The organism is Nonomuraea sp. NPDC050663 (assembly GCF_044456985.1).
GTDB lineage: Bacteria > Actinomycetota > Actinomycetes > Streptosporangiales > Streptosporangiaceae > Nonomuraea.
In genome coordinates this window covers 1-114808 of sequence record NZ_JBITGL010000023.1, presented here as the reverse complement: position 1 = coordinate 114808, position 114808 = coordinate 1, and the positions used below count along the sequence as shown (strand labels likewise).

General features: G+C 70.0%; 99 protein-coding genes (1 of these 99 cut by a window edge). 40 read left to right on the top strand and 59 right to left on the bottom strand.

All coding sequences use genetic code 11. The annotated features are described in order from the left end of the window. A protein-coding gene (locus tag ACIBH1_RS43650) for an FAD-dependent oxidoreductase (protein ID WP_397319993.1) crosses the window boundary here: on the top strand, nt 1-828 show its 3' portion. 786 nt of this gene lie to the left of the window's left edge; only the last 828 of its 1614 coding nucleotides appear in the window; its start codon lies beyond the left edge, outside the window; it ends in the stop codon at nt 826-828. 51 nt (nt 829-879) lie between these two features. On the opposite strand, the gene ACIBH1_RS43645 is transcribed toward ACIBH1_RS43650, so the two are convergent. Further along, entirely contained in the window at nt 880-1068 is a 189-nt protein-coding gene (locus ACIBH1_RS43645) for a hypothetical protein (protein WP_397319992.1), read from the bottom strand. 96 nt (nt 1069-1164) lie between these two features. On the opposite strand from ACIBH1_RS43645, the gene ACIBH1_RS43640 reads away from it, so the two are divergent. Further along, nucleotides 1165-1668: a VOC family protein gene (locus ACIBH1_RS43640; RefSeq protein ID WP_397319991.1), complete on the top strand. Its 504-nt coding sequence runs from the start codon at nt 1165-1167 to the stop codon at nt 1666-1668. Between the two features lie 64 nt (nt 1669-1732). Next, a complete protein-coding gene (locus ACIBH1_RS43635) occupies nt 1733-2137 on the top strand; it encodes a hypothetical protein (RefSeq protein WP_397319990.1) in 405 nt (134 codons plus the stop codon). On the opposite strand, the gene ACIBH1_RS43630 is transcribed toward ACIBH1_RS43635, so the two are convergent. Further along, complete coding sequence (locus ACIBH1_RS43630) at nt 2134-3423, bottom strand: TIGR04013 family B12-binding domain/radical SAM domain-containing protein (RefSeq protein WP_397319989.1); 1290 nt, start codon at nt 3421-3423, stop codon at nt 2134-2136. The two genes, ACIBH1_RS43635 and ACIBH1_RS43630, sit on opposite strands and share 4 nt — an antisense overlap. 99 nt (nt 3424-3522) lie before the next feature. On the opposite strand from ACIBH1_RS43630, the gene ACIBH1_RS43625 reads away from it, so the two are divergent. The 3 genes from ACIBH1_RS43625 to ACIBH1_RS43615 all read left to right on the top strand — a co-directional run bounded on the left by ACIBH1_RS43625 (nt 3523) and on the right by ACIBH1_RS43615 (nt 6551). Next, nucleotides 3523-4050 carry a DUF998 domain-containing protein gene (locus tag ACIBH1_RS43625; protein ID WP_397319988.1) on the top strand — a complete coding sequence of 176 codons (528 nt, stop codon included), beginning with the start codon at nt 3523-3525 and terminating at the stop codon, nt 4048-4050. Nucleotides 4051-4126: 76 nt separating this feature from the next. Next, nucleotides 4127-6199: a nitrate- and nitrite sensing domain-containing protein gene (locus tag ACIBH1_RS43620; RefSeq protein WP_397319987.1), complete on the top strand. Its 2073-nt coding sequence runs from the start codon at nt 4127-4129 to the stop codon at nt 6197-6199. Next, the gene (locus ACIBH1_RS43615) at nt 6192-6551 is read left to right on the top strand and encodes a DUF742 domain-containing protein (RefSeq protein ID WP_397319986.1); all 360 of its coding nucleotides are present in this window, start codon (nt 6192-6194) and stop codon (nt 6549-6551) included. Before ACIBH1_RS43620 ends, ACIBH1_RS43615 begins: the two co-directional genes overlap by 8 nt. On the opposite strand, the gene ACIBH1_RS43610 is transcribed toward ACIBH1_RS43615, so the two are convergent. The 6 genes from ACIBH1_RS43610 to ACIBH1_RS43585 all read right to left on the bottom strand — a co-directional run bounded on the left by ACIBH1_RS43610 (nt 6538) and on the right by ACIBH1_RS43585 (nt 12819). Continuing rightward, nucleotides 6538-7110: an ATP/GTP-binding protein gene (locus ACIBH1_RS43610; RefSeq protein WP_181610371.1), complete on the bottom strand. Its 573-nt coding sequence runs from the start codon at nt 7108-7110 to the stop codon at nt 6538-6540. The genes ACIBH1_RS43615 and ACIBH1_RS43610 overlap by 14 nt on opposite strands. After that, nucleotides 7091-7432, bottom strand: a complete 342-nt coding sequence (locus tag ACIBH1_RS43605) for a DUF742 domain-containing protein (RefSeq protein WP_397319985.1) — start codon at nt 7430-7432, stop codon at nt 7091-7093. Before ACIBH1_RS43605 ends, ACIBH1_RS43610 begins: the two co-directional genes overlap by 20 nt. After that, on the bottom strand, nt 7429-7833 hold the full coding sequence (locus ACIBH1_RS43600; RefSeq protein WP_397319984.1) for a roadblock/LC7 domain-containing protein: 405 nt from the start codon (nt 7831-7833) through the stop codon (nt 7429-7431). The genes ACIBH1_RS43605 and ACIBH1_RS43600 overlap by 4 nt, the downstream gene beginning before the upstream one ends. Further along, nucleotides 7830-9911: a nitrate- and nitrite sensing domain-containing protein gene (locus ACIBH1_RS43595; protein ID WP_397319983.1), complete on the bottom strand. Its 2082-nt coding sequence runs from the start codon at nt 9909-9911 to the stop codon at nt 7830-7832. Before ACIBH1_RS43595 ends, ACIBH1_RS43600 begins: the two co-directional genes overlap by 4 nt. 116 nt (nt 9912-10027) lie before the next feature. After that, on the bottom strand, nt 10028-10864 hold the full coding sequence (locus ACIBH1_RS43590) for a PrsW family intramembrane metalloprotease (RefSeq protein WP_397319982.1): 837 nt from the start codon (nt 10862-10864) through the stop codon (nt 10028-10030). Beyond that, the gene (locus ACIBH1_RS43585; RefSeq protein WP_397319981.1) at nt 10861-12819 is read right to left on the bottom strand and encodes an NAD(P)-binding protein; all 1959 of its coding nucleotides are present in this window, start codon (nt 12817-12819) and stop codon (nt 10861-10863) included. The genes ACIBH1_RS43590 and ACIBH1_RS43585 overlap by 4 nt, the downstream gene beginning before the upstream one ends. 143 nt (nt 12820-12962) lie before the next feature. On the opposite strand from ACIBH1_RS43585, the gene ACIBH1_RS43580 reads away from it, so the two are divergent. Further along, nucleotides 12963-13646, top strand: a complete 684-nt coding sequence (locus tag ACIBH1_RS43580) for a hypothetical protein (RefSeq protein ID WP_397319980.1) — start codon at nt 12963-12965, stop codon at nt 13644-13646. On the opposite strand, the gene ACIBH1_RS43575 is transcribed toward ACIBH1_RS43580, so the two are convergent. Further along, entirely contained in the window at nt 13643-14575 is a 933-nt protein-coding gene (locus ACIBH1_RS43575) for a zinc-binding alcohol dehydrogenase family protein (protein ID WP_397319979.1), read from the bottom strand. The two genes, ACIBH1_RS43580 and ACIBH1_RS43575, sit on opposite strands and share 4 nt — an antisense overlap. A 59-nt stretch (nt 14576-14634) precedes the next feature. Further along, the gene (locus ACIBH1_RS43570) at nt 14635-16674 is read right to left on the bottom strand and encodes a glycosyltransferase (RefSeq protein WP_397319978.1); all 2040 of its coding nucleotides are present in this window, start codon (nt 16672-16674) and stop codon (nt 14635-14637) included. 75 nt (nt 16675-16749) lie between these two features. Here ACIBH1_RS43570 and ACIBH1_RS43565 point away from each other — a divergent pair, with 75 nt between their 5' ends. Together ACIBH1_RS43565 and ACIBH1_RS43560 are read left to right on the top strand one after the other, a co-directional pair. Further along, on the top strand, nt 16750-17286 hold the full coding sequence (locus ACIBH1_RS43565; RefSeq protein WP_397319977.1) for an ATP-binding protein: 537 nt from the start codon (nt 16750-16752) through the stop codon (nt 17284-17286). Further along, nucleotides 17283-17879 (top strand): DUF234 domain-containing protein, encoded by a 597-nt coding sequence (locus ACIBH1_RS43560; RefSeq protein WP_397319976.1) that lies wholly within the window; start codon nt 17283-17285, stop codon nt 17877-17879. Before ACIBH1_RS43565 ends, ACIBH1_RS43560 begins: the two co-directional genes overlap by 4 nt. Before the next feature lie 3 nt (nt 17880-17882). On the opposite strand, the gene ACIBH1_RS43555 is transcribed toward ACIBH1_RS43560, so the two are convergent. Together ACIBH1_RS43555 and ACIBH1_RS43550 are read right to left on the bottom strand one after the other, a co-directional pair. Next, nucleotides 17883-18245 (bottom strand): hypothetical protein, encoded by a 363-nt coding sequence (locus tag ACIBH1_RS43555; RefSeq protein ID WP_397319975.1) that lies wholly within the window; start codon nt 18243-18245, stop codon nt 17883-17885. A 20-nt stretch (nt 18246-18265) separates the two neighbouring features. Beyond that, on the bottom strand, nt 18266-18805 hold the full coding sequence (locus ACIBH1_RS43550) for a TetR/AcrR family transcriptional regulator (protein WP_397319974.1): 540 nt from the start codon (nt 18803-18805) through the stop codon (nt 18266-18268). 68 nt (nt 18806-18873) lie between these two features. Here ACIBH1_RS43550 and ACIBH1_RS43545 point away from each other — a divergent pair, with 68 nt between their 5' ends. Continuing rightward, nucleotides 18874-19263, top strand: coding sequence for a nuclear transport factor 2 family protein (locus tag ACIBH1_RS43545; RefSeq protein WP_397319973.1), 390 nt, complete (start codon nt 18874-18876; stop codon nt 19261-19263). Nucleotides 19264-19349: 86 nt separating this feature from the next. Then, the gene (locus ACIBH1_RS43540) at nt 19350-19697 is read left to right on the top strand and encodes a VOC family protein (RefSeq protein ID WP_397319972.1); all 348 of its coding nucleotides are present in this window, start codon (nt 19350-19352) and stop codon (nt 19695-19697) included. Here ACIBH1_RS43540 and ACIBH1_RS43535 read toward each other — a convergent pair. Together ACIBH1_RS43535 and ACIBH1_RS43530 are read right to left on the bottom strand one after the other, a co-directional pair. Continuing rightward, nucleotides 19675-20505 carry an MBL fold metallo-hydrolase gene (locus ACIBH1_RS43535; RefSeq protein WP_397319971.1) on the bottom strand — a complete coding sequence of 277 codons (831 nt, stop codon included), beginning with the start codon at nt 20503-20505 and terminating at the stop codon, nt 19675-19677. The genes ACIBH1_RS43540 and ACIBH1_RS43535 overlap by 23 nt on opposite strands. Beyond that, nucleotides 20499-21095: a dihydrofolate reductase family protein gene (locus ACIBH1_RS43530; protein ID WP_397320039.1), complete on the bottom strand. Its 597-nt coding sequence runs from the start codon at nt 21093-21095 to the stop codon at nt 20499-20501. The genes ACIBH1_RS43535 and ACIBH1_RS43530 overlap by 7 nt, the downstream gene beginning before the upstream one ends. A gap of 75 nt (nt 21096-21170) precedes the next feature. Here ACIBH1_RS43530 and ACIBH1_RS43525 point away from each other — a divergent pair, with 75 nt between their 5' ends. After that, complete coding sequence (locus tag ACIBH1_RS43525) at nt 21171-21668, top strand: winged helix-turn-helix transcriptional regulator (RefSeq protein WP_397319970.1); 498 nt, start codon at nt 21171-21173, stop codon at nt 21666-21668. Between the two features lie 106 nt (nt 21669-21774). Here the strand turns inward: ACIBH1_RS43525 and wecB are convergent, their stop codons facing one another. Continuing rightward, the gene (wecB, locus tag ACIBH1_RS43520) at nt 21775-22905 is read right to left on the bottom strand and encodes a non-hydrolyzing UDP-N-acetylglucosamine 2-epimerase (RefSeq protein ID WP_397319969.1); all 1131 of its coding nucleotides are present in this window, start codon (nt 22903-22905) and stop codon (nt 21775-21777) included. Nucleotides 22906-23022: 117 nt separating this feature from the next. On the opposite strand from wecB, the gene ACIBH1_RS43515 reads away from it, so the two are divergent. The 5 genes from ACIBH1_RS43515 to ACIBH1_RS43495 all read left to right on the top strand — a co-directional run bounded on the left by ACIBH1_RS43515 (nt 23023) and on the right by ACIBH1_RS43495 (nt 29585). Further along, complete coding sequence (locus tag ACIBH1_RS43515) at nt 23023-24624, top strand: glycosyltransferase family 4 protein (RefSeq protein WP_397319968.1); 1602 nt, start codon at nt 23023-23025, stop codon at nt 24622-24624. 96 nt (nt 24625-24720) lie between these two features. Further along, nucleotides 24721-25983, top strand: a complete 1263-nt coding sequence (locus ACIBH1_RS43510) for a nucleotide sugar dehydrogenase (protein WP_397319967.1) — start codon at nt 24721-24723, stop codon at nt 25981-25983. A gap of 20 nt (nt 25984-26003) precedes the next feature. Then, nucleotides 26004-27092 (top strand): glycosyltransferase, encoded by a 1089-nt coding sequence (locus ACIBH1_RS43505; RefSeq protein ID WP_397319966.1) that lies wholly within the window; start codon nt 26004-26006, stop codon nt 27090-27092. Nucleotides 27093-27094: 2 nt separating this feature from the next. Next, entirely contained in the window at nt 27095-28894 is a 1800-nt protein-coding gene (locus ACIBH1_RS43500; RefSeq protein ID WP_397319965.1) for a DUF4434 domain-containing protein, read from the top strand. Between the two features lie 10 nt (nt 28895-28904). Then, complete coding sequence (locus ACIBH1_RS43495) at nt 28905-29585, top strand: NrtR DNA-binding winged helix domain-containing protein (protein ID WP_397319964.1); 681 nt, start codon at nt 28905-28907, stop codon at nt 29583-29585. Here the strand turns inward: ACIBH1_RS43495 and ACIBH1_RS43490 are convergent. After that, nucleotides 29545-30720, bottom strand: coding sequence for an MFS transporter (locus ACIBH1_RS43490; protein ID WP_397319963.1), 1176 nt, complete (start codon nt 30718-30720; stop codon nt 29545-29547). The two genes, ACIBH1_RS43495 and ACIBH1_RS43490, sit on opposite strands and share 41 nt — an antisense overlap. A 23-nt stretch (nt 30721-30743) precedes the next feature. Between ACIBH1_RS43490 and hisC the strand changes: the two genes are divergently transcribed. Continuing rightward, nucleotides 30744-31802 (top strand): histidinol-phosphate transaminase, encoded by a 1059-nt coding sequence (gene hisC, locus ACIBH1_RS43485; RefSeq protein WP_397319962.1) that lies wholly within the window; start codon nt 30744-30746, stop codon nt 31800-31802. A 38-nt stretch (nt 31803-31840) separates the two neighbouring features. On the opposite strand, the gene ACIBH1_RS43480 is transcribed toward hisC, so the two are convergent. After that, nucleotides 31841-33301 (bottom strand): saccharopine dehydrogenase C-terminal domain-containing protein, encoded by a 1461-nt coding sequence (locus tag ACIBH1_RS43480; RefSeq protein WP_397319961.1) that lies wholly within the window; start codon nt 33299-33301, stop codon nt 31841-31843. 181 nt (nt 33302-33482) lie between these two features. Between ACIBH1_RS43480 and ACIBH1_RS43475 the strand changes: the two genes are divergently transcribed. Next, entirely contained in the window at nt 33483-34622 is a 1140-nt protein-coding gene (locus ACIBH1_RS43475; protein WP_397319960.1) for a type III PLP-dependent enzyme, read from the top strand. Here the strand turns inward: ACIBH1_RS43475 and ACIBH1_RS43470 are convergent. The 7 genes from ACIBH1_RS43470 to ACIBH1_RS43440 all read right to left on the bottom strand — a co-directional run bounded on the left by ACIBH1_RS43470 (nt 34600) and on the right by ACIBH1_RS43440 (nt 41883). Continuing rightward, entirely contained in the window at nt 34600-35565 is a 966-nt protein-coding gene (locus ACIBH1_RS43470; protein ID WP_397319959.1) for an EamA family transporter, read from the bottom strand. The two genes, ACIBH1_RS43475 and ACIBH1_RS43470, sit on opposite strands and share 23 nt — an antisense overlap. Nucleotides 35566-35635: 70 nt before the next feature. Further along, nucleotides 35636-36091, bottom strand: coding sequence for a MarR family winged helix-turn-helix transcriptional regulator (locus ACIBH1_RS43465; RefSeq protein WP_397319958.1), 456 nt, complete (start codon nt 36089-36091; stop codon nt 35636-35638). A 128-nt stretch (nt 36092-36219) separates the two neighbouring features. Further along, complete coding sequence (locus tag ACIBH1_RS43460; RefSeq protein ID WP_181610341.1) at nt 36220-37509, bottom strand: GTP cyclohydrolase IIa; 1290 nt, start codon at nt 37507-37509, stop codon at nt 36220-36222. Nucleotides 37510-37714: 205 nt separating this feature from the next. Further along, nucleotides 37715-38980, bottom strand: a complete 1266-nt coding sequence (gene murA, locus ACIBH1_RS43455) for a UDP-N-acetylglucosamine 1-carboxyvinyltransferase (protein WP_397319957.1) — start codon at nt 38978-38980, stop codon at nt 37715-37717. A gap of 82 nt (nt 38981-39062) precedes the next feature. Then, nucleotides 39063-39899: a phosphoribosylaminoimidazolesuccinocarboxamide synthase gene (locus tag ACIBH1_RS43450; RefSeq protein ID WP_397319956.1), complete on the bottom strand. Its 837-nt coding sequence runs from the start codon at nt 39897-39899 to the stop codon at nt 39063-39065. Further along, nucleotides 39896-41110, bottom strand: a complete 1215-nt coding sequence (gene purD, locus ACIBH1_RS43445; protein WP_397319955.1) for a phosphoribosylamine--glycine ligase — start codon at nt 41108-41110, stop codon at nt 39896-39898. The genes ACIBH1_RS43450 and purD overlap by 4 nt, the downstream gene beginning before the upstream one ends. A 23-nt stretch (nt 41111-41133) precedes the next feature. Further along, nucleotides 41134-41883 carry an alpha/beta fold hydrolase gene (locus tag ACIBH1_RS43440; RefSeq protein ID WP_397319954.1) on the bottom strand — a complete coding sequence of 250 codons (750 nt, stop codon included), beginning with the start codon at nt 41881-41883 and terminating at the stop codon, nt 41134-41136. 375 nt (nt 41884-42258) lie between these two features. Between ACIBH1_RS43440 and ACIBH1_RS43435 the strand changes: the two genes are divergently transcribed. Continuing rightward, the gene (locus tag ACIBH1_RS43435; protein WP_397319953.1) at nt 42259-43329 is read left to right on the top strand and encodes a magnesium and cobalt transport protein CorA; all 1071 of its coding nucleotides are present in this window, start codon (nt 42259-42261) and stop codon (nt 43327-43329) included. Here ACIBH1_RS43435 and ACIBH1_RS43430 read toward each other — a convergent pair. The 5 genes from ACIBH1_RS43430 to fbaA all read right to left on the bottom strand — a co-directional run bounded on the left by ACIBH1_RS43430 (nt 43326) and on the right by fbaA (nt 49177). Then, nucleotides 43326-45338 carry a serine/threonine protein kinase gene (locus tag ACIBH1_RS43430; RefSeq protein WP_397319952.1) on the bottom strand — a complete coding sequence of 671 codons (2013 nt, stop codon included), beginning with the start codon at nt 45336-45338 and terminating at the stop codon, nt 43326-43328. The genes ACIBH1_RS43435 and ACIBH1_RS43430 overlap by 4 nt on opposite strands. A 32-nt stretch (nt 45339-45370) precedes the next feature. Next, entirely contained in the window at nt 45371-46270 is a 900-nt protein-coding gene (locus ACIBH1_RS43425; RefSeq protein WP_397319951.1) for a glycerophosphodiester phosphodiesterase family protein, read from the bottom strand. 90 nt (nt 46271-46360) lie between these two features. Then, entirely contained in the window at nt 46361-47644 is a 1284-nt protein-coding gene (locus ACIBH1_RS43420) for an adenylosuccinate synthase (protein WP_397319950.1), read from the bottom strand. A gap of 77 nt (nt 47645-47721) precedes the next feature. Continuing rightward, entirely contained in the window at nt 47722-48132 is a 411-nt protein-coding gene (locus tag ACIBH1_RS43415; protein WP_220133578.1) for a DUF3151 domain-containing protein, read from the bottom strand. A gap of 34 nt (nt 48133-48166) precedes the next feature. Beyond that, nucleotides 48167-49177 carry a class II fructose-bisphosphate aldolase gene (gene fbaA / locus ACIBH1_RS43410; protein ID WP_397319949.1) on the bottom strand — a complete coding sequence of 337 codons (1011 nt, stop codon included), beginning with the start codon at nt 49175-49177 and terminating at the stop codon, nt 48167-48169. 162 nt (nt 49178-49339) lie between these two features. On the opposite strand from fbaA, the gene ACIBH1_RS43405 reads away from it, so the two are divergent. The 3 genes from ACIBH1_RS43405 (at nt 49340) to ACIBH1_RS43395 (ending at nt 53195) form a co-directional block, all read left to right on the top strand. Beyond that, entirely contained in the window at nt 49340-50032 is a 693-nt protein-coding gene (locus ACIBH1_RS43405) for a DedA family protein (protein ID WP_397319948.1), read from the top strand. A gap of 96 nt (nt 50033-50128) precedes the next feature. Beyond that, nucleotides 50129-50932 (top strand): alpha/beta fold hydrolase, encoded by an 804-nt coding sequence (locus ACIBH1_RS43400; protein ID WP_397319947.1) that lies wholly within the window; start codon nt 50129-50131, stop codon nt 50930-50932. A gap of 4 nt (nt 50933-50936) precedes the next feature. After that, a complete protein-coding gene (locus ACIBH1_RS43395; RefSeq protein WP_397319946.1) occupies nt 50937-53195 on the top strand; it encodes an ATP-binding protein in 2259 nt (752 codons plus the stop codon). On the opposite strand, the gene ACIBH1_RS43390 is transcribed toward ACIBH1_RS43395, so the two are convergent. From ACIBH1_RS43390 to ACIBH1_RS43360, 7 genes are all read right to left on the bottom strand, one after another. Next, nucleotides 53196-54164 carry a BMP family protein gene (locus ACIBH1_RS43390; RefSeq protein ID WP_397319945.1) on the bottom strand — a complete coding sequence of 323 codons (969 nt, stop codon included), beginning with the start codon at nt 54162-54164 and terminating at the stop codon, nt 53196-53198. Nucleotides 54165-54241: 77 nt separating this feature from the next. Beyond that, nucleotides 54242-55192, bottom strand: coding sequence for an ornithine cyclodeaminase family protein (locus ACIBH1_RS43385; RefSeq protein ID WP_397319944.1), 951 nt, complete (start codon nt 55190-55192; stop codon nt 54242-54244). Next, nucleotides 55192-56067 (bottom strand): ABC transporter permease, encoded by an 876-nt coding sequence (locus ACIBH1_RS43380; RefSeq protein WP_397319943.1) that lies wholly within the window; start codon nt 56065-56067, stop codon nt 55192-55194. The genes ACIBH1_RS43385 and ACIBH1_RS43380 overlap by 1 nt, the downstream gene beginning before the upstream one ends. Then, a complete protein-coding gene (locus ACIBH1_RS43375; RefSeq protein WP_397319942.1) occupies nt 56064-57092 on the bottom strand; it encodes an ABC transporter permease in 1029 nt (342 codons plus the stop codon). Before ACIBH1_RS43375 ends, ACIBH1_RS43380 begins: the two co-directional genes overlap by 4 nt. Beyond that, entirely contained in the window at nt 57089-58630 is a 1542-nt protein-coding gene (locus tag ACIBH1_RS43370; RefSeq protein WP_397319941.1) for an ABC transporter ATP-binding protein, read from the bottom strand. Before ACIBH1_RS43370 ends, ACIBH1_RS43375 begins: the two co-directional genes overlap by 4 nt. Nucleotides 58631-58715: 85 nt before the next feature. Beyond that, nucleotides 58716-59249: an orotate phosphoribosyltransferase gene (gene pyrE, locus ACIBH1_RS43365; RefSeq protein WP_397319940.1), complete on the bottom strand. Its 534-nt coding sequence runs from the start codon at nt 59247-59249 to the stop codon at nt 58716-58718. Nucleotides 59250-59254: 5 nt separating this feature from the next. Then, the gene (locus tag ACIBH1_RS43360) at nt 59255-59929 is read right to left on the bottom strand and encodes a hypothetical protein (protein WP_397319939.1); all 675 of its coding nucleotides are present in this window, start codon (nt 59927-59929) and stop codon (nt 59255-59257) included. Nucleotides 59930-60077: 148 nt separating this feature from the next. On the opposite strand from ACIBH1_RS43360, the gene ACIBH1_RS43355 reads away from it, so the two are divergent. The 3 genes from ACIBH1_RS43355 (at nt 60078) to ACIBH1_RS43345 (ending at nt 65249) form a co-directional block, all read left to right on the top strand. Beyond that, nucleotides 60078-62408, top strand: coding sequence for a sigma-70 family RNA polymerase sigma factor (locus ACIBH1_RS43355; protein ID WP_397319938.1), 2331 nt, complete (start codon nt 60078-60080; stop codon nt 62406-62408). 179 nt (nt 62409-62587) lie between these two features. Next, nucleotides 62588-63763: an NYN domain-containing protein gene (locus tag ACIBH1_RS43350; RefSeq protein ID WP_397319937.1), complete on the top strand. Its 1176-nt coding sequence runs from the start codon at nt 62588-62590 to the stop codon at nt 63761-63763. A 46-nt stretch (nt 63764-63809) separates the two neighbouring features. Beyond that, nucleotides 63810-65249 carry a hypothetical protein gene (locus ACIBH1_RS43345; RefSeq protein WP_397319936.1) on the top strand — a complete coding sequence of 480 codons (1440 nt, stop codon included), beginning with the start codon at nt 63810-63812 and terminating at the stop codon, nt 65247-65249. Nucleotides 65250-65256: 7 nt separating this feature from the next. Here ACIBH1_RS43345 and ACIBH1_RS43340 read toward each other — a convergent pair whose 3' ends face one another. The 3 genes from ACIBH1_RS43340 to ACIBH1_RS43330 form a co-directional block, all read right to left on the bottom strand. Then, entirely contained in the window at nt 65257-66405 is a 1149-nt protein-coding gene (locus ACIBH1_RS43340) for an ROK family protein (RefSeq protein ID WP_397319935.1), read from the bottom strand. Between the two features lie 56 nt (nt 66406-66461). Then, nucleotides 66462-67955: a glycoside hydrolase family 36 protein gene (locus ACIBH1_RS43335; protein ID WP_397319934.1), complete on the bottom strand. Its 1494-nt coding sequence runs from the start codon at nt 67953-67955 to the stop codon at nt 66462-66464. 85 nt (nt 67956-68040) lie between these two features. Beyond that, nucleotides 68041-69408, bottom strand: a complete 1368-nt coding sequence (locus tag ACIBH1_RS43330; RefSeq protein ID WP_397319933.1) for an ABC transporter substrate-binding protein — start codon at nt 69406-69408, stop codon at nt 68041-68043. A gap of 128 nt (nt 69409-69536) precedes the next feature. Between ACIBH1_RS43330 and ACIBH1_RS43325 the strand changes: the two genes are divergently transcribed. Then, nucleotides 69537-70874, top strand: coding sequence for a hypothetical protein (locus ACIBH1_RS43325; protein WP_397319932.1), 1338 nt, complete (start codon nt 69537-69539; stop codon nt 70872-70874). Between the two features lie 41 nt (nt 70875-70915). Here the strand turns inward: ACIBH1_RS43325 and ACIBH1_RS43320 are convergent, their stop codons facing one another. Together ACIBH1_RS43320 and ACIBH1_RS43315 are read right to left on the bottom strand one after the other, a co-directional pair. After that, the gene (locus ACIBH1_RS43320; protein ID WP_397319931.1) at nt 70916-71785 is read right to left on the bottom strand and encodes a carbohydrate ABC transporter permease; all 870 of its coding nucleotides are present in this window, start codon (nt 71783-71785) and stop codon (nt 70916-70918) included. A gap of 8 nt (nt 71786-71793) precedes the next feature. After that, a complete protein-coding gene (locus tag ACIBH1_RS43315; RefSeq protein WP_397319930.1) occupies nt 71794-72735 on the bottom strand; it encodes a carbohydrate ABC transporter permease in 942 nt (313 codons plus the stop codon). Nucleotides 72736-72910: 175 nt separating this feature from the next. On the opposite strand from ACIBH1_RS43315, the gene ACIBH1_RS43310 reads away from it, so the two are divergent. From ACIBH1_RS43310 to ACIBH1_RS43300, 3 genes are all read left to right on the top strand, one after another. Then, nucleotides 72911-75571 carry a fibronectin type III domain-containing protein gene (locus tag ACIBH1_RS43310; protein WP_397319929.1) on the top strand — a complete coding sequence of 887 codons (2661 nt, stop codon included), beginning with the start codon at nt 72911-72913 and terminating at the stop codon, nt 75569-75571. Nucleotides 75572-75645: 74 nt separating this feature from the next. Then, nucleotides 75646-76974 (top strand): alpha-glucosidase/alpha-galactosidase, encoded by a 1329-nt coding sequence (locus ACIBH1_RS43305; protein ID WP_397319928.1) that lies wholly within the window; start codon nt 75646-75648, stop codon nt 76972-76974. Then, nucleotides 76971-77780, top strand: coding sequence for a DeoR/GlpR family DNA-binding transcription regulator (locus tag ACIBH1_RS43300; protein ID WP_397319927.1), 810 nt, complete (start codon nt 76971-76973; stop codon nt 77778-77780). Before ACIBH1_RS43305 ends, ACIBH1_RS43300 begins: the two co-directional genes overlap by 4 nt. A gap of 133 nt (nt 77781-77913) precedes the next feature. On the opposite strand, the gene ACIBH1_RS43295 is transcribed toward ACIBH1_RS43300, so the two are convergent. The 3 genes from ACIBH1_RS43295 to ACIBH1_RS43285 form a co-directional block, all read right to left on the bottom strand. Next, complete coding sequence (locus tag ACIBH1_RS43295) at nt 77914-78807, bottom strand: alpha/beta hydrolase (protein ID WP_397319926.1); 894 nt, start codon at nt 78805-78807, stop codon at nt 77914-77916. Beyond that, the gene (locus ACIBH1_RS43290) at nt 78804-79214 is read right to left on the bottom strand and encodes a VOC family protein (protein WP_397319925.1); all 411 of its coding nucleotides are present in this window, start codon (nt 79212-79214) and stop codon (nt 78804-78806) included. Before ACIBH1_RS43290 ends, ACIBH1_RS43295 begins: the two co-directional genes overlap by 4 nt. A 110-nt stretch (nt 79215-79324) precedes the next feature. After that, the gene (locus ACIBH1_RS43285) at nt 79325-81652 is read right to left on the bottom strand and encodes a glycoside hydrolase family 6 protein (protein WP_397319924.1); all 2328 of its coding nucleotides are present in this window, start codon (nt 81650-81652) and stop codon (nt 79325-79327) included. 228 nt (nt 81653-81880) lie between these two features. Between ACIBH1_RS43285 and ACIBH1_RS43280 the strand changes: the two genes are divergently transcribed. From ACIBH1_RS43280 to ACIBH1_RS43270, 3 genes are all read left to right on the top strand, one after another. Next, nucleotides 81881-84820 (top strand): glycoside hydrolase family 48 protein, encoded by a 2940-nt coding sequence (locus ACIBH1_RS43280; protein WP_397319923.1) that lies wholly within the window; start codon nt 81881-81883, stop codon nt 84818-84820. A gap of 63 nt (nt 84821-84883) precedes the next feature. Then, nucleotides 84884-86443 (top strand): cellulase family glycosylhydrolase, encoded by a 1560-nt coding sequence (locus tag ACIBH1_RS43275; RefSeq protein WP_397319922.1) that lies wholly within the window; start codon nt 84884-84886, stop codon nt 86441-86443. An 82-nt stretch (nt 86444-86525) separates the two neighbouring features. Then, entirely contained in the window at nt 86526-88124 is a 1599-nt protein-coding gene (locus ACIBH1_RS43270) for an endo-1,4-beta-xylanase (protein ID WP_397319921.1), read from the top strand. On the opposite strand, the gene ACIBH1_RS43265 is transcribed toward ACIBH1_RS43270, so the two are convergent. Beyond that, nucleotides 88111-88641, bottom strand: a complete 531-nt coding sequence (locus ACIBH1_RS43265) for a hypothetical protein (protein WP_397319920.1) — start codon at nt 88639-88641, stop codon at nt 88111-88113. The genes ACIBH1_RS43270 and ACIBH1_RS43265 overlap by 14 nt on opposite strands. Continuing rightward, nucleotides 88626-89687 (bottom strand): lytic polysaccharide monooxygenase, encoded by a 1062-nt coding sequence (locus ACIBH1_RS43260; protein ID WP_397319919.1) that lies wholly within the window; start codon nt 89685-89687, stop codon nt 88626-88628. The genes ACIBH1_RS43265 and ACIBH1_RS43260 overlap by 16 nt, the downstream gene beginning before the upstream one ends. Before the next feature lie 207 nt (nt 89688-89894). On the opposite strand from ACIBH1_RS43260, the gene ACIBH1_RS43255 reads away from it, so the two are divergent. Further along, nucleotides 89895-91217, top strand: a complete 1323-nt coding sequence (locus tag ACIBH1_RS43255) for a cellulose binding domain-containing protein (protein ID WP_397319918.1) — start codon at nt 89895-89897, stop codon at nt 91215-91217. A 39-nt stretch (nt 91218-91256) separates the two neighbouring features. Here the strand turns inward: ACIBH1_RS43255 and ACIBH1_RS43250 are convergent, their stop codons facing one another. The 4 genes from ACIBH1_RS43250 to ACIBH1_RS43235 all read right to left on the bottom strand — a co-directional run bounded on the left by ACIBH1_RS43250 (nt 91257) and on the right by ACIBH1_RS43235 (nt 98502). Continuing rightward, the gene (locus tag ACIBH1_RS43250) at nt 91257-92660 is read right to left on the bottom strand and encodes a protein kinase (RefSeq protein WP_397319917.1); all 1404 of its coding nucleotides are present in this window, start codon (nt 92658-92660) and stop codon (nt 91257-91259) included. Further along, entirely contained in the window at nt 92647-93618 is a 972-nt protein-coding gene (locus ACIBH1_RS43245) for a LacI family DNA-binding transcriptional regulator (RefSeq protein ID WP_397319916.1), read from the bottom strand. The genes ACIBH1_RS43250 and ACIBH1_RS43245 overlap by 14 nt, the downstream gene beginning before the upstream one ends. A gap of 95 nt (nt 93619-93713) precedes the next feature. Further along, complete coding sequence (locus tag ACIBH1_RS43240; protein WP_397319915.1) at nt 93714-94346, bottom strand: two-component system response regulator; 633 nt, start codon at nt 94344-94346, stop codon at nt 93714-93716. Between the two features lie 4 nt (nt 94347-94350). Next, nucleotides 94351-98502, bottom strand: coding sequence for a HAMP domain-containing protein (locus ACIBH1_RS43235; RefSeq protein ID WP_397319914.1), 4152 nt, complete (start codon nt 98500-98502; stop codon nt 94351-94353). 210 nt (nt 98503-98712) lie between these two features. Between ACIBH1_RS43235 and ACIBH1_RS43230 the strand changes: the two genes are divergently transcribed. Beyond that, nucleotides 98713-100158, top strand: coding sequence for a PP2C family protein-serine/threonine phosphatase (locus ACIBH1_RS43230; RefSeq protein ID WP_397319913.1), 1446 nt, complete (start codon nt 98713-98715; stop codon nt 100156-100158). A 94-nt stretch (nt 100159-100252) separates the two neighbouring features. Here the strand turns inward: ACIBH1_RS43230 and ACIBH1_RS43225 are convergent, their stop codons facing one another. After that, entirely contained in the window at nt 100253-101119 is an 867-nt protein-coding gene (locus tag ACIBH1_RS43225; RefSeq protein ID WP_397319912.1) for a TIGR03619 family F420-dependent LLM class oxidoreductase, read from the bottom strand. Between the two features lie 40 nt (nt 101120-101159). Beyond that, nucleotides 101160-101573, bottom strand: a complete 414-nt coding sequence (locus ACIBH1_RS43220) for a hypothetical protein (protein ID WP_397319911.1) — start codon at nt 101571-101573, stop codon at nt 101160-101162. 201 nt (nt 101574-101774) lie between these two features. Between ACIBH1_RS43220 and ACIBH1_RS43215 the strand changes: the two genes are divergently transcribed. After that, the gene (locus tag ACIBH1_RS43215) at nt 101775-102200 is read left to right on the top strand and encodes a ribonuclease domain-containing protein (protein WP_397319910.1); all 426 of its coding nucleotides are present in this window, start codon (nt 101775-101777) and stop codon (nt 102198-102200) included. 45 nt (nt 102201-102245) lie between these two features. On the opposite strand, the gene ACIBH1_RS43210 is transcribed toward ACIBH1_RS43215, so the two are convergent. The 4 genes from ACIBH1_RS43210 to rho all read right to left on the bottom strand — a co-directional run bounded on the left by ACIBH1_RS43210 (nt 102246) and on the right by rho (nt 107846). Then, nucleotides 102246-103751 (bottom strand): APC family permease, encoded by a 1506-nt coding sequence (locus tag ACIBH1_RS43210; protein WP_397319909.1) that lies wholly within the window; start codon nt 103749-103751, stop codon nt 102246-102248. A 95-nt stretch (nt 103752-103846) separates the two neighbouring features. Further along, nucleotides 103847-105601, bottom strand: a complete 1755-nt coding sequence (locus ACIBH1_RS43205; RefSeq protein WP_397319908.1) for an alpha/beta hydrolase family protein — start codon at nt 105599-105601, stop codon at nt 103847-103849. 159 nt (nt 105602-105760) lie between these two features. Further along, nucleotides 105761-106738: a putative RNA methyltransferase gene (locus ACIBH1_RS43200; protein WP_397319907.1), complete on the bottom strand. Its 978-nt coding sequence runs from the start codon at nt 106736-106738 to the stop codon at nt 105761-105763. Nucleotides 106739-106748: 10 nt separating this feature from the next. Next, nucleotides 106749-107846 carry a transcription termination factor Rho gene (gene rho, locus ACIBH1_RS43195; RefSeq protein ID WP_397319906.1) on the bottom strand — a complete coding sequence of 366 codons (1098 nt, stop codon included), beginning with the start codon at nt 107844-107846 and terminating at the stop codon, nt 106749-106751. Between the two features lie 236 nt (nt 107847-108082). On the opposite strand from rho, the gene ACIBH1_RS43190 reads away from it, so the two are divergent. Next, nucleotides 108083-108214, top strand: coding sequence for a hypothetical protein (locus tag ACIBH1_RS43190; protein ID WP_281389635.1), 132 nt, complete (start codon nt 108083-108085; stop codon nt 108212-108214). 79 nt (nt 108215-108293) lie between these two features. Continuing rightward, complete coding sequence (locus ACIBH1_RS43185) at nt 108294-108926, top strand: MBL fold metallo-hydrolase (protein ID WP_397319905.1); 633 nt, start codon at nt 108294-108296, stop codon at nt 108924-108926. On the opposite strand, the gene ACIBH1_RS43180 is transcribed toward ACIBH1_RS43185, so the two are convergent. Continuing rightward, nucleotides 108846-110084: a nitrate/nitrite transporter gene (locus ACIBH1_RS43180; RefSeq protein WP_397319904.1), complete on the bottom strand. Its 1239-nt coding sequence runs from the start codon at nt 110082-110084 to the stop codon at nt 108846-108848. The two genes, ACIBH1_RS43185 and ACIBH1_RS43180, sit on opposite strands and share 81 nt — an antisense overlap. A gap of 26 nt (nt 110085-110110) precedes the next feature. On the opposite strand from ACIBH1_RS43180, the gene ACIBH1_RS43175 reads away from it, so the two are divergent. Further along, the gene (locus tag ACIBH1_RS43175) at nt 110111-110569 is read left to right on the top strand and encodes an NUDIX domain-containing protein (RefSeq protein ID WP_397319903.1); all 459 of its coding nucleotides are present in this window, start codon (nt 110111-110113) and stop codon (nt 110567-110569) included. On the opposite strand, the gene ACIBH1_RS43170 is transcribed toward ACIBH1_RS43175, so the two are convergent. Both ACIBH1_RS43170 and ACIBH1_RS43165 read right to left on the bottom strand, forming a co-directional pair. Then, entirely contained in the window at nt 110566-112464 is a 1899-nt protein-coding gene (locus tag ACIBH1_RS43170; RefSeq protein WP_397319902.1) for a nitrate- and nitrite sensing domain-containing protein, read from the bottom strand. The genes ACIBH1_RS43175 and ACIBH1_RS43170 overlap by 4 nt on opposite strands. 59 nt (nt 112465-112523) lie before the next feature. Further along, entirely contained in the window at nt 112524-114155 is a 1632-nt protein-coding gene (locus ACIBH1_RS43165) for an IS200/IS605 family accessory protein TnpB-related protein (RefSeq protein WP_397319901.1), read from the bottom strand. Nucleotides 114156-114280: 125 nt separating this feature from the next. On the opposite strand from ACIBH1_RS43165, the gene ACIBH1_RS43160 reads away from it, so the two are divergent. Continuing rightward, nucleotides 114281-114712, top strand: a complete 432-nt coding sequence (locus ACIBH1_RS43160; protein WP_397319900.1) for a hypothetical protein — start codon at nt 114281-114283, stop codon at nt 114710-114712. The last annotated feature ends 96 nt before the right edge of the window (nt 114713-114808 follow it).

Below are 114808 nucleotides of genomic sequence, written 5' to 3'. Positions count from 1 at the left end.
AACAGCGAGTGGCGCCAGAAGCACCACGGCATCCCCGGCTACTCGGCCGCGCCTGAAGGCGACCTCGGCACCGCCATCGAGGCGGGCGCCAAGGTGGGCGCGGCCCTGGAACTGATGGACGACGCCTGGTGGGGCGCCGGAACCCAGGGACCCGACGGGCACAACGGATTCGTGCTCTCCGAGCGCAGCATGCCCTTCTCGATCGTGGTCGACGCCACGGGCAAGCGCTTCACCAACGAGTCGGCCTCCTACATCGACTTCGGCCACGACCTGCTGAGCAACCCCGCCCCGGCCTGGCTCATCACCGACGTGCGGCAGGCGCGCCGCTACCTGTCGACTGCCTACCTGGGCAAGAAGAAGGAGTTCGTCGCCGCGGGCCAGCTGGTCGAGGCGCCCACGCTCGACGAGCTGGCCAAGAAGATCGGCATCGACCCGGCGGCGCTGGCCGCCACGGTCGAACGGTTCAACGGCTTCGCCCGCGCCGGCGTCGACCAGGACTTCGGCCGGGGCCGCACGGTCTACGACAACTACTACGGCGACCCCAGGGTCAAGCCCAACCCCAACCTGGGGCCGGTGGAGCGCGGGCCGTTCCGCGCGCTGCGCCTGGTGCCCGGCGACCTCGGCACCAAGGGCGGCCTGCTCACCGACGCCGACGCCAGGGTGCTGCGCGAGGACGGCACGGTGATCGCCGGCCTCTACGCCGCGGGCAACACCAGCGCCTCGGTCATGGGCCGCACCTACCCGGGACCGGGCTCGACCATCGGCCCGGCCGTGGTGTTCGGCTATCGCGCCGCCCGCCACGCGGCGGGCCACGGCGGCGACGCCTGAACCCCGTCACCGGGGCTGCGTGATCGGCGCAGCCCCGGTGACGGACAGGACTCAGAGGCCGGAAGGGTCGCGCCCGACGCTGATCTCCTCGGCGATGCGGCGGATCTCGTCGAACGCCATGCCCGGAGCGGCGGGGAGATGGTCGGCCAGGGCGCGCATCACCACGGGCACGGGCTGGCCCGCATAGCGCGCCGCGATTCCGTGGACTGCCAAGAAGAGCGCCTGGTCGGTGTCGTGCATCGTTCACCCCGGGTTGGTCGGATGTAGCTTCCCGCGGTTACGGTACGGCGTGGGACCGACAATTTCCCGCTGCGACCCTCGGCCTACCATCGAAGGATGCCGGTTCAACGACTCAACCACGCGGTCCTCTACGTCCGCGACGTCGAGCGCAGCGTGACCTTCTACCGCGACGCGCTGGGCTTCCAGGTCGTCATGTCCATGCCGGGCGCCGCCTTCCTGCAGGCCGACGGCTCCAGCAACGACCACGACCTCGGCCTGTTCCAGGTCGGCCCCCAGGCCGCCGCCTCGGAAGCGGGACGCGCCACCGTCGGCCTCTACCACCTGGCCTGGGAGGTCGACACCCTCCAGGAGCTGGAGCGGATCGCGCTCAGGCTGCAGGAGATGGGGGCGCTGGTGGGCGCCTCCGACCACTCGACGACCAAGGCCCTGTACGCCAAGGACCCCGACGGGCTGGAGTTCGAGGTGTCGTGGCTGGTCCCGGCTGCGCTCATCACCGACGAGGTGCTCGCGGGGCGCAGCAGCATCCAGCCGCTCGACCTGGCCAAGGAGATCGAGACCTACGGCGGCCGGACCAAGGGCGGCGTAGGGGTGTCCGTCTAGCGGGCTGCCCCTGGCCTGACTTCGGGGTTACCGTGGGAGGGACGACTCTTTTCTGGAGACGGCGATGCCACGCGACCCCGAACACCTTCTCGACGTCATCGACGGCGCTGTCGAGAACTGGGAGGCGACCAGTTCCGACGCGATGCGGTGGGCGCCTCCCGAGCGCAAGGAGCCCGAGCCGGCCGACATCCTCAAGGACATCGGCGAGATCTTCGCCCCCCTGACGGCGGCCTTCCGCTCGCTGGGCGAGGCGGTCCTGGAGGCTCCGCCGGTGCGCCGCTTCTTCGAGCTCGTCGAGGACGTCCCGCTGCCTCCCGAGCCGGCGATGGAGGTCGAGGAGGAGGCGCCGAGCTGCCGCTGCCTGTGCTTCCGCCACGCCGCCCGTCCCGGCATCTGCACGGGGGAGGTCGCCGGTCAGGCGGCCGGGGTGGAGATGTGCGCCTCCTGCATGGAGGCGGCGGCACGTTAGAGGCCGGTGCGGCGGCGGCGGGTTCGGCGCGGGTAGGCCTTGGCGGTCTCGGCGAGCCGTACGGCGTGCTCGGCCTGTTTGCGCCAGTGCCCGTAGGCGTCGCCGCGCTGCGCGAGCCTGTCGAGCTCCCGCATCGTCTCCAGCGGGATGAACGCCGGCTCCGCGTCGCGCCACGGCGTGCCCGGCAGCGGCATGAACGTGTGCGTGTGGATGCGCGCGCCCAGCTCGGCCAGGTCGGCGGCGAGCCGGAGTGAGGCCTCCTGGTCCTCGGAGTTCTCGCCCGGCATGCCGAAGATGAAGTCGACGTTGGGGCGGAAGCCGTGTTCGAGGGCGATGCGTACGGCGTCGCGGACGGGTTCGGCGGCGTGGCCGCGTCCTGAGGCCTTCAGGATGCGGTCGGAGCCCGACTGGGCGCCGATGATGATGTTGTCGTTGGCCACGTAGCGCTTCAGCATCCGCATCGCGTCCGGGCTGACGTGCTCGGGCCGCACCTCGGAGGGGAAGCTGCCGAAGAAGACGCGCCCGTCGGCGGGCAGCGCGTCCTTGACGGCCGACAGCAGCTCCTCGACCTTGCCGAGGTCGGCGTCGGGCCCGGGCGAGCCGTACGACAGCGAGGTCGGCGTGATGAAGCGCACGTCGCGCAGCCCGTGGGCGGTCATCTTCTCGACGTGGGAGACGACCGAGGCGACGGAGCGGTGGCGGAACTGCCCGCCGAACATGAAGGGCGTCTGGCAGAAGCGGCAGGTGTAGCGGCAGCCGCGGGTGATCTCGATCGGCCCGTAGTTGCGCCGCACGTCGGGGAAGGACGGGAAGGCGTCGAGGGGAAGCTGCGGTGCGGCGGGTGTGCGCACCGCGGTCCCGTCGGCGTCGCGCAGGGCCAGGCCCGGCACGGCTGCCAGGTCGCCTTCCGAGCGCAGGGCGGCGACCAGGGAGACGATCGTCGACTCGCCCTCGCCGATGCCGGCCAGGTCCCATCCGGAGTCGATGACGTGCTGGGGCTCGGCGGTGGCGTGCACGCCGCCCGCGATGTGGAGGACGCCGGGGCGCGTGGTCAGGGATCTGACGGTCGCGAGCTCCTGCGCCATGGCCTCGGCGTCGGGGGAGTAGAACGACCAGAGCACCAGCACCCGGTCCGCGCCGCAGCCCTCGACCAGCTCGGCCGTCTCCTCGGGGGTGCGGCCCAGCAGCACCTGGCTTTCGTCGCCGGCGGCCTCCAGGGCGGCCAGCAGCGCGTGCACGCCGTACGTCACGGCCCTGCGGTAGCGGACGACCATACCCACCTGCATAGGAGGCAGCGTAATGCGTACGCACTCAGGGATGCCTAGGGGTCGGCTCAGGGGTGGCACCGGATGTTTGGAAGGCCGCGGAAAGCCAATCTTGGAAGCATGGCCGCCAAGAGGATGCTCCCGCTGATCGCCCTAGTGCTGATCGCCACCGGTGCGATCGCGATCCTGGGCGAGACGGTGCCCGACGCTCCGGCGCTGGGCCCGAGCTGGGCGCTGGTGTCGATGTCGCTGGGCGCCCTGGCGCTGCTGGCCGGGCTGCGTGCCGCTGGTGCGCCGCTGCGCGGCCTGCCGGAGCGCATCCTGCTGGGCTGGAGCCTGCTGCTGCCGGTGAGCCCGATGGCGGCCCTGTACGTGCTGCCGGTGGCGGCGGTGCTGATGGTGCCGAAGCTGGCGGCCGACGGGGGCTGGCGGCCGGTGGCCAGGACGGTCGAGTGGCTGACTCTCGTGACCGGTTTCGGGGTGCTGGCCCTGACCTATGTGGTCTTCCCCGGCGAGCAGGTGATGATCGGTCTGGTCGAGCGGGGGCTGCTGGGAGCCGAGCTGGCGCTGCTGGGAGTTCTCGCCGGGCGGGCCGCGATGGTCGCGTGGGCCAGGAGTGGCCTCACGAGAGTGTTGACCGTTTCTTGACATATCCCGTCCAGACGGTATTTGCCCCCATTTCCGGTGCTATTCTCTCCCGCGATCTTCTAACCGGGAGCAGAGTATGGCATCGGGCAGATCCATCAGATCCAAGATCACGCTTCTGCTCGTCATCCCGCTGGTCTCGCTGGTCGCGCTCTGGGGCTTCGCGGCCAGTGCCACCAGCGGCGACGCCCTCCAGCTGCTCAAGATCGACTCCCTGTGGGGCGGGGTCGTCAGCTACACCAACCCGCTCGTCTACAGCCTCCAGAACGAGCGCCTGGCCTCCGCCGTGCAACTGTCGGACGGCCAGAGCGACGCCACGCAGCTGTCCAAGAGCCGCCTGGCCACCGACCAGGCCCGCCAGGCCCTGCTCGGCAGCGTCAAGTCCGACTCCGTCCAGTCGGCCCTGACACCCGAGATGCGGCGGCAGCTCGACGCGGTGCTCGCCGCGATCGACCGGCTGCCCTCTGTGCGCCTCCAGGTCGACGACGAGAAGCTGGACCCGGCCAAGCTGGTCCTGGAGTACGCGGCGGTCTCCGACGCCGTCCACCGGCTCTACGACAGCTTCGCGATCGGCGTCGACATGGAGTTGAACCGCCGCGCCAAGGGACTGATCGCCGCCGACCAGGTGCGCGAGCTGCTCAGCCGGGAGCAGGCCATGGTGGTGGCCGCCGACGCCAAGCCCAGCCACTTCGTCCTCCACCAGCTCGCCAAGATCCACGGCACCAGGACCTGGCTCTACCAGCGCGCCATGGGCGACATGGACGCGGAGCTGCGCAAGCCCTTCGAGAAGGTGCCCTTCGGCCCCGCGGACCGCGCGGTAACGATCCTGCTGGAGATGCGCGGCGAGCTGACCCCCGTGATCTGGCGCGCCTCGGTCGACCCGGCGATGACGGAGTACTCCAAGGCCATCGAGACCGCCGGAGGCCTGCTCTCGGCCCGGATCGAGCCCGCGGGCATGACCATCCTCGTCCGCGCGGCCCTGACCGGCATCCTCGGACTGATCGCGGTCCTCGTGTCGATCGTCCTGGCGATCCGGATGGGCCGCGGCCTGACCCGCGAGCTGGCGGGCCTGCGCGGCGCCGCCCAGGAAGTGGCCGAGGTACGGCTCCCGCACGTCGTCCAGCGCCTGAAGAACGGCGAGCAGGTCGAGCTGCCGCCGCCCATCCCCTCGGGCACCACCACCGAGATCATCGACGTGGCCGCGGCCTTCGACACCGTGCAGCACACCGCCGTCGACGCCGCCGTCGGCCAGGCCAAGCTGCGCGAGGGCGTCGCCGACGCGCTGCGCAACCTGGCCAGGCGCACCCAGTCGCTCGTGCAGCGCCAGCTCAAGCTGCTGGAGGAGATGCAGGGCCAGACCGACGACCCCGACTCCCTGTCGAGGCTGTTCAAGCTCGACCACCTCACCACCCGCATGCGCCGCCACGCCGAGGGCCTGGTGCTGCTGGCGGGCGGCAGCACCGGACGCCGGTGGCGGCGCGGCGTCGCCGTGGAGGAGGTCCTGGCCGGCGCGGCGGCCCAGGTCGAGGACTACACCAGGGTCCGCGTCTACCCGATGCCCGAGGCGGGCGTCGTCGGCACCGCGGTCGCCGACCTCATGCACCTGTTCGCCGAGCTCGTCGAGAACGCCACCTCCTTCTCCGCCCCCACCAACGAGGTGTCGGTGCGCGGCGAGGTGGTCGGCAAGGGCTTCGCCGTCGAGATCGAGGACCGGGGCTTCGGGATGACGGCCGAGGACCGCGACGCCGTCAACCGCAGGCTGGCCGCCCAGCCCGTCTTCGACCCGGCCAGCACCGAGCGGCTCGGCTTCGCCGTGGTGGGCATGCTCGCCGCCCGTCACGGCATCCAGGTGACGCTCAAGCCCTCGCCCTACGGCGGCACCACCGCCATCGTGCTGCTGCCCTCCGAGCTCATGGAGTCCGCGCAGCAGGACCCCGCGCCGCTGACGGAACCGGTGGCCGTCGCCGCCGGCCTGCCGCGCCGTACACGCAAGACCGCCATGCCGCTCGCGGCGCCCACACCCGAGCCGCCACCCGTCGAACTGCCCCGCAGGCTGCGGCAGGGCGAGCGCAGCCCTGAGCAGGCCAGGGCGACCTTCTCCGCCCTGCAGTCGGGCTGGGAGCGCGGCCGTCAGGAGGAGACGGATGAGTGACGACGAGTGGGTCGACGAGGCAGTGGTGCGCCCCTACGCGCTCACCCGCGGTCGCACCCGCTCGTCGGGCAGCGAGCTCGACCTGCTGGCGAGCGTCGCGGCCTCCGGCAAGCCGGTGCCCGAGCGGGCCGACCTGAGCGTGCACCACCGGCGCATGCTCGCGCAGCTGGCCGGCGCCAAGCGGGTCGCCGAGGTCGCCTCGGAGCTGGGCCTGCCGGTCGGCGTGGCCCGGGTGCTGCTCGGCGACCTGCTGGACATGGGACTGGCCGAGGTACGGCAGGCGCCGGCGGCACAGTCGTCGTCGATGGAGAGCCTGCTGCGCGAGGTGATCGACGGCCTCAGAGCGCTGTAGTCAGCGTTCGCAGGGAGTGCTCGACCAGGGTGATCATCACTTCCTTGGCCGAGGCGCGACGCCGTACGTCGCACATCAGCACGGGGACGTGGTCCTCCAGGTCCAGCGCGATCTTCACGTCCTCGATGCTGTGGGAGGGCACGCCGTCGAAGCAGTTGACCGCCACCACGAAGGGCGTGCCACGCTGCTCGAAGTAGTCGATGGAGGGGAAGCAGTCGGTCAGCCGCCGGGTGTCGGCGATCACGACCGCGCCCAGCGCGCCGTACGACAGCTCGTCCCACATGAACCAAAACCGTTCCTGGCCGGGCGTGCCGAACAGGTAGACCACCAGGCCGTCGCGGATCGTGATGCGTCCGAAGTCCATGGCGACCGTCGTGGTCGTCTTGCCTTCGACGCCGTCGAGGTCGTCGACGCCGATGCCGCGATCGGAGAGCACCTCTTCGGTCTTCAGCGGTTTGATCTCACTGATCGAGCCGACGAGGGTGGTCTTGCCCACCCCGAAGCCGCCGGCGATGAGGATCTTGAGCGCGACGGGGTCTTCAGAGAGCCCGGAGTCCATTGATCACTTCCTTGAGAATGCGCTCGCTCGGGCGCGATCCCGCCTGGGACGTCACCGAGATGAGACCGTGGTCACGCATGTCGCCCAGGATCACCTGGACGACGCCTACCGGCAGATCGAGCTCGACGGCCAGGTCTGCCACCGAGATGGGGGACTGGGCGGCGCGCAGGATGGCCTCCTGCTCGGGACCGGAACCACCCTCGCCCACGGCGCTCACCAGGGCGATCAGGTCGAACGTCTCACCGGAGGGCCGGGTGCGCCCCCTGGTCAGCGCGTAGGGACGGACGACGGGACCTGCCTCGTCGTCCATCCACACGTTCATCGGTTCACCGCCGAGCGCGGATTCGTGGAGATGTGCTGCCCCACCCGCTTGACCAGCATCGCCATCTCGTACGCCACGTGGCCGACGTCGGCGTCGCCGCTGGCCAGCACCGCCAGGCAGGTGCCCTGGCCGGCCGCGGTCACGAACAGGAAGGCCGACTCCAGCTCCACGATGGTCTGGCGCACGTCGCCGCCGCCGAAATGCCGCCCCGCGCCCCTGGCCAGGCTCTGGAAGCCCGCCGCCAGAGCCGACAGGTGCTCGGCGTCCTCACGGATCAAGCCCTTGGAGTAGCCCACGGCCAGGCCGTCGGTGGAGAGGATCACCGCCTGCCGGACCGATCCGACCCGGTTGGTCAGATCGTCCAGCAACCAGTTCAGCTCGCCCACGTTGGTCGAGTTCATGAGTCCTCCCTGCCGCGTTGGGTTCCGCGCTGGAACGCGGAGAAAAGATCACGTACTTCCTCGGGCGAGCGCTCTGGCTCCTCCGCTTCCGGTTCGTCCGGGGCGACGCGCAGCTGTGGCGCCAGGCTCCTCTGGCGCTGCCGCCTGGGCAGGCCCGCGTGCGTGTCGGCCGACACCAGGGCGATCGGCTTGCGCGGCGCCTCCGGCAGCGCGATGACCGGCTCGGGGTCGGGCTCGATCGCCGGCGGCTCGGCCATCAGCTTGCCGGGGATCAGCACGATCGCCGTCGTGCCGCCGTACGGCGAGGCCCGCAGCACGACCTGGACGCCGTGCCGTACGGCCAGCGTGGCGACCACGAACAGCCCCAGCTGGTCCCAGTCGTCGTCGCCCGACTGCGCGACGTCGAAGGCGGGCGGCTCGGCGAGCATGAGGTTGATCGCGGCGTAGCGCTCGGGGAGCAGGCCCAGCCCCCGGTCCTCGACCTCCAGGACGTAGCCGTTGGCCACCGAGTCGCCGCGCACCTGCACGACGGTGGTGGGAGGGGAGTAGATGGTGGCGTTCTCGACCAGCTCGGCCAGCAGGTGGGTGAGGTCGGCCGCCGCGGTGCCGTCGACGGCGGCGACGGGCAGGGCGTCGACCTCGACGCGGGTGTAGTCCTCCACCTCGGCGATCGAGGCGCGCACGATGTCGAGGACGGGGACGGGGCGGCGCCAGATGCGGCCGGGCGCGGCGCCCGACAGCGTGATCAGGCCCTCGGCGTGACGCCGCATACGGGTGGTCAGGTGGTCGAGGCGGAAGAGCTCCTCGAGCCTGTCGGGGTCGTGGGTGCGCCGCTGCATGGCGTCGAGCATGCCCAGCTGGCGGTGGAGCAGTCCTTGCTTGCGCCTGGCCAGGTTGAGGAAGACCTGGCTGACGCCCTGGCGCACCCTGGCCTGGCCGACGGCCGCCTCGACAGCGGTGCGCTGCACCGAGGCGAAGGCCTTGGCCACGTCGATGATCTCCTGGGAGCCGCTGACCTTGAACGACGGCGCCTCGGACCTGACGTCGACGTCCTCGCCGCGCCTGAGCCTGGCCACCACCTGCGGCAGCCGTACCTCGGCCAGGTCGAGGGCGGCGGCGCGCAGGTCGGCCAGCTCGCCCGACAGGCGCCGGCCGAAGCGGACCGAGATGACGATCGAGACGAGGACGGCCAGCAGGCCCGCGCCGCCGGCGACGGCGATGCGGGTGGCGATGGCGGTGGCCATGTCGGAGGTGCGCTGGGCGAGGATCCGGGAGGAGCTGATGCCGAGCTGGTCGAGCTGGCCGATGGCCTGGTCGGCGGAGCCGCTCCACTCGGGCACGGGCTTGCCGGTCTCGCGCACGGTCGCCTCGAGCTTGGTGAAGTCGAGGAAGGTCCTGCTGCCGAAGGTGAGCTCGTACGGCTGCCGCAGCTCGTTGTCGAGCGCGGCCAGTCCCCTGGACTGCAGGAACTTGCGGGTGGCGATGTAGTCGGACAGCGTGGCCAGCTCGGGGGCGTTGAGCGTGCCGTCGAGGTGGGCGGCGCCGATGAGCGCCTGCTCGCGGGCGATCATCTCGCGGGCCTTGGCCATCGTCTGCAGGCCGGAGGCCTGCTGGAACAGCTCCAGGTCGGGCAGCGTGATGAGCTGGTCGTAGACGGGGAAGAGGGTGTCGATCACGCGGTTGTAGTCGGTCAGCCCGGTCAGGCGCGTGCCGTACCCGTTGTCGATCTGGTCGCGGATCGTGGGCAGCCTGCCCAGAGCTCCGGTCAGCACGTCGAGCGCGGTCTTCAGCTCGACGTGGACGGTCTCGCCCGCCTGGGTCACCGAGGCGCGCAGGTCGCTGATCGCGCCGTCCGTGCGCATGCGCTGGGCGCCGAGCTCCTCGGTGAGCCTGCGGGTGGTCAGAGCCAGGCCCGAGCGGCTGCGCTCGGCCTGCAACTGCACGCCGAGCTCGGTCGAGGCCACGCCGATCGTGTCGTACAGGATCTCGGCCCGGCGCAGGGCCTGACCGTCGGCCACTGTGAGATTGAGGACGAAACCCCACAGCGCGCTGAGCGACACGAGCGGCAAAAGCAGCAATAAGAAGATCTTTCGCCGGATCGATCGGTTTTTTGAGCCCATGTCCCAACCTCAGGAAGATCGCACGTGAGACTAGCACCGATGACGGTTCCAGCGCATTGGGAGGAACGTGATACTTACTGTGACTGCGGTCGTTTACTGAGCCCGCGCAGCCACAGCAAAGCGATCACCGAGATGATTGCCAGCCCCAGCCAGTCCAGGAATGTGTACATGTGCACCTGGCCGTCCGTGACGGACGGCACCTGGCCGATGCGGAGCATGTCGAACTGCCACTGCTGGCCGGTGAGGACCATGGTGAGGGCGATCGCGATGCCGCGCATCGAGTCCCACAGGGCGTGCAGCACCGAGACGCCCAGATAGGCCAGCAGGATCGGGAGCAGCCCCGCCCCCGAGAACAGCACCCCGCCCACGATCGCGGTCCACAGGCCGTGTCCCAGCGGCGCCAGCAGGCCGCGCAGCACCTCGGTCTCCACCAGCTGCTGCAGCGACAGGTGGCCCTCCTCGGTGAACATCGCGTTGAAGGCGTAGCCCGCGCTCTCGAAGGCCGCGAAGCCGAAGCCGACCGTGGCGCCGAGCACCAGGCCGTCGCGCAGGGTGCGGCGGTGCAGGTGACGCGCCACGAACAGCAGCGCCAGCAGCTTGACGCCCTCCTCGATGAAGCCGACGCCCAGATACATCCAGATCGACGGCTTCAGCAGCCAGGTCTCCAGCAGGGAGGCGCCCAGCACGCCGAGCACGCCGCCCACGACGAAGGCGCGGAAGAGCAGCTCGACCGTGACGTGCTCGGAGCGGCCCCGATCGTAGGCCCACACGACGAAGGTGACCGGCACCAGGAAGCTGCCCAGGAGCACCAGGGTCGGGATGAGGTTGGAGTTGAGAGTCGACATCGTGACGACGATCGTCGCCACCCACAGGGCCAGCCCGATGAGGAAGACCTTCAGCCAGGATCTCATGCTTGCAGCTCCCCGACGGCTCGGTAGGCGGCGGTGATCGCGGCGTCGGCGTACGCCGCGGGGACGGAGTCGGAGTTGGCGATCGCGATGCGGCCGAAGCGCCGGCGCGCCTTCTCCGCCGGGGTGGGCCCGTCGGGGTAGAAGCTGTTCCACGGGCGGCAGTATTCGGGCGCGTAGCCGTGTCCCCAGCGGTTGACGGTGATCGCCTCGATGTCCCGCGCGGGATCGAAGCCCTGGCCGCCCAGGAGGCGGGTGAGCTGGTCGCGGATCGTGTACTCCATGAAGGAGTAGTCGGTCTTGATCAGCTCGTGCCGCCCGGCGATCGCGCCCGCGCTCGGGCCCGACTCCGACACGCACGGGGTGGCGATCATGTGGACGTTGGTCGGCTCGCTGGGATCCTTCGGGAACTCGTAGCCGGGCATGCTGACCGGGTAGTCGAGCTCGGAGACGCACCAGTAGGCGCCGGTCCACCTGACGTGGTTGATCCCCGCCTTGCGCCAGGCCTCCCAGTTGCGCAGCTGCACCATGGCGTAGAGCAGCGGCATCTTGACCGCCTGCTTCATCGCCGCCGCCTGCTCGGGCGGCAGCGAGGGGACCAGGTAGGGGATGACCATGTTCCAGCAGGCCATGACGACCGCGCCCGCGCGGACGGTCCTGATCTGGTGGCCGTCGTAGTAGCCGACCGTCGCGGTCCTGGCGCTCGACGGCGAGCCGTCGTTGGACACCGAGACCACCGGGCTCGACAGCCGGAACCGCACCCGGTTGCTGGGCAGGTCGAGGCGGGAGTAGTCGAAGGAGGCGGTGGTGATGCCGTCCATCGTGGTGTCGGTGGAGAAGCCGGGGATCATCCGGCCCACCATCATGCGCACCAGGGCCTGGTTGCCCTCGGGGAAGTGGTAGATGTACGGGTCCTCCGCCGTCCACTCCTTGATCATGGAGGGCGAGTTGTACTTCGACGGCTTGCTGTCGTCGAGGCCGAGCTTCTGGAAGCCGGGATAGTTCCAGTCGTCCACGCTGCCCCAGGCGTCGATCGCGCCGAAGGCCCTGGTGTCGTAGGCCCACTCGTCGCTCGACATGGTCCTGCAGTACAGCTCCACGTCGGGGTGGACCTTGCAGACGTCCAGCAGGAACTGGGAGTAGGTGAGGGAGGCCAGGCGCTCCTGCTTCTGCGCCGGCGACAGCCCCGGGAACCAGTCGCGGGGGTTCTTGTAGAGCATGAGCAGGTCCTTCTTGGCCTGCTCGGCGATCGGCAGCTGGGCGACCAGCCGCTCCTGGGTGAGACCGGGGGTGATGCGCACCAGCTTCTCGGTGGCGAAGGTCTCCCTGTCGCACATCACGCCGTCGTGCATCTTGAGGTCGCCGTAGAGCTTCTGGTCGTAGTACTTGTCGAATTTCTTCACATCGACGTCGAGCTGCTGGAGCAGGCGCTTGCCCTCGGCCGTCCACACGCTCGGCGCCTCCATCGACTGCGAGCCGCCGTAGCCGATGAGCCCTCCTGGGCGGCTCGCGGGGGTGAACTCGTTGCGCCTGGCGTGGCCGCCGATCTCGTCGTGGTTGTCGATGATCAGGATCCGGGCGCTGGGGTCGCGCCGCAGCCACTCGAAGGCGGCGCTCACGCCGCTGATGCCGCCGCCGACCACCACCAGGTCGTAGTTCTCGCCGGTGAAGTCGGGGCTGCCCGCGTACTCCCAGAAACGGTCGTCGCGCAGCGCGTGAGGCACGCTGAGGGCCTGCGGGGTGTTGCCCTGGAGACCGTGCAGACCGGGCGGGAACTTCACGTCCGCCGGCACTTCCAGGCTCTCGGTGCCGATGATGCCGGGTTCGCCCGAGCCAGGGCCCGCGCATCCGGCGAGCATGGCCGCGCCTGCGGCCATCGCCACGCCGTCGAAGAAGTCGCGACGCGAGATGCGGCGGTCCATGCCGAGTTCGCGCGCCCGGTGGGGATTGATCTCCATGGCGCGATCATGCGGATGGCTGGCAAATGTCTCAGTACGGCACGCTGCGTTTCGATAAACATTTACCGGTTGCGGGAAAGGGGCTCGGCTAATCGGCTAATCGTCTAACTTCTTGTCGGACTCGTCGGTCGACAGGGGGAAGCATGAGAAAGTCATTTGCCGCGCTATTTCTGGGTGGCGCGCTTCTTGCCGGTTGTGGCAGTGAATCGCCCGTTCCGGCCGCCGACGCGCGAGCGGCCACCGCGGCCCCCTCGTCGAAGGGCACGGGCAGGCTCGGCGCCGCCCTGCTCACCGCCCCCGCCGGGATGCAGGTGTCCTACGGGCCCGAGATCGGCCCGTACGGCAGCCTCAAGGCCACCAGGCTCGGCCAGGAGGCCGTGCGCCAGGCCAAGCTCGACCGGCCCGAGTGCGCCTCCACCGGGCAGCTCGACGCCAACGCCCCCGCGGTGAAGGGCTCGCAGGCGGCGGTCATCGCGTTCGCCTCGCAGACCAGCTCGCTCACCCAGTCGCTGGTGGAACTGCCCGCGAACAAGGCGGTCCTGCCGGGGCCGCTGGCCAAGCAGTGCCGCCGCTACCGGGCGGACGTCGGGGGGCAGGCCGTCACCTATGCCACGCAGGAGTTGCGCGTGCCGAAGGTGGGGGACGGGACGCGGGCGTTCCTGACGACCGCGTCCGGCAACGGGCCGAGCGTGCAGATCGGGTCCGGAGTGGTGCGTCACGGGAATGTCATCATGAGCATTCTCATGGTGGGCTCAAAAGTGAAATACGACGATTTGAACCGCAATATCCGGCAGGCCTACCAGAAGCTGGCGACGACCCTTCCCTAGGGCTTCAGGACCAGCTTTCCCGTCGTACGGCGGCCCGCCAGGTCCTCCAGGGCCTGGCGGGCATCCTCCAGCTTGTACTCCCCGCCCACGATCGGCCGCAGCGTGCCCGCCAGCGTCATCTCCATCAGCGGCCCGAGCGGGTCGAGCATGCCCGGCAGCCCGATCGAGCCGCCGAGCCAGTAGCCCATGACCGCGATGTTGCCCGCGCTGAGCGAGCCAGGGTCGATCGCCGACGGCGCGACGCTGCCCGACGTGCCGTACGTGATCAGGCGCCCGAACGGAGCCAGCGCGCCCAGCGCCGCGTCGAACACCGGACCGCCCACCGCGTCGAGCACGATGTCGGCCTTGCGCCCGCCGTTGGCCTCGGTCACCCGCTCGGCGTAGCCCGCGGCCTCGCCGTCGATCGCCGCGTCGGCGCCCAGCTCCAGCACGAGGGCGCGCTTGTCGTCGCTCGACGCCGTGCCGATCACCCTGCCGGCGCCGAACTCCTTGGCCAGCTGCACCGCCAGCGTGCCCACGCCGCCCGCCGCCGAGTTCACCACGACGCTCTCGCCCGGCGCCATCCGCGCCGCCGTGCGCAGCAGATGCCAGGCCGTCAGGCCCTGCACCAGCAGCGCCAGCGCCTGGCCCGCGCCCAGCTCCTCGGGGATCTCCACCGGGTTCTTCACCACGGCCTTCGAGGCGTAGGCGGCCGAGGCGAACGCCATCACGCGCTTGCCGTCCGCGGTGCGGCCGACCACTTCGGAGCCGGGCACGAACGGCAGGTCCGGCGGGAGGTAGGCGCCCTCGAGGCGCTTGATGTCGGCGAAGTTGATCCCGGCGGCCTCGACGTTCACGAGGATCTCGCCGGGACCCGGCACGGGATCGGGCACTTCCGCCGCGGTCAGCACTTCCGGTCCGCCCAGGCGTGTGGCATGCATGACTCTCATGCTCGTCACGCTATGCGACGGGTCACCCCGGCGTTACGGCGGGTCATGCCGTACGGGCTCTAGATCAGCACGTGATCGGCGGGGTGGCCGACGAAGGAGAACTGGGCGTTGCGGGTCAGCTTGATGTGGTCGGCCTGCCACGTGTGCATCGAGGCGTCGGCGCTGCGCCAGTAGACGAAGTTGAAGCGGTCCGACGAGTAGATCTTGACGCCCTCTTCCCTGAGCTTCCTGACCAGCGTCGTGTCCTCGCCCCTGGTGAGGTCGGGGAACGGGTAGCCGCGGAACAGGTCGCGCTTGCCCAGGAAGGTGCCGCCCTGGACCAGCCACGAGTAGCGGTGCTCCAGCCCGGGAAGGCGGAACATCGTGGTGTTGAGCCCCTCGAAGTAGGCGTAGTGGGCGCCCTTGCCGACCAGCTCGGCGTCGGTGTAGTCGAACGAGCGCACCAGGTCCGACAGGTAGTGCTCGCCGTACAGGTTGTCGTCGTCCATCTTGGCGATCAGCTCGCCGTCGGCGTGCGCGATGCCGTGGTTGAGGCAGGCGCCCAGCGACCAGTCGGCCGGCGCGGGCAGCACGACGACGTCGCTGATGCCCGCGGCCCTGGCCTTGTCGCCGACGACCACGGGGTCGATGTCCATGCCGTGCAGGACCATGACCAGCTGGACGGGCTTGTGGATCTGCTTGGCCACCGAGCCGATGGCGTGCTCGATCTGGCCCGCGCGGTTGGTGGGCAGCACGACCGAGATGCTCCTGGAGCGGGTCTCCGGCCGCTGCCCGAGCAGGCGCAGCACCTGGTCCACGCGGTGCGAGAACAGGTGCTTGTCGAAGACCTCGCGCATCGCCAGGTGGCCCATGCGGGCGCGCAGCTCCGGCGAGTTGATCAGGTGGAGGACCTGGTTGTACGACTCGATCGGCTCCCTGGCGATCGGGACCAGCTCGCCGAACGTCTCCTCGATCGCCCTGCTCCACCCGCTGACCACCGGGGTGGCGCAGGCGCTCAGCTCGAACACGCGCCGCGCGCACATGGTCGGGGAGTCGAGCACGCTGTTGACGTTCAGGAAGACCTTGTACATGCGGTAGGCGGCCAGCATCTGGTCGTAGGGCAGCTCGCCCACGATGTGCGGGCGGTACTTCTCCGGCCAGGCGTACTTGTCGTCGACGCTGTCGTTGCGGGCGAAGATGTGCAGGCCGAGCTCGCGGACGGGGTCGATGACCGTCTCCATCTGCTCGCGTCGCTCGGGGTGCTTGTCGCGGAAGTACATGCCCGCGAACACCACGTCGTGCAGGCGGCCCTGCTTCTGCTGCACCGGGTTGTGCACGCGCGGCTGCGCCGCGAACTGGAGCACGTCGACCCGATCATGTCCCAGCACTTCCCGATATTTCGGGATCATGTCGCCGTCGCAGGTGAACACGTAGTCGAACAGCTTGGCCGTGTCGATGAAGAAGTCGAAGTTGGGCGGGTCCTCCTTGTTCCAGAAGACCGTCGGGATGCCCTGCTCCTTGCACCAGGCGACCAGCTCGCGCAGCGGCTCCTTGGGGGCGTTGGTGCCCGTCATCTGGTAGCGCCAGCGGCCCTGGTTGCCGTGCCACGCCGACTCGCAGAACAGCAGGTCGGGCTTCTTCTCGGCGAAGATCTCCGGCCAGTCCTTGAGCCCGAACTCGATCTGGTCCCACTCGTAGCGGAAGGCCATGCGCGAGAAGTCGTCGAGGATGACCGCGACCTTCAGGCCGGGCCGGTTGATCGGCCCGGTCGGCCACTTCGCCGGAGGCACCTCGACGGCCGGACCCTGCTGCTTCAGCTCCTCGGCCACCTCGGCGACCGTCCGCGGCGCCGTGGGCGCCTTGCCCCTGGCCTTGGCGGCCTTGAGCACCTTGCCCGGGCTCTTGGCCGCGATGGCCTCGCCGAGCTTGAACGCCCGCTTGGCCTGCGTCGCCTCAAGCTTCCACGCGGCGTACTCGGCCTTGGCCTCGGCGATCTCCAGGCGGCGCTTGAGCTCGGCTACCTCGGCCTCATACCGCTCGACCAGCTTGCGCTCCTCTGGGAGCCAGTTGATGGGGCCCAGGCGCTGGAAGGTGGGCTCTGCTTCGGGGGTCTCGGCCATGGTGCTCGCCTTATCGCGCTGCGGTGTCCGGATCGGGGGGTCGATTTGTCATGGTACGGCTATCGCCGCGGTGAAGTGGCCGGACGTGGATGTTGCCCTTCGAGCACTCGCATATGGAACGCTCATCACAGCAGGCGACGGGTCGGCAAATCCCGCCTGGCCGAGGAGTTCGTCAGGCGTTCCGGTCTGCCGTCGCTGTTCTTCGCCGCCACCACCCGTCCGACGGCGTTCCAGCTCCCGCTGTTCCGCCAGGCCGCCCAGAGCTCCACGCTCCCTGGCGCCGGGAAGTTCGCCGAATGGTCGTTCGACTCCTGGGACGGCGCGCTGCGCCTGCTGGCCGAGGCGATCCCTGAAGACACACCGAGCATCGTCGTCATCGACGAACTGCCGTTTTTGCTGGCCGCGGATCCATGGCTGGAGGGAACCCGGCGGCCGGTCCTGCTGCTCCTGATCGGCTCCGACCTTTCGATCATGGAGTCGATCAACCAGTACGACCGCCCCTTCTACATGCGCGCGGTCGACATGGTGATCCACCCTCCGACTCCCGCCGACGTCCAGAGATTCCTCCAGCTGGCGCCATCGGCTCAGGGCAACGCAGCTACACCTCGATGAAGCGTGCCGCCGGTGACATCCCCCAGGCCACCCTCAGCCGGGCACTCAACCTGCTCGCGGACAAGCGCATGATCGCCGCCGAGCTGCCGCTGTCCGCCAAGCCGTTCCGCGAGACGCGCTACCACCTCGCCGACCCGCACCTCAGGTTCTGGTTGCCCTTCGTCGAGCCGTACCTCCCGGAGATCGAACGCGGGCGCGGCGACCTGACGCTCGCCCGGGTACGGCGGGCATGGACCTCGTGGCGGGGCATGGCCGTCGAACCGCTGATTCGTGAGTCGCTCCGACGAATGGAGGGACTGCCAGGGGAGACGGGCGCCGTCGGAGGGTACTGGACCAGGACCAACGATGTCGAGATCGACCTGGTGGGAGCCGACCGGGAACCGGTGGCCAGGAGGATCACCTATGTGGGGTCGATCAAATGGCTGGAGAACCGGCCGTTCGACAAGCACGACCTCGGCGAGTTGTTCGTTCACCGGTCGAGGCTGCCCGGGGCCGATCAGGAGACGCCCCTGGTGGCGGTCGCCCGTAGTGGTTGCACCGCCGACCACATCCAGCACGTCGGCCCCGACGAGCTCGTGGGCGCGTGGGAGTGAGCGTCAGGGGCGCGGGCGCAGCCATCGCAGGGCGGCGTCGGCAGGGTCGTCCGGGGTGCTGTTGAAGGCGATGGCCGCGTCGGGTGCGTGGCGTCTGACCAGGTTGATCACCCGCTCGAAGAACTCGAGATACGGCTCGTGCTTGCGGATGCCGCCCCCGATGACGACGCAGGAGTAGGGGCCGTGCTGCAGCGCCTCGGTGATCGCCGTCTCGGGCTCCCGGTCGACGTCCACGAGGCAGTAGGCGGCGTCGATGCCGTGCTCCTCGAACCGGGCGCGGCCGCGTGCTATCGCGGCGTGGACCGGCTCGGGGTCCCAGTCCGTGAACGTGGCGGGGTCAAGGCCGATCACCAGTACCTGTGCCACCGTCGTGTCTCCTCAGCTAGTCATCGGGCCAGTTCCTGAAGGCAGGGCCGGAGCAGGCGGGCGATCTCCTCCGGAGGTACGTCACGCAGTTCCTCCAGCTCCAGGAGCTGGTGGCCGACCGTCACGCCCAGCATGATCACGGTCATCAGGGCGGCGCGCAGGGGCGCGTCGTCGCCGCCGAGGGACGAGCCGATGCGCTCGATCTGGCCCGCGAGCGCCGCCCGCGCCGTGGAGGCGGCCTCGGGGTGGGTGAGCATCGAGCGCAGCATCGCCAGCGACTCCGGCGGCAGCTCGCCCAGCTTCCAGCCCAGCGTGCCCAGGACGTGCTCGACGGGATCGTCTTCGTGCGGGGTCTGCGCCGTCGTGTGCTCGACCGCCCGGGTGAAGAGCTCCTGCTTGCTGCCGAAGCGCTGCATGACCAGCGCCGGATCGACCTGGGCGGCCGTGGCGACGGCCCTGATGGTGGTGCGCTCGAATCCCCGCTCGGCGAACAGCAGACGGGCGGCTTCGAGGATGCGCTGCTCGCTGGCGGCTCGGCGTTCGGCGCGGGTGGGGCTCACCCGTTGACTCTACCGGCATTCGCTCTACACTCGTTGAATCAACGTGTGTTGAGCGAAGGGGGTTCCTCATGGACGTCATCCGTGGCTACTACGACGCGATGCGGCACAAGTCGGCCGACGAGCTGGCTGAGCTCTACACCGAGGACGCGGTGCACGAGTTCCCGTTCCGGATGGACGGCATGCCGGCGGCGCTCAACGGGCGCGAGCAGATCCGGGCCGCCTACACCGCCACCTGGGGAGCTTCGCCGTTCGAGGTCACCGAGGTCCGCGACGTCGTCATCCACCGCGGGCTCGACCCCGAGGTCGTCGTCTCCGAGCACACCGTCGTCGGCACCGTCGCCGGTCAGGTCCTCACCGTGCCCGGCCTGCTGGTCCTGCGGATCAGGGACGGGCTGATCGTGCACAACCGCGACTACATGGACGCCACCGCCGTCACCCGCATCCGCCAGGTGGCGTGACCAGAGGTCGAAGGCCGGTCTGGGTGGGGTGGTTCTCGAAGGAGAATCGGGTGCGGGACTAGTTGTCATCCGTCGGGGGGATCGTGATGGTTGTTCGCCGGGTCGTGCCGAACGTGCAGACGAATGACGTGCGGGAAAGCCGGGAGTTCTACGGGCTCCTGGGATTCGAGGAGGTCATGAACCACGGCTGGATCATGACGCTCGCCTCCCCGTCCGCCCCGCACGCGCAGGTCAGCTTCATGGCCGAGGACAAGACCGCCCCCGTCGCGCCCGACCTGAGCATCGAGGTCGACGACGTCGACGCGGCCTACGCCGCGGTTCAGGAGAGCGGGGCCGAGATCGTGCATCCCCTACAGGACGAGGAGTGGGGCGTGCGGCGCTTCTTCGTGCGCGACCCCAACGGCAGGGTCGTCAACGTGCTGGGCCACCGATGAGCCCCTTGCCGGCGAGGGTCCTGGCCTGCCCCTCGTGGATGTCGTCGACCCACTCCCAGCCCGGTTTGGCCCGCGGGCCGATCCGGGGGTCGTCGGGGGTCGTGCCCTCGCGCAGGGCGCGCAGGTAGGCGCGGTCCAGCTCGATCTGCTCGCGCAGCTGATCGGCCCCGCCCGGCGATCCGTGACCCGGGACGAAGACGTCGACCTCGACCGCCACCTCCTCGAACAGCCGCAGGGTGTTGAGGTAGTCGCCGATCGGGTCGGCGGTGTCCGTGTCGAGCATCGGGACGAAGACGTCGGACAACATGTCGCCGACCACCAGCACCCTGCTCTCCTCGACCAGCAGCGCCGCGTGACCCGGAGCGTGGGCCTGGTGCTCGATGATCCGGACTCGGGGTCCGTCCCACGGAAGGTCGGTGGTTCCCTCCGGCAGGCCGGTGATGAGGCCGAACAGGTCGGCGGGCGTCTCGTCGGCGATCTCCGGCGGCAGCCCCTCGACGAAGCGGGTCTTCCAGTCGGCGTGCGACAGCACCTCCTCGAGGAAGGCCGCGCAGCGGGCGGTGCCGTACCGGGGCGGCCTGCCGTACTCCGCGTGCCAGAGCGCGTGGTCCCAGTCGGGATGCGTGGCGAAGCCCGCCACCACGGGCTGCCCCAGCCGGCGAAGCCCGTCCGCGATGGAGAGCATCTCGGCCTCCGTGATCCCGGGATCGACCAGCAGCACCCCCGACCGGCCCCGCACGACCACGGTGTTGTTCTGGAGCAACTCGCTCTGGTGGGTGTAGGCACCCTCCGCGATCTGGTTCAGCACGGGCCTGTCTCCTTCGCGTCCTGGACGGCGTAACGATGCATCGTGACGCCCTGGGGGAACGACCGCTGCTCGAGCAGGTCGAGATCGATCGGTACGTCGTAGTCGTCGAACAGCGGCCTGCCGAAGCCGAGGATCGCGGGATGGGTGAAGAGCAGCAGTTCGTCGAGCAGTCCCGCCCTGAGCAACTGCGTCGCGAGCCCCGCGCCGCCCACGCTGATGTCGCCGCCGGTCCCGGCGCGCAACGCGGCCAGCCGCTCGATCGCGTCGTCGCCGCCGATGACTGTCGTGTTGTGATCGGCGCTGGTGCGGGTGCGGGAGACGAGCACCTTGGGCTTGGCCGTCCAGATCTCGCCGTATTCGCGCATGTAGTCGGGCACCGACATGTCGTCGTGCGCCCGCGGCCAGAACTCTTCCATGACCTCGTAGTAGACGCGGCCGTGGACCATGAGCGTGAGCTCCCGCGTCATCGCGTTGGCGGCCCGGTGCAGCTCCTCGCCGAGGCGGAGCCACTCGCCGGCGCCGTTGTCGCCGGGCACCTGCTCGATCCGCAGGTCGAGGGAGACCTGCATCGAATAGACGAAGCGGCCCATCACGCCCTCTTCTCGTCTAGTGCTTGCGTTTTGCAATCACTATAGTGAGGGCGAAACACGTGTCAAGGAGGGGTCGTGGAACCACGGTCGGGGTGCCCGATCAACGCCGCCGTCGAAGTGCTCGGGGACCGCTGGTCGCTGCTCGTCCTGCGCGACGTCATCTTCGGAGACCGGCGCTACTTCCGGGCGCTTCTCACGGGGTCGCTGGAGGGGATCGCGTCGAACATCCTCGCCGACCGTCTCGTACGGCTCGTCGAAGCGGGCATCCTCACCCGGGGCGCCGCCGTACGAGGACAGCGGGCGCGCTACAGCCTCACGGAGGCGGGGATCCAGACGCTGCCGATCATCTACGCGCTGGGGAACTGGGGGCTCGACTGGCGCTCGGGGAGCGCCGAGCTGAGGGCCCGGCAGCAGGTGATGCGGGCCGAGGGCGCGGGGTTCGTGGAGGAGCTGATGGACGAGCTCCGGGTACGCCACCTGGGCGCCACCCCGAAGGCCCAGGACGGGCCGGGAGCATTCGAACGCCTGAACGCGGCCTACGCGGCGGCGGCGGAGCAGGGGGACGCGGGGTGACGGTGTGGTCGCCCGTGGGCGGTGGGTCGCCCAGGCCGGGCGACCGGCGGTCACTGCCTGTCGCCCCTAGCCTCAGCGGGACCAGGGGCGGGAAGGCGGGGGCGGGTTAAGGGGTGACGCGGTTGTGGGCCGCGGGGGCGAGGTTGTCTCCGTGGAGCCACGACGCGATCACGCGGGCGATGCGCGGTCCGGCCTGTCCGTCCCACATCACCGGCAGTTCCTCCGCCGGGATGGCGGCCCCGTCCGACAGCACCTTGGAGGCCGCTGCCGGCAGGAGGGCGGGGGTGACGAGCCGGTTGGTCCCGTGCGAGACCGTGATCGGACGCTCGGTGTTGGGCCGGACGGTGAGGCACGGCACGCCCAGCACGGTGGTCTCCTCCTGCACTCCGCCGGAGTCCGTCACCACGAGGGCGGCGCCGCGCACGAGGGACAGGAAGTCGACGTACCCCAGCGGGTCGATCACGTAGACCGACGGAGAGGTGACGAGGCCGGCTTCGGCGAGGCGGGTGCGGCCGCGCGGGTGGATCGGGATCACGAGCGGGATCTGCTCCGACACCTCGAGCACCGCGTCCACGAGTTCGCGCGCGGCTTCGGGGGAGTCGACGTTGGCGGGCCGGTGCAGGGTGGCGACGGCGTAGCGCGGCGGGAGGCCGAGGCGCTTGACGACCGGTGACGGGTCGAGGGAAGGCAGCGCGCCGAAGAGGCTGTCGATCATGGGGTTGCCCACGAGGTGGACCTTGCGCGGGTCGATGCCTTCGGACGCCAGGTAGGACAGGGCGTCGGGCGAGGTGGCGAAGAGCAGTTCCGACAGCGAGTCGGTGACGATGCGGTTGACCTCTTCCGGCATGGTCCGGTCGAAGGAGCGCAGTCCTGCCTCGACGTGGGCGGTGGGGATGCCGAGCTTGGCGCAGACCAGGATGGCGGCGAGGGTGGAGTTGACGTCGCCGTAGACGACGACGAGGTCGGGCGTGTGCTCCAGCACGACGCCTTCGAGGCCGATGAGCAGGGCGGCGGTCTGCTGGGCGTGGGTGCCTGAGCCGACGCCGAGGTTGGCGATGGGCTCGGGCAGGCCGAGGTCGGCGAAGAACACGTCGGACATCAGCGCGTCGTAGTGCTGGCCGGTGTGGATGATGCCCTGTCGGACCCCCAGAGAGTCCAGTGCGCGGACCACCGGGGCGGCCTTCGGGAAGTTCGGCCGGGCACCCAGCACGTGCAGGACCAGGGGGTTTTCCCTCATCTACCTCGCCTTTCAGATTTGTCGAGCGGAGGGGGGCAAATCGTTGCCTATGGTACGGTCACCGACGTGGTATCCGACCCAAGACGTCCAATTTCTGCCAAGTCGGCGAAGGCAGGCGTGGGCGGGCTCGTCAAGGGCTTCTTCCAGCATCCCGTGATCGTCTCTCGCGTCGTCTTCGCGAAGGTCAAGTCGGATCCGCTGCGTGTGGCCCAGGCCGCCGCCGACGCCCTTCCGCCGCGCCTGCGTCCCATCGTGGGCAAGGTCGCCTGGCCCGCCGCCCGCGGGGCGCGCAGGCTGGTGCGCATGGTCGGCATGCGGATGATCCAGGCGCCTTGGAACGAGGCGAAGGAGCTGTGGGAGAAGGGCCGCGTCACCGAGGCGGCCAAGGTGCTCGACCCCCACGCCAAGTACCCGTTCGTCAAGCGCCGGGCCCAGTACTACCGGGGCGAGCTGGCCGCGATCAGCCCTGACCCGATCCCGCCGGGCCCGAAGGTCGCGGTGGGCGACAGGGTCAAGGGCCGGGTGCTTCACCTGGTGACCAACGCTCTGCCGTACACGCAGGCCGGTTACACCGTGCGCACGCACAGGATCGTGACCTCGCAGCAGGCCAAGGGCCTGGACCCGCACGTGGTGACCAGCTGGGGCTGGCCCATGATGCAGGGCCACGCGATGGCCGAGCCGTTCGAGGAGATCGACGGCATCCCGTACCACCGGCTGCTGCCGGGCGGCGGCGACGTGCCGTTCGAGATGCGCGGGCGCATCGTCAGGGGCGCGGAGGACGTCACCAAGCTGGTCGCCTCCCTCAGGCCGCAGGTGTTGCACGCGGCCACCGACCACCGCAACGGCTCGGTGGCGCATGCCGTACGCGACAGGACGGGCACGCCGTTCGTCTACGAGGTGCGCGGCTTCCTGGAGGAGACCTGGGCCTCGCGCGACCCCGACCGGGTCGGCAGCGAGCGGCACGTGCTGCAGCGCGACCGTGAGGCGTTCCTCATGCGCGAGGCGGACGCCGTCGTCACGCTGGCCGAGACGATGGCCGTGGAGATCGTGGAGCGCGGCGTCCCCCGGGAGAAGATCTACCTGGCGCCGAACGCGGTGGACGACTCGCTGCTGACGGCGGAGTACGACGGCGAGGCGTTCCGCCGCCAGATGGGGATCGTGCCCACCGACATCGTCGTGGGTTCCGTGTCGAGCATCGTCGCCTACGAGGGCTTCGCGACCCTGCTGCACGCTGCGGCGTTGATGCGTGACCAGGGCACGCCGATCAAGGTCCTGATCGTGGGCGACGGGGCCGAGCGGGAGAACCTGCTCGCGATCGTGGACGAACTGAAGCTGGACGCTCTGCTGCCGGGACGGGTGGGCCCCGAGGAGGCCCTGCAGGCGCAGGCGGCGATCGACATCTTCGCCTGTCCTCGCGAGGACCTGCGGGTTTGCCGACTCGTTACGCCATTGAAACCCGTCGAGGCGATGGCGCTCGGAAAGCCCGTGGTGCTCAGCGATCTGCCCGCGCTGAGCGAGCTCGTGGGCTCCGACGGGGCGGGTGCGCTGGTCAGGCCGGGCGACCCGGCCGAGCTCGCCAAGGCGCTGGCGGAGCTGCGGGAGGACCCGGCGCGCCGGGCCGAGATGGGTCAGGCGGGCAAGGCCGAGGTGGCCGCCAAGCGCACTTGGGGACGTGTTGCTGAGACATATCGGGGTCTGTATGAGTCGCTTGCCATTTGATCACCCTGTCGCATCTGACGGTTTCCTTAGCATTAGGCGTGAGCTAGGTGGACTTGAGATAACCTTTGCGACCATGAAGTGTTCTAAGGCGATGTCGTGACAGATTTCGACCTGGCCGTCATCGGACTGGGCTACGTCGGCATGCCCCTCGCCAAGGAGGCAGTGGCCGCTGGGCTGCGCGTCGTCGGCTACGACGTCGACCCGCGCAAGATCGACGCGCTCAACTCCGGACGCTCCTACATCGACGACCTGACCGACGCGGACCTCGAGCACATGCTGGCCAACGGGTTCAGCGCGACGCTCGACGAGACCGTGCTCGCCACGAGCGGGACGATCGTGATCTGCGTCCCCACCCCGCTCGACGAGGACCACCGCCCGGACCTGTCCGCGGTCGAGGGCGCCACCGGCGCCGTGGCGCGCAACCTCACCGCCGGCACCCTGGTCGTGCTGGAGTCCACCACCTGGCCGGGCACCACCGACGAGGTGGCCCGCCCGATCCTGGAGAGCGGCGGCCTGACGGCCGGTGCGGACTTCCACCTGGCCTTCTCGCCCGAGCGCATCGACCCGGGCAACCCCAAGTTCGGCCTGCGCAACACCCCCAAGGTCGTCGGCGGCTTCACCTCCGCCTGCCGCGACCGCGCGTCGGAGTTCTACGCGCAGCTGGTCGAGCAGGTCGTCCCGGTGAGCGGCACCCGCGAGGCCGAGATGGCCAAGCTCCTGGAGAACACCTACCGGCACGTCAACATCGCCCTCGTCAACGAGATGGCGATCTTCTGCGACGAGCTCGGCATCAACCTGTGGGAATCGATCGAGGCCGCGGCGACCAAGCCGTTCGGCTTCCAGAAGTTCCTGCCGGGACCGGGCGTCGGCGGGCACTGCATCCCCGTCGACCCGTCGTACCTCTCCTACACCGTGCGCAAGCTCGGCTATCCCTTCCGCTTCGTGGAGCTGGCGCAGGAGATCAACGAGCGCATGCCGTCGTACGTGGTCAACCGCGTGCAGCGCCTGCTCAACCGTCACAAGAAGGCCGTGAACGGCGCGAAGGTCGTCCTGCTGGGCGTCACCTACAAGCCCGACATCGCCGACGAGCGCGAGACCCCGGCCCTGCCGGTGGCCCGCGCGCTGCTGGAGCTGGGCGCCGAGCTCAGCTTCGTCGATCCTCACGTCAGGGAGTGGAAGGTCGACGGCGCCCAGGTGCCGCGTCAGGATGACCTCGCCGAGGCCGTGGAAGACGCCGACGTGACGCTGCTCCTGCAGCAGCACGCCGCCTTCGATCTCGACCTCATCGAGTCCAAGGCCCGGCTCGTGCTCGACACCCGCGGTGTGCTCACCGAGGGTGAACGCATCGAGCGGCTCTAGCGACAGGAGGGCTGCGCTCAGTGCACGTGCTCGTCATGACGGTGGTGCATCACCCCGAGGACGCCCGGATCCTGCATCGGCAGATCCGTGCGCTCGTCGATGCCGGTCATGAAGTCACGTACGCCGCGCCGTACACCGCCCGCGGCGTGGTTCCGCGTCCCTGGGTGACCGGGGTGGACCTGCCGCGGGCCGCCGAGCGCAAGCGCCTGTCGGCGGTCATGGCCGCGCGCAGGCTGTTCAAGCAGATGCGCAACAAGGTCGACCTGGTGCTCATCCACGACCCCGAGCTGCTGTTCGCGGTCTGGGGCGTGCGCAACCGGCCGCCGACCATCTGGGACGTGCACGAGGACAACCCGGCCGCGATGTCGCTGAAGCCGTGGTTGCCCGCGCTGCTGCGGCCTCCCGTTCGCGCGCTGGTGCGCATGCTGGAGAGTACGGCGGAGCGGAAGCTGCACCTGCTGCTGGCCGAGACGGCCTACGCGGGGCGCTTCAAGGAAGCCCACCTGATCGTGCCCAACGAGACCTGGGTGCCCGACTCCGTCACCCCTCCGGGAGACGACCGGGTGGTCTACCTGGGTTGGATGTCCTGGGCCCGCGGGGTCCAGGAGGCGGTCGAGGTGGCCAGGCTGCTCCAGCCGTACAAGATCTCCGTGGAGCTGATCGGCTACGCGGACCCGCAGTCGCGTCCGATGCTCAACCAGGCGGTCCAGGACGGTGTGCTGGAGTGGCGCGACTTCATGCCCAACGACGAGGCTCTCAAGCGGCTCGACGGCGCCCTGGCGGGCCTGTCGCTGCTGCACGACGAGCCCAACTACCGGCACTCGATGCCGACCAAGATCGTGGAGTACATGGCGCACGGCATCCCCGTCATCACGACTCCCTCGCCTCGGGCCGTCGAGCTCGTGGAGCGCTACGACAGCGGCGTGGTCGTGCCGTGGCAGGACCCCAAGGCCGTGGCCCAGGCCGTCCTGACCCTGCGTGACGACGAGCGCGAGCGTAAGGCGCAGGGCGCGCGCGGCTACTCCTCGGCCAGGGCCAACCACCACTGGCCGAACTCGGCACGGAGGTTCGTCGCCCAGCTCGAGACCTGGGCCGGAGTGCTGAAGTAGCGGTGCGCTGGCTCATCGGGCTGCTCGGCGCGGCCATCATCGCCGCGGTCGCCGCCGTGGTGATGGTGCTGCCCGACGCCGGCAAGCCGCCGGTCAAGGTCAGCGAGAAGAGCACCGCCACGCCCTCCAAGAAACCGCAGAAGACGGAGAAGCCCATCCCGTCGCCGACCGCGACGCAGCTCGTCGACGAGTGCGGCACCTTCAAGACCACCGAGAAGGTCAGCTACGCCGTCACCGGCTACTGGATCACCCCGTCGACCAACCCCTGCACGTGGCGCCACCAGATGGAGGACATCCACCTGGTGGGCGGCGACACGGTGATCAGGATCGGGTACGGCATGCAGCACCGTGCGATCAAGGACGGGCTGCTGCTGAAGAACGGCGAGGTCGACCCGATGTTCGAGCCTTGCCAGGAGAACGGGCGCAGCTGCCTGCGGGCGGCCCAGGACGAGCTGAAGCAGGCCAACCCCGGCAACCGCGTCAAGCACGTCTACGCCTACCGCACCGACGAGTCGTTCGGCCCGTCGATCTTCCGGTGCCCGCAGATGGAACGCATCATCCAGGGCGAGGGCAAGCGGGCCTTCTTCCGCCTCGTGGCACCCTCCGACGGCTCCGACTCGGCCACCTGCGACTTCACCGAGGCCCAGGACTACGACGTCATCCTGATCGCCGCCTCCAAGACCGACAGCCTCGACCAGCTGCTGAAGCTCGGCGAGCAGTTCGGCGTGCAGGTCTTCCCGGCGCTGCCGCTGGCCCCGCGCGACCCGGAGCGGCCGATCCGCGCCGACCCCGAGCACCTCAACGCCCTGACCACGCTGACCCGCCGCATCCTGCAGGACTACGGCGCCCGCTTCAAGGACCACATCGCGCTCGGCGGCGTCTACCAGCCGTTCGAGGTGCAGATGACGGCCGCGCTCGAGAGCAATCCGACGCTCGACGTCTTCAGGGAGCAGCACCTGCTCGTGCAGCAGGAGCTGTCGTCCGAGAAGCAGATCCTGATCTCGCCGTACATCGACGCCCGCAAGCGCGTCGACCACGGCCAGAGCCCCGCCCAGGTCGCCGCAGGCTTCAAGGCGCTGGCCGCCACGGGCGTGGGCATCATCGTGCCCCAGGACGGCCGCGGCACCGGCAAGGGCGCGCTCTACTGGCCCGACGAGCGTGACGATCCGGTCGACGACAGCCTCAAGCCGGTGGTCGGCGACGCCACGTTCGGCACCGCCTACCGGGGCTCGACCCGCGAGTACTTCCGCGCCATGGCAGACGTCCGCGACCAGCTCATCGAGCAGGGCGACGACGTGGAGCTGTGGGCGAACGTGGAGGCGTTCGAGCCGTCGGGCACCGAACCCTGCGCCACCCAGGGCACGCGCGGCAAGACCACCAAGGAGCGCCTGGACCAGGCCGTCGCCATGACCGGGCGATACGTGCAGAAGGTCGTCTCCTACATGTGGAGCGACTTCTACACCTGCGGCAGACCGTCGCTCCAGGACGACCTGCTGTCGGACGCCGGCCGGCCGATCGCCGTCGACGCCATCCGCTCGCCCGAGGACGGCGCGGACGGCGTGCGCCTGCGCGGCTACAAGCTGGAGAGCGGCGGCGTCATCACCGTCACCTGGGACGGGGGCGAGGCGACGCTGCCCATCGTCGAGGCGATGGAGGCCCTGGAGGACCAGGGCGAGGGCGTGATGGAGACCTGGGTGCCGTTCGACTGGCGGCAGGTGCCCAAGGGTTCCTGGGTGCGGATCGGCGTCGGCACGATGAACGGCAAACTGGCAACGGAGCCTCTGCACGTCCGTATCCAGTAACGTGCCTGGCATGGTCCCCAGGATTCCGGTCAGCGTGGACCTCGTCGTGCTCACGGTGCGGTGCAATGCCTTGAGTGCCCTGGTGTGGCGCCGCGACAACCCGCCCTACCTGCGGCGCTGGTCGTTGTCCGGCGGCTTCATCCAGCTCGACGAGGACCTGCCCGATGCCGCCCGCCGGATCCTCGACGAGCGGGCCGGGCTGCCCGGCGCTCCCGTGCACCTGGAGCAGCTCCAGACCTACGGCTACCCCGACCGTGACCCCCGCCAGCGGGTGGTCAGCGTCGCCTACCTCGGGCTGGCGCCCGACCTGCCCGCCTCCGAACAGGCGCACATGGCGTGGGTGCCGGTCGACGACCTGACCGCGATGGCCTTCGACCACCGGCGCATCATGCTCGACGGCATCGAGCGGGCCAGGGCGAAGCTTGAATACACCCCGCTGGGCGCCGCCTTCTGCCCTCCCGAGTTCACCGTGGCCGAGCTGCGGCGAGTCTACGAGATCGTGTGGGGACGCCTGCTCGACCCGCGCAACTTCCACCGCAAGGTCACCAAGGCCGAGGGTTTCCTCATCGAGACGGGCTCGACCACGACCCGCGACGGGGGCCGCCCGGCCAAGCTGTATCGCCGGGGCCCCGTCGAGGCGCTGCATCCTCCTATGCTGCGCGCGGCAGCCTCAGGGCAGCCGAGCACATGACGACCGTGGCCACCAGGAGCGTGGTCCGGCTGTCGAACCAGGTGGCCAGCAGGCCGCCGAGCACCATGAAGAGCGGCTGCGCCACGGTCGTGGCGAAGGCCCACAACGCGGTCACCCGCGACATCAGCTCGTGGGGCGTGACGGCCTGGCGGTAGGCGGTCATCGTCGAGTTGGCGGCGCCGGCGAAGAGCAGCACCATGCCGAACCCGACTCCGCACATCGCCAGCCCGACGGGTCCTGGCACGGCCAGGGCGATGAGGAAGTACCAGGGACCGCGCAGCTGGCTGGCCCACCACAGGGCACGCACCTGGCCCAGCCGTACGGCGAGGCGAGGGGCCAGCCGCGCCCCCAGGAAGCCGCCGAGCGACGGCACCCCCATCAGCAGGCCGTATTGCCACTCGGTGAAGCCCAGGTCGTTGAGGTAGAAGTAGGCGGCCACGCCGGCGGCCATGGCGCTGCCGCCCGCGAAGCCCACCCAGCTGACGAGCATCGGCATCAGCACGCGGTGCCCGCGGGCGAACCTCCATCCGGCGAAGATCTCCTCGCGGCGCGAGCCGCCGTCGACGCGCTCGGGCGGATCGGGTTCAGGGGTGCGCAGCCGCCTGACGGCGAGCGCGGAGGCCAGGAACGACAGGGCGTCGGCGAGCAGGACGACGGTGGCGCTGAAGAGGCCGACCAGGGCGCCGCCGACGGAGGGACCGACGGAGATGCTGAGCCACCGGGTCGACTCCAGGCGGCTGTTGGCCTCGATCAGCTCCTCTCGGGTGACGAGTGCCTTGAGGTGCGACTGCGAGGCGGCGGCGTGGGAGACGATGCCCGTCGCGTTGATCACCGCGACGAGGCACAGGTGCGGGTAGGTCACCCAGGGCAGCGGCAGCAGGCTCAGCAACGCCAGGCAGCGGGCCAGGTCCGTCGCGATCATCACCGGCCGCTTGCGCCGGAACTCGATCACCCGCCCGATCGGGAAGGCCAGCACCGCCGTGGTCCCGGCGGCGAGCACGCCCAGCAGGGCGACCTGGAAGGGGGAGGCCCGCACCTGATTGATCGCGATGATGGGGATGGCGACCATTCCGACCGCCGATCCCAGCTGGCTGATGGCGGAACCGGTCCATAAGCGCCGGAAGTCGGGGTTCACCCGGAGAGTTATATCGTGTGCCCATGCCTCGTTTCCGCTCCATCCTGGACACCATGCCCGGCTACGTTCCCGGGAAGGCCGTCGTGGGTCCCGACGGCCGGTCGTTCAAGCTCTCCTCCAACGAGTCGCCCGACGGCCCGCTGCCCTCGGTGGTCCAGGCGATCGCCGAAGGGGCGACGCAGATCAACCGCTATCCGGACCCCGCGGCGGTCAGGCTGACCGAGGCGATCGCGGCCAAGTTCGACGTGCCCGCCGAGCACGTCGCCCTGGGCGCGGGCTCGGTCACGGTGGCCCAGGAGCTGTTCGCGACCATCGCCGAGCCGGGGGCGGAGGTCATCTACGCGTGGCGTTCGTTCGAGGCCTACCCGCTGCTGGCCGACCTGGCCGGGGTGACCTCGGTGCGGGTGCCGCTCGACGGCGAGGACCACGACCTCGACGCGATGGCGAAGGCGATCACCGACCGCACGCGCATGATCTTCGTCTGCAATCCGAACAACCCGACCGGCACCTCGATCCGCCGCGACAAGCTGGTGGCCTTCCTCGACAAGGTGCCGAAGGACGTGCTGGTGGTGCTCGACGAGGCCTACCGCGAGTACGTGCGCGACGAGGAGGTCGTCGACGGGCTCACGCTCTACCGCGACCGGCCCAACGTCTGCGTGCTGCGCACCTTCTCCAAGGCGTACGGCCTGGCGGGCCTGCGCGTCGGCTACCTCATCGCCCACGAGCCGGTGGCGGCGGCGGTGCGCAAGGTCATCGTGCCGTTCGCGATCAACCACCTGGCGCAGGTCGCCGCCGTGGCCTCGCTGGCGGCCGAGGACGAGCTGCTGGAGCGGGTCGACCTGGTGGTCAAGGAGCGCAGCAGGGTGCGCGAGACGCTCATCGCGCAGGGCTGGGAGGTGCCGCCCACCGAGGCGAACTTCGTCTGGCTGCGGCTGGGCGAGCGCACGCTCGACTTCGCCGCCGCGTGCGCGGCCGAGGGCGTCGCCGTACGGCCCTTCGCGGGGGAGGGCGCCCGCGTCTCGATCGGCGCCCCCGCCGAGAACGACGCCTTCCTGGCGGCCGCCGCGGCCTTCCGCCAGTAGATCGGTGAGGGCCCTGGAGTCCAGGGCCCTCGCCGCGGTCACACCAGGAACGTGCCGAACTGCCAGACGTCGTCCTGGCCCGGCTCGGCGACGAACTTCTCGAACGGCTGGTAGCGGTCGGTCAGCGGCGTCCAGTCCGACTGCACCGACGGCGTCGGGCCCAGGTACGGGTTGGCCCAGTCGAGGACGACCTTGTGGTCCAGGTCCTCGGGCGTGCACAGGCCCGCGTCGGGGTTGTCGAGGATCCAGGCGATCGCGCCCAGCACCGAGGCGGCCACCTGCAGCGTGGTGGCGTTCTGGCCGGGCACCAGCTCGCGGGCCTCGTGGATGTCGAGCTGCGAGCCGACCCACCACGAGGTCAGGTCGTGGCCCATGAGCAGCACGCCGAGCTCGTCGCGACCGCTGACGATCTCGTCGGTCATGATGCGCTGCGGCTCCTGCAGGCGGTAGCCGTTCATGCGGCACTCCAGCCAGGAGGCGATGGCGGCGTCGGTCGGCAGGTAGGCGTAATGGACGGTGGGGCGGTAGACGGCCTCGTCACCGTTCCACACGGTCAGGTAGTCGCTGATGGTCATGGCCTCGCCGTGCCGCACGACCATGCCGTGGATCGAGCCGGCCTCGGGGACCCAGCTCCGCACCCAGGTGGAGTGGCCCGCCTGGGCCAGGCAGATCTGGTTGCGCGGGCCCTCGGCGTGGGTGTGGGCGTTGGCCGGAAGGGTGCGCTCGTGGGTGCCCCAGCCCATCTCGGCCGGGGCGACGCCCTCCTCGTAGAAGCCCTCGATCGACCAGGTGTTGACGAACTCGCCGACCTCTTTGGGCTTGTCGCTGATCTGGGTGTCGCGCTCGGAGATGTGGATGACCTTGACGCCGAGGTCGTGGGCCAGGTGCGGGTAGTCGGCTGCGTCGAGCAGGCCCTCCAGCTTCGCGCGGCGGGCCTCGTCGACGCCCTGCTTCAGCAGCTGCTTGGCGATGTCCTCCAGCGCGACCTTGGTCCAGTGGGAGACCAGGCCGGGGTTGGCGCCGTGCTCGACGACGGCGGTGGGGCCGTCGGGGCGCCAGGACCTGGCCTTCTTCCGCAGGCCCATGTGGCGGTGGTAGAGGGTGCGCTCGACCGGCGGGGTGTCGGCCTGGTCGGCGTAGGGGTCCCACAGCTCGACGCTCGTGTCGACGTAGCGCACGCCGTGGTCCTGGCACCAGTCGATGATGTCCTCGGTGCCGATGTTCCAGCTCAGGTTGATCAGCAGGTCGCCGTCGCCGACGTACTTGGCCAGCGTTTCGGCCATGTTCTCCGGGGTGATGCGGTCACGCACGTAGGTGGCGCCGGCGGCGAGGGTGTCGGGGATGAGCCCGGCGTAGTCCTCGAAATCCATCACCGTGAGCTTGGTGAAGTCCATGTCCAGGTGGCGCAGCAGCAGCGGCTGGAGGCAACGGGAGACCGAACCGGAGCCGAGGAGCAGCACCCGGCCCTTGACGGTGAGACGGCGGGCGGGGGTCGTCATGAAGAAAGCCTCCAGCGGGGGAACAAAAAAGACCGCCGCGAATTTAGCACGAATACCGGCCGGGTAAAGTCATTATTTCACTGAATGGCTAACCAGTCAGTCGCTGAATGATTAACCAGTCAATTCTGAATGGCTGTTCAGTCAACGCACGCGCGCGGAAAAGTGTGCATACTCATCGCTCGTGACCACCCTCCAGAGCTTCGAGCGCGCTCGGGCCCACCTCGCCGAGCAGGCCCCCGCTACCCCGGTCCTCGTGCTGGACCTGCATGTCGTCGCCGAACGCCTGAACGAGTTCACCCGGACCTTTCCCGGCGTGACGTGCTATTACGCCGTGAAAGCCAACCCGCAGCCCGAAATCGTGGAGCTGCTGGTGCGCCACGGCGCTTCTTTCGACGTGGCCAGCACCGCGGAAATCGACCTGTGCCTGGCCGCCGGCGCGGCACCGGAAACGCTTTCCTACGGCAACCCCGCCAAAAAAGCGCGGGACATCGCCTACGCGTACTCGCGCGGTGTGCGCCTGTTCGTCTTCGACAGCCCGCAGGAGTTGGAGAAGCTGGCCGAGCACGCTCCGGGAGCGCAGGTCTTCTGCCGGATCGCCGCCACCTCCGCCGGCGCGTTGTGGCCGCTGGGCCGCAAGTTCGGCTGCCCGCCCGAGCAGGCCGCCTCGCTCCTGAGGAAGGCCTTCGACCTGGGCCTGGTGCCCGTCGGCATCTCCTTCCACGTCGGCTCCCAGCAGCTCGACCCCACGAGCTGGGAGGCGCCGATCGCCGCCGCCGCACAGGCCTTCGCCGACTGCGGCCTGCCGATGCGCCTGCTCAACATGGGCGGCGGGCTGCCCGCCCGATACCAGGGCGAGCAGCCGCCGATGAGCGCGTACGGCGAGGCGATCCTGGCCTCGGTCGCCCGCCACTTCCCCGGCTTCGCCGGCGAGCTGGCGATGGAGCCGGGCCGCTGCCTGGTCGCCGACGCGGGCGTGCTGCGCACCGAGATCGTCCTGGTCTCCGACGAGCGCAGCAAGGACCGGTGGATCTACCTCGACATCGGCCGGTTCGGCGGGCTGGCCGAGACCGAGGGGGAGGCGATCCGCTACCGCGTGTCGACCGCGCTCGACGGCGGCCCCGAGGGGCCCGCGGTGCTGGCCGGGCCGACCTGCGACAGCGCCGACATCCTCTTCGAGCGCGCGCCGTACACGCTGCCCCTGGGGCTGACCGCGGGCGACCACGTCGACATCCTCAGCGCGGGGGCCTACACCACCAGCTACGCCTCGATCTGCTTCAACGGTTTCACTCCGCCCGCGGTCATCTGTCTCGACCTCGACTGAAGCCGCTGGTGGTGGTCTCCAGGTCCTTGGCGGCCGGCACGGGGCGCTTCGAGCGGCGCTCCGTGGAGATCACCAGGGCGACGCCCACCACGATCACCAGGCCGCCCGCGAGGATCTGCGGGGTGACCGGCTCGGACAACATCAGCGCGCCCAGCACCACCGCGACCACCGGGTTGACGTAGGCGTAGGTCGACACCAGCGAGATGGGCGCGTTGCCGAGCAGCCACACGTACGACGTGAACCCGACCAGCGAGCCCACCAGGATCAGGTAGAGCAGGCCCAGCCACGAGGTGGTCGAGACCTGGGCGAGGTCGAGGCGCTCGCCGGCCGACAGGCCGAACACCGCCAGCCCCACCGCGCCCACCGCCATCTCGACGGTGCTGGCCGCGAACGGGTTCTTCGGCATCGCGATGCGCCCTGACAGGAACGACCCCACCGCCCACGAGAACGACGCGAGCAGGATCACCACGATGCCGGTGGTGGACCCCTCGGATCCACCGCTGAGCGACAGCGCCGCCACTCCGCCGAAGCCCACCAGCACGCCGATGAGCGTCACCAGCTTGGGCCGGTCTCTGACCAGCAGCCTGAAGATCACCAGCCACAGCGGCACCGAGGCCACGAGCAGCGCGGCCAGGCCGGTCGAGATGTGCTGCTCGGCGACGGCCACCATGCCGTTGCCCGCGGTGAGCAGGAGCACGCCGACGATCGCCGCGCCGAGGAACTCCCTGGCCGTCATGCGGAAGGCGTCGCGGCTGCGGATCGCCACGACCACACCGAGGATCAGCGCCGCCGCGGAGAACCGCAGCGCGCCGTGGAGCATCGGGGGCATGGTCTCGATGGCGAGCTTGATGCCGAGATAGGTGGAGCCCCACACCACATAGACCAGCCCGAGCGCCACCCAGATCAGGATCGCCTTGCGCTTGTCAGTGGTGTCTTGTTGCATGGCTCATGACTCTACAGGGCGCCACCGACAAGAACTTTACCGGCCCTTGGATCTCAGTTCGCTGCGCGAACTAATTGCGGTCCATGAAGACGACGGGGGCCTCGTTGTCCATGACCATGCGTGCCAGCAACTCCGCGAGCATTTCCCTGTCGGTGTCGCCGAGGCTCGCGGGCAGGCCCTCGAGCCGCCTGACGGTCTCGTTGTAGAAGGCGTCGGCGAGCTTGCCGCCCTGCGTGGTCAGCGTGACGCACACGGCCCTGCCGTCGTTCGGATCGGGCTCGCGTCGCACCAGCCCCCGCTGGGAGCTTCGGTCGACCAGCTCGGTCAGGCTCGACTTGGCCAGGCGCAGGACCGCTCCCAGATCGCTCATGCGGTAGGGCTTGGCCATCAGGACGCACAGCAGCTGGCCCTGCTGGGGGGTCAGGCCGTACTCGCGGGCGGACTCGGCGTAGACGGCGTTCACGAGAAACGCCGAACGGACCAGCGCGCTCACCACGCCCAGCTTTTCGCCCGTGTCCTTGCCCATCCGGGCAGCCTACCATTATTCGTGACACGAACTGTTGGCTTCAATGATCATTGCAGGCGCGTCACGGTGGGGCGGCCCGCCGTCCCTGGAAAGGGGAAGGGGGACGGCGGGCCTGTTCGTGAAGGGCGTCAGCGTGGTCCGAGCTTCTCGACGATCAGCCGGTAGAGCTGCCGTGGACGGCCGGGCTGAGGCGTGCGGTTCGGAGGCAGCGGCCACGCGAGTCCCTCGTCAACCAACGTGCGCAGCAACCTCCGGGCCGTGCGGGGGGTGACCCCCAGCATCTTGCCCGCACCTTCAGCGTCGACCACGGTGTCCCCGCCTTCGAGCTTGGCGGCGAGTCTGGCCAGGACCTCGATGCCCTTCGGCTTCAAGGGGGTGGAGCCCGCCGGGGGCATCCGGGGTGCGGGGACCAGAGCGCGGCCCTCGCGGTCGACGGCGAACCCCTGAGCCTGCTTTCCCGCCTGGGTACGAGCCAGGGCGGCACGGGCGTGGGATTCGGCGTCGTGGGTGGTGCGGCCCATGCCGACGCCCACTTCGACGGCGAGACCGAGCTCGTCGCGAATGCGGGCGGCGAAGGGCAGGACCCGGAAGCCGTCGGTGGCCGCGGCGATGGAGCCGCGGGTCGCCGTCACCAGGTAGCTGTGGTCGTCGATCGGCCAGACCGTCGCGTTGATGCGGTTGGCTTCCTGGACCAGCAGCCGGTGGAGCGACAGACGTAGCTCGTCGCGCCAGTATCGCGGTGATGCCCGCCGTACGGGCTCGCGAAGGGTGGGGACCTCCACGAGAACGACGGTGAGCTGTGACTCCTCCAGCCGGTGATGTGCGCCCAGGAGCGCCGCTGTGTGCAGCGCCGTACGCACGGCGGCGGAGGTGGGCCGTATCCGGATGGCCGGCACGCCCGCGCTCTGGAGCCTGTCGGCCACGGAGGGCAGGCAGGTCAGTGCGCCGGTGGTGGCCCCTTGTCGGGCCAGTCTTTCGTGGTAGGCCGCGATGGTCCCGGTGGCGCCGGGCTCGTCGCGGCTGTGGACATCCGTAGCGGAGATGCCCAGATCTGTGTACGCCTCCTCAACCTCTGCCCTGCTGATCACGTCGATGCTGACCCGCTGGGGATCGAATCGGGTGTCAAGTGCAGCCTTCGCCAACGCCGCGATCAGCCCTGCCCCGCCCACCTGCACGTATGTCGCCGGCATGGTGAGCACGCCGGAACGTCGAGCCAGCTCGTAGGGAACCGGGCTGGCGAACAGGCACGCGTCCACTCCTGGACCGAGCCGGGTGACCTTGTCGGCTGCCTCCTGCTCGTCGCGGTAGGCGGCAGCCACCAGGCGACACGGCAGGGGCGCGGCTGCGTGGCCCATGAGCATGACCCTCTCGACGAGGTCATGCGGCCCCACCACGCCAATGGTGAGGTCCGGTGTCATGGCGCCCGGGCGTGACACTCGGGGAGGCTCTTCGGTCCGCTCGACCAATGTTCGTCCCATCCTGCCATCCGTCGCAGTTGTCTCTCTCTTTTGGAACGATCGCTCGCGGGGGCCGTAATGTCACGCCCGACTTTTCCGGAAAGTCGTTCTGGTTGACTCTCCGAGAGGATGTTTCAGCAGCTCAGAGCCACTTTGAACACCCTTTTTATGGCCCAGAAATCTCTCGCGTAATGTCCGCTCCGAGGGCCCGCATTCGCTCGGCGAGATAGGCGTGGCCGCGGTCAATCAGGTAACCCGACTCGATGACCGTCTCACCGGTCGCCGCCAGTCCCGCCAGCACCAGCGCGATGCCCGAACGCAGATCGTGGGCGGTGACTCGGGTGCCGGTCAGAGGAGTACGGCCGCGCACGACCGCGCGGGAGCCGTCGACCTCGATCCTGGCGCCCATCTTGTTGAGCTCGCCGGCCAGCGCGAAGCGGCCGTCGAAGATGCGCTCGTGGATGTAGCTGACGCCGTCGGCCAGGGCGGCGACGGTCATCATGGGCGACTGCAGGTCGGTGGCGAAACCCGGGTAGGTGTCGGTGATGATGTTGATCGGCCGCAGCGGGCGGTCGCACTTGACGTGCAGCACCGCGCCCTGGCGGGCGAAGTCGACGCCCATCTGCTCCAGCTTGTAGCGCACGACGCCGAGGTCGAGGCCGGTGCCGACGAGCGACAGCTCCCCGCCGGTGAGGGCGGCGGCCATGGCGAAGACGCCCGCGTCGAGGCGGTCGGGCATGACGGTGTGCTCGACGCCGTGCAGCTCGTCGACGCCCTCGACGGTGATGAAGCCGGTGCCGCCGCCGGTGATGCGCGCGCCCATCTTGGTGAGCATCTCGATCACGTCGAGAACCTCGGGCTCAAGGGCCGCGTTCTCGATGACGGTGACGCCGTTGGCCAGCGACGCGGCCATGATGAGGTTCTCGGTGCCGGTGTGCGAGGGCGTGTCCAGGTACAGGGTCGCGCCGGTCAGGCCGCTGGCCTTGACGTGGATGACGGTCTCGCCCTCGTCGACGATCGCGCCCAGGCGCTTGTAGCCCAGGTAGTGGAAGTCGAGGTTGCGGCTGCCCAGGTTGCAGCCGCCCACGCCCTCGACGATCGCCTCGCCCAGGCGGTGCATGAGCGCCGGGGTGAACAGCACGCTGCCGCGGAAGCGGCGGGCGATCTCGGCGGGCAGCACGGCGCTGGTGAGCCGCGAGGCGTCGATCACCAGGGTGCGCTCGGCCTCGTGCAGCTCGACGTGGGCGCCGACGGACTGGGCGAGCTCGACCGCGCGCCTGACATCCTCGATGATCGGGACATTGCGCAGCACCGTGCGTCCCTTGGCGGCGAGCAACGCGGCGCCGATCATCGGCAGCACGGCGTTCTTCGCGCCCTGGATGAACGCGGTTCCGCGCAGTGCGTTGCCACCGCGCACGCGGTAACGGACCATTCCTGGCGCTCCTCGGGGACGTATATCGGTCTGGCTCGATAGGGGCTAACAGTAGCCGTTGTTAACCCCCGAGCCAGCCGAACTACGCGGTAAAGGAGTGACCTGTGAGGCGTTCGTACGCTTCGAGGTAGCGTCGCCTGGTCTGGTCGACTACCTCGGCTGGCAGGGCGGGCGGTTCGGTACCTGAGGCTTTGTCCCATCCTGATTCGGGCGAAGTCAGCCAATCGCGGACAAACTGCTTGTCAAACGAGGGCTGCGCGCGCCCTGGCCGCCACTCCGAGGCGGGCCAGAAACGGGACGAATCCGGGGTGAGAACTTCATCTCCGAGTGTAAGAACTCCGTTGGAGTCCCAGCCGAGCTCGATCTTGGTGTCGGCGACGATGATGCCTTTGTCGAGGGCGATCGCCGCACCCTTTTTATACGTATTTATGGTGATTTCTTTAAGCTTTTCCGCTGTCTCCGATCCCACGAGCTCCACCACCTGCTCGTAGCTGATCGGCTCGTCGTGCTCGCCCATCGGCGCCTTCGTGGAGGGCGTGAAGATCGGCTCGGGCAGCCGCGAGCCGTCTTCGAGACCCGGCGGCAGCTCCACCCCCGACACGGTGCCCGTCGCTCGGTACTCCGCCAGCCCGCCCCCGGTCAGGTAGCCGCGGGCCACGCACTCGACCTCGACCATCTTCAGCGGCTTGCACACCACGCTGCGCTTGTCGGGACCCGGCTGCACGATGTGGTTGGGCACGACGTCGGCGAGCTGGTCGAACCACCACAGCGACAGCTGCGTCAGGATCGCGCCCTTGTCGGGGATGCCGGGCTCGAGGATGTAGTCGAAGGCCGAGATCCGGTCGGAGGCCACCATCAGCAGGTGGCCCTCGTCGGTCAGGTACAGGTCGCGTACCTTGCCGGAGTGCAGGTGCTTCACTGGGCGATGTCCTTGCGGTAGTGGGAGCCGCGCAGCCCGATCCTGCCGACGAGGTCGTAGGCGGCCTGCCTGGCGCTCTGCTGGTCGGGGCCGTGGCCGACGACGGCCAGCACGCGGCCGCCCGACGACACGATCTGCCCGTCGGCCGCCGACGTCCCGGCGTGCAGCACGTAGGCGTGGTCGGTCTCCTGCAGGCCGCTGATCACGTCGCCCTTGACGGGGCTTTCCGGGTAACCCTCGGAGGCGACGATCACGGTGACCGCCGAGCCCGGCCGGAACACGGGAGTCGTGGTCAGCGCGCCCGTGGCGCACTCCATCAGCAGCCCGGCCAGCGGGGTCTGCAGCCGGTCGAGCAGCACCTCGGTCTCGGGGTCGCCGAAGCGGGCGTTGAACTCGATGACCTTCGGGCCCTTGCTCGTCAGCGCCAGGCCGACGTACAGCACGCCCTGGAACGGCGTGCCCCGCCGTACGAGCTCTTCGAGGGTCGGGTGCACGACCTCGCGCATCACCTGGTCGGTCAGGTCGGTGGGGGCCCACGGGAGCGGTGTGTAGGCGCCCATGCCACCGGTGTTGGGGCCCTCGTCGCCGTCGAAGGCGCGCTTGAAGTCCTGCGCCGGCTGTAGCGCGACGGCGGTGACGCCGTCGCAGAGGGCGAAGAGCGACACCTCGGGGCCGTCGAGGAACTCCTCGATCACCACCTGACGGCAGGAGGCCGCGTGGGCCAGCGCCGCGCCGAGGTCGTCGGTCACGACGACGCCCTTGCCCGCCGCGAGACCGTCGTCCTTGACCACGTACGGCGCGCCGAACTCCGCCAGCGCGCGCTCGGCCTCCTCGGGGGTGGTGCAGGTGTGGGCCCTGGCCGTCGGCACGCCCGCCGCGGCCATGACGTCCTTGGCGAACGTCTTGGAGCCCTCGACCTGGGCGGCCTCCTTGGAGGGGCCGAAGACCGGGATGCCCGCCGCGCGGACCGCGTCGGCCACGCCCGCCACCAGCGGCGCCTCCGGGCCCACGACGACCAGGTCGGCCTCGAGCTCGGTGGCAAGGCCCGTGACCTGGGCGGGGTTCAGCGGGTCGACGTCGTGGAGGCCGGCGATCTCCGCGATGCCCGGGTTGCCGGGAGCGCAGTGGAGGTCGGTGACCTGGGGGTCGAGTTTGAGGGACCGGCACAGGGCGTGCTCCCGGCCGCCGGATCCAATCACAAGAACGCGCACGGCCCCCATTGTTCCAGTACCCGTTACCGCGGCCTGCGCAGGAACCCGATGAGGAGGTCGGCGGTCGCCGAGGGACGCTCCATGCTCGGCAGATGCGCAGCCCAGGGCAGCTCCACGTAGTAGGCGTCGGCGAGTTGCGAGGTCAGGTGGGTGGCGATCTGGCGGAAGTCGTCGAGGTCGTGGGTGCCGGAGACGACGAGGCAGTGCGCCTTGATCGCGCCCAGGTCGAACGCGTTCTTCGCGCGGTCGCCGTCGGCCGCCAGCTGCAGCTCGTAGGCGCGCATCTGCATGCGGACCACGGCCTCGCGGGCCGCGGCATCGGCGTCGGGGCCCAGCCAGGTGTCGACCATGAGCTGCGCGGCCCCCCGCAGGTCGCCCGCCTCGACCAGCGCCTCCTCGCGCTCGCCCACGAGCTGCAGCTCGAACGAGGGCGTGTGGCCGGGCAGTGCCGACGACAGCAGCACCATGCCGTCGACGAGGCCGGGCCAGCGCGCGGCCACCTCCAGCGCGACCTCGCCGCCGTACGAGGAGCCGACCAGGGTCACCTGCCGGATGTTCAGGTACTCCAGGAGGCCCGCCACGTCCTCGGCGTTGTCGAACTGGTGCGGGGGGAGCGGCGAGTCGCCGAATCCGCGCAGGTCAGGGCGGACCACGCGGTAGCCGGCCGCCACGAGGGGCTGGACCTGGCCGTCCCACATGCGGCGGTCGCAGACCCCCGAGTGGAGCAGGAGCACAGCGGGACCGTCACCGGACACGTCATACGAGATCGTCATTCTGCAGACTTTACTGTGAGTCAGGTGTCCGGATGCGGCCAGAGTCTTTGCGCCGTTTTACCTGATCACGATGCGGAGGGGGAGTATCGTCAATTTGGCTCAAACCGACTGTGGTAGATTAGGGCGGCTTGAGGTGTCTCTTGTGATTGGAGGTGGTCCGGGATGAATCCTGGTGATCCCAGCAGTACGCGCTCGCACGCGTACTCCGGCGTGCATACCCCCGACCACTCCAATCCGGCAGCCTGATCGTTCCTCCACGCATTCGTAGCTGTGAGGTGATGACGTCTTTCGTCACGCGTGGAGCGTGCAAAGGTCGGGCGGAAAGGGACTGCCATGCGCTCGTCCACGCTTTTCCGTCGCAGCAACCGTCACCCCGTGAAGCCGCCGCACGTCATGCGGCCCATCGTCATGCCTGAGCGGGCCGCCTGCGTCCCGCCCGTCGATTCGATCGTCGAGTACGGCGCCTACATCGACGGCCAGAGGGTGTGCGCCGACGGCATCGTCGAGTCACTCAACCTGGTGCGCGAGCACAACCTCCTGGAGAACGGCCCCAAGGCATTCGTCTGGGTCGGCCTGCACGAGCCCGCCGCGCCCGAGGTCGAGTGGCTGGCCGACGTCTTCGGACTGCACCCGCTGTCGGTCGAGGACGCCGTCAAGGCGCACCAGCGGCCCAAGGTCGAGCGCTACGGCGACTCCCTGTTCATGGTGCTGAAGACCATCGCTTACCTCGACCACGACGAGCTGACCGCGACCAGCGAGATCATCGCCACCGGCGAGATCATGGTCTTCCTCGGCACCGACTTCGTGGTGACCGTACGGCACGGCGCGCACTGCCCGCTGACCGAGGTGCGCGAGCGGCTAGAAGACACCCCCGACCTGATGAACCGGGGCCCGGCCGGAGTGCTGCACGCCATCTCCGACCACGTCGTCGACCGCTACCTGCAGGTCGCCGACCTCATGCAACTGGAGCTGGAAGAGGTCGAGGCGACCGTCTTCGCCGACGTCACCTCGCGCGACATCAACCGGATCTACCAGCTCAAGCGCGAGATGCTGGAGATGAAGCGGGCCATCACCCCGCTCCAGTCGCCCATGGCCGCGCTGCCGCAGCGCCGGGTGATCCCCAACGAGATGCGCGAATACTTCCGCGACGTCAGCGACCACCTGAGCAGGGTGTGCGAGCAGATCGAGTCGTCCAACGAACTGTCGAACTCGATCCTGCAGGCGGCCCTGGCCCGCTCGAACACCATCGCCAACGAGGACATGCGCAAGATCTCCTCGTGGGTGGCCCTGCTGACCGTGCCCACGATGATCGCGGGCATCTACGGCATGAACTTCGACGTCCTGCCGGGCGCCACCCAGGTGTGGGGCTTCCCCGCGGTGCTGGGGTTCATGGGCGTGGCATGCACGTTGTTGTGGCGCGGCTTCCGCCGTAACGGCTGGCTCTAGCCGATCCTCAGGGTGAAGTTGCGGAAGTCGGCCCTGACGTCCGACCCCGCGACTCCCACCCAGCCGACGCCCTTGGGATCGACGCCGCCCTCGCGCTCGAACTGCTTCTCACCGTCCACGAAGAACGAATACATCCTGCCCTTGCGCACCACCTTCAGGGTGTGCGGCGCCCACATGTCGAACATCGTGGTCTGCGGCAGGCGGTACCACGCCATCTGGCCGTCGGTCCAGAAGATCGCGGTGACGACGCCGCCGGCGGTCTGCGGTTCGAGGTAGAGGGCGACGTCGTTCACCGGCCTGGTGTGCGACAGCAGGAGGCCGAGCTTCGGGTTCTTCTGCTTGCGGCCGAGGTCGAGCAGCCTGACGCGGACCGAGACGGAGAAGTCGGTGCTCATCGGGCGTCGTTTCCACAGCAGGCCGCGCCACATGTCGGTGTCGTCGACGTAGCCGTTCAGCCGGGCGCCGCTCGGGCCGGTGATCTTCCACGGGCCGGGCTTGAGATGCGACTGGCGCTTCCACCCGCCGGCGACCGGCCGGGTCGTGGGGGTGATCGTCGGCGTGGGGCTGACGCTCGGGCTGGGCGCCGGGCTCGGGCTCGTGGACGCGGTCGCCGCGGGGGAGCCGCTCGGGGTGGCCCTGGGCTGCTCCTTGGCCTTCTGCGCCACCGGGGTGGGGCTGGCCACGACGGTGACCGTGTGGACGGGGGCGGGCGCGGACGTGGTCGTCGTGGTGGTGGCCTGGGCGGGCGGGGTGACGGGCGGCTGCGGCCACAACACCCACGCCCCGGCCGCCACCACGGCCGTCCCCCCGGCGACTAAGGCCGCCAGGTGAACCCGCCCACGCCCGTTGCCCTTGACGCCCGAGCCTCCGTAGCTCGGGCCTCCGCCGCTCGGGCCCCCGGCGCTGGGGCCGCCGATGCTTGGGCCTCCGTAGCCCGGCCCTCCGACGCCCGGGCCCGCGACGCCCGGGCCCGCGATGCTCGGCCCGCCGGTGCCCACGCCTCCGGTGCCCACGCCTTCGGTGTTCGGGCCGCTGCCGGTGCCGGGGTGGGCCGCCTGGCCCGTTGGGGCGGCGGCGCCTGCCTGAGGCGCGCCGCCGAAGGGCGCGGGCGGCAGGGCGGAGGGCGACGGGGACGCGCCGATGACCGGCCCCGCGAGCCCTGAGGAGCCGCCCACGGTCGGCGAGGCGGCGACCGGTCCTGTGGAGGGCGCGGAGCCGCCCATGAGAGCGCTCCAGGCCTCCTGAGCGTCGGGCCGCCGGGCGGCCTCCTTGGCCAGGCAGGCCCCCAGCAGCTCGCGCAGCGGCTCGGGAACCTCGCCCAGATCCGGCTCGACGTTCAGCACACGATGCATGACCGCGGGAATCGTGTCGTTCCCGAACGCCAGTTTCCCCGTCGCCGCGAAGACCATGGTCCCCGCCCACGAGAACAGGTCGGACGCCGCGCCCACGGAGGCGCCCATGATCTGCTCCGGCGACATGTACCCCGGCGACCCCACCACGCTGCTTGCGGTCACGGAGGGCGCGTCGAGGGCGCGGGCGATCCCGAAGTCGATCACGCGGGGCCCGTCGGCGGCCAGCAGCACGTTCGACGGCTTGAAGTCGCGGTGCACGATCCCCGCCCGGTGGATGGAGACCAGGGCGGTCATGGTCGCGACCGCGAGCCGTACGAGGTCGTCGCCGAGCAGGGGCCCGCGCCGGCGCACGGCCTCCTGCAGCGAGATGCCCTCGACGAACTCCGACACGATGTACGGCACGCCGCCCGCGACACCATGGTCGAGCACGCGGGCCGTACAGAACTGCGCCACCCGCTGGGCCAGTTCGACCTCGCGCTGGAATCGCTGGACGGCGGTGGCGTCGCCCGCGAAGCGGGCGTGGAGGATCTTGACCGCGACTCTCGCGCCGCCGGGCGCGTAGCCGGCGAAGACGGTGCCTTGGCCGCCTTCGCCGAGAAAGCCGGTGAGCTGGTAGTTTCCCAGCGCCTGTGGATCCCCCGACCGCAGTGGCTGCATAAGAGGGGATCTTATCCAGACAAAGCCAGACTTTAAGCGCGTACTGGGACTCGCAAACCTGGCGGAACTTCCATACCTCTGGAAACCCAGAGATCGCGGATCAAATCCGGGTAATCGGTAACAATTCCGGCCACGCCGAGGTCCAGCATGCGCGCGGCCTTCTCGACCGAGTTCACCGTCCACACGGCCACGTCCAGCCCGGCCGCCGCGGCCTGGGCCATGAACGCCTCGTCGACCATGACGTCCTCGGGCGAGATCGTGGTCGCCCCGGCGGTCGCGGCGGCCGCGGGCACGTCGTCGCCCAGGCAGCCGTGCCAGTGCAGCGTGTCGGGCTCGATCAGGGCGAACCGGCGGGTGCCCGGCGCGAGCTTGGCGGCGGCCTCGAGCACGCGCCAGTCGAAGCTCAGGATGGCCGCGCCGGCCAGGCGCTTGTGCCTGTCGAGCTCCTCCAGCACCAGCTCGGTGAACAGCTCGGGCTCGATGCACAACTCGGGCCTGGTGGGGTCGGACTTCAGCTCCACGTGCATCCGCACGCCGTCGGCCGCGTAGGCGTTGACCAGGCCCAGCACCGCGCCCAGGGTGGGCATGCGGGTGTCGGGCATGGCCACCTGCGTCGGCGCGAAGGGGTCGTCGGGATGACGCGGCAGCCGCACGCCCACGTCGAGCGTGCGCAACTGCGCCAGCGTGAGGGCGTTGATCGGCTTGCCCACGTACGGAAAGAGGGGATCGCCCTCCACCAGCGGGGCGGTGTCGGCGCTGGTGACGCCGGACACGTGCAGGTCGTGCGTGAGCACGAGCTTGCGGTCGGCGGTCACGGCCACGTCGAACTCCAGCGCGTCCACGCCGAGTTCGAGGGTCTTGCTCAGTCCGGGCAGGGTGTTCTCCGGCCACAGGCCGCGGGCTCCCCGGTGTCCATGAATCTCGGCACGCACACCGGGGACCCTACCCAACGTGAATCTGACTCTCGTGATGCCACGCCGCTACTGGAGTTTGACCAGCGTCTTGCCTGGTGGCACCCGGGGTCAGACGAGCGGGTTGATCACGATCGTCTGGTCGCGGCCCGGCCCGACGCCGACCGCGGAGATCGGGGCCTCGCTGAGCTCCTCCAGCTTGCGCACGTACGCCTGGGCGTTCGGCGGCAGGTCACCGAACGACTTGCAGCCCGTGATGTCCTCGGTCCAGCCGGGGAACTCCTCGTAGATCGGCGTGGCGTGGTGGAACTCGGTCTGCGTCATCGGGATCTCCTCGTGGCGCACGCCGTCGACGTCGTAGGCGACGCAGACGGGGATGCGCTCCAGGCCCGTGAGCACGTCGAGCTTGGTGAGGAAGAAGTCGGTGACGCCGTTGATCCGGGTGGCGTAACGCGCGATGACCGCGTCGAACCAGCCGCAGCGGCGGTTGCGCCCGGTCGTCACGCCGTACTCGCCGCCGGTGGTGCGCAGCCACTCGCCCATCTCGTCGGTGAGCTCGGTCGGGAACGGGCCGGAGCCGACACGGGTGGTGTAGGCCTTGAGGATGCCGACGACCTTGGTCAGCTTGTTCGGCGGGATGCCCGCGCCCGCGCACGCTCCGCCGCTGGTCGGCGAGGACGAGGTGACGAACGGGTAGGTGCCGTGGTCGATGTCGAGCAGCGTGCCCTGGCCGCCCTCTAGCACCACGAACTTGCCGTCGGCCAGCGCCTTCTTCAGCACCAGCGAGGTGTCGGCGATGTGCGGCTTGAGCCGCTCGGCGTAGCCCAGGTACTCCTCGACGGTCTTGTCGAGGTCGATGCCGCGGCGGTTGAAGATCTTGGTGAGCACCTGGTTGCGCTCGCCCAGGACGACCTCGACCTTCTGGCGCAGGATGCCCGGGTCGAGCAGGTCCTGCACCCGGATGCCCATGCGGTAGATCTTGTCGCCGTAGGCCGGGCCGATGCCGCGGCCGGTGGTGCCGATCTTGTTCTTGCCCAGGTAGCGCTCGGTCACCTTGTCGATGGCCTTGTGGTGGGGCATGATCAAGTGAGCGTTCGCAGAGATGAGCAGCTTCTCCGCCGACACGCCGCGGGCGGCCAGGCCGTCGATCTCGCTGAGCAGCACGCCCGGGTCGATGACGACGCCGTTGCCGATGACCGGGACGACGTTCGGGGAGAGCACTCCCGTCGGTACGAGGTGGAGGGCGTACTTCTGATCCCCGATCACGATCGTGTGACCGGCGTTGTTCCCGCCCTGGTAGCGCACGACGTAGTCGACGCTGTCACCGAGGAGGTCGGTGACCTTTCCCTTGCCCTCATCGCCCCACTGGGCGCCGACGATCACAACAGCAGGCATTTCAGCCTCTCCCACGAAAACGAAAACCCCTGGCGCAACAGCGACAGGGGCTCTTGCGAAGAGAGACTACCCGAAGGCTAGTTCCGGCTCAAAGCCTCATAGGCCTCGGAACTGCTGTCTTTCAGGAACTGCAGGCATCGTTCGGTCTCTTCCTTCTCGCCGATCGCTTGCGCGGCGCGGGCCAGAGAGTACAACGAGCGCAGGAAGCCCTGGTTGGGTTCGTGGTCCCAGGGGATCGGACCGTGCCCCTTCCATCCGGCGCGTCGCAGGTGGTCAAGGCCCCGGTGGTAGCCGGTGCGGGCGAAGGCGTAGGACGTGACGGCATGGCCCTGGGCGAAATACTCTTCGGCCAGCGTGGCCCAGGCCGCCGAGTAGGCGGGGAAACGGGCTGCGACATCGGCGGCCTTGGCGCCCGATTCGAGCGCCTCCCTGGCCTCGGGCAGATCCGGGAGGTAGGTCGGCGGCGGCCCGGCGAGAAGGTTGTCCATGTAACAAGTCATACCCGCCGGGCCGTATGGGTGGCTACGAGATCTTCGTCCCAGTGCTCTTCAGGTGGGCGCAGGCCTCGGCCACGCGGGCGGCCATGGCGACCTCGGCGCTCTTGCCGTACGAGCGCGGGTCGTAGACCTTCTTGTTGCCGACCTCGTTGTCGACCTTGAGGACGCCGTCGTAGTTCTTGAACATGTGGTCGGCGATCGGCCGGGTGAAGGCGTACTGCGTGTCGGTGTCGATGTTCATCTTCACCACGCCGTAGGAGATCGCCTCGTGGATCTCGCTGAGCAGAGATCCGGAACCGCCGTGGAAGACCAGGTCGAACGGCTTGTCGACGCCGTACTTGGCGCCGACGGCGTCCTGGATGTCCTTGAGCACGCTCGGGCGCAGCTTGACGTGGCCCGGCTTGTAGACGCCGTGCACGTTGCCGAAGGTCGCGGCGAGCATGTAGCCCTCGAGCCCGACGGCCTCGGCCGTGGCGAGCGCGTCGTCGGCCGTCGTGTAGAGCTTCTCGTTGATCTCGTTGGCGACGCCGTCCTCCTCGCCGCCGACGACGCCGATCTCCATCTCCATGACGATGTTGGCCCGGCGGCACTTGTCGAGGAGCTCCTTGGCGATCTCGAGGTTCTCGTCGAGAGGCACGGCGGAGCCGTCCCACATGTGCGACTGGAAGATCGGGTCGCCGCCCTTCTCCAGCGAGAGGTCGATCAGCGGGCGCATGAACCCGTCGAGCTTGTCCTTCGGGCAGTGGTCGGTGTGCAGCGCCACCGTCACCGGGTACTTCTTGGCCACCTCGCGGGCATAGGCGGCCAGCGCCACCGCACCGGTGACCATGTCCTTCACCGACGCGCCGGAGAGGAACTCCGCGCCGCCGGTGGACACCTGGACGATGCCGTCGCTCTCCGCTTCAGCAAAGCCGCGCAAGGCTGCGTTCAGCGTCTGCGACGAGGTCACGTTGATCGCCGGATAGGCGAATCCGCCCTCTTTGGCGCGCTTGAGCATCTCGGCGTAGACCTCTGGAGTGGCGATAGGCATGATCATCTCCTGTGAAGTACGGCTTCGCGGAGCCCAGTATCCCGGCTCTGTGGCCCCCGTGGTAGTGAACAAGCTGTGTTGATGGTCGCGCGGCCTCGGCGATCGTCGGCATCGGATTGAGCCTCGCTCTCTCCCGCCGAGCCCCTCGCTCAGAGGTACGATCCTGCCGTGGACTGGCTTTTGAATCTCCTCGACCCGACGTGGTGGCTGACCATCCTCGGGGCTTTCGCGACGGTGGGCGTTCTGGCGATCATTTTCGCCGAGACCGGCCTGCTGCTGGGTTTCTTCCTGCCAGGAGACTCCCTCCTCGTCGCTGCGGGGATCTTCAGTTCCGCCTCGGTGGCCATCGGCATGGGCATCGAGCCCATCTCCCTGCCCGTGCTGCTGATCGGCACGCCTCTGTGCGCCATCGCGGGAGCCCAGCTGGGCCATTTCCTCGGCGCCAGATTCGGGCGCAAGATGTTCGACAAGCCCGACTCCAAGCTCTTCAAGAAGGAGCACGTGCTGCGGGCCGAGGAGTTCTTCGAGAAGTTCGGTCCGGCGAAAGCCATCGTTCTCGCCCGTTTCGTCCCGATTGTGCGCACCTTCATGAACCCGGTCGCCGGTGTTCTGGAGATGAATCCCAAGCGGTTCTTCGTCTGGAATGTCATCGGCGCGGTGATCTGGACGGAAAGCCTGATCCTGCTCGGCCACTTCCTCGGTGGCCAGGTCGACCCCAAGCAGATCGACAAGTACATCCTGCCGGGCGTTTTCCTGATCGTGCTGATCTCGCTCATCCCGATCTTCGTCGAGGCGATCAAGGCGCGCCGGGCGCGCAAGAATGTGCCCGCTCCCAGCGGAAAGCACCACCGCGTTCCCTGACCGGTGGCCGGCGTCAGGGCCCTGACCGCCTCGTCCGTGGAGCCCCCTGTCCACCGTGAAGCGCTCGAAGGGCTTTGCGCTCGATATGGTGCCCGAATGACGGAGCGCAGATTTCTCGATATTTCTGGACAACGGCATGGCTTTGTTGATTTCGGCGGCGAGGGCCCGCCTGTCCTCCTCCTCCACGACACCCTCGCCCGCGCGACCACCTGGGCCAGGACTGCTCAATGGATGACGCCGCGGTTCCACGTGATCGCCACCGACCTGCGCGGCCACGGCTGGAGCGCCGGCCCTGACGAGTCCGGCCTCCTGGACCAGCTGGTCTCCGACGCCGTCGCCGTGATCGAGGACCAGCGGCTCCAGCGGGTGGCCGTCGTCGGCCACGGCCTGGGTGCGCTCGTCGCCTGGACCCTCGCCGGCCGGCGCCCCGACCTGGTGCGCGCGCTGGTGCTGGAGGACCACGGGATCGACACCTACTCGGCGCCCCCGGCGCTCATCCGCTCCTGGTTCGAGAGCTGGCCGCTGCCCTTCGCGAGCGTCGCCGAGATCGACGATTTCTTCACCACGCAGAAGTGGCCCCGCCGTACTCCCTTCTTCCGCGAGTCGTTCGTGGAGACCGAGACGGGTTACCGTCCCCTCTTCGAGTTCGAGCACGTCCTGCGGGCGATGGAGGGATGGAACGATCCGGAGCACTGGAAGTCGCTGTCCGAGGTGCGCTGCCCGGCCCTGGTGGTGCGCGGTGCCGGGGGGATGCTGCCGGAGGCGGAGCTGAGGGCCATGGCCGAGCGGCTGCCCCACGGCAGCTACACCGAGGTGGAGGGGGCCGGTCACGTGATCCACTACGACCAGCCCGACGGCTGGCGCGCCGCCGTGGAGCCCTTCCTCGTCGAGCACTCGTAGCACGATGGAACCGACGGCGTTCGGGGCGCTGCTGAGGTCCCATCGGCAGCGGGCCGATCTGACCATCGAGGACCTCTCCCACCTGTCAGGAGTGAGCGGGCGGGCGATCAGCGACATGGAACGGGGCGTCAGCCGGGGTCCGCAGCGCCGTACCGTCGCCGCGCTGGCCGAGGCGCTGCGGTTGTCGCCCGGGGACCACGATGCGCTCCTCGGCGCGGCCCGCACCGGCCGGCCGCGCCCGGCTCCCGCCGCGGGGGTCTGCGAGCTGCCGCGCGGGATCGGCGACTTCACCGGCCGCGGGCACGAGCTCGGCCTGCTGCGCGGGCTGGCCGTACGGCGCGGCGGCGACGGCCCCGCCCTCACCACGACGGTCTGGGGTACGGCCGGCATGGGCAAGACCGCGCTCGCCGTGCACGCCGCGGGTCAGCTCGCCGACCTCTTCCCCGACGGCCGGTTCTTCCTCGATCTGAACGGCATGGACGCCGACCCGCTGGACAGCGGGAGCGCCCTGTCGCGCCTGCTGAAGGCGCTGGGTGTGCCGGAACGCACCATCCCCACCGACGAGCAGGAGCGCGCCGGGCACTACCGCTCCGTGCTCGCCGGACGGCGCTGCCTGATCGTGCTCGACAACGCGGCCGACGAGGCCCAGGTGCGCCCCCTGCTGCCGGGCGACGGACCGAGCATGACCCTGATCACCAGCCGCCGCCCGCTCGCCGGGCTCGAAGGTGTGCGCCAGCTGGCCCTGAACCAGTTCGGCGACGAGGAGGCGGCGCAGCTCCTGCGCGCCATCGTCGGCGACGCCCGCGCGGCGGCGGAACCAGGCGCGGTCGACGAGCTCGTCCGGCTCTGCGGCCACCTGCCCCTGGCCATGCGCATCGCGGGCAACCGGCTGCAGAGCAGGCCGGGCTGGACGATCAGGCAGCTGTCGCGGCGGCTCGGCGACGAGGAACGCCGCCTGGACGGCCTGGCGGCCGGCGACCTGGAGGTCGCGGCGGCCTTCGCGTTGTCGTACACGCAGCTGACCCCGGCCGCCCGTCGGGCGTTCCGTTCGCTCGGCCTGGCCGCCGCGCCCGATTTCGCCGCGTCCCTGGCCTCGGTCCTCACCAAGAGCGACCTGGAGGAGGCGGAGGACGCCCTCGAGGAGCTGGTCGACCTGGGGCTGCTGCAGTCACCCCACCCGGCCCGCTACCGCTTCCACGACCTCGTCAGGCTCTACGCCCGCGCCCGGCTGGCCGAAGAGGAGCCGGTCGAGGAGCGGGAACGAGCCCGGCGGTGCATGGAGGACTGGCTGCTGGAGGTCGCCGTGGTGGCGGGGCGCTGGTTCGAACCCGGCTACGGCGCGCCGCCGCCCGGATGGCGGTCCATCGTGGCGCTCGGCAGCAAGGGCGAGGCGAAGGACTGGCTGCAGGCGGAGGGCGCCGCCTGGCTGGAGGCGCTGCGCTCCGCGTCGCGCCGCGGGGAGCACGCGACGGTGGTCGAGGTGGCGGAGTCCATGCACTGGTTCTCCGACCAGTGGGTCCACTGGGGGCACTGGAGGGAGATCTTCGAGCTGTCCTCGACGGCGGCACGGACCATGGGCGACCAGGCTCAGGAGGCCGTTCACCTGAACTACCTGTCCTGGGCGCTGACCGTGTGCGAGGGCCGCGTCGAGGAGGCCGAGCAGGTGGCGTTGCGGGCGTTCTCCCTGGCCGGGGAGGTCGGTGACATCCGCCAGCAGGGGTGGGCTCTGGCCTATGCCGGCTGGGCGGTCGGGAGCGTGCCGGAGGCGCAGGAGCGCTACCTCGACTACTCCCGCCGGTCGGCCGACCTTCTCCTGGAAGCAGGAGACCTCGAAGGTCACCCCCAGGCCGAGTCGACGTACACCGCCGCCCTGCGGAGGGCGGGCCGGCTGGAGGAGGCCATGGAGCGCAGCATGGCACTCGTGGCCAAGCTGCGCGATCCCGGCTACGGCGGTTCGCCGGCGATCGTCAGCTTCAGCCTGGGGGTCGCCCTGCGTGAGCTCGGCGCCACCTATCTGACGCTGGACCGCGCACAGGACGCTGTCGACGCGCTTGAGGAGGCCCTTCCCAACCTCCTCGCGCACCCGACGGCGACGGCCGTGGGGGGCACGTGGCACCGGCTGGGCATCGCGCTGAGGAGAGTGGGCCGGATCGAAGAGGCCCGCCAGGCGCAGACGAAGGCGTTGCAGATCGTCGACTCGGCAGGCGACGCCAGGCGAGCGGCCCTGGCGCGCGTGGAACTGGAGGAGCTCTCGCGCCTGTGATTACGGGGTCTTGATGGCTCCCGAGGCGAGCTGCTTCTTGATCTCGTCGAGCTTCGCCGTCACCTCGGGCGTGGCCCCGCACAACACCAGGTCCGACGCTCCCAGCCCCGATGCCACCCCGAACGCCTTCTGTTCCGCCTTCCAGCTCCCGTCCAGCGCCGCCTTGACCGCGTACTCCAGCGCCGCCCCCGTGTCCGTCTTGGCGTACCCGATCACTCCCGGCTCCGACCCGCACTCCTTCACCAGCGGCCCGGAGATGACCGATCCCGAGCCCTCGCCGGCGGCCTGGACCAGCCCCTGGCGGCCAAGGTTGAGCTGCTGGCCGAACACGTCGGCCCCGCCGCCGACGAGCGCCTGCCCGGCCTGCTTGGCCTTGGCGACGTCGTTGAAGTCGCCCACGTACTGTGGCGCCAGGACCTCGATGTCGTCCTTGGCGAGCTTGGCGCCCTTGGCGAACTCGTTGGCGGTGTTGACGATCGCGGGCAGTTCGAGGCCGCCGACGAAGGCGACCTTGCCGCTCTTGGAGGTCAGCGCCGCGTAGGCGCCGGCGAGGAGCCCACCGTCGGCCTGCTTGGGGTCGTAGTAGGCGAGGTTGGTCAGCGGCGCGGCGTCGGAGGGTCCGCCGACCTCCACGAACTTGACCTTGGGGAAGGTCGGGGCGATCTGGCGCAGGACGGCGTCGGTCTGGCCGCCGAAGGCGACGACGAGGTCGGATTTGGCGGCCAGGGTGGACAGGGCCTGCTGGTAGTCGGCGGCGGGGACCTGCTCGATCTTGGCCAGTTCGACCTGCCCGGCCTGCTCCAGGCGCTGGTAGCCGCCGTAGCTGGACTCCATGAAGCCGTCGTCGGACAGGTTGCCGGGGAACAGGACTCCGACGCGGAGCTTGGAACCGCTGGGCTCGGAGGGTGACCCGCCGCAGGCGGTGACTGCGAGCCCGGTGAGGACGAGGGCGAGGACCTGCTTGTGCATGGGGGCTCCTAGCAATTAACGGTATACCGCTATGGAATCGGGGAGGTGTTTCGAGGGCATTTCCGCCGCGTAAGGGTTCATTGCGTGAGGTCGACGCGGGTGCCGATGCCGCGCTCCCGGGCGGTGTCGATCAGCAGCCGCACGGTCGCCAGGTCCTGCAGGCCGACGCCCATCGAGTTGAACAGGGTGATCTGTTCGCGTGACGAGCGCCCAGGACGGGCGCCCACCAGGACCTCGCCGAGCTCGTCTGAGACGTGGGCGGCGTCGACCACGCCCTCCGCGAGAGGGATGACGACGTCGCCCGACTCGTGCAGGGCTGACGAGCGGCTGTCGACGATCACGCGCGAGCGTGCGACGCCCTCGGAGTCGATCTCGCGGTGGTCGGGGCGCGGCGGCGCGCCGACGGCGTTGACGTGCAGCCCTTCGTGGAACCAGGCGCCGCGCACGAGGGGTTCGCGGGAGGGGGTGAGCGTGCACACCACGTCGGACACGGCGATCACCTTCTCGGGGCCGTCCATGACCTCGGCGCCCGTGGCGGCGGCGAAGGCCCTGGCGGTCGCCGGGTTCCTGCTCCACACCACCACCCGCTCGATCGGGAGCACGGTGCGGATGGCCGCCAGATGGGCGTGCGCGAGCGCTCCGGCCCCGATCAGGCCGAGGGTGCGGCTGTCCGGCCTGGCCAGGGCCTCGGTCGCGACCGCGGTGGCCGCCGCGGTGCGGAAGCGGGTGACCGTCGAGCCGTCCACGACGGCGGCGCAGCCCCCGTCGGCGGCCGACACCGCCAGGATGGTCGAGCGCTGCGCCCCCGGCAGGTCGGTCAGCAGCTTCACGCTCGCCAGCCCGGCCGGAGCGGAGGCGGCGGCCATCGGGACGAACGCCGCCTCGGAGCCGGGCAGCCGCATCACCGGGGGCGCGGGCAGCGCCGCCAGCCCCCGGGCATGGTCGGCATGCGCCCGCCGTACCGCGTCGATCACCTCCGGCATGCCGATCAGGGCCTGGACGTCGGAACGGGTGAGGATCAGGGTCATCAACGGCTCTCTCGATGGAACGGCACGGTCAGCCCCGCGGGTGCGCGGCTGCTGCCCACCAGCCCGCTCACGGCCACCAGGGCGATCAGGTAGGGCGACATGACCAGCACGGCAGTCGGCAGGTGCAGCCCGAGCAGCGGTGCGGTGAACTGCAGGGCCTGCGCGATCCCGAAGAACAGGCAGGCCACGGCGGTGGGCCAGGCGCGCCAGCGGCCGGCGATCACCGCGACGACGGCCAGGTAGCCGACCCCGGCGGTGAGGTTGTCGGTGAAGGCGTGCACCTCGGCCAGGGCCAGCTGCGCCCCGGCCAGGGCGGAGGTGAGCCCGGTGAGCAGCACCACGCCGTAGCGGATGGCCGCGACGGGCAGTCCCGTGCGGTCGGCGGCCACGGCGTCGGCCCCCGCGGCGTCGACGGCCAGGCCGTAGCCGGTGCGCCGCGAGAGCAGCAGGCCGATCGCCGCCACGACGGCCAGGCCGACGTAGCCGAGCACGGTCAGAGGCCCGAGCACCGGTTCGAAGCCCGGCACGGAGCGCCCGTCGGTGAAGAACAGCCGGGCTCCGTAGGTGGTGCCGCCGAGCGCCAGGGCGTTGGCGGCGATGCCGGTGACGATCTGATCGGCCCTGAGCGTCACGCTCAGCACGGCCTGCAGCAGCGCCGCCAGCAGCCCGGCGACCAGGGCGAACCCGACGCCCGCCCACGGACTCCCGGTCATCGACGCCCCGACCGCGCCGGCGAAGGCGCCGGTCAGCATCATGCCCTCGACGCTCAGGATGAGCACCCCGGCCCGCTCGCTGACCAGCTCTCCGGCGGAGGCCAGCAGCAGCGGTACGGCCAGCCGTACGCCGCCCTCCGCCAGCTCGACGAATGCGCTCATGACGTCCTCCGCAGGATCACCGCTCCGGCGATGAAGATGGTCAGCAGGCTCTGCACGATCTGCACCGACGAGGCGGGCACCCCGGCGGCCAGCTGCAGGTTCATGCCGCCCGACGCCAGCAGGCCGAACAGCAGGGCGACGCCGCCGACCGCCGCCAGGGAGCCGCGCGCGAGCAGCCCCACGACGAGTCCGGCGAAGCCGTAGCCGGAGGAGAAGCTCTCGGCCAGCACGAACGGCGTGGTGGCGACGAGCGCGCCACCGGCCGTTCCGGCGAGCCCTCCCGCGGAGGTCAGCGACCAGAACTGCAGGCGCCGCACGGGCAGGCCGAGCCGCGCAGCCGCCGTGACCGAGTGCCCGACCGCGGTGAGCCTGGTGCCGGTCGCCGTACGGCGAAGCAGGACGGCCACCACCGCGGCGGCCACGGCCGCGATCAGGCAGGCGATCGTGGCGGGGGAGCCCTCCAGCCCCAGCATTGGCAGCCTGGCCCCCTCGATCAGCGGTTCCGACTGCGGCAGGGTCTGGCTGGAGGTGACCGGCTGGCGCAGCAGCCCTTCCTCGTGCACGACGAGCAGCACCATGGCCAGGCCCACGAAGTTCAGCAGCAGCGTGGTGATGACCTCGCTGGTGCCGCGCGCCACCTTCAGCCAGGCGGCGATCGCGGCCCACGCGCCGCCGGCGGCGAAGGACGCGAGCAGCGCCAGGGGGAGGGCCACCAGGGCGGGTGTCCCGTCGGGCAGGGAGACGCCGGCGAAGGTGGCGGCGATGCCGCCCGCGCAGAGCTGGCCCTCGCCGCCGACGTTCACCAGGCCGGCGCGGTGGGCGACGGTGAAGCCGGTGGCGATGAGGCCGAGCGCGGCGGCGGTGTTGAGTGAGCTGCCGATCGCGTAGGCGCTGCCGAACATGCCTTCCCAGAGGGCGACGCCCGCCTGCACGGGGGAGGCGCCGCCGCCCAGCGCGAGCAGGGCTCCGGCGAGCAGGGCGGCCAGCGCGGCTCCGCCGTACACGACAAGCGCGTTGGACCTCATGCGGCGGCTCCCACCATCAGGCGGCCGATCTCGTCGCGGGCCTGCGGCGCGGCGGCGGGGACCGGGCCCAGGAGGCGGCCGCGGTAGGCGACCACGATGCGGTGGCACAGGGCCAGCAGTTCGGAGAGCTCGCTGGAGATCACCAGGACCGCCGCTCCCGCTTCGGCGGCGGACCGGATGCGGCCGAGCACGGCGTCGACCGCGCCGATGTCGAGTCCGCGGGTGGGCTGGGCGGCGACCAGGCAGACGAGCGGGTCGAGCGCCAGCTCGCGGGCGACGACGACCTTCTGCTGGTTGCCTCCCGACAACGTGCTCATCCTCGCCGACGGCCCGGGGGCGCGGATGCCGTGCTCCTCGATGACCCGCGCGGCGGCCTCGTGCAGGGCCGGGCGGTCGAGCAGGCCGCGCCGCGCGAACTCCGGCAGCCGCGGCAGGAACAGGTTCTCGGCGATCGACATGGCGGGCACGCAGCCCTCGTGGTGGCGGTCCTCGGGGATGACACCGAGCCCGGCGGCGGTGCGCCGGCGCGGCGTGGCGAAGGTCAGGTTGTGCTCGCCCAGCAGGAAGCTTCCGGAGTCGGGCGGCACCGCGCCGCTGAGCACCGTGACGAGCTCGCTCTGCCCGTTGCCCTCCACCCCGGCCACGCCGACGATCTCGCCGGGGGCGATCTCCAGGTCGACGCCGTCGAGGGCGAGGGTGCCGTCGGTGCGGCGCAGGGTGAGCCCGTGGGCGCGGAAGACCGGTTCTGCGGTGATCCGTACGGCTTCGCGGGAGGTCGTGTTCGCGTCCACGCTCGCGACGAGCAGCGGGTCGAGGTCGCTCATCGGGCGGCCGACCATCAGCTCGACGAGGTCCTCCGCGTCGAATCCGGCCAGCGGCCCGGCGCCCGCGACGGTGCCGCCGCGAAGGACCGTGGCGTTGTCGCCCGCGCGGGTGACCTCGCCGAGCTTGTGGGTGACCAGCACCACGGCCTTGCCCGCCTCCGCGATGCGGCGGCAGGTGGCCAGCAGGGCGTCGACGTCGGCGGGCCCGAGCACGGCGGTGGGCTCGTCGAGCAGGAGCAGGCGCGGGTCGCGCAGCAGGCACTTGATGATCTCGGCCTGCTGCCGCACGCCGACCGGCACGTGTCCGGCGAGCTCGTCGAGGGGGACGCTCAGGCCGTAGGTCTCCTCGATGCGCGCCAGGCCCTCGTGGAGTTCGCGCCTGCGCGGGCGCAGCCGGGTGCCCCTGGCCAGCAGGAGGTTCTCGGCGATCGTGAGGGTGGGGACGAGGCTGAAGTGCTGGTGCACCATGGCCACCCCGGCGGCCAGCGCGTCGGTGGGGCGGGAGGGCCTGTACGGCTCGCCGTACAGGGTCATCGTGCCGCGCTCCAGCGAGACGCCGCCGTTGACCAGGTTGCAGAGGGTGGACTTGCCCGCGCCGTTCTCGCCGAGCACGCAGTGCACCTCGCCCGCCTGGACGGTGAGGGAGACACCCGACAGGGCGCGGACGGGGCCGAAGGACTTGGCTACGTCATGGAGTTCGAGTGCAGGGATCACGGCCGTTCCTTAGTGGTATGCCACTAAGGTGACCGTGATCCGATTCGTGCGAATTACCGAGATGTTTCCAGGAGGAAACGGGAACCTATAGCCCGAAATCCGCCAGTGTGAAAGCGGATCGGTACGCCACACCCTCCTCGGCCATGCGCCCCGCCGCACCCCGCTCCACGATGGTGGCCACCGCGACGACCTCGGCGCCCGCCTCGCGCGCCGCCTCCACCGCCGTCAGCGGCGAGCCGCCCGTGGTCGAGGTGTCCTCCACGATGAGCACGCGGCGCCCGGAGATGTCGGGACCCTCGATGCGCCGCTGCATGCCGTGCTGCTTGGCGGCCTTCCTGACCACGAAGGCGTCAAGCGTGCGGCCACGAGCCGCGGCGGCGTGGAGCATCGAGGTGGCCACCGGGTCGGCGCCCAGCGTGAGCCCGCCCACGGCGTCGAAGTCGAGGTCCGCGGTCAGGTCGAGCATCACCCGGCCGACCAGCGGCGCAGCCACCCCGTCGAGGGTGATGCGGCGCAGGTCGAGGTACCAGTCGGACTCCAGGCCCGAGGAGAGGATCACCTTGCCGTGGACGACGGCCTTCTTCTGGATCTCGGCCAGCAGGTTCTCGCGATCGGTCATGCCCATCAGCGTAGTGACCTCAGCATCTTCAGGGCCTCCTCGTACCTGCCGGGCAGCCGCAGCACCCGTACGCGCATGCCGTACAGCAGCCTGACCCGCGCCGGCAGCGAGCGGGAGTGCGGGGTGAGCGCGCCCACGCGCGCAGACCCGAGCAGGGCCAGCGTCTGCCCGCCGGGGAAGACCGAGCGCAGCTGCTCGGCCAGGTTGAACGTGGCCGCCAGGCGCTCGGCCAGCTCCTCTCCCCTCCGGAGCGGCTCGGCGACCACGAGCCGGTGCCTGCCCGCCGTCGCGCCCCGGTACAGCTCGGCCAGCCGGGTGCGCAGGTAGGCGACGGTCACCAGCCCGGTGAGCGGGTCCTCGCAGGACAGTTCCGCCATGGGCGCGAAGGTCGCCTCCGTCCATCCGGCGGCGAACGAGCGCAGCGCCTCGAACGGCGGCTCCAGCCCCAGCGACGCGTAGAGCGCCGCCAGGTCGGTCAGGCCCTCGGCGATGCCGACCCCCGCGCGGGCCCGGGCATCGCCGAGGGCGAGACAGGCGCGGACGACGTCGTGGCCCCTCAGCACGGCCTCGCCCGCCTGCTCGACCGCAGGCACCCACCAGTCCCCGGGCATGGACCATCCGGCCCGCATGCTCCGTTTGCGCCACCTGGCACGAAGTGACCCCGGGGTGTCCTCGTTCATCTCGCCTCCGAACCTTCTAAGAGCAAAGACGCGACTTCGGTTTAGTCATGACGCGAAATGCGGAATGATTCGCCAGGCAACCCCGCGTAATCGTGAGGTCACTATGAGTGCAGAATCGCCGCAAAGCGATGCGGATCTCCTTGAATCGGTGAGAACCGGAAACGCCGCTGCCTACGGCGAGCTCTACCAGCGCCACGTTGCCGCGGCCCGGGCCCTGGCCCGCCAGATGGTGAAGGGAGACGCCGAGGTCGAGGACGTCGTGGCCGAGTCGTTCACCAAGATCCTCGACCTGGTCGGCAGGGGAGGCGGCCCCGAGGCGGGCTTCCGGCCCTACCTGCTGACGGTCGTGCGCCGGACGGTCTACGACCGCAGCCGGGTGGAGTCGCGTGCCGTGACGACCGGTGAGATCGAGCTGTTCGATCCTGGCGTGCCCTTCGTGGATCCGGCGCTGAGCGGCCTTGAGCAGTCGATGATCGCCAAGGCGTTCCTTTCGCTGCCCGACCGCTGGCGCGCCGTGTTGTGGCACACCGAGGTCGAGAACGCCAAGCCCGCCGACGTCGCGCCCCTGCTCGGCCTGTCGGCCAACGGCGTGGCCGCCCTCGCCTACCGCGCCCGCGAGGGCCTGCGGCAGGCCTACCTGCAGATGCACCTGGCCACCGCGCCGCAGCAGGCCTGCCGGCCGGTGATCAGCAAGATGGGCGCCCACGTGCGCGGCGGCCTGGCCCGCCGCGACTCCCGCGTGGTTGACGAGCACATGGGCACCTGCGCCGAGTGCCGCTCGGTGTTCCTGGAGCTGACCGACGTCAACCGCGGCCTGCGCGTCGTCGTCGGCCCGCTGTTCGCCGGACCCGTCTTCGCCGCCTACGCCGCGGCGTGCGCCAAGGGCGGCAGCGTCGCCGGGGGCGCGAGCGCCTTTCGCCAGCTCGGCAAGCTGCGCCACCTGCGCAGGCTCCCCAAGCACCAGCAGGCGGCGGTCGCGGGAGGCACGGCGGCGGCGGTGGCCGCGGCGGCCGTGCTGATGCTGGTGTCCGGCGAGGAGAAGGCGCGCAAGGCGCCGCCCCAGGCGCTCGCGCCCTCCGTCAGCCACCTGCCGCCGCCTCCGGTCGTCGAACAGCAGGAGGTGAGGCCCACGCCGGTCCCGCCGACGACCACCCCGACCGCCGCGCCACCGCCACCGCCGCGCGCGCGGACGGGCGCGGCACGGCTGAGCGCCACCATCGACCCGCTCGGATCCTTGATCCGCGCCCATCCCGGCATCGTGGGCCTGCGGTTGCGCAACGAGGGTCACGGCGCGAGCAAGCCGGTCGTGGCCGACGTCGACCTGCCGCCGGGAGTGACCCTGGTGCCCGCCGCCCACCGTGGTCAGGGCGTGGCCGCGGTCGCTCCGGTCGGCACCGTCGACGGCTGGTCCTGCCGGCCGCGCGTGGGCGGAGCCAGGTGCGCGCGCGGTCCCCTGGCCGCCGGGCGGGCCACCGCCGTCTTCCTCAGGGTCGTCGTCGCCGCCCACGCGCCCGCGGGCGTCGCGCCCGCCGTGCACATCCAGTCGGGCGACCAGCAGGTCAGGGCCAAGGCCATGGCCGGGGTACGGCAGGCGGGCGCGCCGGCCCGCTTCGCCACCGACGGCAAGGTCGTCGTGCGCGCCGTGGGCAACTCGCTGCTCAGCTGCGCCGGCGACCGCGACGGCTGCGGCGACGCCCTGGCGCGCAAGGGCGACAGACGCGACAACGACCTGTGGAGCATGCGCTCCCGCGACGACGACCGGGAGGCCACCACCAAGGTCTCCAGCGGCGCCCGGCTCCAGCTGCCCCAGGCCGGTCAGGTGGTCTGGGCGGGTCTGTACTGGTCCGCGGCATCGGCGGCCGGTGGGCCCATCAAGTTCCGGGCACCCGGACGCAAGGAGTATCTGAACATCAGGCCGGAGGAGGTCCTCGTGCGAGACCTTCCCTCCGGACCCGGCTATCAGGCCTACGCCGATGTGACGGCGCTGGTGGCCAACGCGTCCAAGCGGAAGGGGATGTGGTGGGCGGCGGACATGCCGATGCGGGAGGGGGTCTCGCAGTACGCCGGCTGGAGCCTGGTGGTCATCGCCACCGATCCCGCCCAGCCGTACAGCCAGGCGGTCGTCATGGACACGGCGACGGTGGTGGGAGGGCAGAACGGGATGATCGCCCTGCCGCTGGGCGGCCTGCACGCCACGGCCACCCCGGCCAGGGCCGAGCTGGTCACCTGGGAGGGCGATGCCGACCTCGGCGGCGACCGGGTCTCGCTGGGCGACGGGCCGCTGACGCCGCGCGGAGGCGACCGTGACCGTGACAATGTCTTCGACAGCTCGGCCAACGGAGCGGAAGGGCTGACGTTCGGCGTGGACGTCGATACTGTCGAAGCAACGCTCGGAACGGATCCGATGCTCAGACTCGCCACCAAGAAGGACGTCGTGCTCTTCGGGGTGGCCGCGGTGAGCGTGCCCGCACGCTCATGACACTCGTGACCAAATACGGACAAACTGGTACGGTCTCCGGGAATGGTCGTCAGAGGTGAATCGCCCGGATTAGCCCTCGCGCGATCACCTGCTTGATTACCCTGATAAAGGGCCGCCGAGTCCGGCTCTGACGGTGCAGAGCCAGATATGTCGGGCCACCAAGAAAGGGGCGGATTCGCGTGGATCGCTGCGCGCTGTTCGTGGACGCTGGCTATCTGCTGGCCGACGGCGCGATGGCCGTGCACGGCACCCGCCATCGCGAGGCCGTCGCCTGGGACTATCCAGGACTGCTGCAACTGCTGTCCAACCTGTCGCGCGAACGCACCGGGCTGCCCCTGCTCAGGTGCTACTGGTACGAGGCCACCGTCGAAGGCCGTCGCACCCCAGAGCACGACGCCCTGGCGGACATCCCCGGCCTGAAGCTGCGCCTGTCGCGCATCCGCCCAGGCCGCCGCGAGGGCGTCGACGCGCAGGTCCACCGCGACCTGATGACACTGGCACGCAACAGCGCCATCTGCGACGCCGTCGTGGTCAGCGGCGACGAAGACCTGACCCAGGTCGTCTGCGACGCCCAGGACCTGGGCATCCGCGTGACCGTCGTGCACATCACCGCCGAGGGCAGCTGGGCCGTCTCGCGCTCGCTGCGCCAGGAGGGCGACGACCTCATCGAGATCGGCGGCGGGCACCTGCGGCCCTACGTCTCCCTCGTCACCGGGATGCCCGAGCCGACCAACGGCCACCAGCCCGTCAGCAACGGCCAGGCCGCCGCCCACTCGCTGTCCGCTCCGCTGCCGCCGGTCGCCGCGCCGCCGCCTCCCACCTCCTCGGCGCAGATCGCCAACGCGCCCACGCAGAACCAGCCGCTGCCCCCGGTGCAGCCGCCCGCCCCGGCCAGCCCGCCGCGCTCCCACGCCGCCCCGCCCGCGCTGCCCGCCTACCCCAGCTACACGCCGGAACCCCCGTCGGCCCCGCAGCCGACGCCGGGCGTCTCCACCGGGCAGTTCGCCACGCCCTCCAGCGCCGGCACCTACCAGCCGGGCGCGCACGGCGCCTACACCGGGCCCCAGGCAGCCCCGATCTCGCCGCCCGCCGCCGCCAACGCCCCCGCGACGACGCTCGCCGACGCGGTCAAGGCCGCCCACCGCGAGGGACACGACTTCGGCGAGTCCGTCGCCCGCGACGCGCCCGCACTGTGGCTGGAGGCGGTGCTGGCACGCAAGCCGCGCATGCCCTCCGACCTGGAGGCGCGCCTGCTCCAGGGATCGTCGCTGCCCATCGACTTCCTGCTGCACGACGAGGTGCGCCACGCCCTTCGCCGCGGCTTCTGGGACGCCCTGGAGCGCGCACGCCGCTAGCGCGGCATACCGGCGACATACCCTTGTCTCCTAGCCTGTCGCCCCTATGGCGAGAGACTTCGGGGCATGGGCCTTCCGCGCCGGGCCGGACCTGGCCCAGGCGGCCTACCTCCTCACCGGCGACGAGCAGCAGAGCCTCCACCTGGTACGACACGCGCTCGTCGCCGTCGGCGGCCGGTGGCGCTCCCACCAGCACGCGCCCGTCGCGATGGCCAGGCTGGCGCTGTACAGAAAGGCACTTGCCGACGGCGTGCCGAAGGAGCGGGTGGCGGCCGTGGCCTACGGCCGCGACCACGTGTCCCGCGACGACCTGCGGGTGAGCGAGGCCGGCGAGGCGCCGCCCCAGCCCGCCGGCGACCCACCGGAGTTCGATCTCACCGGCACCGTGCGGTCCGTGCGCCGCGCCGTCCTGGGCAGACGGCTGGTCAGGGCAGGCGTCGTGCTGACCGTCCTGGCCGGGGCGGTGGCGGGCTACCTGGCCCTCACCCGGCCGAACCCGGCGGTGGTCGCCTCGGGCGGCTTCACCTTCACCAGGGATGGGGCACTTCTGGCCGAGGCCGACCCCGGCTGGATGCGCACGACGCCCAAGGGCGCCGGCCGCTTCGCCGTGGACTTCGCCCTGCCGTACGGGGAGTGGGCAGCCTGGACGCCCCCGGCGATTCGTGGCTCGATCCGATACGCCCAGGCCCTGGCCTGCCCCTCCGGGGCGGACGACCTCCCGGACGAGCCGGGCGTCGTCTTGTGCGCCGGTTGGGGCCTGACGATCGACACCCATCCGACGTACGCGGCCCTGCTCGGCACCCGGAGCTGCAGTGGGCTCGAATGCACCGCCGGCACGGTGATCGGCAACGCGGCCGTGCAGATCAGGAGCGAGGGCATCATGACCTGGTCGCCCTCCGTGGCGGTCAGTCGTGACGGCCAACAGGTCGCGTACCTGGACGCGCTCCGTCGCCGCTGGGTGGTGGCCGGCCTGGACGGCCGTGGCCCCCGTGACATCAGCCCCGAGCTCACCGCCGCCGAACTCAGCGAGCGCTCGACGGTCACGTTCTCGCTCGACGGCCTGCACGTCGCCGTCCGCGTCGACGCCTCACGCACGACGCACCTCACCGAGCTGGAAACCGGCCGGACGACACCCGCCGAGTACGACTGCGCCGACGGCGCAACCACGTTCCCCTCGTGCGTGGACGCGGGCGCCGGCTACTCCCCTGACGGGAAGCACCTGGCCAGAGCGGGCTCCGGCGCGGTCATGGTGATGGATGCGGTGACCGGGCAGGACGTTGCACGGCACGAGATCCCCGCGTGGATGAGCTCGCGGATCGTCGGCTGGATCGACGACGGGCACGTCCTGGTCCATCTGGCGTCGAAGGGCGTGATGCACTCCTACGGCTACTTCTCGGTCGACGCCCGCACCGGCGCGTTCACCCCCGTGGCCGGGCTGCCCGTCGAGCTCGACCCGAACGCCGTTGTCATAGGCGCCGTCGGCTGAGCGCCGGCTACGGGGCGTGGTTGAGCGGTGCGGGCATCCCGTTCGTGAACAGCCGCGCGTCGATCTGGTCGAGCGCCACGCGCAGCGCGCCGAGCGCGACGCTGTCGGCGCCCAGGTGGGACGCCCTGATCTCGGGAACGCGCAGGCACAGGCGGCCCAGCTCGTGCTCCAGGGGGTCGATGAGCAGGTCGGCCGAGCGGGAGTAGCCGCCGCCGAGGATGACGACCTGGGGGTCGAGGGCCAGGACGAGGGCGGCGGCGCCGACGGCCAGGTCCTTGACGTAGCGGCGCAGCGCGGCGCGGGCGTCGCGGTCGCCCGATCGGGCGCGCTCGAAGACCCAGGCGGCCTTGTCGTTGGGGTGGATGTCGTCGGGCACTCCCGGGCAGTTCTCGATGTGCGAGGGCGCGCTCAGCCACCGCACCGCCTTGAGGGCGCCGATCTCTCCGGCCGCTCCGCCGTACCCCCGGCGCAGGGTGCCGTCGAGGATGAGGCCGGCGCCGGTGCGCATGCCCGCGAGCAGGTAGACGATGTCGTCGGCGTCCTGGGCGGCGCCCTGCCAGCGTTCGGCCACGGCGGCGAGCTTGCAGTCGTTCTCGACGAGGATCGGGCAGCTGAAGCGGGCCGCGAGGTGCTCGGTGAGGGAGACCGTGCCCCAGCCGGGAAGCGGGGTGAACAGGGTGGTGCGGCCGGTGGCGTCGACCGGGCCGGTCACGCCGACCGTCACCGCCCAGATCCGGTCGGGCCGCATGCCGGCGGCCGACAGGCACTGGGTGATGGCGGTGTCGACGGCCTCCAGCCGGGCGGCGGGGTCGGCGTCGGGGGAGACCGGCAGGCGGTGGCTGTGCAGCACCTGGCCTTCGAGGTCGGCGAGCAGGATGAGGATCTTGTGGGCGCCGACGTCGACGCCGAGCACGTGACCGGCGCCGGCGTTGAAGCGGTAGCGGCGGGCCGGGCGGCCCACCGTGCTGCCGTCGGGTTCGACGACCTTGACCCAGCCGTCGGTGACCAGGCCGCGGACCACGACGTCGGTCCCCGGCCGGGACAGGCCGATCCGGCCGGCGAGTTCGGTGACGGTCGCGGGTGGCTGACCCCGCATCGCCCGGACGATGTTGAGCGAGTTGAGTTCGCGGAGCCTGCTGACATCGGCCCCGGCCACCTCGGCCACCCCGTACCCCCAATTATGCTTCGTCGAAGCGAAATTCTAGCGGCTCCTCAGGAGATCGGATACTGGCGTGACGGGTCCAGCGCCGCGGCGAAGTCGACGACGCGGCCGTCGATGGCGAATCTGTACCGCCCCTGCCGGACGATCTCCGGCTGTTCCGCGAGGTAGGCGGCCAGATGGCCGAGCTCGTCGGGACGCAGCCAGGAAGGCGGGTCGGAGACGGCCTTGAACCCGCAGATGGTGGCCAGGTCCTTCAGCCAGTCCATCTGGGTGTCGGTGAGCAGGTTCAGGCGGCTGCGGAAGTAGACGATGTCGGGATCGACCTGCAGCAGCGGCGACTGCCACAGCCGGTGCAGCGTGTTCACGACCGCGTTGTAGGCCATGGCGTCCGAGGGGTCGTCGGTGGCGTAGTTGGTCCAGAGAGGCGCGACGTCGGGGCCGCTGCGCAGCCCGTCGATCAGCCCGAGCGAAGGCAGCAGCAGGCCGCCGCTGCCCAGCAGGTAGGCCTCCGGGCCCGCGACGCGCCTGATCAGTTCGAGCCCGTCCCGGTAGGCCTGCTCGCGGTGCGCGCCCGAGTGCCGGACTCCGGGGATCGCTCCGGCGTTGATGAAGTCGATCTTGAGGTAGGTGAAGCCCCACTCGTGCACGACGCGGTGGATCAGCCGGGTGAGGTGGTCCTGCACGCCGGGATGGGTCAGGTCCAGGGCCCAGTAGGAGGTGCCCCAGTTGTGACCCGCGACGACCGGCCGGCCCTCGGCGTCGCGCAGCAGGTACTCGGGGTGCTCGCGCGCCGTCCGCGAGGTGGGCAGCACGATGAACGGCGCCAGCCACAGCCCGGGGACCATGCCCGCGGCGCCGATCCGCTCGGTCAGGGCGCGCATGCCGGAGGGGAACTTGTCGTTGGGGTCCCAGTCGCCGACTGCCTGCTCCCAGCCGTCGTCGACCTGGACGACGTCGTACGGCAGGCCGGCCAGCCCGGCGATGTCCTTGTTCAGGAGCTCCTCGGTGACGCCCTCGTAGTAGGCGTACCAGGTGCACCACACGTTGCCGGCCCGCCGCTCGCTGCTGCCGATCCGCTCGGCCAGCAGGCCGGCGTAGCGGGCGAAGACCTCTGCCTCGGTGCCGTAGGCCAGGAACCAGGGCGCGCCGTCCTCCTCGCACCAGCCGGCGAGGGTGTCGTGGTCCGCCGCGAGCCGGGGCGTGCCCAGTCCGAGAGAGCCCAGCAGCAGCACGCGACCGTCCGCGCCCTGCAACGCGGCCACGGCCGAGGAGTGGTGGCGGGACGGGTCGTCCCACCCGGTGTCGTCCGCGGTCAGGCGCCGCTCCGGGTTGGCGATCCGCAGCGGGGGCTCGCTGAGCCTGCGCCACCCGCACGGGCTCCAGGAGTTCTGGCCGTGGCGGTAGAACAGGGCGTCGGCGAGGCCGTGCAGGATCGCGACCCGGCCCGGCGGCAGGACGACACCGCCGGTCACGGGAATCACGGGCTCGGAACCGGCGAGCTCGACCGCGAAGTCGCGGCCGGCCAGGTTGACGAGCAGGGGCATGGTTCTCCTTCGAGCAGAGCGGCGGTGACCGTACGGCGGGAGCGCACCCGGGGGATCCCGCCGGACGGGGCAGACGGTGGAACGATCAGCCGAACAGGCCGTTGACCTGCTGATTGGCCTTCTGCAGCGCCTCAGCGGGCTCGATCTGGCCGAGGATGACCGCCTGCAGGGAGTCCTGCACGATCTGGCTGATCTCCGTGCCGTGTTCGGTGATGGGCAGCAGGAACGTGCCGCCGGGAGTCTTGGTGTAGTCGACGTAGACCTGCACGTCGCGGCCCTTCGCCTTGTGGGCGGCCAGCGCCTTCTCGGTCGCGGTCTTGATCGCGGGGAAGACCACGGCGTTGCCGCCCACCACGTCCTGGCAGGCGCTCGATCCGAGGTACTTCACCCACTTCCACGCGGCGTCCTTGTTCTTGGTGCCCGCCCAGATCGCGTCCGACAGGCCGTTGATGGCGCTCTTGCGGCTGCCGACCGGGCCGACGGGTAGCGGGGCGAGCGCGAACTTCTGCTCGGCGCCCTCTCCCAGGTAGGTGTTGATGGTCCAGGAGCCCGCGATCGTGAGCGCCGCCTTGCCGGAGTTCATCACCGCGTCGATGCCGAGCGTCGACTGCTTGTCGAAGCGCGGCGCGAACCCCTTGTCGGTCAGCGCCTTGTACCAGGCGATGGTCTCGATCAGCTTGGGGTCGTCGTACTTGTACTGGGTGCCCCACGGGTTCTTGTCGAGGTAGGTCCAGCCGTTGGCGGCGGCCAGCTCGCCCCAGCCGTTCTGGCCCTGGGAGCCGTCGTTCCACTCCGGCTGGTAGCCGTAGATCTTGACGTTGTCCTTGTCGAAGGCCGGGTCGAGGCCGTTGCGGCCCTTGTCGTCGACGGTGAGCTTGGCGATGACCTGCTCGAAGGCGCCGCCGTCCTGCGGGTTCCACGTGAGTTCGGCCAGTTCCTCGGGCTTGACGCCGGCCTTGGCGAGCATGTCGCTGTTGTAGACCACCGCCTCGGTGTCCCAGTCCTTGGGCAGGCCGTAGCGCTTGCCGTCCTTGGTCCACAGGTCGGCCAGGCCGTCCTGGTACTGGGCCAGATCGACCTTCTCGGCGTCGACGTAGGGCTGGATGTCGAGGATCTGCTGGCTGGAGACGAACTGCGGGTAGTACGAGACCTGGTTGGTCCACACGTCGGGGGCCTCGCCGGCGGCCAGCTGGGTGGTCAGGTTCTGCCAGTACTGCGCCCAGGCCGTCTGGGTGATCTTGACGGTGATGCCCGGGTTCGCGGCGGCGAAGGCGTCGGCGCAGGCCTGGTACGAGGCGAGCTGGTTGTCGTCCCACAGCCAGTAGTCGAGCGTGACCGGCTCGCTGCCGCCCGCAGCGGGGGCGGCCGTCTCGGAACTGCTGCACGCGGTGAGCGCGGAGCTCGCCAGCAGCCCGCACAGCAGCGCGGTGCCGACCCGCTTCCTTGTGTTCATCGAGGTGCCTCTTCCTGGGGGATGGGGCCGGAGAAAGTTCCCTCTTGCCCTTGGTGGCTCTCTCGAATAATGATGTGGCTCATCGAAAATTTGTCAAGGCTAGCTCATAAGTCACGAGGAGGAATTCGATGATCCGCACGTCGATCCGGGTGACGATCGTCGCCGCCCTGGCCGCGGCCGTGGCGGCGGTGCCCGCCCCTGGCACGGCCTTAGCCGCCCAGCCGGGCTGGCGGGACCTGCCCGCGGGCGAGGCGCCGAACGTCAATCCGCTGGCGGGCTTCATCCCCTACGCGGGGGAGTACGCCACGTTCCCGCACTCGATGGAATGGTTCTACCTGCCGCTCAACGCGGTGATGAAGGGTGCGCACCGCTTCGACTGGCGCGCGCTGGAAGAGCAGTTGGACACGATCGCCGGCCGGGGCCACCAGGCCGCGTTCCGCTTCTACCTCGACTACCCCGGCAAGCCCAGCGGCGTCCCGCAGTACCTGCTGGACGCCGGCCTGCTCACCCGGCCCTACGACGACTTCGGCAACAACGGCCAGAGCGTCTCGCCCGACTACGACGACCCGCGCCTGGTCGCCGCGCTCGACCGGTTCATCGCCGCGCTCGGCCGCCGCTACGACGGCGACCCGCGCGTGGGATTCGTCCAGCTCGGCCTGCTGGGCTTCTGGGGCGAATGGCACACCTGGCCGCACAACGGGGAGCCGGGCACCGAGAACTGGTTCGCCTCCCCGGCCCAGCAGCTCAGAGTCCTCGACGCCTACGACAAGGCCTTCGACAGGACGCGGCTCATGATCAGGTATCCCGGCGCCGACAACAAGGCCCACGACCTGGGCTACCACGACGACTCCTTCGCCTACTCCACCCTGCCCGGACCCGGCTGGCACTTCATGGACCTGATGAACCAGGCCGGGACAGCCGACAAGTGGAAGACCAACACCGTCGCCGGCGAGCTGCGGCCCGAACTGCAGGGCTGCATCTTCGACCCCACGCCCTGCGCCAGTGAGGACTTCGCCACGAGCGTCGCCCAGACCCACGCCACCTGGCTGCTCAACCACTACGCCTTCACCCCCGGCTACACGGGCGCGACCTACGACAAGGCCCTGGCCAGTGCCAAATCCCTGGGCTACCGGCTGCGCGTCACGTCCGTGAAGACCGAGCGCCGCGGCGTCTCCGTCCGGATCCAGAACGACGGCGTGGCCCCGTTCTCCTACGACTGGCCCGTCCAGGTGGCCGCCGTCGGCCGCGACGGCCGCATCACCAGGACCTGGACGACGCCGTGGAGGCTGTCGCAGATCCTGCCCGGCCAGCCGGCCGAGCTCACCGCCGGCTTGCCCGGCCTGCGCAAGGGCGAGCACACGCTGGTGCTGCGGGCCGTCAACCCGCTGCGCAACGGCGTGCCGCTGCGCTTCGCCAACGCCGGCCAGGACACCACCCTGAACGGCTGGCTGACGCTCGGCAACTGAAAGCAGGAAGCTCCGCCGTACGAGATGTACGGCGGAGCTTTTCACTTCATGCCGGAGAAGTTCATCGACTGCACCAGCCGCTTGCCCAGGAAGACGAGCAGGAGGAGCACGGGCAGGATCGACAGGACCGATCCGGCCATGAGCCCGGTCCAGTCAGGAGCCCGGTTCGGCGACTGCTGCAGGAAGACCCCGAGGCCCACCGTCAGGACGCGGGTGCTCTCGGCCTTGCCCACCAGCAGCGGCCACAGGTAGTCCTTCCAGCTCCACACGATGGTGGTCAGCCCGATGGTGATCAGCGGGCCGCGGCTCATGGGAAGCACGATCTTCCAGAACAGCCCCCACCTTCCGATGCCGTCGAGCGTCGCGGCCTCCTCCACGTCGCGCGGGATGGACAGGAAGAACTGGCGCAGGAAGAAGACCGCGAACGGCGTCATCAGCAGGCTCGGCAGGACCAGCCCCGGGATGGTGTTGAGGATCCCCAGCTGCTTGACCAGGACGAAGTTCGGCAGCAACGTGAAGATCGGCGGCACCATCAGGGCCGCGATGATGATGCCGAACGCCACGTCCCTGCCGGGGAACCGCAGGCGGGCGAAGGCGTAGCCCGCCATGGCGCAGCAGAAGGTCTGCACGACCGCGATGAGGCCGCTGTAGACCATCGAGTTGAACGTGTAGCGCAGGAAGTTGATCTGCGCGCCCGATCCGCCCGCGGCCCTGGCCTCCTCGGCGCTGACCAGTCCCAGCACCCGGCTGAAGTTGATCAGCGTGGGGTTGGCGGGCCACAGCGCGGTGGAGTCGCGGAACAGGTCGCCCGCCGGCGTGAGGGCCGTGCGGATCATCCAGTAGAAGGGGAAGACGGTGAGCACGACCGCGGCGGCGAGTGCGAACCAGGAGACGCCCCTGGAGATCTTCATGTGGCTCCTTAGCCCAGGTCCGAACGCGACGCGCGCAGCATCCGCATCTGCACGGTCGTCAGCACGCCGAGGATGAGCACGAGCACCATCGCTATGGCGGAGGCGTATCCCATGTGGAAGTAGGTGAACGCCTGTTGGTAGATGTAGTAGTAGATGACCCTGGTCTCGGGGATGGGCGGCTTGCCGCCGTACACGACCGCTACCGTGTCGAAGATCTGGAACGAGCCGATCAGCGACACCACCAGCACCAGCGCGATGATCGGGCGCAGGAGCGGCAGGGTGATCGACCGGAACATCCGGATCTCGCCCGCGCCGTCGATCGACGCTCCCTCGTACAGGTGCGGGGGGATCTGCAACATCCCGGCGTAGAGCAGCAGCGCGGTGTAGCCCGTGTAGGACCAGCTGTTGACCAGCGCCACGAGCGGCATCGCCCAGTCGGGGGAGTTGAAGGACAACGTCGTGTCGAGGCCGGTCAGACCGATGAGGTGGTTGACGAAGCCGAGGTCGGGGTCGAGCATCCAGGCCCACAGCAGGCCGATCGTCACGTTCGGCACCAGCCACGGCACCAGCAGCGTCGCCCGCAGCACGACTGACCGGGTCAGCCGGTGCATCAGCGCGGCCAGGCCGAGAGCGACCACCGTCTGCGAGACGATGTTGACGACCACGTAGTAGCCGGTGACCTTCAGCGCGTTCCAGAACTGCCCGTCGCTGACGAGTTCCTTGTAGTTGTCGCCGCCCACGAAGGCCGGGTCGTTCAGCAGGCTGTAGTCGGTGAACGAGTACCACACGCCGCGGACCGTCGGGTAGGCGTAGAAGACCGCGAACCCGATGATCACGGGGAGCAGGAACAGCCAGCCGACCAGGCGATCGTCTCGCCGCCTTCGCAGGCGGCCAGGAGGCCCCGCATGCTGGCCGGTCCCGGCGCCGAGTCGTGTCCCAACCGCGTGCATGCGTGCTCCCTATCGACAGCCTGTCATCGCTCAATAATGATGTGGACTAGCGATAGTTTGTCAAGGTCTAATCATATATGCGGCGCTCCAGGGCGCTTGCGATAGCGAAACCTTCATGCTTCTATTTCGTTACATCAAGGTTTCGTTCACACAACCTCACCCCCCCGAGGCTCGCATGAAGATGAGACGTTGGTTCGCCACCCTCGCCGCCACGACGACCCTCCTGCTAGGCATCGCGGTCCCCGCGTCGGCCGCCCCCGCCGGACCTCCCGCCCGGCCGCCCGCCGGGCCGGGGCCGGACACCTCGCTCACCACCCACACCTACGCCTACGCCTCCACCCCGGTCGGCCAGCCGCTGAAGGGCTTCGCCCCCTACCTGTTCCCGGGCGACAACTACGACGCCAAGTATCCGGGCGGCGTCATGTGGACCTACTTCGCGCTCAACGAGGTCATGAAGGACCCGGCCACCTGCTCCTCCATCGACTGGACGCTCTTCGAGAAGGCCCTCGACGAGGCTGCGGTGTGGGGCCGCCAGGTGGCCTTCCGCTTCTACGTGGAGTATCCGGGCGGCTCCGGCACCCACCCGGGCAACGGCATCCCGCCCTGCCTCAACGGCAAGACCGCCCTGCGCACCAACGGCTTCTGGGGCACCGTCAGCCCCGACTACGACGACCCCGACGTCATCGCGGCGTTCACCACCTTCATCAACGCCTTCGCCGCCCGCTACGACAAGGCGGGCCCCGGAGGCACGGCCGACCCGCGGATCGGCTTCATGTCCCTGGGCCTCGTCGGGTTGTGGGGCGAGTGGCACACCTGGCCCTACGACCGCGACCTCGCCGACGGCCACCCCGACCTGATGCCGACCGACGCCACCATCCGCACGCTCATCAACGCCTACGACTCGGCCTTCGACAACATCCAGCTCGAGGTCCGCTACCCCGGCCTGGCGGGCACGCAGACGGCCGGCATCGGCTTCCACGACGACTCCTGGCCCTACAAGGAGCACCGCGGCGGCCAGCTCAAGAGCATGACGCTGCCCAGATCCATGAACGGCTGGGACGACGCGTTCACCCAGATCATGCTGGACAACGGCACCGAGAACCGCTGGACCACCCACTCGATCGGCGGCGAGGCCAGGCCGGAGATCCAGGGCACGCTCTACGCCAACTACCCGGCGGGCGGCGGCCAGGTCGACGACGTGCTCGCGGCCACGGAGCTCACCCACATCAGCTGGATGATCAACCAGACGGGAGCCGGCGGCTACAGCCCCACCGACCCGAAGGTCGCCGCAGGCGTGCGGAAGATGGGCTACAACCTGCACATCCCGCAGGCCAACTTCAACAGCAGCGCCCCGGGCACGTTCAAGGTCGGCGTCACGGTCCAGAACGACGGCGTGGCGCCGTTCTACTACCCGTGGACGTTCGTCCTGGGCCTGCGCGACTCCGCCGGGAACGTGGTCAAGACCTGGGACACGAACTGGGACATCCGCACCGTCCAACCTCTCAAGATCCGGGCCTTCCCCGACTGGAACGTCGGCACCGACCCGACCTACGTCAACTACGGCCGCCCGGTGAACTTCTCGGCCGATCTCAACGCCGCGGGCGTGCCCGCCGGCAGCTACCAGCTGGTCCTGCGGGTGCGTAACCCGCTGGAGGCCGTGACCAAGGAGGTGCTGCGCAACCGCCCGGCGTCCGTGCGGCTCACCGACTGGATCATCGACCGGTGGCGCCCGGCCTATCCCCTGTCGTTCGCCAACGCCAACCAGCGCGCCGACGGCTGGGTCGACCTGGGAGCGGTCAACACCACCGGCACCTGCGGCGGTGACTGCGCTGTGCCGTCCACACCGTCCGGCCTGACCGTCACCGGGCGCACCGACACCAGCGTCTCCCTGTCGTGGTCGGCCTCGACCGACACCGGCGGCAGCGGCCTGCGCGGCTACAACGTCTACCGCTCCGGCACCAAGGTCACCGCGACCCCGGTCACCGGCACCACCTTCACCGACAGCGGGCTGTCGGCCGGCCGCACCTACCAGTACACCGTGGAGGCGGTCGACAACGCCGGCAACCTGTCCGCCCGGTCGGCCGCCGTCAGCGCGACCACCACCGGCTGCTCCGGCGACTGCACCGCGCCCACCGCGCCCACGCTGACCTCGACGGGCAGGACCTCCACCTCGGTGTCGCTGTCGTGGAGCGGGGCCACCGACAACGCCGGCGTCACCGGCTACGAGGTCTACCGCGGCGCCACCAGGGTCGCCACCGCCACCGGCACCACCTACACCGACGACGGCCTGACCCCGTCGACCAGCTACACCTACACGGTCAGGGCCACCGACGCCGCGGGCAACCAGTCGCCGCCGAGCAACACGGTCACCGTCTCCACGACGGCGAACACGGGCCTGGTGCTCGACAACTTCGACGGCCCCTATCCCGCGCAGAACGACCTGGGCAAGTGGACGGGAGGCAACTGCTTCCTGGACGGCGGCGGCTCGGGTGTGGTCTCCGGTGGAGCGTTGAGCCTGCGCTACAACAACTGCGGCTGGTTCGGCAGTGACGTGGGTGTGGACCTCAGCTCGAAGACGCACCTGGTGATCCGGGTCAAGGGCGCCTCCGGCGGCGAGCAGGCGCACTTCAACCTGGGCCTGGGCGGCACGACGAAGGTCTTCGGCGACTTCACGCTGGACGGCGGCGGTAGGCCGGCGATCACCACGGCCTACCAGGACATCAGGATCCCGATGGCGGCCAACGGGATCAGCCGCAACTCGCCGAGTCAGCTGGCCATGGGCTTCTGGTACGGCGGAGCCTCCACGATCACCATCGACGAGATCCGCTTCGAATAGTCAGGAAGCCGGGGATGCCTGACCGGCGTCCCCGGCTTTCGCAGGGGTAAACTCCTGGCCTCAGGAGGTTTCGGATGGCAAAGGTCGTCATCACCGGGGCCGGCAACGTCGAGCTCACGCGAAAGATCCTCTCGGATCTCTTCTCCTGCGCCGAACTCGCCGGGACTCTCCACATCGCGCTGCATGACGTCGACCCAGGACGGCTCGCCACCGCGCAGCAGCTCGCCCGCAGGCTCGACGCCGAGACCGGCGCCCGCGCCCGCATCGACACCGGCGACGACAGGCGGCCGCTGCTCGACTCGGCCGACTTCGTCATCTGCCAGTTCAACATCGGCGGCCACGACGCGGTGCTGCGCGACTTCGAGATCGCCCGCAGGCACGGCCTGCGCCAGACGCTCGGCGACACCCTCGGCGCGGGCGGCATCTTCCTGGCCCTGCGGACCATCCCCGAGGCCGTCGGCCTGGCCGGCGACATGGCCGAGCTGTGCCCCGACGCCTGGCTGCTCAACTACACCGATCCCATGGCCACGCTGTGCTGGGCGATCCGCGCCGCCACGCCGCTGCTCAACGTCGCGGGCCTGTGCTACTCCGTGCGCGACACGCACGCCCTCCTGGCCGACCTGGTCGGCCGCGAGCTGGAGGAGATCGACTTCCTCACTGCCGGAGTCAACCACCAGGCGTTCGTCCTGCGATTCGAGAGCGAGGGGCGTTCGCTCTACCCGGAGCTCGACCTGCTCATGGAGAGCGACCAGGAGCTGCGCGGCCACGTCCGCAGCGAGATCTACCGCCGGTTCGGCTACTTCCCCACCGAGTCGAGCGAGCACGCCGCCGAATACGTGCCGTGGTTCCTCCCACATGACCAGGAGGTCGTACGGCTCGGCCTGCCCGTCGACGAGTCACTGAGACGCGGCGCCCGCAAGCTCGACTCCTACGAACGCCTGCGCGGCTCGCTGGCCACCGGCGAACCTCTGCTCGCCCGCTGGAAACACTTCGAGATGGCCTCCGAGATGATCCACTCGATGGTCACGGGGACACCCCGCGAGATCCATCTGACCTTGCCGAACTCCGGGCTCATCGACAACCTGCCCGCCGAGGCCTGCGTCGAGGTGCCCGCGGACGTCGACGGATCAGGGGTCCGACCGCGGCCGGTGGGTGCGCTGCCGGTGCAGCTCGCCGCGCTGAACCGCACCTTCCTCAACGTGGTGGAGCTGACCGTGACCGCTGCCCTGGAGGACCAGCGGTCCGCGGTGTACCAGGCGGCCATGCTCGATCCCAACACCTCGGCCACCCTCCCGGTGCCGGCCATCGAGCAGCTCTGCGACGAGCTCATCGACGCGCACCGGGCGCTGCTGCCCGCCGGCATCGTCCGCGGCACGCCGACGACCTCGGGCAGGGCACGATGATGGCCGAAGGGGAGGCGGCGGCCGACATCGCCGTCGACGACAGGCGCGAACGCATCGTCTCCATGGTCACCGAGCACGAGTTCGTCCGCGTCACCGACCTGGCCGAGATCTTCCGCGTCACCAGCGTCACGATCCGCGCCGACCTCGAACTGCTCGACAAGCAGGGCGCCATCCGCCGCGTCCGCGGAGGCGCGATCCCGGCCAAGCCGTACCGCCCCGTCGAGGCGTCCTCCGACGCCGCCGCCGGCAGCGCGGCGATGGAGAAGACCCGGCTCGCCCGTCACGCGGCCGGCCTCGTGGCCTGCGGCGAAAGCCTGATCATCGACGCGGGCACCACCATGACCTTCCTGGCCCGCGCCATCGTCGCCCGCGCCGACCTGACCGACATCATCGTCTTCACCAACAGCCTCCAGGTCGCCATCGAGCTCGAACCGGCCATCCCGCGCATCACCGTGCTCGTCACCGGGGGCACCCTCCGGCCCGCCACGCACGCGCTCGTCGACCCGCTCGGCGCGCCCATGCTCGAACGGATCCACGCCGACACGCTCTTCCTCGGATGCCACGGGGTGCACCCGGAGCACGGCGTCACCTCCGAGCACCTCCTGGAGGCGGAGATGCAGCGCAGGATGATCGCGGCCTCGCGGCGGCGGATCGTCCTGGCCGACTCCTCGAAGCTCGGCAGGACCGGGCTGGCGCCCATCCACCCGCTGGGCGAGTCCGACCTGCTGGTGACCGGCAGGGAGGCCGATCCGGCGATCGTCACCGAGCTCCGCGCGGTCGGCGCCCACATCGACCTCGTGGACTAACCCCGCCGGGACAGGGCTCGTGGACCGGCCTTGCCGGGACAGGCTCCCGGACTAGCCCGCCGGCGCAGGGCTCATGGGCGGGCCCGCTGGCGCAGGGCTCGTGGGCCCGGCCTGCCGGGACAGGGCTCGGGGGTCAGTTCTGGTGGAACCGGGCGCCGAGCCAGGTGTGCAGGTCGTCGAGTGCCGCGTCGGCCATCGGCGTCGCGTGTCCGGTGAAGCCGTGTGGCGCGGCGGGGTAGACGCGCAGGTCGACATCGACGCCGGCCCCGGACAGCCGCGCGGCCATGGCGAGGTTGTCGCGCAGCAGGATGTCCTCCTCGCCGACGATGATCAGCACCGGCGGCAGGCCGGTGGGATCGGCGTAGATCGGGGAGAGGTCGGGCAGAGTGCGATCTTGCTCGGAGCCCGAGTAGGCCTCGATGAAGTACTCGTCGGCGATCAGCCGCCCGCCGGGGGTCAGGCCGCTGAGGTCGTAGGTTCCGAACTGCAGCACGGCGCCGCCGAACGCGGCCACGCCACGGTCGCGCAGCCGTACGAGGGTGGTCATCGCCAGGGTGGCGCCCGCGGAGAACCCGCCGACGGCGAGGCGATCGGTCCCGAACCGGGCGGCCGTGTGTCCGGCGAGCCACATCGCCACGGTTTCGCAGTCGTCGGGCGCGGCCGGCCACGGATTCTCCGGCGCGAGCCGGTAGTCGACGCTGACGACCACGATGCCGAGCGTGTCGGCGAGCCGGCGGTTGCGGACGTCGCTCGCCGCCGCCGAGCCGCTGTAGAAGCCGCCGCCGTGGATGTCGAGCAACACTCCGGCGGCGGTGGGGGTGGCCGGGAGGTGGATCCTGACCGGGACCGCGCCGTCGATCACCTCGACGGTCGCGGGCGGGTCGGACGGCGCGGGTGGCTTCGCCGCGGCGCGGATGGCCTGGAGTTCGTCCCCGTTGCTCGGGCCCCGGCCCGTGCCCCGCTTGTCGTAGAACGCGCGGGTCGCTTCGACGAGAGGGATCAGCCGGGGGTCGGGTCCGGGGTTCAACCGCGCTGGGGCCAGACCGGACCTTCGGCGGTCCAGGTGACGCCCTTGTTGCGGCACAGGCAGAAGGGGTGGCCGATCGGGTCGGTGTAGACCCGCCAGCCGTAGCCCTCGGGGCCGATGGAGTCGTGTCGCAGGGTCGCGCCGAGGTCGAGGATGCGCTGCTGCTCCGACTCGATGTCGTCGACCTCGAAGTCGAGGTGGAACTGCTTGGGGTGGTCGCTGTCGGGCCACTGCGGAGCGCGGTAGTCGTCGACGCGGATGAAGGCCAGCTCGATCTCGCCGAACTTGATGCCGGCCCAGTCCGCGTGGCTGCCGTCCTTGATCGGGCGGCCCGTCACCTCGGAGTAGAAGGCGGCCAGCTTCATGGTGTCGGGGCAGTCGATGATGAAGTCGGTGAGTCGAAGCATCCAGCGAGCTTGCCACAAGATCGTTGATGCCCCGGCCCGCGGATGGCGGGCCGGGGCATCACTCAATGCCGGGGCATCACTCGATCAGTGCCATGGCATCTCTCGATCGATCAGGAGAGGGGCGGGTAGGCGTTGGCCAGCAGCTGGCGGAACTGCGCCGAGAACCACTGACCCGAGATCGGGGCGTCGGGCAACGCACCGCTCATGTTGTTCTTGTTGCGGTCGTTACCGGCGTAGGTCGGGTCGCACATCCGGTCGAAGCCCTTGCCCTCGTTGTTGGGGATCTCCTTGCTGGAGCCGTCGGACTCGCCCGGAGGCTTGATCCAGACATAGGCGTCGATGCCGGTGGCGGGGGCCGCCTGGGGACGCTCGCCGAGGCCTGCGCCGCTCTGGTTGCACCAGTTGCCGGCGTGGATGCGCCGGTCGACGCGCGACTGGTCGACGAAGGTGTCGAGGATGTTGGACGTGCTGGGTGCGGTCGGGCGGGCCGTACCGCCCCAGCCGTTGCGGGAGGTGTCGATGAGCATGCCGATGGTGGACGGGAAGCCCTCGGAGATCAGGCGGGTGCGGAAGGCCTGGGCGAAGGAGAGCTCGTCGACGTACCAGTTCCAGTCGAGCCACTTCGAGGCGCGCACGCTCTGGCCGTTGACCTGCGTGTTGATGGTGAAGTGCGGCTCGCGCAGGGCGGAGTAGTTGGCGGTGTTGGTGATGAAGCCGTGCACGGTGGCGCGGCCTCCGGTGGCGCCGGCGGCGGTGGAGGAGAACAGCTGGGCGGACGGGCCGAAGTTGGTGTCCCAGCCGAGCCAGCCGTGGTGGGCGGCGTCGACGTAGTTGTAGACGTTCGGCACCGCGTACAGCTTGCTCAGGGCGTACTGCACACCCTCGACGTAGGCGCCGCTGTCCTTGGCCTCCTGGCACTTGGCCACGTTGAGGTTGGTGACCAGGTTCGGCAGCGAGTCGATCTCGACGATCGCGACGATGCGGAGGTTGCGGTACTTGGAGTCCGACATGATCGCGGCGATCGGGTCGATGTACTCGGTCTTGTACCGGTTGAGGCCGTTCTGCGCGATGAGCAGCTCGCCGTTGGAGGCCAGGGCGGAGCAGTCACGGTTGGGCAGGTTGTAGATGACGAACTGGATCGTCAGCGGCCTGGAGCCGTTGGCGGCGTCCTGGGCGACGGCCGCGTCGAGGTGGGCGCGCAGGCCCTTCGCGGAGGAGCTGCCCGCGATGGCGGCGATGCGGTCCATCCAGACGCCGGTCGAGACGTTGGCGACGGCGCTGCCTCCGGGCTCGGCGGCGGCCTTGGCGCTCCAGTCGGAGTTCACGTAGCCGTCGGCGCCGGCGTAGGGGTTGTCGACGCGTCCGGGGCCGGTGCCGCCGTCGTTGTCGGACTCGGTGGCGGTGACGGTCACCGAGGTGAGGCCGGTGGAGGCGACGGTGAACGGGCGGGTGCCGTTGGTTTCGTCGCTGTCCTCGGCCGCGGCGATCGTGACGTTCTGCGCGGTGTTCCAGTTGGAGGTGGTGAAGGTCAGCGAGCCGCCGCCGGAGACGGTCAGGTCGCTGTCGCCGCTGCCTGCCGTGCTGGTGACCGTGACGTTACCGGTCGGCTGCGACTGCAGGCGCACGCCGTAGGTGGCGCTGCCGCCCTCGTTGACGCTCACGGCGGTCGGGCTGACCACGAGGGCCTGGGTGCCGGTGCCGCCGTCGTTGTCGGACTCGGTGGCGTTGACCGTGACCGAGGTGAGGCCGGTGGAGGCGACGGTGAACGGGCGGGTGCCGTTCGTGGTGTCGCTGTCCTCGGCGGCCGCGACGGTGACGTTCTGCGGGGTGTTCCAGTTCGACGGGGTGAAGGTCAGCGAGCCGCCGCCGGAGAGGGTCAGGTCGCTGTCGCCGCTGCCTGCCGTACTGGTGACCGTGACGTTGCTCGACGGCTGCGACTGCAGGCGCACGGAGTAGGTCGCGGTGGCGCCCTCGGTGACGCTGACGCTGGTCGGGGAGACGACCAGGGACTGGGTGCCGGTGCCGGGGCCGGTGCAGGCCGTGCCGTTGATCGCGAACGCGTCGGGGTTGGCGCCGGAGCCCGAGCCGTTGAAGCCCACGCTCCACTGCGCGCCGCTCGCCTTGCTGCCGTTGTAGGAGGCGTTGGCGATGCTGACGGCGGCGCCGTTCTGGGTCGGCACCCCGTCCCAGGCGTTGGTGATCCGCTGGTTGTCAGGGAAGGTGAAGGTCAGGTTCCAGCCGTTCAGCGCGTCACCGTGGTTGGTGATCGCGATGCTCGCACCGAAACCGCCGCCACCCTCCCACGTCTTGGAGTAGGCGACGGAGCAGGCGACGGCCGCCTGCGCACTGGTGGGCTGGAGCGCGACGAGGCCGAGGGACGCGACCGTCACGGAGGTCGCGGTCACCGCCCATCGCCGCCAGCGCGGAAGAACACTCACGGATACTCCTAGGGGTTGGGAGCGCTCCCACATAGTTGAGCGGGGTTCACGACTCTGTACAGCCGTCCGTGAGCGAAACCCGGAAAATCCCAGGAAACCGATGAAAGTTTCATCACCAGATACCGGGTTACCTTGATGAAACGCGGATGACATTGACATGACCCACGGGGCGACGGTCATGGTATGGGAGCGCTCCCAACCCACCGGCTCACCCCCTGGAGCTCTCGGATGCGAAAACCCGCACTGTGGGCGGCACTGGCCACCCTCCTCACCGGGATGGCCGTCGCGGCTCCCGCCCAAGCGGCGGTCGCCTGCACGGTCACCTACAACAAGACCTGGGAAGGAGGCGGCGGCTTCGGCGCGAGCATCGCGATCACCAACCAGGGTGACGCGCTGAACGGCTGGACGCTGACCTTCACCTTCCCCGGCAACCAGCGGATCACCAACGCCTGGGACGGCGTCCCGACGCAGAACGGCGCCAACGTCAGCATCGCCAACGCCTCCTACAACGCCAACAAGGCGTCAGGTGCGCAGTGGACGGTCGGCTTCAACGGCTCCGGCTCGGGCGCCAACCCCGACACCTTCGCGATCAACGGCACCACCTGCACGGGCCCGCAGCAGCCCCAGAGCCTGATGGTGACCCCGACCAGCGTGAGCGTGCCCGAGGGCGACGACGAGACGTTCGCCGTGCGGCTGCAGTCGCAGCCGTCGAGCAACGTCACCGTCACCACCACCGCGGGCACCGGTGACAGCGACCTGACCGTCGCGAGCGGCACCCCGCTGACCTTCACCCCGTCGAACTGGAACACGCCGCAGCTCGTCTCGATCGCCGCGGCGCAGGACAGCGACACCACCAACGGCACGCGCCCGTTCACCGTCGCCTCGGCCGGCCTGACCAGCGTCACGGTCAACGCCACCGAGTCCGACAACGACGGCGCCCAGGCCCTGGTCGTGACGCCGACCAGCCTCAACGTCCCCGAGGGCGCGCAGGCGATCGTCAACGTGAAGCTCCAGGCCCAGCCGTCCGGCAGCGTGACGGTCACCCCGTCGGCCGGCGCCGGTGACGCCGACCTGACGCTCGCCGGCACCGCCGCGCTGACCTTCACCTCGACGAACTGGAACGTCGACCAGCAGGTGCGCATCAACGCCGCCGACGACGCCGACGACGACAACGGAAGCCGCACGTTCACCATCGCCTCGAGCGGTGTGCCGAGCGTGACGGTCACCGCCACCGAGGTCGACGACGACGCCCCGTCGAACAGCTACCTGACCGAGTTCCAGACCCAGTACGACAAGATCAAGAACCCGGCCAACGGCTACTTCTCACCCGAGGGCATTCCTTACCACTCGGTCGAGACGCTGCTGGTCGAGGCTCCTGACCACGGTCACCAGACCACCAGCGAGGCCTTCAGCTACTGGCTGTGGATGGAGGCGCAGTACGGCAGGCTGACCAAGAACTGGGCGCCGTTCAACAACGCCTGGAACATCATGGAGCAGTACATCATCCCCTCCACGGCCAACCAGCCCGGCGGGCAGTCGACCTACAACCCGGCCGACCCCGCCGACTACGCGCCCGAGCGCAACCTGCCCAGTCAGTACCCCGTGCCGCTGAGCACGACGGTCGTGGCCGGTCAGGACCCGCTCTCGGCCGAACTGCAGTCGTCCTACGGCAACAAGAGCATGTACGCCATGCACTGGCTGCTGGACGTGGACGACGTCTACGGCTTCGGCACCGGCCGCGGCAGCTCGTTGTCGGAGTGCGGTGACAACACCAAGCGCGTCACCTACATCAACACCTACCAGCGCGGTCCGCAGGAGTCGGTCTGGGAGACCATCCCGCACCCCTCGTGCGACACCCAGCGGTACGGCTCGTCCACCGGCTTCCCGTCGCTGTTCATCCAGGGCTCGACCGGCAACCAGTGGCGTTACACCGCCGCACCCGACGCCGACGCGCGCGCCGTCCAGGCCGCGTACTGGGCGCTGACCTGGGCCACCGAGCAGGGCAACCAGTCGCAGCTCTCGGCCACCATGGCCAAGGCCGCCAAGCTCGGCGACTACCTGCGCTACGCGATGTACGACAAGTACTTCAAGAACCCCGGCTGCACCTCGCCCACCTGCGCGGCCGGCAGCGGCAAGAGCAGCTCGGCCTACCTGCTGAACTGGTACTTCGCCTGGGGCGGCGCGATGGACGGCGCCTGGGCGTGGCGTATCGGCTCCAGCCACAACCACGGCGGTTACCAGAACCCGCTGGCCGCCTGGGTGCTGTCGCCGCAGGGCCCGTCGGCTCTGCGCCCGCAGTCGCCTACGGCCGACGACGACTGGGCCAAGAGCCTGACCCGCCAGGTGCAGTTCTACACCTGGCTGCAGTCGGCGGAGGGCGCCATCGCCGGTGGCGCCACCAACAGCTGGGACGGCGACTACCAGCAGCCCCCGGCCGGCACGCCGAGCTTCTTCGGCATGGCCTACGACCCCGACCCCGTCTACCACGACCCGCCCTCGAACCAGTGGTTCGGCTTCCAGGCCTGGGGCATGGAGCGCCTGGCGGAGCTGTACTACGTGACCGGCGACACCAAGGCCAAGGCCGTCCTCGACAAGTGGGCCGCCTGGGCGATCTCGGAGACCACGCTCGGCTCCGGCAGCACCTACCAGATCCCGAACGAGATGGGCTGGAGCGGCGCCCCCGCCGCCAGCTTCAACACCGAGGGCGGCACGCCGGGACCGAACCCCGGCCTGCACGTGACCGTCCGCACCTACACCAACGACGTGGGCGTGGCAGCCGGCTACGCGCGCACCCTGATCTACTACGCCGCCAAGTCCGGCAACGCCGCCGCCAAGGCCACAGCCAAGGGGCTGCTCGACCGGATGTTGCTGCTCAAGGGCAGCAAGGGCATCACCGTGCCCGAGACCCGCGGCGACTACAACCGCTTCGATGACTCCGTGTACGTGCCGTCGAGCTTCACCGGCACCATGCCGAACGGCGACACGATCAACTCCAGCTCCACCTTCATCGGGATCCGGTCGTTCCTGAAGAACGACCCGGAATGGAGCAAGGTCCAGTCGCACCTGAACGGCGGGCCGGCCCCGACGTTCACCTACCACCGCTTCTGGGCGCAGTCGGACATCGCCATGGCGCTGGCCGACTACGGCTCGCTCTTCCCGAACGGATGACCTGGGACCCGCGCGGGACGGCCTGACCCCGTCCCGCGCGGGTCTCAACCTCGAAAGGTTGTCATGAGAAGCCTCCTAGCCATATTCGCCCTGCTGGCCTCGATGATCGTGGCCGCCGCTCCCGCGCAGGCCGCCGTCGGCCTGCGCGTCGAGGGGCGCGACATCGTCGAGTCGGACGGCAACGTCTTCGTCATCCGGGGAACCAGCCATCCGCACGCCTGGTACGCCAGCCAGACCTCGTCCATCGCCAACATCAAGTCGCTGGGCGCCAACGCCGTACGCGTGGTGCTGAGCGGCGGCCGGTGGACCACCAACACCGCCGCCGACGTGGCCAACATCGTCTCGCTCTGCGAGGCGAACCGGCTCGTCTGCATCCTGGAGAACCACGACACCACCGGGTACGGCGAGCAGAGCGGCGCCGTCACCCTCGACGCCGCGGCCAACTACTGGATCGGCATCCAGAGCGCGCTGACCGGCCACGAGGACAGCGTGATCATCAACATCGGCAACGAGCCGGTGGGCAACAACGCCGTCACCCCCACCTGGACCCAGGCCACCTCGGCCGCGATCGTGAAGCTGCGCAACGCGGGCTTCCAGCACCTGCTCATGGTCGACGCCCCGAACTGGGGTCAGGACTGGCAGTTCCAGATGCGCGACAACGCGGCCACCGTGGCCGCCGCGGACCCGCAGGACAACACCGTGTTCTCGGTGCACATGTACGGCGTCTTCGACACCGCGGCCGAGATCAACGCCTACCTCGACGCGTTCGAGGACAACGGCCTGCCCCTGGTGATCGGGGAGTTCGGCTTCAACCACTCCGACGGCAACCCCGACGAGGACACGATCATGGCCCAGGCCCAGGCCAGGGGGATCGGCTACCTCGGCTGGTCGTGGAGCGGCAACGGCGGCGGCGTCGAGTACCTCGACCAGGTCGTCAACTTCAACCCCGCCCAGCTCACCTCGTGGGGTGTGCGGTTGTTCCAGGGCACCAACGGCATCGCCTCGACCGCCGAGGAGTGCTCCCAGTGTGGCGGCGGCGCTCCGCCCGTCGACACGACCCCGCCCTCCACGCCGGCGAACCTGGCGGCGTCGGGCACCACGTCCAACTCCACGAACCTGTCGTGGAGCGCCTCCACGGACAACGTGGCCGTCACCGGCTACGAGATCCTGCGCGGCGGCACCCAGGTCGGCACGTCGACCACGACCGGCTTCACCGCGACCGGCCTGACCCCGAGCACGGCCTACCAGTTCCAGGTCCGCGCCCGTGACGCCGCCGGTAACCGTTCCGGCCTGTCCACCGCCGTCAACGTGACGACGCAGGCGGGTCCCGTGAGCGGCTGTACGGCCACGGCCTCGGTGCAGTCGCAGTGGGGCGGCGGTTACGTGATGCAGGTGACGGTCAAGAACACCGGCCCGTCCACCATCACCGGCTGGGGTGCGGCCTTCGCGCTGCCGTCCGGCCACAGCCTCAGCAACATCTGGAACGCCACCTACTCGGGTGGCGTGGCGCGCAACATGCCCTACAACGGCACTCTGGCTCCGAACGCTTCGACCAGCTTCGGCTTCCAGGCCACCAGGCCCGGCGGCGACAACGCCGTGCCGACCACCTTCACCTGTTCCTAACGGAATCCGGGCACCTCGACGGGTGCCCTGATTTCTGCGACGACCCGAAAGTTTCGCCCCCCAAGAGAAAGTGTCACCCTCCATGAGATGGTTACCAGCCGCCGCGATGCTCTCCACGCTGCTGATCGCGGCCGCCCCCGCCCAGGCCTCTGAGCCGCTGCGCGAGCACGCCGCCGACCGCGGCAAGTTCATCGGCGCCGCCCTGGCCACCAGCCCGCTGGCCAACGAGACGGCCTACCGGAACATCGCCGCCTCGGAGTTCAACCAGGTCACCGCCGAGAACGCGATGAAGTGGGACGCCACGGAGCCCTCCGACGGACAGTACAACTTCGGCGGCGCCGACCAGATCGTCGCCTTCGCCACCCAGAACAACCAGCAGGTCCACGGCCACACGCTGGTCTGGCACAGCCAGACGCCGAACTGGGTGCAGGGCCTGTCGGCGGCCAACATGCGCACCGCCATGCAGGACCACATCGCCACCGTCGTCGGCCGCTACGCCAGCAACGCCACGGTCGTCTCGTGGGACGTGGTCAACGAGGTCTTCAACGAGGACGGCACCTTCCGCCAGTCGTTCTGGTACAACACGCTCGGCCAGAGCTTCATCGCCGACGCCTTCCGCTACGCCCGCGCCGCCGACCCCAACGCCCGGCTGTGCATCAACGACTACAACGTCGAGGGCGTCAACGCCAAGAGCACCGCGATGTACAACCTGGTCAGCAGCCTGCGCCAGCAGGGTGTGCCGGTCGACTGCGTCGGCTTCCAGGGGCACCTGGCCACGCAGTACGGCTTCCCGAGCTCGCTCCAGCAGAACATGGAGCGCTTCGCGGCCCTGGGCGTGCAGGTGCGCGTCACCGAGCTCGACGTGCGGGTGCAGATGCCGCGTGACGCCAACGACGACGCCACCCAGGCCACCTACTACCGCAACGTCATCAACGCCTGCAACGCCGTCCAGGCGTGCGCGGGCGTGACCATCTGGGGCTTCACCGACAAGTACTCGTGGGTGCCCGACACCTTCCCCAGCGAGGGCGCGGCGCTCATCTACGACGCCAACTACGCGACCAAGCCGTCGTACACCGCCGTCCACGACGCGCTGGCCGGTCCTCCGACCGGCGACGACACCACGCCTCCCACGGCTCCTGGCAACCTGACCGCCTCGGGCACGACGTCGACCTCGACGAACCTGTCGTGGAGCGCCTCGACCGACAACGTGGGCGTGACCGGCTACGAGATCCTGCGCGGCGGCACCCAGGTCGGCACCTCGACCACGACCAGCTTCACCGCGTCGGGCCTGAGCCCGTCCACGGCCTACCAGTTCCAGGTCCGCGCCCGTGACGCCGCGGGCAACCGTTCGACGTCGTCGGCCGCCGTCAGCGTGACCACCCAGCCCGGCACCGGCGGGAGCTGCACGGCCACCGCCGTCACCCAGACCCAGTGGAGCACCGGCTACGTCATCCAGCCGGTCACCGTCACCGGTTCGGGGCTGAACGGCTGGACCGTGACCTTCACCCTGCCCGCGGGCCACGCCATCACCGGCTCGTGGAACGCCACCCTGACGGTCAGCGGCCAGACCGTGACCGCCAAGAACATGCCCTACAACGCGGGCTCGGGCGCCACCTTCGGCTTCCAGGCCTCCCGGCCGGCGGGCAACACCGCCCTGCCGACCGGGTTCACCTGCTCCTAGACACGTCGAAACGCCGCTGCGCCTCGTCGATCACCTCTAGATCGGTGAAGGTGTCCAGGGCGGCCTCGTGGTAACGCGCGGGGATCAGGTCCCGGACCCGGTCGGGGTAACCCGCACCGGACTCCGGGACCACCACGCGTGAGGTGGCCAGTTCGACCGCCAGGGGCCCGGAGGCGCGGATCGCCTCGGCCCAGCGCACGCCGAACTCGTCGACGGCGCACAGATGATGCGCGTAGACCCAGCGCACCTGGCTGACGTCGGCCGCGTCGGCCGGCTCGACGCCGAAGGGCTCGACCGCGCAGACCACCAGCATCGAACCCTCGCCGAACCGGTGCCCGTGCTGGTGGTGCTCGGAGGGGGAAGCACGTTCGAGCAACTGCGTGATCCGCAGCGACAGCGCCTGGCGCAGGCCGTCGGGGATCGCCGGACGTCCGGCGAGGAAGACGACCAGCAGGACGACGAGAGCCGTCGCGGCGAGAGTGCCCGCGACGGCCCACAGTCCTACGAAGCGGCGCAAGTCAGCACCGGGTTGGTGGGCGGGGTGCCCGAGGCGTTGAATCCGAACGACGTCGTGGCGTTCGCCGCGAGGCTGCCGTTGTAGGAGGCGTTCTTCACCGCCACGTTGGGCGCCGGCGATTCGACGACTCCGTTCCATGGTGCGGCGTCGAAGGTCTGGCCACCGGAGAAGTTCCAGCGGACCGTCCAGCCGTTGAGCGGGGTACTTCCGGTGTTGCGCACCGTCACGTTGGCCCCGAAGTGCCCCGACCAGGTCGAGGTGGTCTGCCAGGTGGCCGTGCAGCCCGCGTTGCCGGTGGGCGTGATCGTCGGCGAGCTGGTCGCGGAGTTGGTCGGGTCGGGCGACTGGGTGCCGCCCTGGTTCGGGCCGATCCCGGTGACCTCGCCGTTGCCGCCGTCGAAGACGACGTCCGAGCAGCTGAAGAAGTTCTCGTTGCTGTCGGAGCGAACCCACTGGATGTAGATGATGTGCCTGCCGGTCTTGCCAGGGGGCAGCTGGCCGTTCCAGTAGTAGTAGTTCAGCTCACCGGGCCCGCCCGACTGCGGCGGGTTGGTGACGCTGGCGAAGGACTCCAGGTCGCCCCAGGCGAGCGGGCTGCTGGGGTTCCAGCCGTTCTTGGTCACGTAGAGCCGGAAGGTGCCGGGGTGCGCCGCCCAGTTGCTGAAGCGGAACTGGATGTTGGCGCCCGAGGTCAGGTGGGTCGTGGGCCAGTCGGTGCGGGCGGCGTTGTAGCCGGTGAAGTCGTAGGGTCCACCGGTGCCGCCGCTGCAGATCTGCCCGTCGGGGATGAATCCGACGGTTCGGCCGCCCGCGTCGGAGCGCAGCACCGCGAACCAGTTGTACAGGGGGGTGGTGCCGTTGGCGGCGATGGCGGCCGCGCAGGCGGGGTTGTAGGCGATGATCTGGCCGTTGTCCCTCAGGCCGTCCTTCCAGCACAGGAAGGTGCGTCCGCCGGGGAACATGGACACGCCGTGGGCCACCGCGGGCGTGCTCTGGGTGAGCAGGATGACGATGAGCGCCGCGGCCAACGCTGCGAATCTTCGCATGTACTACCTCCTCCTTTGGGAGCGCTCCCAGCATGCGCTTGCCGTACCGTCGCAACAAGCTTGTCAAGTTCGCGCTCACGGTCACCTGGTCCGACTTGTGAAACTTTCACCCGGGTGCGCAGGTGGTTGCCGTGACCCGGGAGGCATTTTTGGGGGTCTCCAGGGGCCTCTGCCTATTTTGGGAGCGCTCCCAACCTTGGAGGAACCATGCGAGTCCTGATCGGCTTACTCCTCGCCCTGGGCTTCCTGGCCGCACCGGCCGAGGCCGCCCCGGTGATCTGCGAGAAGTACGGCTCCACCTCGATCCAGAACGGCCGCTACATCGTCCAGAACAACGTCTGGGGCGCCGACACCGCCCAGTGCATCGACGTGAACCAGAACGGCGGCTTCACGGTCACCCAGGCCCAGCACAACAACCCCACCAACGGCGCCCCCGCGGGCTACCCCTCCATCTTCGCGGGCTGCCACTACGCCAACTGCACCACCGGCAGCAGCCTGCCGATGCGGGCCTCCGACAGCCGGTTCGGCAACATCCGCACCGGCCTCACCTACGGCTATCCCTCGGGCGGCACCTACAACGCCGCCTACGACCTGTGGTTCGACCCGACGCCGAGAACCGACGGGCAGAACACCGGCGCCGAGATCATGATCTGGCTCAACCGCCAGGGCTCCATCCAGCCGATCGGCTCGCGCGTGGGCACCGCGACCCTGGCCGGGGCGACCTGGGAGGTCTGGTTCGGCAACATCGGCTGGAACGTCGTCTCCTACGTCCGCACCAGCACCGCCACCTCGATCGAATTCGCCGTCGACACCTTCTACTCCGACGCCGTCAGCCGCGGCCACGCGCAGCGTTCGTGGTACCTGACCAGCGTGCAGGCCGGGTTCGAGCCGTGGGTGGGCGTCGCTGGCCTGTCGGTGAGCAACTTCAGCTACACCATCGGCAGCGGGCCCACCGACCCCACGCCGCCCACCGCTCCGGCCAACCTGACCGCCACGGGCACCACGTCGACCTCGACGAACCTGTCGTGGAGCGCCTCGACCGACAACGTCGGCGTGACCGGCTACGAGATCCTGCGCAACGGCACCCAGGTCGGCACCTCCAGCACGACCGGCTTCACCGCGTCGGGCCTGACCCCGAGCACGGCCTACCAGTTCCAGGTGCGCGCCCGTGACGCGGCGGGCAACGTCTCGACGCCGTCCAACACCGTCAGCGTCACCACCCAGTCCGGCGGCGGCACCGGCGGCTGCACGGCCACGGCGAGCGTGCAGTCGCAGTGGCAGAACGGCTACGTCATCCAGGTGAACGTCCGCAACACCGGCAGCTCCACGATCAACGGCTGGACCGTCGGCTTCACGCTGCCGTCGGGCCACACGATCACCGGCTCATGGAACGCCGCGTTCACCGGCACCACCGCCCGCAACGCCGCCTTCAACGGCACCCTGGCACCCGACGCCTCGACGAGCTTCGGCTTCCAGGCCTCCAGGCCGAACGGCGACACCTCCCTGCCGAGCGGCTTCACCTGCTCCTGACCGCGGTCAACCGGGTACGGCAGGCGCCTGCCGTACCCGTCAGGTCTTCTCGAGCATCGCCGAGGCGATGCGGGTCAGCTGGATCTCCAGCTCCACCCGGTACGACGGCGGCAGCCCGCCCTCCCGCTCGCGGTCGGCCAGCTTCTGCCGCATGCCCGCGACCTGCTCCTCGGTCGGCCGGGGCGTCGACAGCAGGTTCTGCAGCACCTGGCGCAGGTCGAGGGCGACGTCGGCGCGGATCCCGCTCTTGGCCAGCACCTCGTGGAAGGCCTGCACGGCCGTGACGACCGTGTCGGCCCGCCGGGTCGGCGCCGGGATCGTCGAGGGCCGCACCGTCCTGGCGGGCGCGGGGGTGGACACCGGGGCGGACCGCTGCGGGGCGGCGGGCGAGGGCGTGGACAGCCAGGGCGTGGACTGCGACGGCGCGGAGTACGACGGGGTGCGTTCCGGTGTGACGGTGACCGCCGGGTGCGCCGCCGTGCCCGGCCGCTCCGGCGTCGCAGCGGGGGAGTCGGGCAGCAGCGCGGTGATCTCCGCGGCCACCACCACCGCGCAGGCCATCGAGGCCGCCACCAGCAGGCCGGTGCGCCTGCCCGGCCGGTATACCAGCGCGCGGGCGGCCTCCGCGGCGCTGGGCCGCGCGGCGGGATCGGTGGCCAGGCACCGCCGTACGAGCCGGGCCAGCGCCCAGGGCGCTCCCGCCGGCTTGGGCGGTTTCCCGGTGCGACGGACCTCCTGGAGCTCCTCCCAGGTGGTCTCCGGATAGGGCGTCGTGCCGGTGAGCATCGCGTAGAGCAGCACCCCGAGCGCGTAGACGTCGACGGCCGGATGCGCGGGCGCCGCGCCGATCCGCTCGGGCGCCACGAACGGCGGCGTGCCGCTGCCGTGGTCGGGGTCGCCGACCCTGGCGGCGATGCCGAAGTCGAGCAGCTTGGGTCCGTCGGGCGTGAGCAGGACGTTCTCCGCCGACACGTCCATGTGGACCACGCCCAGCTCGTGCGTGGCCTGCAGGACCAGCGCCATGCGGCGGCCGATCTCGGCGGCCTCCTCCCATGGCATCGGCCCGTCGCAGATGCGCTCGGCCAGCGGCACCCCGTCGAGCAGGCGCATCACGACGTAGGCGGCGATGTCGCCCTGGCTGGTGATGCTCTCGCCGTAGTCGTAGACGTCGACGACGCCCGGATGGCCGATGTGCGCGGTGACCCGCGCCTCCGACCTGGTGCGGTCGCGGGCCTCGGGTCCTCCGCGCAGCGGCAGGCTGTGCACCTTGACCGCCACCAGGCGCGACAACGACTGGTCGAAGGCCCGCCAGATGACCGACATGCCTCCCTCGGCCAGCGGCTCCAGCAGCAGGTAACGGCGGGCGAGCAGGCTGCCCGCCTCCAGCCCCGGACCCCGGCAGGCCTGTTCGGCCGGCTGGTCCGGCGGGTCAGGCGGACGCACGGACGACCAGCTCCGTGGGCAGGATCGGATCCCGCCTGATCTCTCCTGACAGCAGGATCCTGGTCGCCACGGCGGCCAGTTCCTCGACCGGCTGCCGCACGGTGGTCAGCGCGGGGACGGTCCGCTGGGCGATGGGCGCGTCGTCGAAGCCGATCACCGAGACCTGCTCGGGTACGGCACGGCGGGCCCGGCGCAACGTCTGGAGCGCTCCGGCGGCCATCGGGTCCGAGCAGGCGAACACCGCGTCGAGCCCGGGGGAGTGGCTGAGCAGCCACTGCATGGCGTGGGCGCCGGAGGCGGCGGTGAAGTCGCCGTAGGCGACGAGCGGGTCGGGCAGCCCCGCCTCGCGCAGCAGGCGCGTGAAGCCGGCGATCCTGTCGCGGGTGACGGAGAGCTGCGGCGGTCCCGCGATCACGGTGAGCCGCTGGCGACCCGACAGCAGGAGGTGCTCGGCGGCCTGGCGGGCGCCGTCCCTGTTGTCGACGTCGGCGTACGGCAGGCGCAGGGAGTCGGGCGGGCGGCCGATGCACAGGAGGGGGATGCCTGAGGCGGACAGGGCGATGGGCAGGGGATGGCGCTCCCTGGCCCCCAGGAGCAGCACCGGCCCCGTGAACGAGGGCACGGTGGTGGCGGTGGGCGAGACCGTGGCCATCATGAGCTGGGTGCCGTGTTCCTCGAGCACCGCGTTGGCCGCGGACAGGAACCTGGTGTAGAAGGGCTCGGAGAATAATCGTGGCAGGTGGTCGCAGATCACCGCGGTGATGGCGGCCACCTGACGGCGGGCCGACACCCCGCGCGGGGCCCGGTGTCGCACGTAACCCAGGCGCGACATGGCGTCGTAGACCTGTCGCCGCGTGGCGGTGCTGACCCGGACCGAGCCGGAAAGAGCTCTGGAAGCCGTGGCGGGGGAGACTCCTGCCGCGGCTGCGACCTGTGCCAGCGTGGGCAGATCCGACATCGCGCACCCTACCCGAGATCTTGAGAGCGCTCCCAAATTACCAACGTTTCTCCGGTGTTAACAGGCCCTTCTTCGTTTTTTCCTGACAGCCCTGGTCAAGTCAGGGCGTCAAAACCTGCTCGCAGGTGAGCGACCCTTTCCGTGAGGTCGCTGATCGCCGACGACGTCGAGGAGTCGCCCGATTTGCGAGCCTGCTCGCGCGCCCGCGCCAGCTCGTCCTCCACCGCCGTCAGCCGTCGCGCCAGCTCCGGCAGCACCGCCGCCTGATCCTGGGGCTCACCGGGAGGCAGCTCGCCGGTGAGGCGCTCGCGCAGCAGCACCGCCTGCTCGGCCAGGCGCCGGTTCATGTTGTAGAGCTCGACGAAGACCTGGACCTTGGCCCGCAGCACCCAGGGGTCGAAGGGCTTGGTGAGGTAGTCGACCGCCCCCGCGGCATAACCGCGGAAGGCGTAGTCGGGAGCGCTGTCGACGACCGTCAGGAAGATGATCGGGATGTTCCTGGTGCGCTCGCGCCGCTTGATGTGCGCGGCGGTCTCGAACCCGTCCATGCCCGGCATGCGCACGTCGAGCAGGATGAGGGCGAACTCGGTGCCGAGCAGCGCCTTCAGGGCCTCCTCGCCCGACCGTGCCCGCACGGGCACCAGGTCGAGCGAGCTGAGGATCGCCTCCAGGGCGATCAGGTTCTCCTCGCGGTCGTCGACCAGGAGGATCTTCGCGCGATCCGCCATGTGATCAGGATCCTTCCTCGCTGGTGTCGGGGGAGCCGTCGGAACGGCCGCGGCTGAGCCATCCGCGCAGCCGCTCCAGAAGCCGGTCGACGTCGACCGGCTTGGGCACGTAGTCGGAGGCGCCGGAGGCGATGCTCTTCTCGCGGTCGCCCCGCATGACCTTGGCGGTCAGCGCGATGATCGGCAGGTCGGCGAACTGCGGCATGCGCCTGATCGCCGAGGTCGTGGCCCAGCCGTCCATCTCCGGCATCATGATGTCCATCAGCACGAGCGCCACGTCCTCGTTGCGTTCGAGCTGCTCGATGCCCTCGCGCCCGTTCTCCGCGAACACCACGGTCGCGCCCTGCTGCTCCAGGACGCTGGTGAGCGCGAAGACGTTGCGGATGTCGTCGTCGACGATGAGGATCTTCGACCCCGACAGCGGGTCGTCACCCTGCCAGCGGCGCGCTCCCGCGGGCTGCTGCAGCTCGGGAGCCTGCGGCAGCGGCAGGTCGAAGGCGAGCTCGGGCAGCGACACCGGCGGCTCCTCCTGCTGCACGGCGGGCGCCGTGCGAGGCGCCTCGCCCCGCGCGGAAGGGCCGACGTAGGTGGCCGGCAGGAACAGCGTGAACGTGCTGCCCTTGCCGACCTCGCTGTCGACGCGGATCTCGCCGCCGAGCAGCCTGGCGATGTCACGCGAGATCGACAGCCCGAGGCCCGTGCCGCCGTACTTGCGGCTGGTGGTGCCGTCGGCCTGGCGGAAGGCCTCGAAGATGATCTCGCGCTTGTCCTGGGCGATGCCGATGCCGGTGTCGATCACCTCGAAGGCGATCACGGTGTCGACGTCGCGCAGGGTGGCGTGCTCGTAGGCGGTGTGGTCGGGCGCCTTGACGACGCGCAGCCGTACCTCGCCCTTGGGGGTGAACTTCACGGCGTTGGACAGCAGGTTGCGCAGGACCTGCTGCAACCGCTGCTCGTCGGTGTGGAGCTCCTGCGGCACCCCGTCGACCTCGATGCTGAAGTTGAGGCCCTTGTCCTGCGCCAGCGGGGCGAAGGCGGCCTCGACGTAGTCGAGCAGCTTGGGCAGCGAGAGCTGGGCGGGATGGATGTCCATCTTGCCCGCCTCGACCTTGGAGACGTCGAGGATGTCGTTGATGAGCTGCAGCAGCTGCGAGCCCGAGCCGTGGATGTGCTTGGCGTACACCACCTGCTGCTCGGTGAGGTTGCCGTCGGTGTTCTCGGTCAGCAGCTTGGCCAGCACGAGCAGGCTGTTGAGCGGCGTGCGCAGCTCGTGCGACATGTTGGCCAGGAACTCCGACTTGTAGCGGCCGGAGACCGCCAGCTGCTCGGCACGCTCCTCCAGGGTGCGGCGGGCCTGCTCGATCTGGAAGTTCTGGATCTCGATGGCGCGGTTCTGCTTGGCCAGCAGGGCGGCCTTGTCCTCCAGCTCGGCGTTGGAGCGGCGCAGCTCCTCCTGCTGGCGCTCCAGCTCGTCCGAACGTTCCTGCAGCTCGGTGGTCAGGCGCTGCGACTCCTTGAGCAGGTCCTCGGTGCGGGAGTTGGCGATGATCGTGTTCATCGTGACACCGATGGTCTCGACCAGCTGTGTGAGGAAGTCGAGGTGCACCTCGCGGAACTTGCTGAAGGAGGCGAGCTCCAGCACGCCCAGCACGCGGCTCTCGAACAGGATCGGCAGCACCGCGATCTGGACCGGGATCGACCTGCTCAGCCCGCTCTCGATGGTGATGTACTGCGCGGGCACGTCGTCGAGCGTGATCGGCAGGCCCTCGATCGCGGCCTGGCCGACGATGCCCTCACCCAGCGCGAAGGTCGGGCGCGGGCTGCGCTCGGGCCTGACGCCGTAGCCGCCGATGAGGATGAGGTTCTGCTCGCTCTCCGGATCGATGGCGTAGAAGGCGCCGTAGCGCGCGGTCACCAGCGGGGTGATCTCGCTCATGATCAGCTTGGCGACCTCGACCAGGTCGCGGTGGCCCTGGGTGAGGCGGGAGATACGGGCCAGGTTGGACTTGAGCCAGTCTTGTTCCTGGTTGGCCTGGGTGGTCTCGCGGAGGTTGGCCACCATCGAGTTGATGTTGTCCTTCAGCTCCGCCAGCTCACCCTTGGCCTCCTCCTCGATCGAGCGGGTCAGGTCGCCCTGGGCCACGGCGCTGGTCACGGTGGCGATGGCGCGCACCTGGTTGGTGAGGTTGCCGGCGAGTTCGTTCACCGACTCGGTCAGGCGTTTCCAGGTGCCCTCCACGCCCTCGACCCGGGCCTGGCCGCCGAGCTGTCCTTCCGAACCCACCTCGCGGGCGACTCGGGTGACCTCGGAGGAGAATGCGGACAGCTGGTCGACCATGACGTTCATCGTGGTCTTGAGCTGCAGGATCTCGCCCTGGGCGTCGACGTCGATCTTGCGGGTCAGGTCGCCCTTGGCGACCGCCGTGGTGACCTCCGCGATGTTGCGCACCTGCGAGGTCAGGTTGTTGGCCATGAAGTTGACGTTGTCGGTGAGGTCCTTCCACACGCCGGACACGCCCTGCACCCGGGCCTGCCCGCCGAGCTGGCCCTCGGTGCCGACCTCGCGGGCGACTCGGGTCACCTCGTCGGCGAACGACGAGAGCTGGTCGACCATCGTGTTGAGGGTGTCCTTCAGCTGGAGGATCTCGCCCTGCGCGTCGACGGTGATCTTCTTGGTCAGGTTGCCCTGGGCCACCGCGGTCGCCACGGTGGCGATGTTGCGGACCTGGATGGTCAGGTTGTTGGCCATGAAGTTGACGTTGTCGGTGAGGTCCTTCCAGGTGCCGGAGACGCCGCTCACCTGGGCCTGCCCGCCCAGCTGGCCCTCGGTGCCGACCTCGCGGGCCACGCGGGTCACCTCGGCCGCGAACGACGAGAGCTGGTCGACCATCGTGTTCATGGTCGACTTCAGCTCCAGGATCTCGCCCTGGGCGTCGACGTCGATCTTGCGGGTCAGGTCGCCGTTGGCGACGGCGGTGGTCACCTGGGCGATGTTGCGCACCTGGTAGGTCAGGTTGTTGGCCATGGAGTTCACGTTGTCGGTGAGCTCCTTCCAGACGCCCGAGACACCCTTCACCTCGGCGCGACCGCCCAGCTTGCCCTCGGTGCCCACCTCGCGGGCCACCCGGCTCACCTCGTCGGCGAACGACGACAGCTGGTCGACCATCGTGTTGAGGGTGTCCTTCAGCTCCAGGATCTCGCCCTGCGCGTCGACGGTGATCTTCTTGCTGAGGTTGCCCTGGGCCACCGCGGTCGCCACGGTGGCGATGTTGCGGACCTGGATGGTCAGGTTGTTGGCCATGAAGTTGACGTTGTCGGTGAGGTCCTTCCAGGTGCCGGAGACACCGCTCACCTGGGCCTGCCCGCCCAGCTTGCCTTCCGTGCCGACCTCGCGGGCGACGCGGGTCACCTCCTCCGCGAAGGCGGAGAGCTGGTCGACCATCGTGTTGACGGTGTTCTTCAGCTCGAACATCTCGCCGACCGCGTCGACCGTCACCTTGCGTGACAGGTCGCCCTTGGCCACCGCGGTCGTCACGACGGCGATGTCGCGCACCTGGGCCGAGACGCGGCTCGACATCTGGTTGACGGCCTCCGTGAGGTCGCGCCAGGAGCCGGACATGCCCTTGACCTCGGCGCGCCCGCCCAGCCTGCCCTCGGTGCCGACCTCGCGGGCCACGCGGGTCACCTCCGAGGTGAACAGCGAGAGCTGGTCGACCATGCCGTTGATGGCCTTGCCCAGCCGCCGCACCTCGCCGCGCGCCGAGCGCTCCAGGTCCATCCTGCGCGACAGGTCGCCCTTGGCCACCGCGTCGATCACGTCGGCGGCGCCGCTCACGGGGCTCACCAACGCGTTGATCAGCATGTTGACCGACTCGACGCTCTCCGCCCACGCCCCGACGCCCGGACCGGGGGTCAGCCGCTCCTGGAAGCGGCCTTCCTTCACGACCTCCCGCCGCACCCGGTGCAGCTCGTTGGCCAGGTGCTCGCGCCGGTCGGCCACCTCGTTGAGCAGGAGACGGACCTCGCTGAGAATCCCGGGAGGCGCATGAGGAACCCGACGGCGGAAATCGCCGTCGCGCCATGAGAAGAGCGTCTCCAGAATCGGGACCAGATCCGACTCGGTATACGTTCTCTCCTCAGGAGTGGAAACAGACATGTGACCTCCTTCACTCCCGGGGTGCAGCCGCGAGTGATGCCAGTCTGTCACGATCGCTTGCCACCAGTCCTGCCCTTGGATTTACCCCATGTCAACGGGAAGTGTGGTAGGCACGGAGCAATGACTGGTTCTCCTCGTGCTCTCCTGGCTGCCACCTTCGCCCCTGGCGAGAGCGCTGTGCCCTCTGCGCAGCGGTTCACACGTGAGGTGATGACTGCCTGGGCCGCCGCTCCGGTGCTGCGTGTCGCCGAGCAGGTGGCCAGTGACCTGGTCACACAGGTGTCCAACGAACCTTTCGAGATCATTTGGAAACATTTGGGCGACGCCGTCCAGGTCGAGCTGCGCCAGCGGATCTCCCACGACTCCGATCCCAAGGGCCCGACCGCCGACGTCGAGGAGTGGGGGATCACCTTCGCGGGCGAATCCCGTGTCCATTGGGCAAGGATCGCGCTACCGGGCTCGGCCGAGTCGGTGCAGGCCGAATGGTCGGAGGAGACCTCGCGCGGCCCCCACTGGCTGGGGTTCCTCGCCGACGCGAGCGACCTGCTCGCCGGCACCCTCGACCCCGGCATGGTGCCGGCCATCATCGCCCAGATCGTCGTCCCGCGCCTGGCCACCTGGTGCGCCGTCTACACGATCGAGTCGGCCTCCGCCCCGGCCAACCTGGCCTACCTGTGGCACTCCGACGAGTCGCGCAACGACGACCTGCGCGCCATGTTGACCGGCTTCGCCGTGCCGCGCGGCATCTCCATCACGCACCTGGGCGACTCCCAGGTCGTGTCGGTGCCGCTCATCGCGCGCGGGCGCGCCCTCGGCGTGATGTCCCTGGGCAGGCCCGACCGGTTCCCCGACGAGACCGTCCAGTTCGCGGAGGACATCTCCCGCCGCGCCGCCCTGGCCCTCGACAACGCCCGGCTCTACGCCGAGCAGGCGGCCGCCCGCCGCGCCCTGCAGCGCAGCCTGCTGCCGCCCAGCGAGCCCGTCGTGCCCGGCCTCGACTACGGCGTCATCTACGAGCCGGCGGGCGAGGGCAACGAGGTCGGCGGCGACTTCTACGACCTGTTCAAGGCCGGTGACGGCTCCTGGCGCTTCGCCATCGGCGACGTGTGCGGCACCGGCCCCGAGGCCGCCGCCGTCACCGGACTGGCCCGCCACACGCTGCGCCTGCTGGCCCGCGAGGGGTACGGCGTGGCCGCCGTGCTGGGGCGGCTCAACCAGGCGATCCTGGAGGAGGGCGAGCGAGCCCGCTTCCTCACCCTGCTCCACGGCGAGATCACGCCGAGCGAGTCGGGGCTGGAGCTGCGCATGGTGTCGGCCGGCCACCCCGAGGCGCTGCGGTTGCGCCCCAGCGGGGTCGTCGAGCCGGTGACGACGCCGCAGTCGCTGCTGGGGGTCTTCCCCGAGGTGGTCTTCGAGGCCGACACCGTGCACCTGGATCCCGACGACGTGCTGCTGGCCGTCACCGACGGGGTGACCGAGCGGCGCAGCGGCGGGCGGCTGCTCGACGACGACGGCGGGCTGGGCAAGATGCTCGCCGAGTGCGCGGGGTTGTCGGCGCGGGCCGTGGCCGAGCGCATCCGCCGCGGCGCCGCCGACTTCGCCCCCGAGCCCAGCGCCGACGACCAGGCGATCCTGGTGCTGCGAGCCGAGCGCTAGCCGTACGGCCGCCTCCGGTTCCACGTACGGCGAGCTGGTCGTACGGCGTCGCGGCGGTTCTACGGCGAGGCGGTCGTACGGCCTCGCCGTGGCTTCACGGCGAGGGCGGCTGGTCTCGCAGGCCGAAGCGTTGCGCGAAGGCGGCCATCTCCTCGCGGCGGGCCGACGGCTCCTCGGCGGCGGCGCTCACCACGATGCGCGTGACCCCCTGCAGAGCCAGCGCCTCGACCTGCTCGGGCGTGATGTCGATCGACCCGGCCCTGGTGTACTCCAGCGCGCCGGGATCCCGCCCCGCCTCGGCGGCCGCCGATCGGGCGGTCTCCCACTGCGCGGCCCGCTCCTCGGCGGTCAGCGCGCCGCCCGGGAAGAACCCGTCGCCACGCCGTCCCGCGCGCCGCGCGGCCGCCTGGCTCGACCCGCCGACGTGGATCGGCAGCCTGCCCAGCGGCCGGGGAAACTGCACCAACCCGTCGAAGGAGAAGAACTCCCCGTCGAAGGCGACGCCGTCCTGGCCGCCCTGCCACAGCAGGCGCATGACGTCGATGGCCTCGTCGGCGCGCCGCCCGCGCGTGGCGAAGTCGACGCCCACGGCCCCGGCCTCGCCGGGCAGCGCCCCGAGTCCCACGGTCAGCAGCCGCATGCGCCCCTTCGACAGCACGTCGACGGTGGCCAGCCGCTTGGCCAGGACGACCGGGTGGTGGTACGGCAGCAGCAACACGCCCGTGCCGAGCAGGATGCGACGCGTCGATGCCGCCACGAAGCCCAGCGTGTCGAGCGGGTCGAGGTACGGCAGAGCGGGTGGCAGCTCGTAGCGCCCGACCATCGCGCCCTTGTAGAGCACGATGTGCTCGGGCACGTAGAAGGACTCGAAGCCGCACTCCTCCGCATCCTGCGCGTAGGCCATGATCCCGTCGGGGTCGATGCCGTGGTAGGGCGTGCTGTAGCTGATGCCGAATCTCATGACGGCGACGCTAGAACCCTGTCGCCGGTGTCAGGGCAACTCAGATCCGGTCGAGCCAGTTGCGCCAGACCCAGCCGCCCTTGTGGCTGCCCTGGCTGATCTTCACCCAGTGCGACGGGCCGGTGCCGGGTTCCGCGCAGTTGCCGAAGATCGGGCGCTCGCGGTCGGGGGAGATCCAGGCCTGGGTCGTGTACTTCTTGCCGGGGCCCGACTTGACCGGGATGGGCTTGCTGGCGTTGACGTAGTAGCGACAGGTCGCCGTGCTGGTCGGGCTGGGCGCCGCGGACGGGTCCGCCGGGGCGGACGCGGTCGCCGTCCCGGTCGCCGTCGTGGTCGGTGTCGGCGTCGGCGTGGGCGTGGCGGGTGCCGCCGACGCCGGTCCGGCGACGAGGCCGGCGAGCGCGACGGCCCCGGCGAGGGTGGCGCCGGCTACTGCACGAAGGGCGTGGCCCATGATGATTCCCCCAGTTCATCGCACCGCGGTCGCGGCATACCCCATCGATCATTAGGGACAAATCTGGACAAATGAAGCAGGTTGATGAAGGCCTGATGGGCGGATTGCCGACTCTGTACGAAGGCCCCCGCCAGCTATGCCGATTTGCGCAAGTGTTCTTCGCAGTCCGTTGCCATGGGGCGATCGTCTAAGGGCACGGCCATGATCCCCAGCGACTCGGAGGCTCTGTTGCGTCTGCCCCGGCTGACCAGATTCCTGCTCGTCCTCACCGCGGTGTTCGCCGTCACCGTGCCGACCTCGGCACCGGCCTCGGCCGCGGTCTACCCCACCTGCACCATCGCCAGGTGCGACGACGCACGCACCGCGCGCGCCGGCTGGGCGGCCCTCGGCTTCCCGACCAGCCGAGGCTGGTACTACTGGAGCCCCACCGGCCTGTACAACTTCACCGGCGGGCGCCACTACAACCGCGAGCGCCAGCTGCCCGTGGCGGCCACCTACTACGAGTACGACCTCTACTCGCGCGACAGGGGCGCCCGCCGCGACGCCCTGCGGATCGTCGTCAACCGCAGCACCGGCGCGACCTGGTTCACGCCGGACCACTACCGCAACTTCTACCGGCTGAACTGACCGGCCAGGGCGGCCCCTCGCGATCGAGGAGCCGCCCGCCGCTCGTCAGTCGCGCTCGACCGTGTCCTCCAGGACGATACGGCCGATGAGCCGGTAACGGTCCGGGCGCCGGGCCTTGAGGTAGAGCGCCAGGCCCGCGCCGGCCACCGCGAACCCGATCACGATCCACGGGATGGCGGTGAACAGCGCCGACTCGGCGGCGGCTCCCGCGGCCGCCTTCTGGTTCTGCAGCAGCAGGACCACCACGTAGCCCATGAGAACGCCGCCGGCCAGCGGAGCGATCAGGGTGCGCCAGGTGCTCGCCGTCTCCGGGTGCTTCTTCCTGACGTGGAAGTAGCCGATGACCGCGAACGAGCACATGGTCTGCACGATGAGGATCGCCATCGTGCCCAGGACCGCCAGCAGCGTGTACAGGTGCAGGTAGGGGTCCATGCCGGCGGCGAAGAAGGCCAGCACGAGGACGAGGGAGACACCCGTCTGCACGAAACCGGCGATGTGCGGCGAGCCGTGGACCGGGTGCGTACGGCCCAGCGTGCGTGCCGTACCGGGGACCAGGTTCTCGCGGCCGAGCGCGTAGAGGTAGCGGGAGGCGCAGTTGTGGAAGGCCATCGCGCAGGCGAACGAGCCGGTCAGGATGAGGATCTTGAACAGGCCGACCGCCCACGAGCCGAAGAGCTCGCCGGCGGGCCTGAAGAAGATCTCGGCGAACGACTCGGCCGCCAGCGCGGTCGCGCCCTTGCCGTTCGCGGCGACCGTCATCCACGAGACGAAGGTGTAGAACAGGCCGATGCCGACCACCGACACGAGCGTGGCGATCGGGATGATGCGCTTGGGCTCGCGCGACTCCTCGCCGTACATGGCGGTCGACTCGAAGCCCACCCACGACCAGAAGCACATGAACAGGCCCAGACCCACGGCGCCCTCGGCCAGGCCGGTGACGGTGAAGGCGTTGACCGGGTTGAGCGTCTCGGCCATCAGGCCGTCGGGGCCGCCGCCGGTGACCAGAGTGCCCAGGGCGACCGCCCCGAGCATCGCGATCTCGGTGATCAGGAAGACGCCGAGCACCTTGGCGGTCAGGTTGATGTCGAAGTAGCTCAGGACGGCGTTGAGTGCCAGCCCGACGACGGCGAACACCAGCCAGTGGATCTCCACGCCCAGCATGGTCTTGAACAGGTCGTGCCCCGAGTAGGCGAAGAAGCCGATGATCGAGGCCTCGAAGACCACGTAGGCCATGGTCGCCAGCAGCCCGGCCACCATGCCCGCGACCTGGCCCAGGCCGTGCGAGATGTAGCCGTAGAAGGCGCCCGCGGCGGTGATGTGCTTGGCCATCGCGGTGTAGCCGACGCTGAAGATCGTCAGCACGACGGTGGCGAACAGGTAGGCGGCGGGAACGCCGAGGCCGTTGCCGAAGCCCACGACCATCGGGACGTTGCCGGTCATCGCGGTGATGGGCGCGGCGGTGGCCACGGCCATGAATATGACGCCGATGAGGCCTACCGCGTTCTTCTTGAGGCGGTTGACCTCTGGCGTGTGCTCAGCGGTTGTTGTCACGTTCAACCCTCCGGAGGGCGCTGGGGTGGCGCGATGCTGGCAGGCCGGAGGGCCGACGTTCAATGAGGCCGGAGGGGGTAACTGTTGACGATCTGTCAGATGTGCTTGCGGGCGAACTCCAGCTGAGCGCTCAGCTGGGCGATGCGCTCGCCGACGACGAGCGAGCGGCGGCCCGACTCGTACATGTAGACGTCGTGCTCGCGGCCGTGCTCGGAGAGCTTGGCGATGTACTTCTCGAGCTGCCTGGTCGTGATGACCTTCTCGGTCTCGCTGGCCAGGATCAGCACGGGCTGCTTGATCCGGTCGACGTAGGTGATGGGGGAGCTGGCCGCGTAGCGTTCCGGCTGCTCGGTGGGTGAGCCGCCGAACACCGCGCGGTACAACGCGCGCAGACCCTCGGTGGCGTCCTCGTAGGCGGTGACACAGCAGCCGATGGGCATGTTCGCGATGCCCGCCGCCCACAGCTCCGGCTGGGTGCCCAGGCCCAGCAGGGTCAGGAAGCCGCCCCACAGCCGCCCGGTGAGCGCGGTGCGGTCGGGATCGATGATGCCGCGGGTGACCAGGTGCTGGCGCACCGCCGCGGCGTCGCTCAGCTCGATGTGGCCCACCTCGCCGTGCAGCGCGTCACGCCAGGCCGCGCCGTACCCGGTCGAGCCGCGGTAGTTGACCCGCACCACGGCGAATCCCGCGTCGACCCAGGCCGCGGCCTCGGGCGAGAAGGAGTCGTCGTCGTGCGACCAGGGGCCGCGGTGCAGCAGGAAGACGGCGGGGTGCGGCCCGGAACCGTGCTCGGGGCGCGAGACGAGCGCGTGGATGCGCCCGCCCTCGCCCTCGACGTCGATGTCCTCGACCGGCACGCTCGGCGGCGCGGACGGTCCGCCCTGCATGACCAGCTGGCCGGTCGTCGAGCGGATGACCGGCGGGCGCGAGCCGCTGGACCAGGAGTACTCCACCTGGCCGCCGGGGCGCGGCCGGGCCTCCTCGATGACGCCGTGCGGGGTGTCGATGGGGGTCAGGCCGCCGCCGGCCAGGTCGTAGCGGTGAAGGTAGGTGCGCGCCCGCTCCTCGCGCCTGATGAGCAGCGCCCGGCCGTCGGCGTACCACTCGGCGCTCAGCTCGCCCGAGTCCTTCAGCCAGATCTCGCGCCGTTCGTCGGTGACCGGGTCCCACACGAGGGGCTCGCTGCGCCGGCGCCGCTCGTGCAGCGCCAGCAGGCGGCGGTCGCCCAGGACGGGGGAGAAGCTCAGGCCGCGTACGGCCTTGCCGGGGTCGGACAGCTCGCCCACCACCTGGCCGTCCTGGCGCACCACGCGCAGCGCCGGGTGGCGGAAGTCGCCGTTCTCGGTGTGGTTGAGCGCGACCAGTTCGCCGTCGAGGGTCATGTCGGTGACCCAGGCGGCCTCGGAGTGCTCGTAGAGAGCGCGTGGCTGCTCTCCCGGGCGGATCTGGTAGGTGGCGAAGTAGCCGCCGTGCGCGAGGCTGATGACCGCCACGCCGGTGGCCGAGACGGCCAAGCCGCCCGGCTGGCCGATCTCCACGCCGGGCGCGACGACCTCGTCGGGGCCGCCGCGGAACGGCTGGCGCATCCACATGCCCAGCTCGTCGCCGTCGATGCCGCGGAACCAGTAGATCCACTGGCCCGTGGGGTCGATCGCGGCGTACTCCGTGGTGCCCGCGGGCTGGTCGGTGACCTGCCGGGTGGCGCCGGTGGTGCGGTCCCAGGCGTAGATCTCCCAGGTGCCGGAGGCGTCGCAGCGATAGATCGCTCGGTTCGGGGCCTGACGTGCCCAGGTGGGCAGCGTCATCCGGGGAGCCCGGAACCTGGCTTGCCAGCGTTCCTCGGCCTTCATCAGCCGCGTTCCCTCCTCTGGCCCGGCCTAGGTTGCCGTCCAGTATTGCGCCTGAGGCCAGAGAAGATGTGGTGATTGTGCGGGAATATGAGGAAATTACTCCTCAAACCGCCCATCAGTAACATCAGCCACACCAGTCAGTCAAGGAAGGGGTCTTGATCATGCTAGGGCTTCGAAGGTAGACAGGTGAAACTCGGCCCCCACCGCCACCTTGCCATGATTTTTCGCCAGGCGTTCCTTGAGTCCTGACATGTCGGTGTGCCACGCGCTTGGTCCCATCGCCACCACCTGAACGATCTCCGCGCTGTCGAGCAGCATCCGGGCCCTCACGGTCCGCCTCCCGACCTCGGTGAAACCGGTCAGGCTCCGGGAGATCCGCTGCTCCTTTGCATCATCAACCGACAACAGACCCAGTTCGTCAACCAGGGGACTGAGATGTGACCTTCCCGGTGTCACGACGACCAGCCTGCCGCCCGGCTTGAGCACGCGGAGGAACTCCGGTCCGTTACGCGGGGCGAAGACGTCGATCAGCAGGTCAGCGGCGTTGTCGGCGATGGGGAGGGGCTTCCAGACGTCCGCGACGAAGGCGCCCAGGCGCTCGTGGGCCCTGGCGGCTCGCTTGATCGCGTGCTTGGAGATGTCGAAGGCGATGCCCGTCGCTCCGGGCAGGCGGTCGAGCACGGCGGCGAGGTAGTAGCCGGTGCCGGCACCGGCGTCGACGACCACCGGCGAGTCGTGGGCCGGGGAGTCGTGGGCCGGGGAGCCGTGGATCGGGGAGCCGTGGGCCGGGGAGCCGTGGGCCGGGGAGCCGTGGATCGGGGAGCCGTGGATCGGGGAGCCGTGGGTCTCGGTCGCCCGGGTCGGGGGCACGCGGGCCGATGGGGCGGTCGCGGCGAGCTCGGCCAGCGCGGCGGCCAGCGGCGCGTAGTGCCCTGCGGCGAGGAAGGCGGCGCGGGCGGCGACCATCTCGGGGGTGTCGGCGGTTCCCGGCGCCTGGGAACCGGCCAGGAAGCTCACATATCCCTGCCGCGCCACGTCGAAGGCGTGTCGCCGGGGGCATCGCACCGCGCCGTCCGCGAGCCGTACCGGGTCGTGGCAGACCGGGCAGCGGAGGTGGTCGACGATGTCAGCGAGCATCCGTCCATTATCAGGCGGACAGCGCCTCGGCCAGGAAGGCGGCGTTCGACGGGGTCTCGCGGAGCTTGCCGATCAGCAGCTCCAGCCCCTGCTGCTTCTCGAGCGAGGTGAGCATGCGGCGCAGCTTCCAGACGACCTGCTGCTCGCCGGGGGCGAAGAGGAGCTCCTCGCGCCTGGTGCTGGAGGAGTCGAGGTCGACGGCGGGGTAGAGGCGCTTGTCGGCCAGGCCGCGCGACAACCTGATCTCCATGTTGCCGGTGCCCTTGAACTCCTCGAAGAGACCGTCGTCCATCTTGGAGCCCGTCTCGACGAGAGCGGTGGCCAGGATGGTCAGCGAGCCGCCCTCGCGCAGGTTGCGGGCGGCGCCGAAGAAGCGCTTGGGCGGGTAGACGGCGCCGGCGTCGATGCCGCCGGTGAGCACGCGCCCGCCGCCCGGGGCGAGGTTGTTGTAGGCGCGCCCGAGCCGCGTCAGCGAGTCGAGCAGCAGGACCACGTCGTGGCCCAGCTCGACCAGGCGCTTGGCGCGCTCGACGGCCAGCTCGGCCACGGCCGCGTGGTCGCGGTCGGGACGGTCGAAGGTGGAGTAGGCGAGTTCGCCCGGGATGGTCTCGCGCATCTCGGTGACCTCCTCGGGACGCTCGCCGACCAGGACGGTCATGAGCGTGACCTCGGGGTGGTTGCGCGCGATCCCGGCCGCCAGCGCCTGCATGACCATGGTCTTGCCGGCCTTGGGCGGGGCCACGATGAGCCCGCGCTGGCCCTTGCCGATGGGGGCGAACAGGTCCACCACGCGGGTGGTGAGCGAGTCGGTCTCCACGTTCAGCCGGGAGTCGGGATGGACGGGGGTGAGATCGTTGAAGTGCGGTCGCGAGCGCCACTCGGCGCTGCCGTTGACCGAGACGACCTCGGTGAGCTTGGTGCCGGTCACGAGGGCGACGACGTGGTCTCCCGAGCGCAGGCCCAGCTGCTTGACGCGGTCGGTCGAGAGCCGTACGTCCCCGGGTGAGGGGGCGTAGGAGGTGCGCAGGAACGCCGCGCGGTCGCGGATGTCCAGCAGCCCGCTCACGGTCGTGGCAGGGCGCTGCTTGGGAATGGTTTCTACAGACATGAGGATCCCTTGGAGGGCAGCCCGCTTGAAGCGGGGAAAAGAAATGGAATCGGGCGGAGCTGGAGCTCGACGCCGCTGGCACCTAGAACGCATCACCCGATCGGACTATTTCCCGGGAAGTCGCTGACGCGACTGCGTACTAGGTCATAGAACGATTAGCAGCGCGGGGGTCATCGTGTCAAGTGCACTGCAACCGACCCGTGCTTCCATGGCTTCACCACAAGGGGGAGAGAAAGATGCAGAAGACCCACTGCCCTGACTGTCACCAGCAGCTCGACGAGGGCCCGATCGTGTACCGCTGCGCCAACTGCTGCCGCGCGGTCTACGCCGCCGACCTGGACAACGAGTTCCACCCGGTCGCCGCCTGAGACAATCGGCCGCATGCCGTACGAGTCACGAAGAATCGGTACAGTCGAGATAACGCCGCTGTGCGACGCTGCCGGCCCGATGGGGCCCTCGCTCCGCAGGCCGTTCCAGGAGACCTTCCTCGGGGCGACGCACGACGAGGGCGAGTGGATCCTCCACTTCCACTGCTACCTGCTTCGCGGCGACGAAGGCCACGTGACCCTGGTCGACACCGGCATCGGGCCGACCTCCGACTGGGCGCCGGCTCCCGGACACCTGCTGCGCGAGCTCGCCGCGGTGGGGGTCGAGCCCGGCGACGTCGACACGGTGATCATCACCCACATGCACAGCGACCACTACGGCGGCACCGTCGTCGACGGCAAGCCGGTCTTCCGCAACGCGCGTCACATCGTGCAGGCGGCCGAGCCCAACCCGCTGGGCGAGCTGATGACCACCGTCGACGGCGACGCCGAGGTCGCCCCTGGGGTGTGGGTACGGCACACGCCAGGGCACACACCCGGTCACCAGATCGTCGAGACCGGGGAGTTCACCCTGGCCGCCGACATCCTGCACCATCCCGTGCAGCTGGCCGACCCGACGATCCGCTATGTCCACGACCACGACGCCGACCTGGCCTCGCGGACCCGGATCGCGCTAGTCGAGCGCCTTCGTGCCGAGCGCAGGCTCCTGGGCACCGCGCACTTCCCCGAGCCCTTCGTCCAGCTGGGCGAGTAGCCGCCTGGCCTTGGCGCGGTACCGGAGCACCTGGACCACGCCGAGCAGCCAGACCGGATACTGCAGCAGGAAGGCGAGCCGGTAGTCGTCGAACACCTCCAGGCCGATCGCGATCAGCGCGATCACCGACATGGAGGCCAGGAATCCGCCGCCGTTGACGATCCCGGTCGCGGCGCCGATGCGTGCGGCCGGGTTGAAGGTGCGCGCGTAGTCGAACCCGATCATCGAGCCGGGGCCGTTGGCGGCGAGCACCACCACGAGCACGACGAGCAGCCACATCGGCGCGCGCCCCGGCCAGGCCAGCACCACCGTCCACGCGGCGACGGTCGATCCGATCACGCCGAGCACCAGCCAGGAGCGCCGCAGCGGGTAACGGCCGGCCAGATGGCCCAGGACGGGGCCGCAGACCATGCCCACCGCCGTGAGGGTCGCAAGCAGCACGCCCGCCGTCTGGGGCGCCAGGCCCTGGCCCTCGACAAGGAACGGGTAACCCCACAGCAGGAGGAAGGCGGCGGCGGAGCACTGCGTGGCGACGTGGGTCCACATGCCCAGGCGGGTGCCGGGATGAGTCCAGGCCGCCTTCAGCCCCGGCTCCGCGACGCGCCCCGACGGCTTGTCGCGCAGGACGGCGATCAGCAGCACCGCCATGACCACGCCCACCCCCGCGGCGCCGTAGAAGGTCGGCGTCCAGCCGTAGGTGTGCAGCGCGGCGATCATCGGCACGGTCGAGGCGATCGCGCCGAGCTGGCCGATCAGGCCCGTCAGCTGGACGAGCAGCGGGTTGCGATGGGGCGGGAAGGCCAGGTTCACCAGGCGGATGACGCTGATGAACGTCATCGCGTCGCCCAGGCCGATCAGCATGCGGGCCGCGATGCCGTACAGGAGGTTGTCGGACAGCGCGAAGACCAGCTGGCCGGCGGCCATGGTGAGGGCGCCGGTCAGCAGCAGGCGCTTGGAGCCGAAACGGTCGAGCAGGACGCCGACGGGGACCTGCATGAGGGCGTAGACGAGGAGCTGGAGCATGGCCAGCGTGGCCATGCCCGCCTCGCCGACGCCCATCCGTTCGGCGGCGTCGAGGCCTGCCACACTGAGCGATTGTCGGTGGAAGACCGCGACGAGGTAGGCGAGCACGCCGACGGCCCAGAAGAGCAGCGCCATGAGTAAAAGAGTACTTAGGGGATTTCATGGACAATTACTGGCAGTCCGTTTACCGGGTGCTCGCCGGGTCCGGGGCCTACATCACCGACCCTGACGGGCGGGTCCTCCTGGTCAATCCGAACTACCGCGACCACTGGCTCTTCCCCGGCGGCGGCATCGACGAGGGGGAGGAACCGGCGCGGGGGTGCGTGCGCGAGGTGCGTGAGGAGCTCGGGCTGGAGCTGGCGGCCGGGCAGCTGCTGGTGGTGCAGTGGAACGACGCCCTGCCGCCCCGGCCCTACCCGCTGGTGCACTTCCTGTTCGACTGCGGCACGCTGCCCGCCGACACCCCCATCGCGTTGCAGGAGGCGGAGCTCGACGAGTACGGGTTCTTCAGCGTGGATGAGGCGCGCGAGCTGCTTCCGGCGCCCGCGCACGCCAGGCTCGTGCTCGCCGCCGAGGCCCGCGACTCCGGCACCACCCGCTACCTGCTCAACGGCGGCTAATTGCTGAGGGCCAGCTGGTCGGCGATCACCGAGCTCGGCAGCAGCACCGTGGCCGTCAGCCCGCCGTACGGCGACGGGCCCAGCGTCACGGTGATCTGGTGACGGCCCGCGAGCCTGCTCACCACGAACAGCCCCAGCCGGTCGCTCTCCGCCAGATCGAACTCCGGGGCGGTGCGCAGCCGCGCGTTGAGCTCGTCGAGGTCGGCCTGGGGCAGGCCGAGCCCGCGGTCCTCGATCTCGATCGCCAGGCCGCCGCCCTCGTCGGGCCGGAACGCCCGAACGTCCACCCGCGTGGTCGGCGGAGAGAACAGCGTGGCGTTCTCGATCAGCTCGGCGAGCAGGTGCACCACGTCGGCCACCGCCCCGCCCGTGAGCGCCAGCTTCGGCGGGAGGGTGATCTCGACCCGCGCGTACTCCTCGACCTCGGCGGCCGCCGCGCGCAGCACGTCCACGATCGGCACGGAACGGCGCCAGCCGCGCCCCGCCGCCTGGCCCGACAGGATGATCAGGCTCTCCGCGTGGCGGCGCATGCGCGTGGTCAGGTGGTCCAGCCTGAACAGGTCCTCCAGGGTCTCCGGGTCGGGCGCGGCCTTCTCCATCTCGTCCAGCTGCAGGAGCTGGCGGTGGAGCAGCGACTGGTTGCGCCGCGCCAGGTTGACGAAGACCTGGTTGACGCCGTGCCGCAGCCTCGCCTGGCCCGCCGCGGCCTCGATCGCCGTGGTCTGCACCGAGTTGAACGCGTGCGCGATGTCCGCGACCTCGGTGGTCAGCGTGCGGATCTCCAGCGGCATCGACTCGGGTACGGCACGCGGGTTGCTCTGCAGGCGCCTGACCACCTGCGGCAGCCCGGCATGCGCCAGCGCCGTCGCCGCGTCACGCAGCCCGGCCAGCTCGCGCACCAGCTTGCGGCGGAAACGCAGCGAGACCCAGATCGCCACACCCACGGCCACCAGGCCCAGCACGCCCGCCACCGCGATCTTGACCAGGATGCTCGAGGCCGCCGGGGTCACCCGGTCGACCAGACCCGCCACCGACTGCACCTGGTTGCGCTCGATCTCGCCCCACAACTGCGCGCTCACCCCGGGCCACGAGGCCGACGACGCGGGGAGGCCGGTGCCGATGGACTGCGCCTGGACGACGTCCTCGATCTCCAGGAAACGCTTGTATCGCGGCGAGCCCTCCAGCTGGAGGTAGGGCCGGCGCAGGTTGCCGTCGAGGTACGACAACGCCTGCTCGAACAGCAGCCGCCGGGTGGCGACCGTCTCGGCGAACATCGCCCGGACCTCGTCGTCGACCCGGTCGGCCGCCATGACCACGACGATCAGAGCCCGCTCGCGCGACATCAGCTCCTTGGCCTCGCCCAGCGAGGTCACCGCCCGCGCCTGCCGGTACAGCGCCAGCTCGGGCACCAGGATGAGCTTGTCGTACATGCGGAAGCCGGCGTCGACCATGCGGTTGTAGACGCCCATCGCGCGCACCACGGTGACCGTGCGCCCGTCGACCTCCCCGCGCAGCGAGCGCAACCCGTCGAGCTCGCGCGTGAGGGCGTTCACCTGGGTCTTCAGCTCGGGAGCCAGGCTCCCCTGCTCCTCGATGGAGGCCGCCAGCCTGGCCACCGCCACGTCGGTGGCGGCCCGCTGCCGCACCAGGTCGTACTGCCTGGGCGCCCCCGTGTACAGCTCGACCGTCAGCAGGCGCTCGCGCTGCAGCTCGATGTTGACCTGCTCGGAGGGGGTGGCCAGGTTCTCGACGAGGCTGTCGATCTCCAGCAGCCGCAGCCCGTCGTTGCCGGTCAGGCCGGCGGCGAAGCCCCATAACCCGGCCAGCGCCACCAGGGGGACGGAGAGCAGGATGAGGATCTTGAGGGCGATCGGGCGGCCACGCTTGGGGGGCATGTGGACTCCGGGGTGCAAGATAAGAGCGCCTCGAAGATTACACCGTTCCTTGTCGGGGTTCAGGGAGAAATGTCGCGACTTGACGCCTGATCCCCGCGCGCATCCCGAACGGTCGTGGATGCCCTGGTCTCCCGCGTACAGTCGTCGCCCGGCGGGCGTGCCTCGGGAGCACGATCCGTGACGAGATGGCGGGGTTCCTCACGCTTCGGCGCCGACGACGCGGCCTGGACGGTCCGAGGCCCATGCTCATCGCTCTGGTGAGCATGGGGCGGTGCCGCCCGACGCCGGATCGTCAGCCCCATAGCGCGTCGTCCGATCGCGACCGCGGCCGCGTCATGGCGAGTGAGAGTTCGACGGCCGGTGCTCAGGGGACGTCGCCAGTGTTCGTCGCCCCACCGGGAGGTATACGCGGGGTCCACGGCCACGATCGCCAGGCCATACGCGGTCGCCATGGCCGTCAGCCGAGCCCGCAACTTGCTGGTCGGAATTCCCGAGATGACCTGCCTGAGGCGCCGGTTGTGGCCGTAGGCCTCCCTGGTCTTGGCGGCGGCGAAACGGAGGTCTTCGACCGCGATGGCCCGCACACCGCGCTGTCTCGCCCAGTGGAGCAGTCGTGCAAGGGCGTGCCGGACCTGGGCGTCGCGATGGGGCGCCCTGCCGGACAGGTCGTAGAAGAAGCGGCGCGGGCCACCGACTGGATTGCCCTTCGCATCAAGGTGATAGGCGGCCAGATGGTCGGCGTTGAGATCGACACCGATCACCCCCTCCGCCAGCGCGGTTTCGAGTGGAATATCTGGGAGGGGCGAGCGTTGCCACGAGGCGGTCAGATACCAGCGGTTCCGTGCCACATCGAGGTGTATGCGATAGGCCACCGCGCGGCGGAGGGTGATGCGATCGGCCCACTCGACGCGGCGATGAGCGAAAGCCACTCGGGCGTTCAGCACATATCGAGCGCGTGGGGCATTAGCCAGATACGCCAGTGGGGCCGGGAGCCGCAACGAGACTTCACCATCCGGCGTCACCCGGATGGTCTCGTTGCCGAGGTGCTTGCCCGTCTCGCCGTCGGCGGCCAAGTGCCAGCGTTCGGCTTCCCAGAGAGCTCGCCACGTCACTTCGGTCAACCCGGCGGGCTGAAGGTGATGTCGGGTGTTGAGCAGGCGCCGGCCACCGCGCACCACGTGGACCGCTCCGGACGCGAACTCGGCCCTCAATCGCTCCAGTCGTCTTTCGAGCATGCCCGATCGCCGCGCTTTGGCATGCCACTCCTTGCGGGACCGGTAGCCACCTGGCAGTCGTCTCGTGCCCTTGGATCGCAGAGGCTGCGACAGCCTGTGTCGTATCATCCGCGTCGCCGACTGCAGTGACTCGATGTGCCGTTGTTGACATCGGCGGGCCAGCGCCCACTGATCGTTGCTCGCCCTGGTTATCGATCCCGCCCAGCGAGAAGACGACTGAGCGGTCAGCTCCCGCTTGCGTGCTGCCCAGGCCCTGCCGTCATGGGTGCGTCCATCGGAGCAGCGTGACTTCACATCGGCCGAGGCCAGACTGCCCAGGTGAGCTCCGACCGCCCGCAGCACCTGCTCGTCGCGCGCAGTCAGACCTTTGAGCCGATCACGGATCGCCACTGCCGGCGGGCCTTCGGCCACGAAGGGCTTGGCGATCTGCCGCAGTTGCCTGTCTGGCTGGGACATGTAAGCAACCTATCGACCATCGTTCGACATTTATTCGAACATTTGGAAGATCTTTTGCTGTCCTCGCCGTTGCCTCATGCTGTTCACTCAAAGAACTGCCATAAAAGCTACTTTTGGGGATTTCCGTGCGTCTTCCGCGTTCCTCGTCCGGCTGGACCATTGCGGTCTTCGGCTTCCTCGCCTTCGCCCTGGGCCTCTACGGGCTCGTCCAGCCGGACGGGCTGCTCGGGTTGCTGGGCTTCGAGGTGCTCGGCGAGCGGGCGCCCGGCGACTACACGAAGGTGTACATGGCGGCCTCGTCGATGGCGGCGATCAACATGGGCGTGTACTACGTCTTCGCGGCCGCGCACGACTTCGTGCCGTTCTTCCGCTGGACGGTGCCGTTCCGGCTGGTGACGTTCACGGTGTTCACCACGCTGGTGGTCACGGGGGCCGCGCCGCAGGAGTTCCTGGGCGTGGGGATCTGGGAGGGGGCGGGGGCCCTCATCACCGGCTTCGCGTTGTGGAGGGAAGGGCGGCTGACGCCGTCGAAGGCGCAGGAACCGGTGGCCGGCTAGGTGTACTGACCACAGAGGTTGAGTACAGGGGATGATCGTTTTGGCATGAGGAAGGGCTTCCGGGTTCGGTGTGGATTGCGACATCTACCCCTGAAC

Coding starts and splice junctions, on each gene's coding strand:
- ACIBH1_RS43645 (WP_397319992.1), bottom strand. CDS start 1,068: ATGCACGACACCGACCAGGCGCTCTTCTTGGCAGTCCACGGAATCGCG.
- ACIBH1_RS43640 (WP_397319991.1), top strand. CDS start 1,165: ATGCCGGTTCAACGACTCAACCACGCGGTCCTCTACGTCCGCGACGTC.
- ACIBH1_RS43635 (WP_397319990.1), top strand. CDS start 1,733: ATGCCACGCGACCCCGAACACCTTCTCGACGTCATCGACGGCGCTGTC.
- ACIBH1_RS43630 (WP_397319989.1), bottom strand. CDS start 3,423: ATGCAGGTGGGTATGGTCGTCCGCTACCGCAGGGCCGTGACGTACGGC.
- ACIBH1_RS43625 (WP_397319988.1), top strand. CDS start 3,523: ATGGCCGCCAAGAGGATGCTCCCGCTGATCGCCCTAGTGCTGATCGCC.
- ACIBH1_RS43620 (WP_397319987.1), top strand. CDS start 4,127: ATGGCATCGGGCAGATCCATCAGATCCAAGATCACGCTTCTGCTCGTC.
- ACIBH1_RS43615 (WP_397319986.1), top strand. CDS start 6,192: ATGAGTGACGACGAGTGGGTCGACGAGGCAGTGGTGCGCCCCTACGCG.
- ACIBH1_RS43610 (WP_181610371.1), bottom strand. CDS start 7,110: ATGGACTCCGGGCTCTCTGAAGACCCCGTCGCGCTCAAGATCCTCATC.
- ACIBH1_RS43605 (WP_397319985.1), bottom strand. CDS start 7,432: ATGAACGTGTGGATGGACGACGAGGCAGGTCCCGTCGTCCGTCCCTAC.
- ACIBH1_RS43600 (WP_397319984.1), bottom strand. CDS start 7,833: ATGAACTCGACCAACGTGGGCGAGCTGAACTGGTTGCTGGACGATCTG.
- ACIBH1_RS43590 (WP_397319982.1), bottom strand. CDS start 10,864: ATGAGATCCTGGCTGAAGGTCTTCCTCATCGGGCTGGCCCTGTGGGTG.
- ACIBH1_RS43585 (WP_397319981.1), bottom strand. CDS start 12,819: ATGGAGATCAATCCCCACCGGGCGCGCGAACTCGGCATGGACCGCCGC.
- ACIBH1_RS43580 (WP_397319980.1), top strand. CDS start 12,963: ATGAGAAAGTCATTTGCCGCGCTATTTCTGGGTGGCGCGCTTCTTGCC.
- ACIBH1_RS43575 (WP_397319979.1), bottom strand. CDS start 14,575: ATGAGAGTCATGCATGCCACACGCCTGGGCGGACCGGAAGTGCTGACC.
- ACIBH1_RS43570 (WP_397319978.1), bottom strand. CDS start 16,674: ATGGCCGAGACCCCCGAAGCAGAGCCCACCTTCCAGCGCCTGGGCCCC.
- ACIBH1_RS43560 (WP_397319976.1), top strand. CDS start 17,283: ATGAAGCGTGCCGCCGGTGACATCCCCCAGGCCACCCTCAGCCGGGCA.
- ACIBH1_RS43545 (WP_397319973.1), top strand. CDS start 18,874: ATGGACGTCATCCGTGGCTACTACGACGCGATGCGGCACAAGTCGGCC.
- ACIBH1_RS43540 (WP_397319972.1), top strand. CDS start 19,350: ATGGTTGTTCGCCGGGTCGTGCCGAACGTGCAGACGAATGACGTGCGG.
- ACIBH1_RS43530 (WP_397320039.1), bottom strand. CDS start 21,095: ATGGGCCGCTTCGTCTATTCGATGCAGGTCTCCCTCGACCTGCGGATC.
- wecB (WP_397319969.1), bottom strand. CDS start 22,905: ATGAGGGAAAACCCCCTGGTCCTGCACGTGCTGGGTGCCCGGCCGAAC.
- ACIBH1_RS43495 (WP_397319964.1), top strand. CDS start 28,905: ATGGTCCCCAGGATTCCGGTCAGCGTGGACCTCGTCGTGCTCACGGTG.
- hisC (WP_397319962.1), top strand. CDS start 30,744: ATGCCTCGTTTCCGCTCCATCCTGGACACCATGCCCGGCTACGTTCCC.
- ACIBH1_RS43480 (WP_397319961.1), bottom strand. CDS start 33,301: ATGACGACCCCCGCCCGCCGTCTCACCGTCAAGGGCCGGGTGCTGCTC.
- ACIBH1_RS43470 (WP_397319959.1), bottom strand. CDS start 35,565: ATGCAACAAGACACCACTGACAAGCGCAAGGCGATCCTGATCTGGGTG.
- ACIBH1_RS43465 (WP_397319958.1), bottom strand. CDS start 36,091: ATGGGCAAGGACACGGGCGAAAAGCTGGGCGTGGTGAGCGCGCTGGTC.
- ACIBH1_RS43460 (WP_181610341.1), bottom strand. CDS start 37,509: ATGACACCGGACCTCACCATTGGCGTGGTGGGGCCGCATGACCTCGTC.
- murA (WP_397319957.1), bottom strand. CDS start 38,980: ATGGTCCGTTACCGCGTGCGCGGTGGCAACGCACTGCGCGGAACCGCG.
- ACIBH1_RS43440 (WP_397319954.1), bottom strand. CDS start 41,883: ATGACGATCTCGTATGACGTGTCCGGTGACGGTCCCGCTGTGCTCCTG.
- ACIBH1_RS43430 (WP_397319952.1), bottom strand. CDS start 45,338: ATGCAGCCACTGCGGTCGGGGGATCCACAGGCGCTGGGAAACTACCAG.
- ACIBH1_RS43420 (WP_397319950.1), bottom strand. CDS start 47,644: ATGCCTGCTGTTGTGATCGTCGGCGCCCAGTGGGGCGATGAGGGCAAG.
- ACIBH1_RS43415 (WP_220133578.1), bottom strand. CDS start 48,132: ATGGACAACCTTCTCGCCGGGCCGCCGCCGACCTACCTCCCGGATCTG.
- fbaA (WP_397319949.1), bottom strand. CDS start 49,177: ATGATCATGCCTATCGCCACTCCAGAGGTCTACGCCGAGATGCTCAAG.
- ACIBH1_RS43400 (WP_397319947.1), top strand. CDS start 50,129: ATGACGGAGCGCAGATTTCTCGATATTTCTGGACAACGGCATGGCTTT.
- ACIBH1_RS43395 (WP_397319946.1), top strand. CDS start 50,937: ATGGAACCGACGGCGTTCGGGGCGCTGCTGAGGTCCCATCGGCAGCGG.
- ACIBH1_RS43390 (WP_397319945.1), bottom strand. CDS start 54,164: ATGCACAAGCAGGTCCTCGCCCTCGTCCTCACCGGGCTCGCAGTCACC.
- ACIBH1_RS43385 (WP_397319944.1), bottom strand. CDS start 55,192: ATGACCCTGATCCTCACCCGTTCCGACGTCCAGGCCCTGATCGGCATG.
- ACIBH1_RS43380 (WP_397319943.1), bottom strand. CDS start 56,067: ATGAGCGCATTCGTCGAGCTGGCGGAGGGCGGCGTACGGCTGGCCGTA.
- ACIBH1_RS43375 (WP_397319942.1), bottom strand. CDS start 57,092: ATGAGGTCCAACGCGCTTGTCGTGTACGGCGGAGCCGCGCTGGCCGCC.
- pyrE (WP_397319940.1), bottom strand. CDS start 59,249: ATGACCGATCGCGAGAACCTGCTGGCCGAGATCCAGAAGAAGGCCGTC.
- ACIBH1_RS43360 (WP_397319939.1), bottom strand. CDS start 59,929: ATGAACGAGGACACCCCGGGGTCACTTCGTGCCAGGTGGCGCAAACGG.
- ACIBH1_RS43345 (WP_397319936.1), top strand. CDS start 63,810: ATGGCGAGAGACTTCGGGGCATGGGCCTTCCGCGCCGGGCCGGACCTG.
- ACIBH1_RS43335 (WP_397319934.1), bottom strand. CDS start 67,955: ATGCCCCTGCTCGTCAACCTGGCCGGCCGCGACTTCGCGGTCGAGCTC.
- ACIBH1_RS43330 (WP_397319933.1), bottom strand. CDS start 69,408: ATGAACACAAGGAAGCGGGTCGGCACCGCGCTGCTGTGCGGGCTGCTG.
- ACIBH1_RS43325 (WP_397319932.1), top strand. CDS start 69,537: ATGATCCGCACGTCGATCCGGGTGACGATCGTCGCCGCCCTGGCCGCG.
- ACIBH1_RS43320 (WP_397319931.1), bottom strand. CDS start 71,785: ATGAAGATCTCCAGGGGCGTCTCCTGGTTCGCACTCGCCGCCGCGGTC.
- ACIBH1_RS43315 (WP_397319930.1), bottom strand. CDS start 72,735: ATGCACGCGGTTGGGACACGACTCGGCGCCGGGACCGGCCAGCATGCG.
- ACIBH1_RS43310 (WP_397319929.1), top strand. CDS start 72,911: ATGAAGATGAGACGTTGGTTCGCCACCCTCGCCGCCACGACGACCCTC.
- ACIBH1_RS43305 (WP_397319928.1), top strand. CDS start 75,646: ATGGCAAAGGTCGTCATCACCGGGGCCGGCAACGTCGAGCTCACGCGA.
- ACIBH1_RS43300 (WP_397319927.1), top strand. CDS start 76,971: ATGATGGCCGAAGGGGAGGCGGCGGCCGACATCGCCGTCGACGACAGG.
- ACIBH1_RS43290 (WP_397319925.1), bottom strand. CDS start 79,214: ATGCTTCGACTCACCGACTTCATCATCGACTGCCCCGACACCATGAAG.
- ACIBH1_RS43280 (WP_397319923.1), top strand. CDS start 81,881: ATGCGAAAACCCGCACTGTGGGCGGCACTGGCCACCCTCCTCACCGGG.
- ACIBH1_RS43275 (WP_397319922.1), top strand. CDS start 84,884: ATGAGAAGCCTCCTAGCCATATTCGCCCTGCTGGCCTCGATGATCGTG.
- ACIBH1_RS43270 (WP_397319921.1), top strand. CDS start 86,526: ATGAGATGGTTACCAGCCGCCGCGATGCTCTCCACGCTGCTGATCGCG.
- ACIBH1_RS43260 (WP_397319919.1), bottom strand. CDS start 89,687: ATGCGAAGATTCGCAGCGTTGGCCGCGGCGCTCATCGTCATCCTGCTC.
- ACIBH1_RS43255 (WP_397319918.1), top strand. CDS start 89,895: ATGCGAGTCCTGATCGGCTTACTCCTCGCCCTGGGCTTCCTGGCCGCA.
- ACIBH1_RS43245 (WP_397319916.1), bottom strand. CDS start 93,618: ATGTCGGATCTGCCCACGCTGGCACAGGTCGCAGCCGCGGCAGGAGTC.
- ACIBH1_RS43240 (WP_397319915.1), bottom strand. CDS start 94,346: ATGGCGGATCGCGCGAAGATCCTCCTGGTCGACGACCGCGAGGAGAAC.
- ACIBH1_RS43235 (WP_397319914.1), bottom strand. CDS start 98,502: ATGTCTGTTTCCACTCCTGAGGAGAGAACGTATACCGAGTCGGATCTG.
- ACIBH1_RS43230 (WP_397319913.1), top strand. CDS start 98,713: ATGACTGCCTGGGCCGCCGCTCCGGTGCTGCGTGTCGCCGAGCAGGTG.
- ACIBH1_RS43225 (WP_397319912.1), bottom strand. CDS start 101,119: ATGAGATTCGGCATCAGCTACAGCACGCCCTACCACGGCATCGACCCC.
- ACIBH1_RS43220 (WP_397319911.1), bottom strand. CDS start 101,573: ATGGGCCACGCCCTTCGTGCAGTAGCCGGCGCCACCCTCGCCGGGGCC.
- ACIBH1_RS43215 (WP_397319910.1), top strand. CDS start 101,775: ATGATCCCCAGCGACTCGGAGGCTCTGTTGCGTCTGCCCCGGCTGACC.
- ACIBH1_RS43205 (WP_397319908.1), bottom strand. CDS start 105,601: ATGAAGGCCGAGGAACGCTGGCAAGCCAGGTTCCGGGCTCCCCGGATG.
- ACIBH1_RS43200 (WP_397319907.1), bottom strand. CDS start 106,738: ATGCTCGCTGACATCGTCGACCACCTCCGCTGCCCGGTCTGCCACGAC.
- rho (WP_397319906.1), bottom strand. CDS start 107,846: ATGTCTGTAGAAACCATTCCCAAGCAGCGCCCTGCCACGACCGTGAGC.
- ACIBH1_RS43190 (WP_281389635.1), top strand. CDS start 108,083: ATGCAGAAGACCCACTGCCCTGACTGTCACCAGCAGCTCGACGAGGGC.
- ACIBH1_RS43185 (WP_397319905.1), top strand. CDS start 108,294: ATGGGGCCCTCGCTCCGCAGGCCGTTCCAGGAGACCTTCCTCGGGGCG.
- ACIBH1_RS43180 (WP_397319904.1), bottom strand. CDS start 110,084: ATGGCGCTGCTCTTCTGGGCCGTCGGCGTGCTCGCCTACCTCGTCGCG.
- ACIBH1_RS43175 (WP_397319903.1), top strand. CDS start 110,111: ATGGACAATTACTGGCAGTCCGTTTACCGGGTGCTCGCCGGGTCCGGG.
- ACIBH1_RS43170 (WP_397319902.1), bottom strand. CDS start 112,464: ATGCCCCCCAAGCGTGGCCGCCCGATCGCCCTCAAGATCCTCATCCTG.
- ACIBH1_RS43165 (WP_397319901.1), bottom strand. CDS start 114,155: ATGTCCCAGCCAGACAGGCAACTGCGGCAGATCGCCAAGCCCTTCGTG.